Origin of the sequence: Streptomyces longwoodensis, assembly GCF_001514125.1 — a bacterium.
Taxonomy (GTDB): Bacteria; Actinomycetota; Actinomycetes; order Streptomycetales; family Streptomycetaceae; genus Streptomyces; species Streptomyces longwoodensis.
The window spans coordinates 817,592-929,976 of record NZ_KQ948549.1 but is presented as its reverse complement, the minus strand read 5'-3'; the positions used below and the strand labels follow the sequence as shown (position 1 = coordinate 929,976).

Below are 112,385 nucleotides of genomic sequence, written 5' to 3'. Positions count from 1 at the left end.
CGACCCCGCCCCGTGCCGCTTCCCGGTTGACGACCGAGGAGACGTACGGGACGGAGGTGCGCAGCACCCGTATCGCGCCGCGGGCCACGTTCCCGGCCCGCCCGCCGCCGACCCGGTAGCGGCGTACTCGTACGACCGCGCCCTGCGGGGGCACGGCCCCGTACTGGCGCAGGGTGCCGTCGGGTTCCCGGACCGCCGGGCCGAAGGCGATCTCCCCGGTGGTGGCGTCGACGGTGATGTGCCGGTCGTGCGGTCCGGAGGCGGCGAAGTGGGGTACGACGTCCCAGTCCTGCCAGCCGTCGTCCTCGGCGCACTGCAGCAGTACCGGAGGATCGTCGCCGACGACGGGTGCGTGGGCCAGCCGGAGGCGCTGGCCGGGCAGGCCGGTGGACTCGCCGAGGGTCTCGTCGTACACGGTCTCGGCGTGCACCACACCGGTGGTGCCGCCCACGGTGAACGCCTCGGCGGAACGCACGGTCGGCGAGGTGGTGTAGAAGGGCTGGCCCGGCAGCGGTTCGGTGACCCGGCAGCGCAGCCAGCCGGCCTCCCGCCCGCCGGTGCGGGACAGCACATGCCCGCCGGGAACCAGCAGGACCGCCTCGCCGGGCCGGTTGAGGCCGCCGGTGCCGTCCCGGTCCACCTCGCAGGCCGCCCAGCCGTCCTCGGTCCACGCCTCCCACACCAGCGGCGGCTGCCGGGGGTCGACGCCGACGCCGTCGACGCGGCTGTCCAGCCCCAGCGCCACCGCACAGTGCGGCACGGCGGCGTCCAGCCCGAGCAGCATGCAGTCACCGGGACGTGGGGCCTCGGCGAAGCACATCACGTCCTTCGCCTCGGCGAGATCGGCGGTCATGTCGGTGACGGGCTCGCCCTGGCGCTGCACCATGAGGTGGCGCAACGCGCTGGGTACGACGACCAGTTCGCGTTCGGTCGCGAAGACGACCGCCTCCTCGCTCTCGGTGCGGGCGGTGGCGACCTCGGTGCCGACGGGCAGCACCACCGGTTCCTCCTGCGGGGCGGAGAGCCAGAAGGTGACGTCGGCGCGGGCGGCCGACGGCGGGAACAGCCGGATGCCGACCAGGTCGAGGAAGGCCACGTGGTTCCTTTCCGGCACCCGGTTCAGCCGGTAGACGATCTGGTCCGCCATGTGGGCGACCGTCTCGACGAAGGTGATACCCGGGTCGGAGACGTTGTGGTCGGTCCATTCGGGGGCGCGCCGCTGGATGTAGCGCTTGGCGTCGTCGACGAACTGCTGGAAGCGCCGGTCGTCGAGGTTCGGGGAGGGCAGGGCCATCAGCGGGGGCCTTCCGGGGAGTTGTCCGAGCCGCCGTCGCCGGGCTCGTCGTGGGAGGGGATGACGTAGAACGGGAAGACCAGGCTGCGCGGGTTGTTGGTGCCGCGGATCGCGTAGCGGACGTCGATGAAGAGCACCCCCTGGCCGGTGCTCGCGGTGACCTCCACCTCGGTCACCTCGATCCGGGGCTCCCACCGGTCGAGGCTGACGTACACCTCGTGCTGGATGCGGCCCGCGGTGGCCTCGTTGACCGGCGCGAACACCAGGTCGTGGATGGCGCAACCGAACTCGGGCCGCATCGGCCGCTCCCCCGGCGCGGTGGACAGCACCAGCCGGATGGCCTCCTCGATCTCCCGTTCCCCGCTGACCAGGGCGATGCCCCCGGTCGGCCCGATGCGCAGGGGGAACGCCCAGCCGGCCCCGACGAACTGCTCGGCCATCAGCAGACCACCCGCTCCCTCTCCCGCTCATGGCGGACTTCACCGACATCACGCACGTCATGGACTTCACGGAATTTCATGGACCCGGCCGCTCTCGGGTACAGCGTGGTCCGCGTCGCACCCTCGCCGTCACGGGATCGGATACGGCTTGTTGTTGACCAGCACGACACCTTGCAGCGTCAGCGTGGCGGCCCGGATGCCCACGTTGGCGACGGAGTTGACCTGGACGGTCCCTCCCGCGGTGACCGTCGCCGCGCCCGCCGCCTTGAGGCTGAGCGCGCCCAGCGCGTCCACGTTGACGGCCCCGGCGAGCGACCTGAGGTTGACCAGGCCCCTGCCCTGGAGGGTGAGGGGGCCGCCGCTCTTGATGGTCAGGGACCGCCGCGCGCTCAGCGTGAGGTCGGTGCCCGCCTCCACGGACACCGACCTGCCGCCCTTGATGGTGACGGAGCCCTTGCTGTCCACCGTGATCTCGGTCTTCGTCCGGTCGAGGTTGATGGTGAGCCGGCCGTCGCCGCTCGCGACACGCACGCCCTGCCGGCGGGCGCCGGTGGTCTGGCTGAGCAGGTCCACCCGGTTCCCGTCCCGGTCGGACAGCGTGTGCCGGATGGCTTTGTGCCGCAGTCCGTCGTGCAGGGGCACGTCCGGGACAGGGGTCGGCACGTCCCGGCCGTTGTAGAGGCCGCCGATGACGAACGGATGGTCCAGGGCCCCTCGGTCGAAGGCCACCAGCACCTCGTCGCCGACGTCCAGCGGGAAGATCCCGCCGCCTGACGTGCCGCCCCACTGCACGGTGCGGGTCCAGTCGCTGACGTAGGTGTCGTCCAGCCACGGGAACCGCAGCTTCACCCGGCCCTGCTTCAGCGGGTCCTGCACGTCGGTGACCAGGGCGTTGGCCACGCTCGGCAGCCTTGGCGCGGCAGTGCCGCCGGCGCCGGAGGCGAGCCCGTACAGGGAGCGCCACTGCCGGCCGCTGACGGTCACCCACGTCTGATAGTGGCTGTCGTCGCCGAAGACGTGCCGTACGGAGGTGACCGTGTACTTGCCCTCGAAGGGGGCGCCCACGTCCCTGAGCGTGACCGGCACACCGGGGCGCAGCTTCGGGTTGCCGCGCACGGTGACCTCCAGCTCGGCGAAGGAGGACGCGACGTCGTCTGCGAGCGCGTCGGCGGCGTGGCCGACCTCGGCCTGGCGGTCGTACGGCGTCTGGGTCTCGACCAGTTTCCCGGGCGGGAACGCCGAGGCGGCCGCGCCCGGAGTGGTGCCGATGAGGGCGGCCGGGGTGCTCGTGGTGGGTGCCGTCGAGGTGAGCGTCTTCTTCGTGGTGACGTCCCAGCCCCGTGACTCGACCTTGCCGATCTGGTCAGCGGAGGTGACCGCGGCCCGGCAGCGCAGCACGTCCTGTCCGGCGTGCAGCACGAACGGGCTTTTGTCGCCGTCGGTGCTGGTCGGTGGGGCTCCGGACGCCGGCGCGGCCTCGACGAACCGGAACCCGCCCTGGGAGTCCAGCGACATCACCATGCCGTTCTCGTCCGCGAGCCGGGCCAGGAAGTCCCAGTCGGTGACGTTCGACTGGCTGATGAACTCGTAGACCGTCCTGGTCGGCTGCACCCTGCCGATCGCGATGCCGCTGCGCGCGGCCAGCTTGCGGGCGATGTCGGCGGCCGTCTGGTTGCGGTACGCGGCGACCCGGCGCTGCCGCATCAGACGGTGGCCCAGGTCGTAGCCGCGGATCACGGTGAACGTGCCGGTGCCGTCGTAGTCGGTCTCCATGCCGGTCACCTCGCCGGTGAGCAGCGGCGATGCCGCGCCCTGGCTGTCCGCGACCGGTGCCACGACCACCTTGGTGCCGAACCGTACGCTCAGCTCGCCCAGGAGCAGGCCGTGCGGGTCCCGGAAGGTGAGCCGGAACGCGCCGGGGACGCCGGCCCCGAGGTCCACCCACGCCCCGACGAGATCGTCGGCGATGTGGTCCGGGAGCTTGGCGCCGCCGATCGAGACATGGACGACGTTGGAGAAGGACGCCTGCGCCATCAGTGACCGGCCACCTCTTCGGCCGCCGGGAGCACCACTTGCGTGCCGGTCCGCAGCCGGGACGGGTCGTCGATGCCGTTGGCCTCGGCGATGGCCCGCCAGACGTTCGCGTCGCCGTACTCCCGCCACGCCAGCGACTGCAGCGTGTCGCCCGCGACGACGCGGTGCACCCGCCGCGCGGTGAGCGCTCCCGAGGTGGGGTTCTGTCCCCTGGTCCGGCTGGGTATCTCGTGCAGCCGCACCTGGCAGGTGGCCCGGATCGGCACTCCGGTCGTGCCGAACAGGGAGTAGGCGGCGTCCACGGAGGAGACGTACGCGGTGAAGCGGGCCGTCGAGAAGGATCCCCACTGGAAGACGACCCAGGGGGTGGAGGGCTGCTTGGCGGCGATGCTCTTCGCGGTCACCTCACAGCACGAGAACAGTGCCTCCACCTTCTTCAGCACGGTGTTGCCGTCCGGGTCGGCGGAGGAGTCCAGGAAGATCTCCACCGTCATCTGTCGCGGCTCGGGCCCCATGAACTCCGGTACGGAACCGTCGCGGACCGCGGCGGTCGGGGTGCTCTTCCACTGCGCCTGCCGACTGAGCGCGAGCTGGGACGGGTTGAACCCGAAGGTGAAGTTCTTGATCAGCGCGCCCGGGGTGGTGCTGCGGCCGATCGGCGGCTCGTGAATGGCCAGCGAGGCCCGCACCAGGCTCTTGCCCGCGCCGCCTCTTCCCGCCTTGCCTGCCATGTGCGCCCGCCCCTAGTCCGTGAACCCGTGATGCGTGATTTCCAGAACCTCCGTCGCCACGGCGGGACTCGCCGGATCGAGGGAGGGCCCCTGCCAGCTGACCGGGAGCACGTCGATCAGCCCCCAGCGCGCCACCTCCGAGCCGTCCGCGCGCAGGGCCGCGATCTGGCCGGTGGGCCGGGTGATGCCCGTGCTCACGGAGGAGATCCAGGCCGCGACCTTCGCCGTGTCGGGAGTCAGGGGCCGGGTCAGGCGGATCGTCGAGAACGTGACCCGGGACGGGAGCTGCCAGACGAACCCGTTGTTCCCGCCCTCCTGGCGCTGCTCGATCTCCACCGTGGAGGCCAGCCCTTCGCACCCGTTGAAGTAGCCGAGGCTCTCGCCGTCGATGGTGAGAGTGAAGAAGACGGTGGATCCCGGGTCGAGATCGCGGGGCATCGGGTGGGCCTTTCTGGGAAGCAACCGGCCGGTCGGGCCGTGGGACGAAGAAGGGGAAGGGGAAGAGGAAGGGGAAGGGGTCGGGTGTCGGCTCAGTCGCGCGGATCGCGGAGCCTTCCGACGCGCTCCCGGTCGAGCCTCAGTTCGGTCCGCAACTGCCGGGTGATCCGGCCGACGAGCCGGTGCGTGAGGTCGTCGAGCTGGAAATCGGTCAGGGAACGGGGGTCGAAGACGGGGGCGGGGGTGGGGGGTGGGGGCCGATGGGCGGGAGCGGCCGTGGTCGGAGGGGAGCCGGTGTGCCTCGGCGCCGGCTGCGGGGTTCTGCGCGAGGTGGGTATGGCGGACGTCCTGTTCGGTGTGGCTTCGGGGACGCGCTGGACGACTGGCGGACTTGGCGCAGGCGTAGCCGCGGGTGCGGGTGCGGGAACCGGTGCGGGATGGTTGGTGGGCGGTACGTGCGGGGTGGACGGGAAGCGCTGCACCGGCAGGGCGGAGGCGGCGGGCTGAGGCGGCACAGGGGTGACAACGGGCATCGGGGCGCGCTGCAGAGGGACGGGTGTGTCGGCGCCGGCGGGTGGTCGCACGGGTGCGCGTGGACCTGCCGAGCGGACCGGGAACGCCTCGCCGTGCGTCTTCGGCTCGTGGTGAGCGAGCTGTTGAGCTGTGAGACGTCGGGGGGACGGCCCGGGATCGAGCCGTTGAACGGCGAGACGCCGGGCGGACGGCTCGGGAACGCCGGTCGGCTCAGGGGGCGGTGCCGGGGCCGGGTCGTTTGTGGGGGCGGGGTGGGGTCCGGTCCGGCGGGGTTCTCCACCGTTGGGGAGACGGGCGGGGTGGTAGCCGGTGCGAGGGGTCAGCGGAGCAGGGGCGGCGGTCATGCGCTGGACGGGGAGAGCGGGGGCGGAGGAGACCATGCCCGGTAGGACGGCGGGCGACGGGGAATCGGTAAGCGGGCTGAGGGCACGCTGGGCTGTTGGATGCGCGGCGGTGCGCGGGTGAAGTGCGGTGCGCTGGACTGGGGGTTGCTCGGCGGTGCGTGGGTGAAGTGCGGCCCCCTGGACCGATGGTTGCTCGGTGGCGCGTGGTCGAGGCGTGGTTGCCCTGCCCTGTTGGTGGGGTGGGAAGGCAGCGTCGGCGCCTGGCGAGAGGGTGCGTCGCAGCGTCGGACCAGTAAGGGCGCGGCGCAGGGGTACGGCTGCCCCGGCCTGTCGGTGGAGGCGGCCAACGGGGGCCGGTGCGGGCGGGACGGCGGAGGTCGGCGCTCGGAGCGCTCGTTCGGGAGTGAGCGCACGCAGGGGTGGAGGCACGGGCTGGGGGTGGCCCGTGCCTCCACCGGTCTTCCTCGTCCGGTGGTCTGGGTCGTGTGCGGACACGACGGGGGCGCCTGGAGCGGCAGCACGGTGAACTGCGGGCCTGTGCGGCCGTGGTGGTGACGCGGGTACGGGGAGGGGTGTTCCGGTGCGCTGAGCCGTGTGGGGGGCGTCCGGTGCCGGGGGCGCCGATCCGCTCACCGTGCCCGGGACGGCGCCGGCTTCGGGCGGCGTCGGCTGGTGGGGCATCCCGGCGTCGACACGGCCGGGCTTGGTGAGGGCGGCGACGGCCCTGTTGATCGGTACGGAACCTGCGCTGTCGGAGGTGCTTCGCTGAACCGGGGCCGTGGCGACAGCCGGAGGTCTGTGCGGCTGCGGACCTGGACCCGTGGTCGGCGTGGGTGTCGGCGCCGAGGGGGTGGGCAGCGGGGGACGGCCGGGTGCTGTCTGTGTCCCGCCGTGGCTGCCGGGCCGACCGGACGAATCAGACAAGTGCTCGGAAGGTGCGGGCAGGGCCAGGATCGAGGCTGCGTCGACGACCGTGGGTGCGCCGAGCCCCGCACGCCGTACGTCGTCGGCGGTGCGGCGCTGCACCGGGGCGACGGGACCGGCTGGTGACGTGCTGTGGGATTCTGCTGCCTCCGAGGCCGGTCCGCCGGACACCGGTGTGCCGAGGCACGTGCGCCGTGGGCCATGGGTCGGCGCCGTGGGCGGTTCGGCCTGGCTCCTCGTGCTGACGGGCCCACTGCGCTGGACCGGGCCCGCCGTGCTGGAGGACCGGGATGCCACCGCAGTCGCCTCGTCGGCGGGCCGGGAATGCGGCCGCTCCACAGGCACGGTCGGGGCCGGGCCGCTGGACGTCGGTGCGCCGAGCCCCGCGCGTCGCGCGCCGCGGAGGGGACCGGTGTCCGCGGGGGCCTGCCGACCGGCCGGCGGTGTGTGGTGTGACGCGGTCGCGGACGCCGAGGCGGAGTTGGTGTCTGCCGAAGGGCCGGGCCTTGTCCCGGAAGCACGGTCGACAGCACTGCGCTGGACCGGGGTCTGCGTACTCGCTGCTGGTTGCTTCCCGGGCGTGTTCGGGTGGTTCTCACGGGCAGTGGGAGCCGGAGCGAGGGGCGGGGCCGCCGAGTCGACCGGGGTGCTCACCGTCCGGCCTGCCTCACTCCCCCGAACCGGCGCGACCGCACCGGCTGACGACGCCCTTCCTGACACGCCGGCCACGGGAACCGCACCCGAGTCACTGGACGACTCCGGCGCCGTGCTCCGCTGGACGGAGGCCGACGCAGCCTCGGCCATCGGGGCCCGGAACGAGTCCGCGGACGTGTCCCCGGACGCCGGGGAAGCCGTACGCCCCACTACCGCGCCCCGCTGGACCGAGACCGAACCTCCAGGCGCCGCCTCCTCAGAGATCGCGGGAGTGGAGGCAGTCCGCTGAACGGTGGCCGACGATGTGCCCGAGGAGCGGGACGCACCCTCCCCCGCAGCCGGGGCCTGGGCCAGGGCCGTGGTCGGGGTGGGGCCGTCCGAGGGCTCACGGTCCGGGCCGGTGGCCGTTGCAGCCGAAGGCGCCGGTGCACCTCGGCTGTCGGCGGCCGGCGTCGGCCGGCGGGCCGTCGGCAGTGCCCGGCGCTGCGCCGGGACCGCCTGCCGGGACCTGGTCAGGGTGGTCGGCGGGGTGGGCGAGGGCTGGGCCGGGGTGACCGCGACGCCGGTCGGGCGGGACACCCGCAGCGGAAGGGCCGCCCGTTGGACCGGGATGCGCGTCTCGCCGTAGGGCACCACCGGCAGGGTGAGAGTGGGCTGTTCCAGCCCGGAGCCGGGTACGGCCGACGTCGTCAGCGCGTTCCTGACCAGGCCGCACGGTGCCTCGGCGAGCACGGCGTGGGACATGTCGCCGCGGAACGACGGGTTGCGCCAAGTGGTCAGCCGACCGCCGAACCCCGCGTCCGCGACCGGCCCGGCCGTGTCGGTGAGCACCCGCTGGAGCGGGGGCAGCGTGGGCCATCCGGCCGGCCGGGGCAGCTCCGGAGCGGGCCGAACCGCTCCGGTGCCCCCTTCCGCCCCGCCCGTCGACCGCTCCCTGCCCTGCGCCGGTTCACCTGTCAGCGCGTTCCTGAGCCGACCGAAAAATCCCACACCCTCACCCCTCCATCGAGGCACGGGCGACGAGCCCGGCGATCTGCTCGGTGTAACGGCGGCGCTCACGGTGTTCGAGGTCCAGGATCTCCTCCAGGCTCCAGTGGAAGTGGTAGGCGATGTACGCGATCTCCTCGTGCAGCCGGTCGGTCGCGTACATCACGATTCCCCCAGGCGGCTCCCGCCGAGTTCGACCTCGAACGGCTGCTCGCAGTGCGGGCAGGTGACACCCGCCCGGGTGTGGCCCTCGGCGTTGATCTGCCGGTAGAAGTCCTGGAGGAACGCGAGGTCGGAGGCGAACATGTTCTCCACCACCCCGTCGTGCACCACAGCCAGCGTGCCCAGCCGGGTGATCACCCGGCCGAGCAGGACCACCGACAGGTAGGCCGGGTTCTCCTGCACCCGCAGGTCCCGCAGCGGGATCAGTTCGTCCCGTGCGGTCGCGAGCCGCATGGTTCCCTCCCGGTGCAGGACTCCGGCCTCGTCGACGAATCCGCGGGGCAGCTCGAAGGCGAACTCCGTGAGCAGCCGCTGGGGTGCCGGGATGGCGGCTGGAGCGCCGGTCTGCCGGCCCGGCACCGTCGCCGCAGCGGCCTCGTGCCGTGCGGCTCCGGCGGCCGGGACCGCGTCCGGCTCGGCGATCGTCGCCCCCGCCCCGCGTGCCGAACGACGCATTACTCGATGACCAGTTCTTCGAACGTGATGGTCACGGTCTCGGTGAGCGCGGCCGCCTCACCGGCCTTCACCGTGCTGGTGTCGACCTTGCTGCACCAGGCGTTGCGCATGTTGTAGCGCTTGACGGGGTTGTCCTGGTAGTCCATCACCAGGATGGTGGCGTTCTTGCGGGCGCTGCCCATGTTCCCGGCGACCGACTCGCTGATCCACTGGTTGAAGGCGGCCGACTGCGTCATACCGCGGACCACGGTGCACGTGCCCGCCTTCTTCACGCCCGGCAGCTTCTTCGTCACCGCCCTGCCCTGCGAGGAGACCTGCTGGTACTCGATGACGTCCTGTTCGAGGCTGAGGCCACTGACCTCCGCGAGGTACTCCACCATCACGCCGTCGATCTGGAGGCCGAAATTGTGTGAGGTGAGAGCGTCACCCGGCTGCAGACTCATCCGTGCTCTGTCCTTCCAAGGGATACGTGCTACTTGCGGTACGGGGGGTGGGAGGAGGTGTCATCCGCTACTCCTCCAGCTCCCCGCTGCCGCTGGAGAACTGGGCCAGCCGGAAGATCACGAACTCGGCCGGCTTGACCGGTGCGATGCCGATCTCGCAGACGACCCGGCCCAGGTCGACCGACTCCGGCGGGTTGGTCTCCTCGTCGCACTTGACGTAGTAGGCCTCTTCGGCCCGGGAGCCGAAGAGGGCGCCGTTGCGCCACTCGTTGACGAGGAAGGCAGAGATGTTGCGCCGGATCCGGGCCCACAGGTGCTGGTCGTTGGGCTCGAACACCACCCACTGGGTGCCGATCAGGATCGACTCCTCCAGGTAGTTGAAGTAGCGGCGCACGTTCAGATAGCGCCAGGCCGGGTCGGAGGAGAGGGTGCGGGCGCCCCAGACCCGGATGCCGCGTCCGGGGAAGGCGCGGACGCAGTTGACGCCGACGGGGTTGAGCAGGTCCTGTTCACCGCGGGTGATCTGCATCTCCAGGTCCACCGCGCCGCGCACGATCTCGTTCGCGGGCGCCTTGTGCACGCCGCGCTCGGAGTCGTTGCGGGCCCAGATCCCGGCGATGTGGCCGCTCGGGGGCATCGTCCGGGACTGGCCGGTGGCCGGGTCGAACACCTTGATCCAGGGGTAGTACAGGGCCGCGTACTTGGAGTCGTAGCCGGCCGTCTCCTGGCGCCAGACACGGATCTGACGGGCGTTCAGGCCCGGCGGCGGGTCGATGACGGCGACGCGGTCGCCCATCAGCTCGCAGTGCGCGATCAGTCCGAGCTGCACGGCCTTGACCGCTTCCAGGTCGATCGCGCCACGCTGGTAGGCGGCCATCAGGTCGGGCACGGCGACCATCGAGACCTCGTCCACCGCCTCCAGACCGCCGAAGCCGGTGCGGTCGGCGGAGTCGCCGAGGTACTCGGCGGGGCCGGGATGCGCGGTGTCCGTCCCGGTCGGGGCGAGCGGCGCGGGCGCGGGGGCCGGCAGGGCCACCGTCTGGTTCTCGGGCCGGGCCAACTGTCCGACGGGTGCGGCCTCCTGGACGGTGATGAGCTGGGACTGCTCCCTCACCTGCGTGACGACGTAGTTGCGGCCGCCCTTCTTGGCGGTCACGTCGAAGGTCTCGGCGACCTTGCCGCCGTCCTTGACGATCAGCCTGAACCGCTCGGCGGGGCCGTCGCCCTCCGGGTCGGCCACCTCGACGCTCAGCGAACCGGGGGCGGCGGCCGTCACCGTGAAGGTGCCCAGCCGCTGCGGCTCGCCGGGCGGCAGCGCCGCGGGGGTCGAGGAGCCGTTCACTGCCGTGTCGGGGGCGGCCGAGTCACCGGACGCGCCTGCGGGGACGCCGCCGACCCGGACGACGTAAGCGGCCGAGCCGCCGTTGTTGAAGAAGCCGTAGACGCTGTGCGCCAGGTAGTACCCCTCGGTGAAGTCGCCGAAGGACGCGATGTACTGGGTCCAGTTGGTCACCAGCGTCGGCTCGTTGAGCGGGCCGGTCGGTGCGAGACCAACGAAGGCCGCCACCGAGGTGCCCACCCCCTCGATGGGGCGGGAGCCGCTGGCCACTTCCTCGACGTAGACGCCCGGCGACAGGTAGGACGGCATACTCGGCACTCCTCGGGGTTCCAAACAGGTCGTCACCAAGCCTGGGTCGCGGGCCGGCTCCCGGGAACGTCCTGCGGTACCGGTTCGAGGGCAGCGGCGTTGCCCGCGCGGCTGCCCCACGGCCTCTGACCGGCGCTCGCGTGTCCGCGTAGCGTCGCGGCGTGAGCCTATGGACTTCCCTGGAACCCGCCTCCGCAACCGTGGACCCGGGCGGCACCACCACCGTGCGGCTGCGGCTGCGCAACACCGGTGACGTCGTCGACGAGTACCGCTTCGAGGCGGTCGGCGACACCGCACCGTGGACCACCGTGGAACCGGCGACGCTCCGGCTCTACCCAGGGACGACGGGGGCGGTGGAGCTGACGTTCGCGCCGCCGCGCACACCCGACGCGGCAGCGGGCCCCCATCCGTACGCCGTACGCGTCACACCCACCGAGCATCCGGAGGCGGTCACCGTCCCCGAGGGGAACCTCACCATCACGCCGTTCAGCGAGGTCCGCGCGGAGCTGGTGCCGCCCACCGTCAAGGGCCGCTTGCGCGGACGGCCCCGGCTCGCCGTCGACAACCTCGGCAACACCACCCTGACGGCGTCCGTCAGCGGCGCCGACAACGGTGACGATCTTTCGTACGACCTCGTTCCGGGCCATGTGCAGATCGAGCCGGGACGTGCCGCGTTCGTGCGGGCGACCCTCAAGCCACGCCAGGTCATCTGGTTCGGCTCGAAGCAGCGGCGTCCCTACACGCTGACCGTGCAGCGGTCGGGGACGGCGCCGCTGGAGGTCGACGGCACCTATGTCCAGCGGGGGTTCCTGCCCGGCTGGCTCGCCACCTCCCTGGGCGTCGCCCTGGCCCTGGCCATCACTATCGCGATGCTCTGGATCGCCTACAAGCCGCAGGTCCGCACCGCGGCCGTGGAGCAGCTCCAGCAAGCCGGCGTCAGCACCCTGCCGCCGCCCGACGCCGCGAAGACCGACGTGGCCGACGCGCCGTCGCCGCCCGGCGCGGAGCCGACCGCCGAGCCGCCGCTGGAGCAGGCACCCGAAGACCCTCCGCGGGGCGACGCGGGCGGGGGCGGCGGCAAGAAAGGCGGGGGAAGCGGCGACGCGACCACCTCTCCGAAGGCCAAGAAGGAGACCGGCCAGCGGACCGTGACCAACGTCCTGCTCCGACTCCGGTCGGTCAAGCGGTGCGCGGACGTCCCGGACGTGGCCGAGCCCCAGCGGGGCGATCTGGTCACGGCTGACACCTGCGATCCGGGCTCCGGGAGGAACGAACGCTGGAACATCGAGGTGGTGCAGCCGAAGGGCGGCCCCGGGGACACCGCCCTGTTCCAGATACGCCAGGTCAAGGGCGGGCTCTGCATGGACCTCAACGGGTTGGGGGCCAAGCCCGCGGCCAGCGCGGTGTTCACGTACGGCTGCAACGGGACCACCGGGGACAACCAGCTGTGGTGGCTGGACCAGCAGGACGAGGACACCTACTGGATCCGCAACTTCGCCAGCCACGGTTCCTGCCTGGACATGGCGGGCACCAGCGTCAGGGGGAATCACGACCGGCTCGTCATCAGGGACTGCGTCGAGGGCGAGGCCCAGAGGTGGCAGCTCGTCAACCCGACCGCCCCGCAGTGGACGATCGTGCACCCTTGACGTCCGGTGAGATCCGCGTCCGCTACCAGCTGCCCTCGCCCGGCACCAGGCGGCCCGCCTTGCGGTACTCGCGGCGGGCCCCCTCCAGCAGGTCGGCGGTGGTGACCGGTTCACCGCGGCCGGCGGCGGCGTAGGCCGCGGTGACGACGGCGCTGCGGATCGACCCGCCCGCCAGCTCGAAGTCGCGGGCGCACCTGCCCGGGTCGGCGTCCGCCGCACACGGCACCCCGGCCAGGCTGTGCCGCCACAGCGCCAGTCGCTGCCGCACGTCGGGGAACGGGAAGTCGACCACCAGGTCCAGTCTCCGGGTGAACGCCTCGTCGATGTTGGCCCGCAGGTTGGTGGTCAGCAGCGCGATCCCGTCGAACGACTCCAGGCGCTGCAGCAGATAGGCGCTCTCCATGTTGGCGTAGCGGTCGTGGGAATCCTTGACCTCGGAGCGCCGGCCGAAGACGGCGTCGGCCTCGTCGAACAGCAGGACGGCGTCGGTGCGGTCGGCCTCGGTGAAGATGCGCTCCAGGTTCTTCTCGGTCTCGCCCACGTACTTGTCGACGGTCGAGGAGAGCTGGACGACGTAGAGGTCGAGACCCAGTTCGGCGGCGACGACCTCGGCCGACAGGGTCTTTCCGGTGCCGGACTCGCCGGCGAAGAGCCCCAGGACGCCGCGACCCCTCCCGCCGCCCGCGCTGAGCCGCCAGTCGCCGAGGACGCGGTCGCGGTGGCGGGCGCGCAGGGTCAGTTCCCGCAACTGGGCCAGCGGCTCGTCCGGCAGGACGAGGTCCGCCCAGCCGACGTCGGGCCTGATGCGGCGGGCGTGCCGCTCCAGACCGGACGCGGACTGCTGGCGGGCGGCCAGCCGCAGATGGGCGGCGGTCAGCGCGGTCCCGTCGAACGCGGCGAGTTCCCGGGCGGCCCGCGCGACCCGGGCGATCCCGTCGGCGCCGAGACGGTACGGCGCCACGGCCGCCGCCAGCTCGAAGCCCGGTGCCTCGCCGAGTGCGGCCGACCACTGGGCCCCGGTCCCCGCCGCGCGGCGCGGCACCTCCAGGACCAGCGGGTCACGGTCGCACCACTGGGCGTCGTAGGGCCGCTCACCGGCGAACAGCACCGGGATGTCGGGGGTGGTCAACTCCCGGACCAGCGGGGCCGGTTCGTCGGGGAGCCGGGACACGACGAGCGCGCAGCCGCGCAGCCGGGCCTCACGGAGCAGCTCGGGGAGCGGCACGCCGCCGGAGGCGCTGACGTGCAGCGCGTCGAGTCCCGCCGCGCCCAGCGCCGCCGCAGCGAGGGCCGGTCCGTCGCCCGGGCGGTGTTCACGCAGGTAGGCGACGAGTGGAGCGGCGCTCAGGCGCGCGGCGAGTCGGCGCGTGAACTCCTCGTCGTAGGGACCCGAGGGCTCTTCGAGCGGGCGCAGGTGCGCGGCGAGGGCGGCGTCCGGGGTGTCGTCGCCCAGCAGATGAGCCACGAGGCGGTCGGGGACGCGCAGCGTCCGGCTGAGGAACGGCCGTTCCGGCTCCTCGACGTCGAGCAGTCCGAGGGCGCGCAGGGGGGCCGACGGATGGAACCTGGCCCGCGCCCACGCCAGGTGCACGGGTGCCCCGCACATGTCGAGAGCGAGTCCGGTGGTGGCTCGGCGGCGGCTCACGTCGTCGTTCAGGTATCCGTACAGCGCCTCGAAGGCGCGGTCGACATCGGGTGCCAGGGCGATCAGGAGCAGGGCGGTGTCCAGTTCGGTGAGCGCGTGTCGCTGCGCGAGCCGGGCGAGCCGGTCGCCGCCCGCCGTCGTGGCGGCAGGCGCCGGGGCGTCCGCGGGCTCCGTGTTCGCGCGGCCCAGCAGGTGCCGTACCGCGTCCTCGGTGAGGTACAGGCCGCGCAGGGGGTCGTCCGCGGTGGGGTCGGTGGCGCTGCGCCGCTCCACCAGCAGGGCGGCCTGGTCTCGGATGGGGGCGAGCCGAGCGATCAGCGCGCGGGAGGCGTCCGGCAAGGGGTCGCGGGAGCGCGGGGGTGCGTCTTCGGAGAGCGCGGAGGTGTGCGGGGTCATTTCGGTGCGGGCTCCGGATTCGGGGGGCCGGCCGCCGTCGCGTCCGACCCGTGCCGGCCCGGCAGACCGCGTGCGGCCGCCCTGGCCGCCGCGGCCTCTGCCACCTGGTGTGGCCGGTGCAGCCGCTCCGGCGCGTCCTGCGTGCTGCCGCCGATCGCGTGTACCCGCACCGCGGCGCCGTCCGTGACCGGCGGCCCGACGTCGTACTCGGGGTAGGCCGGGAACGGCGCGGTCACCACCAGGTCCAGGGACGGCTTGAGTTCCCCGCCGAGCGCGGACCAGATCTCCGCCAGCGACCGCGCCTCGGTCTGGAGACCGGCGACCGTGAGGGGCATCGACAAACGCAACGCACCCAGCGCGCCTGGGAGTTCTTCGGCCGGGATCAGCTCACGGGGCAGCAAGGTCGCCAACACCGCCGAAAGCAGCCGGTGTTCGTCCTTCGGTTGCTTCGTCCAGGCCGTGACGAGGTACGAGAGCCGGAACCAGCGCGGCGGCTGGCGCCGTTTCCGCACGATGCCACGGTCGTCCTCGACCGGGGCCGAGCCACGGTGCCGCCGCCGCACGTCCTCACGGATGTCGTACAGGTAGGCGTTGACCGCGGTGGTGTTGCGCCGGGCGGCCCAGTCGCGGGTCGGGGCCTCGAAGGAGACGTCGACGCCGGAGCCGGCCAGCGCGCCTCCTTTGAGGAGCCGTTCGATGACTTCGTCCACCTCGTGGATCATCGTTGTCTCCCGTTCCTGGCCCAGGTGGCGCCATGCCGTTGCGGCGAGTTCGCCGAACGGGCGTGTGGGTCCGATTCTTCGCGTGCGCGCGCCGGCCGCCCAGGCACGGGAGGGACGATGCCGGGGTGGCGCGGCGTGCCCGGGCGGCCGTGCGTCGTTGCCCTCGCGGTCAGATGATCCCTTCCCGCAGGGCATAGGCCACGGCATGGGCCCGGTTGCGCAGGTGCAGACGGGTGGTCAGGCCGTGCAGCACGTTCTTGACGGTGCGTTCGGAGTACGCGAGCTTGGCGGCGATCTCCGTCGTGTCCAGTCCGTCGGCGACCAGCCGCAGCACGTCCGCCTCGCGTGCCGTCAGCCCCGTCACGGGGGCGCTGGTGTTTCCCGCGGCGCTGCGCTGGAGGGTGCCCACCTGGCTCATCAGCCTGCCGAGCAGATCGGCGGGCAGGTCGCCGTCGCCCCGCGATGCCGCGATGACGGCCTGCAACAGCCGCTGCGCGGTCGCCTCGTGACGCCAGACGACGGCTCCGACACCGCACTCGATGACCGCGAGGAGTTCACTCTCCCGAAGTGCGCTCACCACAAGGACGGTGCGGGCGCCCTCTCCGCGCACGAGCCGGCGCAACCGCGCGAAGGTCGTCTCGTCCGGTCTCTCCTCGACCAGCACGGCCACGGCCCCGGTCCCGGGCCGGGTCTCGTCACGCAGGTCGATCACCGGATGCTGGCGCAGCTGACTGGCCGCCCCCGCTCCGGAGATGGGGTCGCGCGCATGGACGACGACGCCGATGCGGTGCCCGGAACCGTCCGGTTCCCTGTCCGTGGTGCCGGCCGAGCCGGGTGCCGAGGTGCCCGACATGTTGCTCACTTTTCCCCCATGTCTGTCTGTGGCCTGCCTTACTGATTCACCATGGAGCCGACCTTGCGGACCGGTTCGTCGGTGGGCGGCCGCTGGTCCGACCCTCTGTGGGCGCTCACGAAGCCGGTCATTGGGTCCGTCGTCGCGCCGGAGGAGCGATCGTCGACGTCGTCCCGGTCGAATGGCACACGGGCGTACTGGCCGGCGTCGTTGGGCAGGCCGTGCGGGTGGCTGCGCTCCGGGCTCTTCTTCAGCGTGCGGTTGAGGAACAGTGCACGCGGGTCGTCATCGCTCATACCCCTCAGTGCGGCGGACGCCGCGAACGTTACAAGGGCACCGGAATTGTTTTCGCCCGGCGAACCCCGACTCAACAAGCCGTGGATCGTGGACGACGAGTTGTGGGCCCGGATCGAGCCGCTGCTGCCGGCCTGGCCGGAGCGGTCGCCGGGCCCTCGCCCGGTAGATGACCGGCGTTGCCTGCAGGGCCTCAGCGCAGCGGCAGGCTCTCGATGGTGAAGGCCGCGCTGGTCAGCGGTTCGCCGTAGAGGTACGTGTCCATCTGGGAATTGGTGACCAGCAGCCGGCTCCCGCTCACGGCGACGCCGGTGGTGGTGTCGGCGCCTGGGAAGGTGCGTTCGGAGACGACGACTGCCCGGGTGCTCCCGGCGGACAGTCGCAGTTCGGTGACCTCGTTGTTCACCGAACGCGCGACGTACAGGGTGTTTCCCCGCCGGACGATGCCGTCGGCGCTGGGCAGCGGCGGTGCGTCGATCCTGCGGACACCGCCGGTGGTGAGGTCGAGCCGGTAGAGGGCGCCGCTGTACCAGTAGCCGATGATCAGCGACGTGCCGTCGGGGGCGGTGGCGATGCCGTTGCCGTTGGACTGGCCGGCCACGTGGTCCGGCAGGTGGTAGGCCACCCGCAGGGTCCGGTGGGCGCCGGTGGCGGGGCCGTCCACCTCAGCGGCCGGAATCCGGTAGACCACGGCGCGCAGCGAGTCGGTGATGTAGACGTCCCCATCGAGGGCCACGGCCGCGTCGTTGACGAGGGTCTGTTCGCCGGTATCAGGGACGGTGTAGGCCGCGACGAGCCTCCCGGAAGTGCTGTAGACGAAGAAGCGCCCGGTGAACGCGCCGGCGACCAGCAGGCGGTTGCCGGTGGTCTTGATGCCTGTGGCCTGGGTGCGGCCGTCCTGGCCGGCCGGCAGGAAGGGTTCGAGCGTGGTCGCCCCGGGGCGTCCCCGGTAGACGGTGCCGTCGCCGATGCTGCTGGCGTAGACGAAGTGGCGGTCGGCCGCCACGCTTTCAGGGAACGCGCGGCTGCCGTCGAGGGTGATCGCCCGGTTGCCGTTCCCGCCCGGGGAGGTGTGGGCGGGGGCGGGGCCACCGGGGGTGGCGGCGGTCGCGGGAAGCGTGAACGCGCTCAGGGCCGCGGAGGTGGCGGTAAGGGTGACGAGCGCGCGCCGCCCCACGGCGCGGACGGTCGTACGGGCGGACGCGGCGCGGGTGGACGCGGAGAGCGGGGGAACGGTGCGGGAGGGCATGGGCGGCAACTTTCCGGGTGATGGCAGGGTCGTACACGGCGATGAAATGAGGGGTGAGCGCCTCGCGGCGGTCCGGGCGCGACGGCCGAGGGGGCGAGCGGACGGTCAGCCCAGCGCGGCGGCGACAGCGTCGGACAGGGCAGTGGCCGGCCGATCAGGCGGCTGAGGTCGCCGGATCCCGTGTACAGCTCGCCGCGGCTCATCCCGAGATCGGTGTCGGCGACGATGAGCATGAGATCGCCCCTTCCTGCCGCGAACTCTCCTCGCGGCGTGACGAAGCCCAGGTTGACCTGATCGCTCTCCGTCGGTAAGTAGCCACTTGCCGGTAAGGTGACCACCTGCGGGAAAGCATCGAGGTGAGTGGGATGGCGACCGCCGAGAATGTGACGGAGCCCATGGCGCCATGGGACCCGTACACGCGCGGCCGCCCCTCGCGCGACCTGCTCGACCAGGGACCACTGCGCGTACTCACCCAGTGGTCGGTGGGGCACGTCGGCGAAGTCCTCGCCGCACGTCAGGAGTACGACGTCCGCGCCGAGGGCACCCCCCGAGCCTCGCGCCCCACGGCCGCACCCACGCCGCGCAAGTCGCCCACATCACCAGCTCCCGGCCCGAGTCCCTGGCGAGTACACGACGTGGAACGCCCCCACGACCGCTGGCTGCATCAACAACCAGGCGGGCACCCAGTGGACCGCGGCCGACGCGTGGGTACCAGAAAGACGCCCGCCGCACCGGAAGTCGTCCGCGGCAACAACATCAACTGCACCAACGGCACCGTCACCCCATACCAGTGGCGAACGGCGGCGCCGTTCCCAGCGGACGGCGAGGCGCTTGAACTGTATCCGGGGACGGCCGGTGTCCGGGTCGGTGGTGGCCTTCGCCGACCAGCCGGCGGTTCCCGACGAGGGCAGCGAAGCGACATCGCCGCCACCGGCCTTGCCGCAGCCTGGCCGGACGGTGTGAAGCTCTGGTCAGCCGACTATGAGCGCGCTGTCTGCTCTCGCCACTTTCAGCGCCGAGTGACCCGGTCGGCGCGCGCGTTGGTGAAGGTACCGACGTAGATCTCCTGGGCCACCTGGTCGGGATTTTCGACTTCGACCTCACCGTGGAACGTGTTGCCGCCCACGAACACTGCGTTGTCTCGGATGATGATCCTGTCCGCCGAGAAGGAGTTGTAGAAGTAGACGCCACCGGAGAGGATGATGGTGCCACGGCGGATTCTGAAGGTGTTGCCGATGTACAGGTCTTCGCGTGTAGGGTCGGGAAATCCCCCTTCCGTACGGCTCTCTTGCTGCCGGCTCCATGCACGGTAGCTGCCGCCGACGAAAAGGTTCCCGAGGAACAGCGACGCGTCCCCCACCACTCTGAAGACACCCTCGAATTCCAAGACCGTTGGCTCCTGCGCCCGGAATTCGTCGCGCGGGACTATGGGAGCACGTGTGGCACCTCCACCGAAGGACTCTTCAACGCCGGACGACAGGTGAAAGGTGTCGCCGACGAATTCCCTGCCGCGGAAGTAGTTTGCGTTGTACACGCCCCCTCTGCTGGGAATACTCAAATCCTGACCGCCCGAGTGGAAGTCACTTCCGACGGTCACGCCCCGGTCGGACCCGATGACCTCCTCGTCCGTGTCCTCACTGTGGAATATGACGGCCCCGGGGCCCGCATCGAAGTAGTTTCCGTGGGCCTGTCGCCGTCCATGACTGTTCTCCATGGGGGAGTTGAATTCGTAGTTGGGTTCCTGTCGCCGGCCGGGATCGTCGGCGGGGCGACGGCCGGACGCGTCGAAGAAGTTCGCGGCGCTCAGACTTCCCGTACCCCTATTGTCCAGGGTGCTCCCGGAGAAATTCCTGGTATGCAGGCCACCGGGGCGGCTTACGCTCCCTTGGTGGGAGGTAAACCGGTCCCCCCGGAACCGAACAACCGCCCCATGGTGCTGGATTCGGCCAGCTTGGATGCCGATATTCGAATACTGATTTTCGAAGTTGTTGGTCACCGGGGCGGTACTGCCACGTCTCTCCCTCCTTTGACCCCGGGAACCCGACCTCACGTCCTGGGTCACCGTAGCTCGGTGCTCGGCATGGCCTTGGTGGCCGATGTTCCTGCGTTCGTTGTCGTAGTTGTTGATCGCCGAGTCGGTTTCGTCGCTCCCCCCTACGAACTGGACAACCGACCTGTCGTACAGGACATTCGCTTGGGCCCCGATATTCGAATACCGGTTCGCGAAGTTGTTGATCGTCGGCCCGGTCTCGTCGTGGGAGGAGTGTGCCGGACTGGAAGGCCGGGAGACGACCGTCACCCGAAACTCGCCGTCAATTCCCTCGATCCGGCAGTCGGATCCGCGCCGGCCGCGTCCCGCTGCCCTGTCCGAGCCCCTCGACGGCATCCGCTGGACGGCGACGCCCTGGGCGGACGTGTGGTTCAACTCCGGGGCCACGGAACGCTGGACGCCTGCCGGCCGCTGCCCCAGCCTGGTGGCCGTGCTCTCCGCGTCACGCTCCCAGGCGTCGCCGGGGTCGCTGATGCCCGAGGGGACAGCCCCCGCGCGCTGCTGGCGGACGTGCTGCAGTTCGTGACGCATGGTGTGGTCGTCCATGTCGGCCGCGCTGCGGAAGACGATGTGGTGGGTCCTCGTGGTGTACGCCTTGGCGCCGACGGCCTCGGCCGAGCTGCGGTCGACGTGGACGCGGACGTCGCTGAAGTCCTCGCCGCCGTAGTCGCTCTCCATCCGGCGCCTGACGTCCGTCCGCAGCGGACTACCCGAGGCCCGCGTCACGGCATCCACCCGGTCCAGGGCGTCACGCTGGACGCTCTGGTCGTCGGCGCTTCGTTGCACCGTCGCGCCATGGCCGCAGTCCGCACTGTGCTGATGGCGCTCCCGGTCCACCAGCCGGGCGACCGCTGCGTTGCCGATCGTCCGCTGGAGGGACAGCGCCGTGGCGGGCGACAGGCCGCCCGCGAGCCGGGCGGCGGCCTGTTGGGGGCCCGCGCTTTCCGGGGGCCGGACCACACGCTGGGGAAGCCCCCGGCCGCGATCGGGATCTGCGGCGTGTCGCTGCCGGTCGGCGTGCATGGCTGTCTCCTCTTGTGCGGACACCCGGGGATCAAACCCTGATGCTGCTGGGGCAGCCGTTGCGGCGACAAGGGCGGGGAGGGCAGCCTGGAGGGCAGGGAGGACTGCCTGAGGGTTGCCTTGAGCGGCGGTGTTCAGCCGACGTTGAAGGCCGTGGTCTTGTCGGCGAAGGCGGTGTCGCCGTTCTTCGCCGTGGCGAGGGTGGCGACGTACCAGCGGCCGGTCCCGGACTCGGCGGCCTCGGCGGCGGTCACAGTGACCTTGTAGGTGCAGCGGGCGGTGTCGCCACCGGCGGGCTTGCACGTGGCCGACTCCGCGGCGGCCAGCTCCTTCTCGGTCAGCGGCTTCTTGGCGAAGGGGCCCTCGGCGGGCCAGGCCAGTACCTTGAGGCTCTTGACGCCGGACGCCGCCTTGACGTCGGTGGTGAAGGTGAAGGAGCCCTCGCCGTCTCCGGCCGGGGCCGTGTAACGGGCGGTGCTGTTGTTCAGGGCGGGCGGCTGGTCGCCGGCGTAGGCCAAGGCGAACGCTCCGGCGCCGCCCAGGACGACGAGTGCGGCGGCCGAGCCCAGGATGATGCGTCGAGACATGTCAGTTCTCCCCGTGATGGTGTCGATGTGAGCGGCGCCTCTGGCTGCGCCGTTGCATCAAGGATCACCGCGCGGGGCGGCCCGCCCGTGAGTACGCATACTCAACTGCGGATGGGGAGTTGGACTTCAGACCTTGCCCTTTCGCGCAAGTCGCCTTGTGCGGGCTCCCGTCATGCCCCGGGTCCCCATACGCATCGAGCCGGGGCCCCACTCAAGCCCACGCCAGGTGTGAGCTGCCGAACTGCCCTTTGAGGCAGTGTTCTTGACTTCGAGGACCTTGTGGGGCCCCAGGGTTTGATCACTACGCTCGGAGCATGACGGAAGGAATCGCCGAGCGCCGTCCGCGGCGACGTGGGCCCGGCCCCTTCGCGCTCGTCGTCATGCCGAGTCTGGTGGCGGTGGCCGGGGTGTCGACGTTTCTGGCGCTGCAAAGCGAAGAGCCGGCACCCGGACCGTCCAGCGGGACCAGTGGTACGGACGGGGTGAGTGACAAGGTCAACGGCTCCTACGTCCCCTGGCTGCGCAGGGCGACCCACGACTGTCCCGTCGTCACGCCCGCGGTCCTCGCCGCCCAGATCGACCAGCTCTCCGGGTGGAACGACGACACCCCGAACGTGTCGCAGCAGGGGATCGCGCGCTTCACCGACGTCCAGTGGAAGAAGTGGGGCCGCGACGACGACGGCAGCGGACGCGCCTCGCCGCGCGATCCGGTGGACGCGATCATGGCGCTGGGCCGGCAGGACTGCTGTCTCGTGCGTGAGGTGACCGCCCTCAGGACCCGTGGCACCGTCAACGGGGACCTCGTCGACCTGACCCTCGCCGCTCACACCGTGGGTGCGGACGCGGTGGCCCGGGCGGGCCGGGTTCCCGCCGCCGCCCGTGACGTCCTCGGCGAGGTCCAGGCGCGGCGTGCGCGGTACGAGTCGCTCGTACGGCAGAACCCCGAAGCGAACGAGGGCCCGACCACGTCGGCGCTCCTGTCCCCTCCCCTGCGCACCCTCACCGTCACCTCGGCCTTCGGGACGCGCGAACATCCGCTCACCGGAGTGACCAAGCTGCACACGGGAGTGGATTTCGGTTCGCCGCAAGGGGCGTTGGTGTCCGCCGCGCGCGCCGGCCGGGTGGAGTTCGCCGGGATGACTCGCGCGTATGGAAATCGTGTGGTGATCCGCCACGGAACCATCGGGGGCAAGCGGCTGGAGACGACCTACAGCCACCTTTCCGCGGTCCTGGTGGCCCCGGGGCAGTCGGTGTCGGTGGGCTCCTCGGTCGGCCGGGCCGGTTCCACCGGGCTGTCCACGGGACCCCATCTGCACTTCGAGGTTCTCCTGGACGGAGAGTACGTGGACCCGGTGCCTTGGCTGCGGGCGCCGGCCGGCTAGGAGCCGTGCCGCTGCCAGGGCGGCCGTACCGCATGGCCCTCTCGTTAAAGCCCGGTAACGGGCGTGACCTGCGCACATGACCCTCTGACCCAACCCGTAGGCTGAGCAGCACCGTTGACGGCCATGAGGAGAGAGACGATGGCGGGCGTACTCGAACTGCCCCCGGACGACGTTCTGGTACGGCGTTTGCGTGAGGGTGACGAACGGACCTTCGCGCTGGTGCTGGACAGTTGGTGCGGTGGCATGCTGCGGGTCGCCATGTCGTTCGTGTCGACGAAGGACTCCGCCGAGGAGGCCGTCCAGGACACCTGGCTGGCGGTCATCAAGGGCATCGGCGACTTCGAGGGACGCTCGAGTCTGAAGACGTGGGTCTACCGGATACTGGTGAACATCGCCAAAGCGCGCGGCACGAAGGAGAGCAGAACCGTTCCCTTCGGTGATCTCCTGGCAGAGGAGGAGGGCCCGACGGTGGATCCCGCGAGGTTCCGCGGCCGCGGCGAGCCTCATGCCGGGCACTGGGCCGTGGGGCAGGAGCCACGGCCCTGGTACTTTCCGGAGGACCATGTGCTGCGTGGTGAGGTCCGCGATGTGATCGAGGAGGCGATGGACGGGCTTCCGCCCCGCCTGCGCACCGTGCTCACGTTGCGCGACGTCGAGGGGTACGGCTCCGAGGAGGTGTGCTCCCTGCTGGACATCTCGCCCGGGAACCAGCGTGTACTGCTGCATCGGGCGAGAGCGTTGCTGCGTGGCAAGTTGGAGACGTATCTGTCGGGAACCCACGAGGCCGCTGTCGGGAGGGGGCAAGCGTGAACTGCGACGAGTTCGTGGAGCTGGTGACTGAATTCCTGGACGGCGCCCTGTCCGAGGAGGACGAGCACCGCTTTGTGGGGCACCTGGCCGAGTGCTCCAAGTGCGAGCTGTATCTGGACCAGTTCCGGCAGACGATCGCCACGACGGGCGAGCTGACCCCGGAAGCCATCTCCGACGATGCCCGCAGCCTGCTGCTCACCGCGTTCCGGGACTGGCGGCGGCCGTGAACCGGCTCTGACATCCGTCAGGCCGCCCGGTCCGGTTCGGCCGGCCCCCCGGCCGGCAGCGCGTGCCCGCAGAGGTCCAGCTGGCCGGAGCGGTGCCGGTGGCGGGTCTTGGCCGGCCAGGCGCCCACCTTGACGGTGTCGCCCCCGACGCGGAGCGTCTTCCGGGCGGCGGGGACGCGGCCCGTCGTCCGGCCGCCGTACCGTCCGGGTCGCCGGGGGGTGTTGCCGGCGCGCCCTGGACGCGGATCAGTCGGCCCGCACGGTGATGTGGCGGTCCGCTCCCGGGTTCTCCAGTTCGTCGACTATCGCCACGGCCAGGTCCTGGGCGCTGATGCATGAGCTGCCGTCGGGTGCGGTGAGCAGGGTGTCGGTGCCTCGGTGGTAGCGGCCGGTGCGGGTGCCCGGTTCGAGCCGGGCGGGCGGGCTCAGGTAGATCCAGTCGGCGGAGTGGGAGCGGCAGGTGTCCAGTTGGGCGATCCCGGCGGCTGCCACGGCCCGGTACTCGGCGGGGACGTGAGCGGGGTCCTCCGCGACGAGCAGGTCCCGCTCACCGGGGCTGCGCAGCGCCCCCGCGCCGCCGACCACGAGGACGCGCGCCCCGCTGTCCGCGGCGGCGTCCAGCACTGTGCGGGTGGTACCGGTGAGGAACGCGGGGTCGGCCGGTTCGGTCCGTACGGCCAGGACGACGGCGTCGGAGCCGGCCAGTGCCTCGCGCAGGGCGGAGGCGTCCCTGGCGTCGACCGGAATCGGTGTGACGCCCGGGTCGTTGCTCGTGGGCTTGCGGGACAGGGCGCGTACGAGGTGTCCGCGCGAGCGGGCCTCGTCGATCACCCGGCTCCCGACCATCCCGGTGGCGCCGAGCACGGCGATCGTCATGCGGGGCGTCGTCATCGTGGGCTTTCTCCTGACATCCAGTTGGGCCGCGAGCATGGCGGCCAGGGCGAGGACGAAACCGGTGGTCTGCGGCCAGGTCAGCGACTCGCCGAGCGCGATCCCGACGACGGTCGCGACCAGGGGCGACAGCAGGACGAGCGGGGCGGACGCGCCGACCGGGAGCCGGCCGATCCCGCGGAACCACACCGTGTAGGCGATGAGTCCGCCCATGCTGCCCAGCCACAGGTAGCCACCGGCCGCCCCGGTGTCGATCCGCTCCGGCATCCCCTCGACGGCGAAGGTGAGCGGGAGCAGCAGCAGTCCGCCGGCCGTGAGCTGCCAGCCGGCGAGGGCGAGCGGCCCGATCCCGGCGGGGCGGCCCCAGCGCTTGGTGAGGACGACACCGCCGGCCATCCCGGCCGTACCACCGAGGCCGGCGAGCACCCCCACGGCGTCCAGCCGGGCCTGCGGGCCGAGCACGACGAGGGCGACGCCGAGCACACCGAGTACACCCCAGGTCCAGCGCCAGGGCGTCGGGCGGTCGTGGAGCACGGCGATGGCGAGAGCGGCGACCAGCAGCGGCTGGGCGGCGCCGAGGGTGGCGGCGACACCTCCGGGCAGCCGCTCGGCCGCGACGAACAGCAGCGGGAACAGCGCGCCGATGTTGAGCACGCCGAGGACCGCGGCCTTCCACCACCACTGGCCTCGCGGAAGGGTGCGGGTGAGCGCCAGCCCGGCCAGTCCGGCGGGCAGGGCGCGCATCAGCCCGGCGAACAGGGGGTGTCCGGGCGGCAGGAGCTGCGTGGTGACGGCGTAGGTGGTGCCCCAGCACGCGGGGGCGATCGCGGTGAGGGCGACGGTCGCCGCCCGCCGCGTCGGCGAGGAGTCCATGCCGGAAGTCTGGCCGGACGCCCTTCCATGCGTCCAACGCATGGTTGTCACAGCAGCCATGAACAGGGACCATGCATCGGTGGATCTCCAGCAGATGCGTTACGCCGTCGCCGTCGCCGACACCCGCAACTTCACCCGTGCCGCGGAGCGCTGCTTCGTGGTGCAGTCGTCCCTCAGTCACCGCATCGCGGCACTGGAACGGGAAGTGGGCGCGCAGCTCTTCGCCCGCTCCAGCCGTCGCGTCGAACTCACGGGTGCCGGGGCCGCGTTCGTCGCCGCCGCGCGCGAGTGCCTGGCCGCCGCGGACCGCGCGGTCGCCGACGCCTGCGCCGCCAACGGGGTGGTACGGGGGCGGCTCGCCGTGGGCGTGATCGTCACTACGGCCGCCGTCGACGTGCCCGAACTGCTGCGGCGCTACCGGGACCGGCACCCGGACGTCCGGGTCGGTCTGCGCTCCGGCCGCAGTGACGAACTGGCCGCGGCGATCCGCGCCGGGGACCTGGACATCGCCTTCCTCGGCATGCCGCAGGACGAGCGGCCCACCGGGGTGGAGACGGTCGTCCTCGACCGTGACGAGCACGTACTGGTCGTGCCGGCCGGGCACCGGCTCGCGGGCGCCGAGCGGGTCACCCTCCCCGACATCGCCGAGGAGACGTTCGTGGACTTCATCGCGGGCACGCCGGCCCGGGCGCAGTCGGACCGGGCCTTCGCGGCGGCCGGGCTGGTCCGTGACGTGGCGTACGAGGCCGGCGTGGTGGAGATGATCACCGGGCTGATCGCGTGCGGCCTCGGTGTGACGTTGCTGCCGTCGGCCTACATCGGGCCACTGGCTGCTCGCGACCCGCAGCTCGTGCTGGTGCCGGTGGTGGACGGGCCGCGCCGGGTGGAGTATCTGGCGTGGAGCAGCTTCAACCCGAGCCCGGCGACCCGCGCGATGCTCGACGTGCTCGGGGTCGGGTGAAGGACAGTGCGACCGCGCGAGTCCACGGGCCATCCCCTACGACCGGCGCCCTGACCCGCGTCAGCGCTGGTCGAAGCCGCGGAAGGTCCCTGATCCATCAGCGGCGTCGGCGAACTCCGCGAAGTCCATGTTGGCGATGCAGAGGTTGGCCGAGATGTCAGGAAACCACCGAGCGGGGACCCTGAACGTCCGCCCGGGCTCGTCGGAGAGGTCCACGGCCAGGAGCGGGTGACCCGGATCCTTCATGGTGGCTGCGTCGGCCAGGAACAGGTGGACGATCTGCTCGACTTCGTCTGCAGCAGCCTCCTCGGCCACCAGGTCCTGGACCCCCACGCCGGCGAAGCGAAGATCGCTGACATACGTGGCATGGGGGTGGTCGTCAGCGGCGTCGAGTGCGGCGCGGACCGCGTTCCAGGCACCCTCGTCACCGAAGTCGGTACGCAGGACCAGTGAGGTCAGGTCATCGGGCTGAGGCAGAGGCATCTCGTGATCCTTTCACCTGGCGCTGACATCGACTGCCCGGACCGAAGCAACTGCCCGTTCAGGATTCGGTGGGCACGAGTTGGACCAGGCCGACCCGGTTTCCCTCGTCCGTTCTGGTGTGGGTGGCTCGTACCCTCCAACGGCCGGCGGACAGCGGGACCGGCGCCTGGGCGGGCATCCCGCCACCTGGATACTCGATGCCCAGGTCGTCGCCTGCTTCCGCGGAGTCCATGAGCACGGCCGGACCATCCGTCAGCCAGGTGCCGCACTCCTCCCACTCGGTGGCCGGGTCCACGAGGACAGCCTCTGCTGCGGCCTTCAGCCCGGTCTCGGAGTCGGCTGCAAGCCACCGCAGGAAGGCGCGACGTCCGGGCAGGTAGCAGCTGGTGGCCGGCTCGTCCGCCAGCACCAGTGCCTGCGCACCGTGAGCGCCGACGGTGATCACACCAGCCAGATCCTCCACCGCACAGGCCCGGTCGTAGTCGTCTGCGGCGGTGGCGTCCCCCGCCAGGACCCCGGTCTCCGTGCATCCGCGCCATGCAGCCAGAGCGGAGGAGGGGATGACGATCAAAGGTCCACCCATCGACTCCACCCAGACAGGAGAGGTGCGGGGCGCGTCGGTCGCGGTGGACGAAGAGAGGCTCATGCCGTCAGTCTGCCGCTTCGGCTCGATGGGTTGATGGTGACTGAGCGCTCCAGTTGGCGGGTGAGCGTTTCAGTGGGTGAGTCGGTTCGCCGAGACGAGCCACCGCCAGCGGCGACGCTCCGCGACAAGGGTGGCGGCAGCCAGCAGAAGCACGGGGGCCGCCGCCCAAGAAGGCCAGGCCAGCCAGGAGGAGACCACGGCCGCGACGAGTTGGAGCAGCACCAGCAGGATCGTGACCCAGCCCGGCACCGCGACGATCACGTTGGCCTTGTCTCCCGGAGTGGAGAACAACGTCGGAAGCCCGATGAGGGCCAGTACGGACAGGGCGGCAAGCAGCAATGAGTGGCCGGCCAGGGCCCATGGGGTGGCCACCCACGCGACGAGTTCCGTCGCGAAGCGCAGGGCGGACGCAGCGCGGTCGTCCGGCCGTCTCAAGGTCGTTGCGCCATCAGCAGCGTCGGTCACCTGCGGACGATCTCACGGCACGACGGCTGACTGCCAGGGGCTGGAACGCCGTCGCACCACGGCTTCCGTCCATACCCCCGGCAGGCGAGGCATGATTCCGAAACCTCAGGAGCTCTCCACGAAGCGCGCGCCCGGCCCGGGCGTGCGGCAGACGTCATCCGGGGCGAGGTGGCTGTGCCCCGCGGCGCACTCGAGGACGACCTTGACCGGCTCGTCGCAGGAGCTCGCATCGTCCACGGGCCGGTGCCGGACGATGACCGACGGACCCTGCGGGTCGGCGAGGTACGTGTCGCCCCATTCCAGGAGCGCCACAAGCGTGGGCCGCAACGCCCGGCCCTGCTCGGTGAGTTCGTAGGCGAAGCGCTGCCGGTCCCCGGGCTCCTGGTAGGGCACGCGGCGCATCACTCCCGCGGTCACCAAGGTCTCGAGCCGGGTCGCCAGGAGATTTCTGGCGATCCCGAGGCGGGAGTGGAACTCCCCGAACCGGCGCGCGCCGTCCAGCGCTTCACGGACGATCAGCAGCGACCAGCGCTCCCCCACCACCGAGAGGGCGCGCGCCACCGAACAGTTCACCGGGTCGATCCGCCGCGTCTCCATGGGACGAGTGTACCCATCTGGGTTTACAAGCTGTACTCAGCCCCCGTAGGGTCCGACCTGAGTTCAAAAAATAAACTCATCAAGGAGGTCGGCCATGCCCATGCTCGACGTGTACATTCCCGACGGCGCTCTCCAGCCGGACGCCGAGGCGGCTCTGCTGAACCGCATCACCGAGATCCTCATCCGTAACGAGGGATTCGACCCCGCCGACCCGGTGAGCCGTTCCGTCTCCTGGCTCTGGCTGCACCGGCCGGCCGGCGTCTACGTCGGCGGGGAACCCGCGGACGCACCTCGCTACAAGGTCGTCCCGTCCGTTCCCGAGGGCCAGCTCGACGAGCACAAGCGCGCGAGCGTCATCGCCGAGGTCACCGAGGCGATCCTCGACGCGGAGAACGGCGCCTGGCCGCGCGACGTCGGCCGGATCTGGGTGTTCCCCACCGAGATCCCCGAGGGTCACTGGGGCGGCCGGGGTCAGATCAGGCCGCTCGCCACGATCCTCGCCCGCCTCACCGGCAACGACACCCAGCGGGCCCGTACGCTCGCACGTGAGCGGATCGCCGCCGCCCGAGCCGAACACGCCCGCCTGCCCTGATGAGCGACGAACGGCGTGGGGGTCGATGCAGCCGGTGAAACAGTCGTCGCGATCAGCCCGGTTCAGGCGGCATCGGCCTTGTCACTAATCAGGAAGTCGGCCAGTTCTACCAGGCTCCAGACCCAGAACGGCAAGCCGTGCTCGGCCGGGTTGGACTTGGCGGTCTTCTTGATCTCGCGCCGCTCGGGCGGCGTTGACGTCCTGGGCCACCCGCCCGTGTACTTGTGCAGGGCGCCTCACGGGGGTGTCACCCGGGCCCGGAATCCGCGTGGGCCGGGCTGGGTGCGGGTGGTCTCGGCAGTGGCTGTGACCTTCGAGGGGCGGTCGAGGCTGTCGTAGTCGGTGGTGGTGGCCGCGTCGGCGTCGGTGTAGGTCAGCTGACGGCTGAGCTGGTCGAAGGTCTTGCTGATGGTGCCGCCGGCAGTGGAGATTTGCTTGTTCGCCAGGCCGGTCGTGGGTCGTAGCTGGTAGTGGTGCGGGTAGTGCCGTTGGCGGTCTCGATGACCTTGGCGACCTGCCCGTCGACGGTGTACTCGGTGGTTCTGGTGGGCAGCTGGGCGGAGTTGGAGCCGCCGCTGGTGATCGCCGCCACGGGTGCCGTCTGGCAGACCATGTCCGCCCACTCCGGGCGGCCGTTGCAGGCGCCCGTGCCGGTAGCGGAGGTAATCGACAGCGTGGCGATGCACGTCTTCGCTCTCGCTGTCGGCTTGTCTGCCGCTGGTGTCTCGTAGGGCACCGCGTGCGGCTGCCCTACGAGACACCGATACCGGGTTACCGATCGCCCCCGTTGACCCCTGCACCGGCCCCGACGGGACTTCGCGTGCCGTCCGGGTTTCTCAGGGTGGTGAGCGAACCGAGGTCCACCGTGTCCGGCGCCGTGGCGCAAGGGCTCGGAGAGCGGTTCGGTGCGCTGCCGGCGGGACGGGAGGGGACCACGCAGTTGGACTTGCCGGACTCGAAGGAGCCGTTGACGGCCGTCACGCAGAACTGGAAGTTCCACGCGCCCGGGAACAGGTAGGCGACGTCTTGGTGGGTGCCCTCGATGATGTTCTCGTCGGCCTCTGGCGGGGTGGTGCCTCCGTCTTTGACGTTGGAGACCCACAGTCGGTAGCCGGCCGCGGAGTCCGCGCCGTTCCAGTCCAGTCTCACTGTGGTGGGGTCGACGGTGGTTGCCCGTAGGCCGGTCGGGGTGTCGGGGATGCCGCGGCCGACCGTCACCGGCCGGGCCAGTCCGGGCAGTCCGCCGCCGGCGGCGTTCCAGGTGACAGCCGCGACGAGGTAGCGGTGGCCCGGGTTCAGTCCGTAGATCTGCACCCGGTTGCCGCGGAAGCTGGTGCCGGTGAGCCAGGCGTTGGGTGTGTCCCGGTCGAACAGGATCAGTTCGTAGCGGTCGATGGTGTCGTTGTAGGGGCCGTCCGGTGGTGCGATTTCGAGCTCGATGCCGTCACGGACGAGGGGCCAGGAGGCGATGATCCGCGGTGGCCGCGCCGTCTGCGGGTGAGCGACTGCGGTGACCGTGCCGGACCAGGGGCCCTTGACGTTGTCACCGCCGACGGTGCGCACCTGGTACTCCCACTGGATGCCGTCGACGGTCCAGGTGGTGTCGGTCCGGTTGCTGTTGACGCGGCCGGCCTCGCCCCAGGTGGTCTGGCCGGCGATCCGCGACCGTACGTCGTAGCCGTACGCCCCGTACACCGGGTCCCAGGTGACGGTTACGCCCTGCGGGGTGGACTCGGCCTTCAGGCCGGTCGGCACGGGTGTCGGCCGGACCGGCAGGTTCTCGGGCGGGAAGGGCATCACGCCCCGGCCCAGGCCGTACTTGTCGTGCAGGGTCTGCTCGAAGGCGATGGCGAGCTGGTACTCGCCGAAGGCGTTGGGGTGCAGGCCGTCGTAGGCGGCCGGGCAGGCGGCAGGGGCGCACGAGTACCCGTTCTCCCAGTCGACGACGTCCACCTGGGAGATGGCCTTGCTCCAGCGGGGGGCCGCGTCCTTGAGCAGCCGGTTGTAGTGGTCGGTCTTGGTGATCAGGTCGTCCCGGCCGCCGATCTTCGAGCGTTGCGGTACGGTCGCCACCGCGAAGTCGACTCCCGGCTGGGCCGCGCGGGCCTGGTCGATGATGGTCTCGACGCTGGCCAGGGTGCCGTTTTCGTCGCTGACGAACCAGCCCATGTCGTTGAAGCCGGCCGCGAGCAGGACGAGGTCCGGCTGATAGGTCGCAACCTGCCGGCGGATGTCGTCTTTGATCTGCGCGGCCTGCCTGCCCCAGTGCGCGTAGTGGTCGCTGTCGAAGGCGACTCCGGCCGCGTAACCGCCGTTGACGCGGATGCCCTGGTCCACCGGCTTCTCACCGATGAAGGGCGCCGGTTTCGGCGGGGACGGCTGGTCGGGGGTGAACGTGCCGTGGTAGGGACCCACGAAGTCGACCGAGACGTTGTTCTCCTGGAACCACTGCCACAGCCGGTAGCGCCAGGTGTAGTCGCCCTCGTGGCCCTGGCTGATCGAGTCGCCGACCACCATCACCCGGAGCGTCGACGACCAGTCGGTGGGTCGCAGGCCCTGGCTCAACCGTTCGAGGGTCGCCCTGAACACCCGCGTGAAGTCGGCGTTGAACAAGGCTTGGATGAGCGGCAGCGGGTTCGACCACGAGCCGAGCCGGTCGATGATGTTCCGCATGCTCTGTTGGACCGCTCCTACCACCCAGGTCGCCCCCTGCGTGGCCCAACTCGTCAGCTGTTCGGCGGATGCCGCGCCCGCTGCGGACACCACTCCGACGGCGAGTGCCTCCGCCCAGACGTCCGGGTCACCCAGCGACCGCCCGTCGGCGTAGGAGTTCGCCAGGTCACCGACGAGTCCGCCGACTCCGCCGCCCACGGCCCTGCAGACCGGTACGGCGATGGGTGCGGCGGGGGCGAAGGAGAGGGTGCACACCGCACTGGCTGCGATCCCCACGGCGATGCCGATCGCGGTGGCGATGCCCTTCTGCCACCAGCTCGCCGACGAGGCGTTCACCTCGCCCGTCGGGACGACGATGACGACGCTGTTGCCGGCGACCTGGATGCTGCCGTCGAACCGGACGCCGCTTCGCTGCTCGTAGAAGCCCACCTTGCTCTTCTGTGCCATCAGGTCGACGGACTCGCTGAGCGTGAGCCCTTTGCTCTGGTCGGCACGGACCGTGTCGACCGTCTGCCGCATCTGCCGCTGCCACTCGTCCGGCCGCTGCGCGGTGTTGAAGTCGATGGCGGCCACCATGTCGGTGTCACTGCTCGCCAGCGATCGCAGCGATCCTGCGTCGCGGGCGCACCCCATCCGCACTGTCGCCGTGTTTTCCGCGATCGACCGGCCGGCGAAGTCCGATCCAGCCGTGGCACACGCCTCCCCCGCCGCCGCGGCCGGCTTTCCCATCCCTGCCGCCAGCAGCGTCACTGCTAAGACAAGCGCGGTCAGCCACCAGGGTCTTCTCATGAACGTCCCCCCATCAGTCAGTGCGGTCGGTCAACACCCGCGAGCATGACAATCTACGGATCGGCACCCCGAGAGGCGTCACCCCGCAGTGGACATCCGGGTGTAGCTCTCACGGGGGACAGCCGACTGACGCGCTCCGATTCGGGTGTTGCAACGACCGGGCACCCCCTCCTCTTGGGGTGCTCGGTCGTCTCGATCGCGGGCGCGGGCCGACAGCCGGGCGGCGGCCGACTCGGGGGCCTGTAGGCGCCGGATCTCTCGGGGCGCGCATCGCGCGGCAGCAAAGGTCGGGCCGAGGCCGCAGTGGCTTGCTGGGCGGCGGGGATCCGAGCTCCGGCCTCGGGTACCAACGCGGCTGACGCGCCAGCCCACTGGGCTCGTGATCGGTGCCCCGAGCCGCCACAGCTCCCTTAGGCGCTGGCAAGGCGCTCAGCAACAGAACAGCAGCCCCGATACGCGCAGGCCGGTATTCGACGCGCGGAGGTACCGGAGCCGAACGGCCCCTGGGCCGGGCGGCGGAACCCCCACAGGACCTGCCACGTTTCCGTGCGTTGCTCGTCACGGTCGGCACCACCCGAGACTCAGAGCCGCTGCTGCTGTCCACGGCCGGCACCGGGCGCGGCGCCGCCCGCGAAGTTTGGCGATCAACTCTCGGGCGGCCTGTGTCCGGCCGGTGTACCAGGGAGCGCCGATGCCAGCCAGGTCGGTGGCGTCACCGGCTTTCAGGCGCTGGACGTACACCTTGAGGAGCAGATCGACGTCACCGGCGACCTGTTTGGCATCGGGTACTGCGATTTCGCGGCCGTGACGGTGACCTTCACTGCCGGGGTCTTGCGGAGGGAGTACGGGGCAGGATCGCGCAGCAGCCACCAGGTGAGGGCTGCCGCTCCCAGGACGACCAACGCCGCCACCGCCCACAGGCGCGTTTTATACGACTTGGTCATCAGTACCATCCGGTCACGTGAAAGATGTCCGCCCAGGTGCCCTTGGGCGTGGCGATGTAGTAGTCGAGGAGCTTGTCCAAGCGGGCGCTGGAGTACGCGCTCACGTAGGCCTTGCCGTTGACCATTTTTACCGGGGACGCGACGGGGACGATCGTCGCCCAGATCGAGCGCTTCGCGCCCGGCTTCCGCGACCGCATCCTCTGCACGGCCGTGTGCAGCACCACCGAGATGTCCTGCAAGAACGCCAACTACGTCGGCGGCGACATCGTGTCGGGCGCCAACGACCCGCTGCAACTCCTGTTCCGCCCCCGTGTCACGCTGCACCCCTACGCCACCGGAGCCGACGGGGTCTTCATCTGCTCGGCTGCCACGCCCCCGGAGTCGGCGCACATGGCATGTCGGGATACTGGGCAGCACGGGCTGCCCTGCGCGCGGCGCGCAACCCTCGTCAAGAACGGTCCCTGTAGCTGTAGGAATACCGCAGCCCTGGAATACGTGCCTGGTACCAGCTATCCGCGTATTACACACGTACAGAGCCTGGAGAGGCAGGTATAGGGCGAACCTGGGTCGCTTCAGTCGCTGCGGAGTCCGTAACCCCTTGCTGACCTGCAGGTTTACAGGCACCTGACTAGAGCGACTGAAGCCCTGATTGGTAGCTGACCGTTCGGTCGCTGCCCGGCTCCTGCAGCGACCGGAGCGACCGAACTTCGGACAAGCCGCATCCGTAGGACATGAGAAGCCGGCGAGTCCCTCGTGCTGGCCCTGATCGGCGTGGTGGAGGCACCGATGACGAGCAAGTTGGTCCGGTCGAATTCCGCACCAAGGCGCCCAGGCGGCCCGGCCACCGGCCCGGGCGCTGGCTTCTGCGGTGAACGCGCCGACCTTCCTCGACCCGGCGGCCGGCCCAGTGCGCTGGTGTACGGACGCAGGATGCATGCCGGGCTGATCAGGTACTGGGTGGGTCGGTCATTCTGTTGGGGGGCTTGGGGTCACAGCTGCGGGCGTATGCGGCTGAGAGCGATGTAGGCGTACCCCTCCCCCGCGCGTGGCGCCCTCGTCCAGGACCGGGTGGTGAACGTGCAGAGCCTCCCCTGGGTCAGCGCGAAGCGGGGCAGTGAAAGCCCCAGTTCTGTGTGCAGGGCCGCCAGCATCCTTCGCTCCCGGACCAGTTCGGTGTCGTCCGGGTCGATCAGGCGTGCAGGGTCCAGAGCCTCGGGTATCGCGCCGGAGCGCTCGATCTGCGTCCCCCGTATGGTGAACGCGTACAGCTCTTCGCCCCGTTCGGCAACGGAGAGGTGAAACGCGGCCGGGTGTCCCTCCGGGGAGGCGGTCTTCGGGTCCCGCCACACCACGACAGCACGGCCACAGGAGGACGCGGCCGCCGCTGGAGACTGGAACAGCTGGCTCAGACGGCGCTGGGAGTGGCCGTCGAAAGCGAAAGCCCACCCCTGCGAGCTGCCGCCCACGGCGACCACCGCCCTGTCCTCCCAGGGCTCGGTGTCCTGCCGCCCGCCGGACCGGGGCGCTCGCCAGCGCACTCCGAACAGGTCCAGGGGCGGGCTCAGCTGGGCGTCCTCGTCACCGAGCAAGGCGGGCAGACGGACCGGGTCGACGCCTTCGACCCAGACACAGCGGTATCCGTCGAGCGGCTGCCCGTATCGTGCGGGCTCAGTCAGCCACTGCAGGCCCGGCGGATCGAGATCGGGCACCGGATCCGGGGCGCGGCCCGAGTGCCCCGCCCGCGCTGTTGAGAGGATCTGCCGTCCGCGGTCCGGAGTGATCAGCGGGCCGAGGACCGGATCGGCGAGCAGGCCGAGCGGGGCGATCAATGACGGCCCAGGCGCTTCCCACTGCGGGAGTGCGTCGGCCAGCGTCCGCCAGGCGGCGTCGGTCGCGCCCCAGCGGGCCGACTCGCGGGCCTCGGCGACGGCCCGGCCCCAGGGGCCGGAGGGCGTGTAGCGGTAGGTGCCGTCCCGCACGCCGCTCAGCACGGCCTCGGCGGTGTTCCAGGCTACCCCCCGAGCCGCCATCATCCCGAGCCAGTGGTCGTCGCCGTCCGGTCGCCAGGTGTTGTTCGCCTGTGCCATCGCCTCTACCGGGAGCACGTCGGGCAAGTAGCGAGGGTCGGCCGCTAGCAGGCCGTGACTCAGCGGGTTATCAGGAGTGTTCAGCTGCCGGAGCTGGGACAGCAAGACGGCGCTGTGTGGCCGGCCGAAGGAGGACGCCTCCTCAAGGAGCGGCAGGGCCTCCTCGTGTCGTCCCTGCAGCGCCAGCCGGCGGGCTTGGTCGACGCGCTCGTCCTGGGTCCGGGTGGTGGCGTTGGTGAAGTCGGGGGACGCGGCCCGGTCGGCGTGGAAGGCCCGGTACATGGCTTCCATGTAGGCCCGGAACGACGGATAGCGGTCCGGCATCTCACCGCTCCAGCCCTTGTAGACGTAGAGCGCCCACTCCCCGTCCTGGCCGGTGTCGCCCGGATCGAGCAGGGCGTGCGACATGTCGGAGTCCGTCTCCAGCCGCAGCGCCCGTCGCCACATACCGGCCAGCAGGACCTCCTCCCTGAGCGGGCGCTCGCCGAGGTTCTCCTCGTAGAGCGGGGTCATGTCATACGGGTCCCCGAACCAGTCGATGTCTGCGGTCCCACCGAGCTGGTAGATCCCAGCGGTCTGCTCGACATGCCACCCGTCGCTCACGGCCAGGAACGTGCGGTACGAGGGCGGCAGCCGCCGCCCGAGCCGTTCCTCCGCCGCGGCGATCGCCGCCTCGTCCGCCCCGGGCACTCCGAGAGGCATGGAGGATTGTGCTGCGTCCACCTCCTCATCGGGACGCGGAACCCATTCCTCCTGCCAACGCCCCAGGAAGTCACGCCAGTTCAACGACTCTTCACTCATGGCCGGATGGTGGCACGCCGCACTGACAGTGACGCCGCTTGCCGAGGGGAACAGGCCGCAGAAGCGGATACGCGAGTGAGCTGCCTTCCGGGGTGCGGGCGTGACTTCATGGGCCGCGTGGAAGGCCTTCGGGCACGTCCTGGTCTCTTCCCGCAGGAGCCAGGACCGTCGATGGTCCCGGCCCCTCCGTGTCCGCGCCCTACCGCGGGCGGACCGTTCAGGCCGGCAGCGGCTGCCTGTCCGGCCCGTGGATCGGGGCGGCCGTACCGGTGAGCGGGGCGCCCGTTCCGCCGTGCCGCTGCGCGATGATCTCCGCCGCGATGGACACGGCGGTCTCCTCTGGGGTACGGGCGCCCAGGTCCAACCCGATCGGGGACCTCAGCCGGGCCAGCTCGCGGGCGCTGACGCCCGCCTCCCGCAACTGCCGTTCCCGGTCCTCGTGGGTGCGGCGCGAGCCCATGGCACCGATGTAGGCGGCCGGCCGGCGCAGCGCCTCCCTGAGCAGGGGCACGTCGAACTTGGCGTCGTGGGTCAGCACGCACAGCACCGTGCGGGCGTCGGTGCCCGTACGCCGTAGATACCGGTCGGGCCAGTCGACGACGATCTCGTCGGCGTCCGGGAACCGGGCCCGGGTGGCGAAGACCGGCCGGGCATCGCACACCGTCACGTGGTAGCCGAGGAACCGCCCCGCCCGCACGAGCGCCGCCGCGAAGTCGATGGCGCCGAAGACGATCATGCGGGGTGGCGGCACGGCCGACTCCACGAGGAGGGTGACACCACCCGGGCAGCGGGTGCCGTTCTCGGAGAGCTCCACCGTGCCGGTCCGGCCCGCGTCCAGCAGCGCGCCGGCCTCGGCGCGCGCGGTGTGGTCCAGCTCTGCGCCGCCGCCGAGTCCGCCCTCGTACGAGCCGTCGGGACGGACGAGCAGGGCCCGGCCGAGCAGCCCGGCCGGGCCCCGGGCCACCCGGGCCAGGGCCACCGGCTCACCGTCGGCGGCGGCGGACAGCGCGGCCTCGTGCACGGGCTGCCCGGCGGAGTACGGAACGACCAGCACGTCGATCGTCCCGCCGCAGGTCAGTCCTACGGCGAAGGCGTCCTCGTCGCTGTAGCCGAACCGCTCGGTCAGCGGCTCGCCGTCGCGCAGGGCCTGGCGGCACAGGTCGTACACGGCGCCCTCGACGCAGCCCCCGGAGACCGAGCCGATCGCCGCACCGCCGGAGTCGACGGCCAGGGCCGCCCCGGGCGGGCGCGGGGCGCTCCCGGCGACGGAGACGACGGTGGCGACGGCGAAGTCCCGGCCTTCCTCGGCCCAGGCGTGCAGGGCCCCGGCGAGGTCAAGCATCGCCACCCGCCGACAGAATGCGGTCGGGCCGGATCGGCAGGTCGCGGTGGCGCACACCGGTCGCGTGCCACACCGCGTTGGCGATCGCGGCGGCCGCCCCCACGGTGCCGACCTCGCCGATGCCCTTGATGCCGACCGGGTCGTCGGGGTCGGGGTCGTCGACCCAGTCGGCCTCGACGTGCGGGACGTCGGCGTGCGCGGCGACGTGGTAGCCGGCCAGGTCGGCGCCGTAGACACCGCCGCTCGCCGGTTCCCGGACGGCCTCCTCGTGCAGGGCCATGGACAGGCCCCAGATCATGCCGCCGACGAGCTGGTTGCGGGCGGTGAGGGGGTTGACGATCCGGCCGGCCGCGAAGACGCCCAGCATGCGGCGTACCCGGACCTCCCCGGTGGCCGGGTCGACGGCTACCTCGGCGAACTGCGCCCCGAAGGAGTGCCGTTCCTTCTGCGCGAGTGCCCCGACGGCCTCCGTCGTGTCCGACCGTACGGTGATGCCCTGCGGCGGGATGTCCGCGCCGGGCGCGAGGCCGCGGCGCAGTTCCTCCGCCGCGGCCATGACGGCCCAGGCCCAGGAGCGGGTGCCCGCGGAACCGCCGGCGACCATCGCGGGGCCGAGGTCGCTGTCGCCGATCCGCACCAGCACGCGGTCGGTGGGCACGTCCAGGGCGTCGGCGGCGATCAGGGTGAGCGCGGTCCGGGCGCCGGTGCCGATGTCGGCGGCGTTGATCCGGATCGTGAAGGTGCCGTCGGCCTCGGCCGTCACGGAGGCCGTGGAGGGCATGGCCATCGCGGGGAAGGAGGCGGCCGCGGTGCCCGTGCCGAGCAGCCAGCGCCCCTCGCGGCGCACGCCGGGGCGCGGGTCGCGCTCCGCCCAGCCGAACCTGCGGGCCCCCTCACGGAAGCAGGCGACGAGGTTCCGCCCGGCGAAGGGCAGTCCCGAGACCGGACCTACGGCGGGTTCGTTGCGCAGGCGCAGGTCGATCGGGTCGACACCGCACTTCTCGGCGAGTTCGTCGAGCGCCGACTCCAGCGCGAACGAGCCCGGCGCCTCGCCCGGGGCGCGCATCCAGGTCGGGGTGGGCACGTCGAGCCGCACCAGCCGGCTGACCGTGTGGTGGGCGTCGGCGGCGTACATCGACCGGCCGGTCGCGGCGCTCGGCTCGACGAACTCGTGCACGGTGGAGGTCTGGTTCAGCGAGCGGTGCTCCAGGGCGCGCAGCCGCCCGTCCGGATCGGCCCCGAGGCGGACGCGCTGGGCGGTGGGACTGCGGTAGCCGGCGAGCGAGAACATCTGACGCCGGGTCATGACGACCCGTACGGGCCGGTGCAGTACGGTGGCGGCCATCACGGCGGCCACCTGGTGGGCGCGTACGCCCTTGCTTCCGAAGCCGCCGCCGACGTGTTCGGAGCGTACCCGTACGGTCCCGGGGTCGAGGGAGAACAGTTTCGCCAGGTCCCCCGCGACCCAGTGGGTTCCTTGGTTGGAGTCGACGACCTCCAGCCGGCCGCCTTCCCAGCGGGCGGTCGCCGCGTGCGGCTCCATCGGGTTGTGGTGCTCCTCGGGGGTGGTGTACTCGGCGTCCACCACGACGGCGGACGCCGCGAGTTCCCGGTCGAGGTCGCCCTTCTCCATCACGGCCGGCATGTGCCCGTCGACCGGGTATGCCTCGGCCTCCCGCCCGGCCGAGAACGCCACGTCGTGCGGCTCCTCGTCGTAGTGCACTACGAGCGTCTCGGCGGCCTCCCTGGCCTGTTCGGGGGTGTCGGCGACGACCAGGGCCACCGGCCAGCCCCGATGGGGCACCCGGTCGTGCTGGAAGAGGGCGGTGCCGGGGTCCGGCGGCACGCCCAGCATGCCGACGAAGTCGGTGTCGACGCGCGGGGCGTTGTGGTGGGTGAGCACGGTGAGCACGCCGGGCATCGCCAGGACGGTGTCGGTGTCCAGGGCACGGACTCGGCCGCGGGCGACGGTGGACAGCACGAGCCAGCCGTGGGCGAGTTCGGCGAAGGGGATCTCTGCGGCGTACCGCGCCGCGCCGGTGACCTTGTCGCGGCCCTCCACGCGTGTGTGGGCGGTGCCGGTCACCCGGTCGGCGGCGGACCGGCCTGTGGTGGCGGTGGTCATCGGGCGGCCTCCTCTGCGAGTTCGCTGAGGACGGCCACGACGAGGTTGCGCATCAGGGTCACCTTGTATCCGTTGCGGGGCAGGGGCCGGGCAGCCGTCAGTTCGGCGTCCGCGGCGGCCACGAAGGTGTCGGCGCCGGCCGGGGCGCCGGTCAGGATGCGCTCGGCCGCATACGCCCGCCAGGGGCGGGAGGCGACGGCACCGAAGGCCAGGCGCACGTCGTGCACAGTGCCGTCCCTCAGGTCGAGGGCGGCGGCGACCGAGCCGATGGCGAAGGCGTACGAGGCGCGCTCGCGCACCTTGCGATAGCGGGAGTTGGCCGCCGTGGGGGTGGGCGGCAGGGTGACGGCGGTGATGAGGGCGCCCTGCGGCAGGGCGGTCTCCCGGTGCGGTGTCTTCCCCACCGGCAGATAGAGGTCGGCGATCGGCAGCTCGCCGGGTCCGTCCGCCGTCTCGTAGGACACGCGGGCGTCGAGGGCGGTCAGGGCCACGCCCATGTCGGAGGGGTGGGTGGCGACGCAGTGACCGGAGGCGCCGAGGATGGCGTGATTGTGGTGCTCACCGGTGAGGGCGGGGCAGCCGCTGCCCGGATCGCGCTTGTTGCAGGGCGAGTCGACGTCGGTGAAGTAGCCGCAGCGGGTGCGCTGGAGCAGGTTGCCGCCGACCGTGGCCATGTTGCGCAGCTGCCCGGAGGCCCCGGCCAGGACCGCCTGGGCCAGGACCGGGTAGCGGCGCCGGACCTCGGGGTGGGCGGCCAGGTCGCTGTTGGTGACGGTGGCGCCGATGCGCAGTCCGCCGTCGGGTGTCGACTCGATGCGGTTCAGGGGCAGTTCGCGTACGTCGACGAGCGTTGCCGGCCGTTCGACGCCGGTCTTCATCAGGTCGACCAGGTTCGTGCCGCCGCCCAGGAAGCGGGCGTCGGTGTCGCCGTCGAGCAACGCGACCGCGCCGGTGACGTCATAGGCGCGGTGGTAGCCGAACTCCCTCATGCTGCCGCTCCGTTCGCCTCGGCGGCGCGGGCCACGGCCTGCACTATGGACATGTACGCGCCGCAGCGGCACAGGTTGCCGCTCATCCGCTCGCGGATCTCCTCCGGGGTCAGGGGCGGTGGTCCTGCCTCGGGCCGCAGGTCGGCGGTGGCGGCGCTCGGCCAGCCAGCGGCGTGTTCCTCGATGACGGCGACGGCCGAGCAGATCTGGCCGGGGGTGCAGTAGCCGCACTGGAAACCGTCGAGGTCGAGGAACGCCTGCTGCACCGGGTGCAGCCGGTCGCCGTCGGCCACGCCCTCGACGGTGGTGATCTCGTGCCCCTCGGCCGCGACCGCCAGCTGGAGGCAGGCCACGCTGCGGCGGCCGTCGACCAGGACGGTGCAGGCGCCGCACTGGCCCTGGTCGCAGCCCTTCTTGGTGCCGGTCAGGTCGAGCCGTTCCCGCAGGGCGTCGAGCAGGGTGGTGCGGTGGTCGACGGTCAGCGTGTACTTCTCGCCGTTGACGGACAGGGTGAGGTCGCTGGACGTCGATGAGGCCATGGAAGCCTTCTCTCTCACGTGGTGAGGCGGGTCGCTGGTCAGGCGTGGGTGCCGCGGCTGGCGGCGCCGGTGCGCGAGCGGGCAGGATGCGGGGCAGGTGGGCCGCGTCCGGCCGCCCGGGCTGTCCCGTACGGACGGCACGCCGATACGCTGGAAGCAAGCGGACAGTTGTCCGTTACCCGGAAACGTAACGGACAACTGTCCGCTTAACAAGGATCGGGTTTCGGCCATCACCGCGAGGAGGACCCGTGGGTCAGAACAGGGAAGCGCCCCTGCGCTCGGACGCGCAGCGCAACCGCGCGCGCATCCTGGAGGTTGCCCTGGCCGAACTGACCCGCTCGGCCGACACCCCACTGAGCACGATCGCAAAGAAGGCCGGCGTGGGGCAGGGGACCTTCTACCGCCACTTCCCCACCCGTGAGGCCCTGGTCCTGGAGATCTACCGCCACGAGATGCAGCAGGTCGCCGACACCGCGGCCCCGCTGCTGCGCAGCCGGGAACCCGACCGGGCGCTGCGTGAGTGGATGGACGGGCTGGCCCGGTTCGCCATGACCAAGGCCGGACTGGCCGACGCGATCCGGCAGGCCGCAGGCGCACCCGGCGCGCAGAAGCCGGGCCACGCCCCGGTGACGGAGGCGGCCGAGTGCCTGCTTCGGGCCGCCGAGCAGGCCGGGACCATCCGCCCGGGGATCACGGTGGACGACCTGTTCCTCGCCATCGGAGGCCTGTGGACGCTCGACCCGCACAGCGACTGGCAGCCCCGGGCGACTCGCCTGCTGGACCTGGTCATGGACGCGCTCCGGGCCGGGGCGCCGGGCCGCTGACGGGTCCGGGTCGCCGACGCACCGCGCAGAGGCGCGTGCCGGGGCTGCTCGTCAGCTCGCCGGCGAGGACGCCAGTTCGCGGAGTCCGGCCAGGGCGGCCGCCACGGCCGAACGGCTTCGCTCATCAAGACGGTCCAACTGGAACAGCACACCGCCGACTTGACCACCACCTTGGAGGAGCGAGAGGCCGAACTCGAGGCCGCCCGGCAGGCCGACCGACAGCTGGCCAAGGCCTTGAACCAGCATGACTGAGTTAAGGGCCGTCGAGGCGCAGCCTCCGTCCACGCCCCTCCCTCACCCCGCCGTCTGCGCCCTCTCGACTGCCCAGGGCCCCGGCCTGCCGAAACCCTGCGGAAGCGAAGACGACCTCGGGCACCCCCTGAATGGCCCGCGAGGACGTGGCACGCAACGGCATCGGCGGTCTGGTCGCCGTCAGCCACGTCGGCCCATCTCACCGGCTTTCGCACGCGCTTGGGCGGTGCGACGGGGTCTCGGCGTGCCTTATGGCCGTGGTGATCGTTCGGGAGAGGTGCCGGCGTCGGAACGGGATGTGGGGAAGGGGTGCGGTGGAAAACCGGGGTGTGTGCCATTCCTACCGCCGTCGTGAAGTCCTGCGGGCCGGTGTTCTCAGCGGCGGGACCCGACAGAAGCTGAGCCTGACGCTGGCGCTGATGCACGATCCGCAGGTGCTGCTGCTGGACGAGCCGTACCAGGGGTTCGACTGGGAGACATATCTGCGGTTCTGGGAGCTGGCCGGGAGCGAATCCGCGACGACGGTCAGGTATCTGCCAGCTACAAGTATGCGGAGCGGATAGCTCGAGACGGCGAACTCGAGCTCGGAGGCTACGAGGTCTTGCGGCCCGGCCACGAGGAACGCCGTGGCCCGGGCCAGACTCATCCAGGGCGTCGTGCGAGGAAGACGAACTCATTGCCTGGCCGGTCAGGCGCATCACGGACGCCTTGCAGCTCGTAGCCGTGGGCGACCAGGTCCGTCTCGACCTCGTCGCGCTCCCGGAAGCGCAGCGTCGAATCCGAGGTCAGCACCTGTCCGTCCGCTCCGAAGACGTGGGTCCAGCGGAAGGTCACGAGAGGCCGGCTCACCGGATCAGCGATTTCCTGGGCGACGTTGGCTGTCGTCGTCGCCAGGTCGACCTGCAGCGGCGGGAGGGCTGTGGCGTCACCGCAGATCCAGCGCACTCGCTCACTGCCGGGTTTGGCCCGGGCGACGTCGATGGATGGCTGGGCGGGGTCGATGCCGATGACGTCGATCCCGCGGTCGGCCAGGAGAAGTGCGAACACCCCGGCGCCGCAGCCGATGTCCAGATCTTGGCGCGCCTCGAACTCTTCCGCCATCCGGAGGTAGGCATCGAGATCGCTGCGGTCGGGGTCGAGCGGATCGTAGATCGCAGCGAGTCGTGGATGCCCGAAGCCGTCGTCAGCCATGCGGCCGAACGTACACCCGCCGCCCCGCCTGCCGAGGCTGCTCCGATCGGGCCCGGCGCCGGCCCTGCCTGCGGGTAGGGCGGCCGGGCCGAAGTGGGACGGCTTCCGTGCCCAACTCGCTGTGCAGGCCGGCGGTCGGGTGCTGCTGCGCTCGAGGCGGGGGACCGACATGACCGGCTCGTGCCCCGAGATCCGCGCCGCGGCCCTCGCGCAGTTCCCGGCGGGCACCGGCCTGGATGGCGAGCTTGTGGTGTGGGAGCGCGGCCGGCTCGCGTTCGAGCGGCTCCAGCAGCGCCTTGCCCGGCGCGGGCCGGTGGCCGGCGCGTTTCGTGGTCTTCGACCTGCTTCAGCCGGAGCTGGACGCCATGGTCGCCGGGGCGGAGCCTACGCTCGCGCAAGGCTCACGTACCCCTGGGCCCGGGGCCCCTGCACCGGGAGGCTCAAGGCCAGCGGCTGGCTACGGGTCATGACCCGTAGCCAGCCGCTCCTCAGCCTATTCGGACAGGCCCGCGGTGCGCGCGGTGCCGACACGAGCGCAGTTCGGTTGCCTCACGTCCGGCACCGACCGGTGCACAGCAGGCATCAGCCGCACGTGGCGGACACTGGGACGCTCATGCGTGGAGGAGGAGCTCCAGTTCGGCCGGTGTCGCCATCACGTCCTCGTCGGACGTGGGTGCCGTGCGGAGTTCGAAGTCCCATCGGTGGGAAGGTGCGCAGCCGAATGTCTGCTCGGCGATGGCCGGCAGGAAGACGTTCGCGTCGGCTGCCGTGTCCCAGATCAGCGCCAGGCCCTGAAGGTCCGTTGCCGGATCGGTGATCCACTGGCCGGCGTGCAAACCTGGGAACTGGGCCGTGAAGGGCGCCTTGTCCGGCGGGATGGAGTCGGCCGGTCTGGGCGGATGCGGCCGGACCGCGCCGGCCTCGGCGGTACGTCGCGTGTCCCACCAGGCGATGACGACGTGCATGGGGTCTCCGGTTGCAGCGTGTCTGTTGGGTGATGGCGGTGTCGCCGTTGACACCCCTGCATGGTTGCGGAATCCGCGTGGGCCGGGCTGGTGGGTCAGAGCTGGGAGCCGCCGGTGGCGTCGAGGACCTGGCCGGTGACCCATCGGGCGTCGTCGGAGGCGAGGAAGGCGACCACGTCGGCCACGTCCTCCGGCCGGCCCACCCGGCCGAGTGCCGAGAGCTGGGCCGCGGACTGCTCGGCGGCCTCGTTGCCGCGCAGCCAGGAGGCGTTCATGTCGGTGTCGATGATGCCGGGGGCCACGGAGTTGACCGTGACGCCGCGGCCACCGAGCGCCTTGGCCAGGGTGAGGGTGAAGGCGTCGAGGGCTCCCTTGGTCATGGCGTAGGCGATGATGTCGGTGAGCGCGATGCGGGTGGCGCCGGAGGAGACGTTGATGATCCGGCCGCCGTCGCGCAGGCGCTTCAGGCCCTGCTGGGTCAGGAAGAACGGGGCGCGCATGTTGATGGCGACGGCCTCGTCGAACGCCTCGGGTGACGTCTCCTCGATCTCGCCGCGCGGGGTGATGCCGGCGTTGTTGACCAGGATGTCCAGGCCGGCCTCCTCGGCGTGGCGCAGGATCTGGCGGTCGTAGCCGTCCCAGAGGGTTTCCACGTCACCGGGCCGGCCCAGTTCGGCGTGGACGGTGAACGCCCGGCCCCCCTTGGCACGGATGGCGGCCACGACGTCGTCGGCGGCTGCGGTGTTGCGGCCGTAGTGGACGGCCACGAGCGCTCCGTCGACGGCGAGCCGTTCGGCGACGGCGCGCCCGATGCCGCGGCTGCCGCCGGTCACGAGTGCTGTCTTGCCCGCGAGCGTACCCATGGTGTTCCTTTCGCATCAGCTTTCTGTAGCGAGGACTAGCTAATACTCTACACACTTTCTTTAGCGATCGCTGTAAAATCAGGTCATGACGACGACGAAGCGGGGCAGGCCGCGCAGCTTCGACCGCGAGGCGGCCCTCGTGCAGGCGACGCTCCTGTTCTGGCAGCACGGCTACGAGGGCACGTCCATCTCAGATCTGACCGCCGCCATGGGGATCTCCCCGCCGAGCCTGTACGCGGCTTTCGGCGACAAGCGCGCCCTGTTCACGGAGGTGGTCGACCGCTACGGCACCACCTTCGGCGCCTTCATGGAGGATGCTCTCGCCCGGGAGAGGGACCCGCGGGCGGGCTTCGCGCGGATGCTGGAAGAGGCCGCTGTGTCCTACACCGACCCCGGGCACCCAGCGGGCTGCCTGGTCATCTCCGCGGCGACCAACTACTCTCCGCAGACCGCCGACGTCGAGCAGGACCTGCGCGCCCGCAGGACGGCCAATGTGGGGTCCTTCGAAGCGCGGCTGGAGGACGCCAGGGCCCGGGGCGCGCTCCCCGAGGACGCCGACACCCGGGCCCTCGCGGTGTACTTCGCCGCGGTCGTGCAGGGCATGTCGCAGCAGGCGCGGGACGGTGCGAGCACGCAGGAACTGCGGCGCGTGGCCCGGCTCGCGATGAACGCCTGGCCGGAGCCGCCGGCGTGAGGCCACCGGCCGTGCGGAGAGCAGTTCCCCGGGTCAGTCCTGGGGCATTGCGTCGCCGGTGCGGCACAGACGTGCCACCACATGCGCGTATCTCTCGTCGAACCGCAATGCTCGGAAAGCAGCGTCCAGTTCGTGTTCCAGTGTGCGGCTGGCGCGCGTCCACAGGGCCAGCCCGGCGTCGGTGACCGTGACATGGCTGGTCCGCCGGTCGCAGGGCCAGGCCGTCCGGGCCGTCCAGCCCGACCGCTCCAAGTGGGTGAGCATCCGGCTCGCCGCGGAGACGCTCACACCCAGTCGCCGGGCGAGACCGCTGACGGTCACGGAGCCGGGACGCTCACCGGCCAGCGCTCCGAGGGCCATCAACGGTCCCAGTCCGATGCCATGACGGCGCGTCAGCAGGGTATCGAGCTGCCCTTCCAGTGAGGCGAACAGGGGCACGACCCGCTCCCAGAGCCGGGACAGGGTTTCGGCGTCGGCGTCCCGGAGTCCGCTCTTGTGCGGCTCAGCCACGGCGTTGCTGTCCTCGTGTGATGACGTTCCTGTGTGTCGGTCCGTACTACGGGCGGCCGCTCAGGGCAGCAGCAGGAGCTTGCCCCGGACGCCGCCGGCGGCCAGGGCTCGGTGCGCCTCGGCCGCGGTCTCGAAAGGGAACTCCTGGGCGATGCGCAGGCGCACCTGCCCGGCGTCGACCAGACGGGCGAGCGCGTGGAGCCCGGGGCCGTCCTGCTCCACGTGGGAGACGGCGACCTGGATGCCGCGTTCCCCCGCCGGTACCCGGCTGGGCACGATGGTGACGGCGCGCCCGCCGTCGCGCACGGCTCGGATCGCCCGCGGGTCACCTGCCGTTTCCAGCAGGCCGTCCACCTCCGCCTCCGGCAGGTCCTCCGGGTCCACGACCCGGTCCGCCCCCAGGGCCAGTGCCTCGTCCTCGTCACGCCGGGAGCGGACCTGAGCCACGACCGACAAGCCGCGCAGCCGGGCAAGCTGCACGGCGAGGCCGCCGACCGAACCGACGGCACCGGTGATCAGTACCGAGGCTCCCTCGGGCAGGGCGAGGGCGTCCAGTGCCTGCCGGGCCGTGAGTCCGGCCAGCGGCAAGGCGGCCGCGTGAGCAGGCGTGAGGGAGGCCGGGGCAGGGGCGACGATGCCGGCCGGCAGGGCGACGGTCTCGGCGTAGGTCCCGCGCCCGGTGGCCATCTGCGCGGACATGGCCACGACCTGGTCTCCGACGCGCAGGTCGGTGACGTCGCTTCCCACGGCTGTGACGGTGCCGGCCACGTCCCAGCCGAGGACCATGGGAGGCCGGACGGTGCTGTGTCCGGCGTGCAGACCAGCACGTGTCTGGAGGTCGACGGGATTGACCGCGGCCGCCGCGGTGCGGATGAGGACGGCGTCCGGTGCGGGCGTGACCGGTTCAGGGACGTCGCGCACCGACAGCTGCTCGGGGCCGCCAAAGGTGGTCAGGACTACAGCACGCATGGAACGCTTTCGCTTTCGTGGACGGTCGCGGCGCGTCAGGGCCGGGTGGGCCGTGACGCGCCGCGCTCTTGTCAGGAGGGGACCAGCTCGGGCACGCGGGGCGGCAGCCGGTCGGTGACGGGGGCGGCGAGCGCCCGGACGCTGATCAAGCGGACCGTGGTGCGCCCCGCCACGAGGTGGGCCTGCGCCCCGTGCGGCAGCAGGACCAGCTGTCCCGCTCGTACGGCGTGCTCGGTGTCCTCGGTGGTCAGCGCAAGGTCGCCTTCGAGGACCAGCAGCGCCTCCTCCACCCCGTGCTGCGGGGTGGAGGAGAGGACGGCACCGGGCTCGAGCACCCAGTGCTCCACCGCTTCGCACTCGCTGTGCAGCATCCCGCGGCGCACCAGACAGCTCCAGGCAGCTGTCGCTCCGGCCCCCGGCTCGGCGGTGACGGCGCTGCGCACCGCCCTGGTGGTCGTCGAGATGATCACGACGCCTCCGCGGAGTGCTGGCGCAGGGCCAGGGTCACGACGAGCAGCCGCAGCGGCGTGAGCGCATGGACAGCGGTGGACGTGCCTGCGGCGAGGGTGAAGCAGGTGTCGCGCGACAGGTCCACGGTGGCTGCGTCGGCGGTGGCCCGGCCGTCGCCGCTGTGCACGAACACGGCGACTTCCGCATCGGGTGCGCCCAGCACGGTGCGCTGTCCCGCCTCGAGTTCGACGACGTCCACCTGGCGCAGCGGGCCGGTGAAGACGCCGTCGGTGCGCACGGTCCTGTCCTTGAAGAGGTCGAAGATGACTGGGTTGCCCATGGCGGGAACTCCCGGGTGCATGTGGTCGGGTGTGGACAGGACGGTGTGCGTGGCGGGTGCGAGGGTCTCGATCACCCACCAGTCGAGGTCGGTGTCCGCAGTGTTGCGCAGGCCGTGCACGTTGCCGGGGGCGGTGAGGGCGAGCGAGCCGGGGCCGACGCGGTGGGGACTGCCGTTGAAGAGGAACTCCCCGCGGCCGCGCAGGATGAGGTAGATCTCCTCGGTGCGGGTGTGGCGGTGCTCCCCGCTCAGGCCGCGGGGTGGGATGGAGGCCCATTCGACGGCCTCGGTGGCGGAGTCGAGCTGGCGGCGGCCGGCGAAGCACTTCCAGTGCGTGCGCCCGGCGGCTCCGTGCACGCCGTAGACCGTGGCGGCGCCCTTGGCGGTTCCGATGGACCGGAAGGGGCTGCGGGGGCCGCCCGCCGTGTGGGCGGGCAACGGCGGGTGGCCGGTGGTGGCCTGTCCGGAGGGGGAGGTGGCCGGCGCGCGGTGGGAGGGGGAGGCTTCGGTGCTCACCTCGAGACTCCCGCAACGTGCTCTCGCAGCGCCTGGGCCGCGGCACTGAGTTCTTCCTCGGTGACGTCGTTGACGAAGACCGCGCTGCCGATGCCGACCGGGAGGGGCAGCCGCTGCTTGCCGTCGCGGTGCCGCACGGTGTCCCGCAGGGCGCCGGTGAGCACCTCGGGGGTGCACAGCGGGTGCCAGGACGGCAGTCCGAGCTGCTCCATGACGCTGAGGATGCGTTCGCGCTGGTAGGCGCTGACGAGTCCGCGTCGCTCGGCCAGGACGGTGGTGAGCGCCATGTCGACGGCGACGGCCTCGCCGTGCAGCAGTTCGGGCAGGGCGTTCATCTCGATGGTCGGGCTGAAGGTGTGGCCGTAGTCGACGACCCGTTCCAGCACCTTCTCCCAGAGGTTGGGCTGGAGTTCCTCCAGCATGCCTTGGATCGCGCGCTCGACGACTTCGGTCGCCGGGTCGAGGTGCAGCCCGCGGGCGGCGAGGCGCTGGTCCACGGGGACGTCGGCGGGCGTGGGGCCCATGGCCGCGGGACTCTGGAGCTTGGTGCGCAGCAGGTGGGCGCCGTGGTGCTCCAGGAGGTCGAACAGCCGGGCGTCCTTGATGAGGGCCATCTTGAGGATCTCGGCCAGCCCGTTGCTGATGTGCCGCTCGTGCAGGGTGACCAGGAACGACCGGTCGAGCAGGGTGCGGTCGGCGGGGAAGTAGGTTCCCAGGCGGTTCTTGTGCCCGTTGTGGTTGACGCCCGTCTTTGCGCCGACGCCCGCGTCCACCAGACCGATCAGGGTGGTGGGGATCCGGATGAAGGGAGTGGAGCGGCGGTAGAGGCTGGCGGCGAAGCCGACGATGTCCATGAGGACGCCGCCGCCGATGGCGATGACGGGTTCGCGGCGGCGGTCGATGCCGAAGGCGTCGAGGGCCTCGGCGACCCGGAGCACCGCGTCCATCGACTTGTGGGTCTCGCCGTCGTCCAGGACGAGGACGCGGTGCTCGACGCCGTGGTGTTCGAAGTAGGCGCGGATCCGTTCGCCGTAGAGGGAGTCGACCACGCGGTCGGTGACGATGAAGCGCCGTTGGGCGCCCCTGTCCGAAGCGCCCTCCAGGATGGTGGAGTTGCTGGGGTCGAGCAGGTTCTGGCAGGCCCTGATCTCGTACTGCACCGGGTTGCTGCTCTGGACCGACCAGTGCGTGACCGGGCTGCCCACCGCGAAGAGACCGTCGTTGTTGCGCGTGGACTGGGTTTCTTGCTGCATCAGGCTTCCGCCTCCGACGAAGAGTCTCGGGTTCGGGTTCGTGTGCGAATCCGGTCGGGGCAGTGTGCTGTGCGTGTCCGCGCGGCAGGGCCCTTGGGGCCGCCTGCGCAGGATGTGGCCACGGCGTCGTGGCCTGCCCCCCGTCGCCAGGCAAGACCCTGACACAGATTTCATTGCGCACGCAAGAACATGCGTCGGGGGTCGAGGTGTGGGCCGTCCGAAAAGACACCGCGCCGCAGCTGGAGCGAAGAGCTCTTCCTGCGCGTTCTCTGCGCACGCAACTGCTTGGGTTGTCCGGAAGTACGTCGGTCATGCATGCCTCCGCAACGACCGAGTGGCGGCTGCAGGCGACCGTCACGTCTGCCGACCCACACGGAAAAGCCCCCCGCCGGTCGGGCGAGGGGCGCGTGGAGGCCGTGCGCTTCAGCGGTCGAGGGTGGGGGCGTAGCGGAGCCGGGCGACGACCGAACTCGTCCTGCTGTCCATGGACGCGACTTCCAGGGCCATGCCGACTTCACGCCGGAAGAGGCCCCCTATGTCCGCGGCGAGGGATCGGCCGGCCTCGGTGATCCGTACCACCACTCCCCTGCGGTCCGCCGCGTCGGCGGCCTTCTCGGCCAGCTGCCGCGCCGCCAAACGCTGCACGGCCCGGGTGGCCGACGACTGGTTCAGGCCGAGGAGCTGGGCGAGTTCGTTCATGCGCATCCCCGCCGGGTCGCCGTTGCTCAGCGCCCGCAGGGCAAGAAAGTCCGTCAGACCCAGCTGGAAGTCCTCGGAGAGTCTTCTGTCCAGCGCGGTCCCGACCTCCGCCACGAGAACCGACAGCTGACTCCACAGCTCGACGCTGTCTTCCTTACGCGTTCGCATGATGTCGCCTTCTTCAGGGTGCCCCGGGCGGTCCGCCGGCCGCCATGGATGCCTTCCGAGCACGAGCAAAGAGAGGCAGCCCCGGTCCCACGACACCGGGACGGCCCGGCCACCTTCAGGGTATGAGGCGGCAGCAGCCAAGAAAACCCTCCGGACGCCCCGTTTTTTCCATGCCCGCACAATGACCAAGACCCGTCGTCGTTGCCACGGTAACGGTCCGACCTGCACTTCTATCGGTGGAACTCCCAGTTCACGGCCGGCACGGCGAGGTTCCCGCCGTCCGGCCCGCCGACACCATTCCTTGCGCACGCAACGACATGTGTCTTACTGTCGCCCTCGGCCGGCGCCTGTTCGCAAGCGGGCAGCCGGTGTCCGAGCATTCGTGTGCCGTCCGGTGCCCGGCACCCGGCACGCCGTCGGGAGGGGGATACATTGCGCAACGCCGTCACGCCGTCGTCCGCTCCGGCGCGGACCGGTCTGCCCACCGCGCGGGCCGTCGACCACTACGGTTTCACCGTGCCGCGCCTCGATGAGGCCGTCACCTTCTTCACCGACGTCCTGGGCGGCGAACTCTGCTACCGGGAGGGGCCGGTCGAGGATCACCGCGGTGACTGGATGAGCCGGAAACTTGGCGTGCACCCGCGGGCCCGCGCGCACGTCGCACTGGTCCGGCTCGGACCCCGCACCAACCTGGAGCTCTTCGAGTACACCGCCCCGGACCAGGTCACCTCGCCCCCCGGCCCGGACGACGTCGGGGGCCATCACCTCGCCCTGGTGGTCGCCGACCTCGACGCCGCCGAAGAGCGGCTGCGCCGGGCAGCTGCCGTCCGCCTGGGCCCCGCCGCCCCCGGCGCGTCCCGCCGGTGGTTCCTCACCCCCTGGGGCAGCCTGCTGTCTCTCAGTGCGCCCGGCCGGCCGGACGGCAGGCGCTACTGCCCCACGCCCACGCCGTACGCGAACCCGGCCGCGTGCTCCCTGGGCCTGATCGGCACGGACCACGTGAGCTACACCGTCGCCGACCTCGGCGCAGCCACCGCCTTTTTCACCGACGTCCTGGGTGCGGAGCTGGTCGAGGGTCCGCGGGACACGCGGGAGCGGCCGGGCGGTCACCGGCCGCCCGGCGCCGGATCGACGCGGCGGGCGCTGCTGCGCACCGGCCCGACCGCCAACTGCGAACTGGTCCAGAGCACCGCGCGGACTCCGGGTCCACGTCCCCCGCGCAACAGCGATGTCGGGGGGCACCATCTCGCCTTCTTCGTCGACGACGTGGACGCGGCAGCCGCATGTCTGGGCCGGCACCAGGGCGTGGAGCTCATGGGCGAGCCGGAGACCATCGCCCACGGTCCCATCGCCGGCGACCGCTGGCTGTACTTCCGCACCCCGATCGGCATCCAGATGGAGATCATCAACATGCCGGACGGAGCACTGCCCTACGAGAGCCAGACCTCGGCGCGGCGCGCCACACCAGGCGCCCTGCGCTGGCACGACCGCCCCTGACCCGTCCACCGGCGGCGGCCAGGCATCCGGGCCCCCGCCCCCGAACGAGCCCCCGTCCTGCAGAGGCATCCTCATGAACACGCTCGCCCCGTTACCGGTCCGGCCGGCCGGACCGCTGCGCGCAGCAGCGACAGCCCACACGGCGCTCTGGCTCGACTGCCGGCGCACGACTCGGCAGGCGGCGGACCAGGCTTTCGCCGAAGCGGCGGAGATGGTCCGCGACATGCTGCCGCCCGATGCCGGGGACCCGGCGTCGGCACACCGCTCCGCCAGGGGCACGACCGTCGTCGGGCCCGTCCACGGCCTGGCCGCCTACCGGCAGCTGATGCGCCGGCTGCTGCCCGAGGCCACGGCATCCCCGGGACGCACTTTCGCCGTGGAATACCCCCTGTGGGCCGTCGACGCCCTGGTCGACGCCCGCCTCGACCTGATCGGTGGTTGCGAGGCCAAAGCCATGCGGTCCACCGCCGGCATCGCCGGAGCCCACCTGCTGTACGACGCCTGGCGCCGCGACGTGCAGTCACCGCAGTGGACACGCGCGGCCGAGCGCGGCGCCACGGCGCCCTACCTGCTATGGACCACCCAGCCCTGCGCCGGACCGGACCGGGGCGCCACCTACGCCGGGAAGTGTCTGTTCCCGGGGACGGCCCTGGCGCTGTCTCCCACGGCCCTGCGGACGTTCGCGCAGCACAGCGTCGTCACCGGACCGACCGCCGTCGAGGTCACCGAAACCCGGCGGGTGGCCCGTGTCCTGGGCTGGTTCGGCATCCGCCTGGACACCCTCGAGCCCTGCGCCGCACAGGCCGCCACCTCGGCCTGACACCGGACAGTACGGGCCCGATCCCACCCGACGCGCCACTCCCGCGGCCGGCCCTCGTGCCGCCAGCGTTCTTTCCCCACCTCGAAGGACTCACCCATGCCCACCTCTGCCCTGCCCACCGACAGTTCCCCCGCGACCGCTCCCGGACGCCGGCCAGGAGGCGCCGGAATGCGCCGGCGGGCCTTCCTGTCCGGTACTGCCGCCGCGGGCGGTGCCCTCGCGGCCACCGCGGCCGGCCTGGCCCCCGCCGCCGCGGCGCAGTCCGGGCGCCGGACCGCCGACGCGGGCGCCACTCCCCTCAGTGTGCGCCCGGCGGACCAGCGCTACGCCGACCTGCGGCGCGGCACCAACCAGCGCTGGGTCGGCAGCCCCGAGCGCATCGTCCTCGCCACCTCCACGGCCGACGTCGTCCAGGCCGTGCAGCAGGCGGTCGACTCCGGCAAGCACCTGGCCGTACGCAGCGGCGGCCACTGCTACGAGGACTTCACCACCCACCCGGACATCGACGTCGTGGTGGACCTGTCGCGCATGGACGACATCTCCTACGACGAGCGCCGCCGGGCGTTCTCCGTGCAGCCCGGCGCCCCCCTCGGCCGGGTCTACGACCGCCTCTACAAGGGCTGGGGCGTCTACCTCCCGGCCGGCAACTGCCCCACCGTCGCGGCCGGAGGCCACATACAGGGCGGCGGTTACGGCTCGATGAGCAGACGTGACGGCCTCGCCGTCGATCACCTGTACGGCATCGAGATCGTGGTCGTCCAGGCGGACGGCACGGCCAAGGCCGTCACCGCCACCCGTGAGCCCGACGACCCGCACCGCGAGCTGTGGTGGGCCCACACCGGGGGCGGGGGCGGCAACTTCGGCGTGGTGACGCGTTACTGGCTGCGCTCCCCCGACGCCCGGGGCAGCGACCCCTCCGCCCAACTGCCCACTCCCCCGAGGGAGGTGTGGCTGAGCGAGGTGGCCTGGCCGTGGGAGCAGCTGACCGAGACCCGCTTCGCGCGGCTCATGGGGAACCACGGTGACTGGCACACCCGCAACAGCGCACCCGACTCGCCGTACACCGCGCTGTTCAGCCAGCTCAAGCCCTTCCACAAGTCGGCCGGCGCCGTGGTCCTGGACTCTCTCGTCGACGCCGGCGCCCCCGGCGCCGAACGCCTGCTGCAGCGCTACGTGGATGAGGTCGGCGACGGCCTCGGCGTGCGCCCCCAGGTGCGCCAGTACCGCAGGGTGCCGTGGCTGCACGCCACGCAGTGGCCCGGATTCACCGGGCCCGACCCGACGATCAGGTTCAAGGGCAAGTCCGTCTACGCCCGGCGCACGTACACCGACGCGCAGATCGCGGCCGCCTACCGGCATCTGACCCGCGACGACTTCCACAATCCCAGCGCGCTCCTCATGATCGCCTCGTACGGAGGGGCGGTGAACCGCGTCGCCCCCGACGCCACCGCGGTGCCGCAGCGCGACTCCGTCCTGAAGTACCAGGTCGTCTCGCTGTGGAACGACGCGGCCGACGACGAGGCCAACATCGCCTGGGTCCGCGAGTGCTACCGCGACATGTTCGCCGCCACCGGCGGTGTGCCCGTACCCAACGAGACCAACGACGGCTGCTTCGTCAACTACGCCGACGTCGACCTGGGCGACCCCCGCTGGAACACCTCGGGTGTGCCCTGGCACGACCTGTACTACAAGGGCAGCTACCGGCGCCTGCAGAAGGTCAAGGCCACCTGGGATCCCACGGGGTTCTTCCGCCACGCCCAGTCGGTGCAGCCCGCATGACGCTCTGCGGCGGCCGGCGCCACACGCTGCGCCGCTGCCGGCCCTTCGCCCCGTTCCCGTCCCGCTCCCACACTCCGAGGTGATCTTCGTGTCCGCAGTCTCCCCGGTGCCCGGGACCTCCTCCCGGCTGCCGTCCCTGACCGGTATGCGGTTCTTCGCCGCCTTCCTGGTCTTCTTGTTCCACCTGTCCCTGCTCGACGCCTACTCCACCCACGGCCAGGACCACGGCCCGTTCGCCTCCGCCCTGAAGAACGGCGGATGGGCCGGTGTCACCTTCTTCTTCATCCTCAGCGGCTTCGTCCTGACCTGGTCCGCCCGCCGCGACGACACCCCGCGCGCCTTCTGGGGACGCCGGCTCGCCAAGATCTGCCCCAACCACGTCGTCACGTTCCTGTTCGCCCTGGCCGCCTACGCGTACGCGTCAGCGACCTGGGGGCGCGGTGTCCCCAACTTCCTGCTGCTGCAGGCGTGGATACCGCGGGACGACGTGTTCTTCAGCATCAACAACCCCAGCTGGTCCCTCTCCTGCGAACTGGTCTTCTACCTCCTCTTCCCCGCCCTGCACCGGTGGGTGCGGAGCATCCCCGAGACCCGGCTGTGGTGGTGGGCCGCCGCGACCGCGGCGGCCATCCTGCTCCTCCCCCTCGCGGTCCAGTTGGTCCCCGCGGGGGAGGCGTTCGGGCCGAACCACGCCAACTCCCCGCTGTACGGCCACTCGATCACCCAGATGTGGCTCGTCTACATCTTCCCGCCGGTGCGCGTCCTGGACTTCCTCCTGGGCATCCTCATGGCCCGGATCGTGCTGTCCGGCCGGTGGGTCGCCCTCGGTGTCCTGCCCGCCCTGGCCCTGACGGCCGTGGCGTACGTGGTGAGCCTCCACGTGCCCTTCCTGTACTCCCTCAACGCCGTGGTCGTCGTCCCGTTCGCCCTGCTCATCTCGGCGACCGCGGCACGCGATGCACGGGGTGACGGAACCGCCGTGAGCGGCCGGGCGTGGGTGTGGCTGGGCGAGGTGTCGTTCGCGTTCTACCTGATCCACCAGATCCTGCTGTCCGTGGCCCAGGAGCGCTTCGGCTACCGCGAGCCGGACACGCTGGTCGAGGCCGTCGGCGTGGCCGTTCTCATCGCCGCGGCCAGCCTGCTGCTGTCCTGGCTGCTGTACACCGCGGTCGAGCGACCCTTCGTCCGGGCATGGGCCCGCCGGGCCCGGGCGGCGAGGAACGCACGGACGGCGCAGTCCCTTCCCGCGCAGCGCGACGGCAACGACCGGCCCGTCACCGTGGGCACCTCCTGAGTCGGCCCGTTCCCCGCCCGACCCACCCACGCTCACCCACTGCGCCCCGCCACCGGGCCTGGGCGCGGGCACGGCGTCCCACTGCGAGGTCACCCTCCACCCGTGCCCGTGCCCGTGCCCGAGCCCGTGGCCAGGCACGGACGACCTCTGAGGAGACAAGCCGATGCCGCTTCCCGTCCTGGCGATGATGCTCTGCACGTTCTGCATCGGTACCGCCGAGAGTGTCATCGCCGGCATCCTTCCGGACATCGCACAGGACGTGCACGTCTCGCTGGCAGCCGTGGGCATGCTGATCAGTGCGTACGCCGTTGCGGTCGTCATCACCGGCCCGTTCGTCACTGCCGCCACGTCCGGGCTGTGCCGGCGCGTCCTCCTGCCGGGCATGATGGGCGTCTTCGTCCTCGGCAACGTAGTGGCCGCGCTCGCCCCGGGCTTCGCATGGCTGATCACGGGCCGGGTGGTGAGCGCGGTGGTCCACTCCACCCTGATCGCCGCGTTCGTGGCCACCGCACGCGACATGGCGCCTGCGGACCGCAAGGCCGTCTGGGGCGCCAAGATCACCCTTGGTATCGGCCTGTCCAGCGTCGCCGGTGTCCCCGTCGGCACGCTCATCGGCGACACTTTCGGCTGGCGCGCCACGTTCTGGGCCCTCGCCGCGCTGAGCCTGGCCGCCACTGCGCTGCTCGTGCGGTGCCCGCCGCCGCAGGACCGGCCCACGCCGAACCGACGCTACGAGATGTCCCCCGGCCGTCGACGGCTTGTGCTTCCCCTGCCGTTGGTGCTCACGGCCCTGACGATCACCCTCGGCACTGCGGGTGCCTTCACCCTCTACACCTACGCCTCGCCGTACCTCACCCGGGCCGCGGGCTTCCCCTCACAAGCCGTCACCGTCCTGCTCTTCCTCTACGGCGCGGGCGGACTCGCCGGCAACGCGCTCGGCGGCCGAGCAGCCGACCGGTCCCCGCAGGCGGCCGTGCCCGTGACCGTGGGCACGGTCACGGCCGCTCTACTGCTCCTCGCCCTACCCACCACCACCAGGTGGACCGCCGCTGTGGCGTTCTGCCTGCTGGGCACCGCCTACTTCGCCACCATCCCCGCACTCAACACCCGGATCGTCACCGCGGCAGGACCCTCGTCGCCGACCATGGCCCTGACGATCAACAACTCGGCGTTCTGCATAGGCATCGCCCTCGGCAGCTGGCTCGGCGGTCTCCTCCTGGTCCACGGCCACACCCTTCGGTCCGTCGCCGCAGCCGGCGCCGCACTCGCAGCGATCGCCGTGCTCGTTGCTCTGCCGACGTCGATCCGCCGTCGGCATCGTCTGGCGACGGCACAGCCGATCCCGTAGGTGGTGCGTTGTGCTCGCGGTTCGTCCTGCTGGACGAGTTTCCCGGAAACAGCGAGTCCTGGCTTCTCAGGCCGGACAAAGGGGGCACCTCGGCGGGACGCTCGCGCCCTGCTGGCGATGGTGAGACCGACCGGAGGGACGTGAGCTGGGTCCGGCAGCCGGGGCCGTGTTGAAGGATGGCTCCGTCGGACGGAACCGCTTCGAGCGCCGGTCGCTATCCGGCGATGTACTCGATCTCGGGGTAGCGCGCCGCACTCCCCCACAGCAGATGTCCGGTGTCCGGGCGGCCGCGCAGTTGGAGGTCGAAGAAGGCCCGCACGGTGGCCCGTACGGCAGCCACCGCCCGGTCGGGGGAGATCGTGCCGGCCTGCAGCGTCTCGCGCACCGGCTCGGGGACCTGCGGGGCGACGGCCACGACGTCGGTGAAGCTGTTGTGGTCGGCGTCCGCGAGCCGCAGGCAGCGGCGCCAGCCGCTCAGGTGCGCCCAGAACGGCGGCCAGGTCGAGTCTTCGTTCAGTCCGTCGTGCACCGCCGTGTCCATCAGCAGGAACGGCCGGTCGAGACCGCGCTCGACCACCGGCCCGTACAGCGCGCCGTCCAGGTCGATGCCGGCCCGCACCCTCCTGTCCAGGTACATCAGCGCCGCCGACGCGGCGCCGCCCCGGGAGTGCCCGAAGGCGCCGACCCGCGTGAGGTCCAGCGCCCCGCGCAGCCCGCGCGGGAGCGGACGCCGCTCGGCGTCGGGGTTGCCGCCCCGCTCCAGCACGGTCAACTGGTCGAGGACGAACCGCAGATCGGCGGCGCGCACCGCGACCGCGGCCGTGCGGGCCTCGTGGCTCGCGTCGTCGGGGCGGTTGACGACCACGCGTCCGTCGGGGAACTCCACCTCGCCCGAGTCGTAGGGATGGTCGACCGCGACCACGACGTAGCCCCAGGACGCCAGTTGCTCGACGACCAGGGTGTTGAACGTGCGGTCCGAGGTGTACCCGGGCGAGTGGAGCAGCACCGGCCGGCGGCCGGGCCGGACGGGCGCGCGGTCCGCGCTGTGGGTCTGCGGGAACGCGTAACCGTCCACCGCGCCCCCGAAGCGGGCCTTCAGGGCCCGCTCGGCACCGGACGGCAGCCAGGGCAGCATCGCGCGGTCCCGCACGTCGGCGGCCGGGTACGTCACGGTGACCATCACCTCGCGTGACCGCCCCGACCAGGGGTCGGTCCGGGACGGGTCGACCAGGTGCAGCTCCACGGCGCCCACCGGCGCGGGGCCGGTCGGCCCGGCCAGCCGGATGGGGATGAGACCGGCCGCCGCGGCGGGCGTGGACACCGAGAGGGGAACGGCAGCTGCTGCGGCTACCGCAAGGCCACCGGCGATGAGGGAACGGCGGTTCGGGCGTACAGGAGGCACTGCGCTCCTTCCGCGGCCGGATCCGAGGCGCACAGCGAAAACAGTAAAGGGAACGCCATTGTCCGGCCTGTTGATCGTCAAGTCCCTTGCAGGCTAGATCATTTGTCGCGCCGAGCCGGATCTTTCATCGGTTCTCACCTATTACTTACGGTGCGGTACGGGCTGCGGTGGGACCGCGTGTGAGCGCGGCACGGGCGGTGACTGCCGGGCTCGGTGCCGCCCCCTGCACGTGCCGCATCAACTTGGCTAGGGTGCGTTCATGGCCACCGCTCGCGCCCGCGAACCTGTCCTGTTGGAACCCAAGGGCCCCGTGATCACGGTGATCGCTTGCACCGTGGGTGCGGCTCTGTTCCTGGGCGCCGCAGGGGCGTTCGTCTATGTCACCATCCATACGGCCGCCGATCTGGGCCGAACGGACGGCCGGTGGACGTGGGCCGGCTTGGGACTCGCCCTGGCGGCAGCGTTCGTCGCCCTCACGGGACTGTCCACCGTCTTCTTCGCCCGCGCCGAACGACGCGCCACGCTTCAGCTCGCCGCTCAGGGAGTCGACGCGGCTGCTCTGGTACTGGCAGTCGCCCCCGCCCCGCCGAGCAACCACGACCACGACCAGATCCGGCTCCTGATGCGCATCAGCGGACCCGGCTTCGAACCCTTCGAGCACAGTGGCGAGGTCGTACGGCACCTGTTCGGCGGCACCACGCAGGGGACGGTGCTCCCGGCACGGGTCGACCCCACCACCCGGACGTTCACCGTCGCACCACGCCCCGCACCCCCGACCCCCCGCGCCGAAGACGCGTAAGGGCGAGGACACGTGCGACACGGCGAAGTCTGGTGGGTCGAGTTCGATGAGCGACGGCCGGTCGTACTGCTGCCATGCGGAAGCTGGCCGGTCGCCTGGCGACGGCCTCGACGCGAGGTAGCACCAGAACCTCAATGGCGGGACAATCGCAGTAAGGGATGAAGCTCTCCCCCGCGTCCAGCGTGCGCGCGTCCGGACTGCCTTGACCGACAGGTCCGACCAGCACCGCGCCATCCTTCGGACGGGAGACGGCACATGGACGTCGAGCTGACTTATGACATGCTCGGGGGCCGTCTGCGTGGAATTCGGTGATGCTGTGATCACCTACGATCGGCTGGGCAGCCGGCCTCGCACCCTCGGTTCATGGACGCTGAACTACGACCAGCTCGGTAGCCGTCTTCGTTCCGTAGGCGCCATCGACATGACCTACAGCCGGTGGGCCAACTTGCCGCGCTCCGTGGGCCAGTGGAGCTGCGAACACAGCCTCTTCGCCTCGCGCCTGGAGCGCATCGGACCGCATGAACTGAGATATGACCGTCTCGGCAGCCGCGTGCGGGCCATCGGCCCGCTGGAGATCTTCTACGACCGACTCGGCTCCCGCCCCGTTCGGGTACGGCTGCCGGGCGACGGTGCGCTGCCCGATGATCTCCTCCTCGCATTGTTCCTCGTGTTGTACTGGGAAGAGGAGCGGGAGGCAGCAGCCGCCCAGCGCAGGTGAGTTGCTGCGTGCAGGCTCCGTGCCCGCGGTCCCGCACGGCAGTGCCCGTCCCTGAGTCGCAGGACGCGGGCACGTTTGCGAGAATGGGAAGTTGTACGGACAGCGCACTCGGTGCGCGACACCACCTCGTCGATCAGATCCGGGCGACCGCATCGCGCGCGGCCAGAGCCCCGCCGACGGGGAAGCGGCCTTCGAGTTCCTCGTGCAGTTCCGCACCGACCCCGACGCCGTGCCCCTCGACCGGGCCACCGTGCGCTGGGAGGGGACGGCGAGCCCACCGGTCCCCGTGACCAGGAAACACCCGCTCCAGGAGTTCGGCCATGTCCACGCAGCTACACGCAGTCCTGGACGCCACCGAGATCACCCAGGCCGTGCAGGACCTCGGTCATTCGGTGACGCTGATCGCGCACAAGACCACCGTCGTCCGTCTGTACGTGAGCGGCACGTCGGGCCCCGCGGCCCAGATCCGCGGTGTCATCGCCGTCCGCCGTTCCGACGCGGGCCCGGCCACCACGGTCACTTCCGTCAACGCGATCACCCTTGATCCGGCGCACTCGCCCGACCTGGCCACCCGCCGAGGGGATGCGGACCTCAGCCTCAACTTCTTCCTACCCGCCGGGCTGACGACCGAGGGCGAGTCGACCATCAGCGCCGTACGCGTCGTCGACGCCGCCAGCGGAACGCCGCTGCCGCTCACCGGACCGGCCGGACCGACGGTCCGGTTCCAGGCCGGGCCGCCCCTGCGCGTGCGCATCCTGGGGATCCGCTACGCGTACGGCACCCCGCCCACGGTCCGCGCCCCGCGGGACCTCGACTACCGTGCACTGATCTCATGGCTCACCCGCGCCTACCCCGTGCCGGAGGTCATCAGCACCCAGGCCGTCGTCGACGCGTCGGCTGCGCCGGACTTCACCTCCGACGACGTCAACGCACAGCTCGCCGCCCTGCGGGCGCTGGACATGAGCGCCGGCGGCGACCAGCACACCCACTACTACGGGATGGTCGCGGACAGCGGGTTCTTCATGCGCGGTTCCGCCGCGGGCATACCCGCCACGGTGGCGTCCGGACCGACCGGACCGGCCACCTTCGGCTGGGACTTCGACGGCGTCTACGGCGACTGGTACGGCGGCCACGAACTGGGGCACACCTTCGGCCGCAAGCACCCGGGCTTCTGCACCGAGAGCCCGGACGACTTGCTGCAGTTCCCGTTCCAGCACGGCCAACTGGGCGACGCTACGCATGCGTTCGTGGGCTTCGACGTGGGCGATCCGGCACTGAACCTGCCGATGCGGGCCATCCCCGGGGAACAGTGGCACGACGTGATGACGTACTGCGACCGGCAGTGGATCAGCTCCTACACCTACGAGGGCATCCGGCAGCGCCTGCTGGCCGAGGACGCCCTGCTGGCGGGCGCCGGCCCGGCCGCCGGGCCGGCGGTGGCACCGGAGCCACCACGCGTCGCCGTCGGCAGCGCAGGGCCCGGCGGCAGCGGCGGACGGCCCGACGACCGCTACCCGACGCGTCGTGCCACCGTGGTGACGCCACCTCGTGCGAACTCGGACGCGGAGGCCGGCCCCGGCCCGGACGGCCCGTCCGAGGCGTACGTCAGCGTGGTGGGTACGGTGAACCTCACCCAACGCAACGGCGGTATCCGGTACGTCAATCCCGTGGAGCCGCACGCCGCACCGCCGTCCGACCCGGCTTCGGCCGGGCCCGCGCCGGACGGCGCGGAAGGGCCGACTGCCGTCCTGCGGATCGTGCAATCCGGCGGAGCGCCGCCCGAGGAGGTCACGGTCCCGGTCAGGCTGAACTCGGAGCCTGACCCGGGCACCGATCGGACCGGCCTGATCGACGCGGTGGCACCCGCGGGAACCGCCCCCGAGGCGATCGAACTCGTCCTGGACGGCCAGGTGGTGGACACCTTCCGCCCGGCAGGCCCCCCGCCCGCGCTGAGGAGCGCGCGCCACAGCGGCACCGAGGACGGCGCGCTGGGCATGGCCCTGGAGTTCGACGCGAGCCCCGAACCCGGGCAGACGTACTCCGCACAGGTGAGCTCGGACGGCGGCCGCACGTGGCACACCGTCGGCGTGGGCCTCAAGGATCCGACCGTCCAGCTCGACCGGCACCTGTTGCGGCATTCCACCGACGTCCGCCTGCGCATCACCACGACGAACGGGTTCAGCAGTACGACGGCGGAGACCTCCGTGGCCGGCTGACACGCGGCAAGGGGGCTGACTCCTTAGGATCAGGCGCATGGCACTGCGACCGGCCCACGTGAACATCAAGGCCCTGGACGCCGCAGCGGTCGGCCGCTTCTGGGCGGAGGCGCTGGGCTGGACGGCGTACAGCGCCGGCGTGACGACGTACGTCGGCCCCGAGGGCGGCCTGGTGTGGCCGCACCCCGTGTTCCTCGGCATCGACGTCGTCCCCGTACCGGACCCCAAGACCCCGGCGAAGAACCGCGTCCACCTGGACCTGGCCACCACCTCCCCCTCCCACCGGGCGGAGTTGCTCCAGCGCCTGGAGCGCAACGGGGCGACGCCGGTCGACGTGGGCCAGGGCCCGGCCCCCTGGACGGTCCTCGCGGACGTCGAGGGCAACGAGTTCTGCGTCCTGGACCCGCGGGACGCCTACCGGGACACCGGCCCGATCGCGCGGATCGTCGTCGACTGCGCCGATCCGCGGGCCCTGGCCCGTTTCTGGACAAAAGCGTTGGACTGGCCTCCGCACGAAGTGACCGACATCCGCGCGGTGTTGCGTTCGCCCCGGAACACGGGACCGTACCTGCACTTCGTCCGCACCCCCGACCCCAAGTCCGCCCCCGACCGCGTCCACCTCGACCTCCTGCCCCACCCCGGCGACGACCAGGAGGCGGAAACGACCCGCCTGCGCACCCTGGGCGCCACCGACCTCGACATCGGCCAGGGGGACACCTCTTGGACGTGCCTGACGGACCCGGACGACCACGAGTTCTGCGTGCTGGCGCCGTCCTGACGCGCCGGCCCGCGTGGGCTCCCGCAGGACGGCGGACGGCGAAAGGCCGCACGTACCCACCCCTCCCCCGGGTACACGCCCAGCCATGGGATCCCTGAGTTCACCCGTGCTGTTGTTGTTGTTCGTCGGGAGTGCCGGCGTCATCTGGTACGCCGGTATCAAGTTGTCCGACACGACCGACGTGCTGGCCGAACGGCTGCATCTCGGCAGTGCCTTGGGCGGGTTGATCCTGCTGGCCATCGCGACCAATCTGCCCGAGGTCGCGATCACCGTCAGTGCCGCGCTGGCCGACCAGCTCGACGTGGCCGTCGGCAACATCCTCGGCGGGATCGCCGTACAGACCGTCGTGCTGGCCGTCCTGGACGCCGCCGGGGTGCGGCCGCGGGAGCCGCTGACACGGCTCGCCGCCAGTCTCCAGCTCGTCCTGGAGGGCGCGTTGGTGGTGGTCGTGCTGGCCGTGGTCGTCATGGGCACCCAGCTCTCCCCCGACCTGCACGCCGCCCGGCTGGCGCCCGCTTCCGTGGCCATCGCCGTGCTGTGGGTGATCGGGCTGCTGCTGCTCGACCGGGCCGGGCGCGGGCTGCCGTGGCACGAGGGCGGTGACGCGCCTAACAGCCAGCCGGAGCCGCGCGGGCACTCCCGCGGCAAGAAGGAGAAGGCCGCCACCGACAAGGGGATCGGCACCCGCCGCGCCGCGCTGGTTTTCGGCGGCGCCGCCCTGGCCACCCTGGTCGCCGGTGTCGTCATCGAGCGCAGCGGCGAGGAGTTCTTCGCCCGACAGGGGCTCAGCGGGGTGCTGTTCGGCGCGACCGTGCTGGCCGTGGCCACCTCCCTGCCCGAGATCAGCACCGGTCTGACCTCGACCCGCCTCGGCGACTACCAGCTCGCCGTCAGCGACATCTTCGGCGGCAACGCCTTCCTGCCCGTGCTGTTCCTCGTCGCCACGCTGATCTCCGGCAAGCCCGTCCTCCCCGCCGCCCACGACACCGACATCTACCTCACGGCGCTGGGCATCATCCTCACCGTCGTCTACATGACCGGCCTCATCTTCCGGCCCCGACGCCAGTACGCCCGCATGGGCGTCGACAGCATCGCCGCCGTCGCGATCTACCTCGTCGGCATCGCCGGACTCGCGACCATCGCCACCTGAGCCGCGCCGCACCTGGCCACCTGAGCCGCGCCGCGCCTAGCCATCTGAGCCGCGCCGCAGCGCCCCGCCGCCCGCCCTCGCGCCGCGGCGCGCCTCACGCGCCCGCCGTCGTCCGCGTGAAGAGGCAGAACGGGTGGCCCGCCGGGTCGTACAGGACCCGTACGTCGTCCTGGGGCTGGGAGTCGGCCGGGCGGGCCCCCAGGGCGACGGCCCGTTCGACGGCGGCCGGGAGGTCGGTGACCTCGAAGTCGAGGTGCATCATCATCTGCTGGGCCGAGCGTTCGGAGGGCCACCGGGGCGGGGTGAACAGCGGCTCCGTCTGGAACGACAGGCCCGCTCCGCCGCCGGGCGGGCCGATCTCCACCCACCCGGGCTCCTCCTTGCGCACGGGCCAGTCGAGCAGGTCCCGGTAGAAACGCGCCAGAGCGGGGGCGTCCGGTGCGTCGAGGGTCGTCGCGGCCAGCGTGCAGCGCGGCCTCACCGCCGCTTCCACACGATCACCGTCAGGACACCGGCCACCACACCGGCCACCACCGCGCCCGCCACCCCGGCGAGGGCCTTCCGCACCGCCGGCCCCGGCGCGCTCAGGCCGAAGAGGTCCCGCACGCGGTCGTAGAAACTGAGCGGGACGCCCAGCACGGCGTTGCCGGGCGGGCGGCGCGGGACGACCGGGTGCGGGTGGGTGGGGGCGCTCCGGCGGATCGTGTCCCAGGCCGCGCCGAGCCGGCGGAGCCGGTCCGGAGGCAGGGCCTCCTGCAGCCGGGGCAGGAGGAGGTCCTCCTCGTCGCGGATGTCCTGCCGGATGAGGGCGAAGGCCTGCCGCACCTTGTCCTCGCGTTCCGGGGAGCCGGGGTCGAGGCGCTCGATGTCGGCGACGAGGTCGTTGATCTGCTGGTGTTCCTCCTCGACCCGGGAGGTCAGCACCTCGCCGTCCTCGACCAGGCGCCGGACGGCCGGCCACAGGACGGTCTCCTCCGCGAAGGCGTGGCTGAAGACGAGCTGGACGGTCTGCTGGAGGACCCGTTCGCGTTCCTCGCCGTCCGGGAGGGCGCGGTGGCGCTCCATCAGCGCGTCCATCTCGGCGTGGTCGCGCCGCTGCCTCGCGAGGACGCTGCCGGGGCCGCCCACCTGCTCGAGCGTCCGGTCCTCGATGGTCCTGGGCATGGACCGCTCCTTCCCGTGGCCGCGGACGAGCGCCGCGGTTCGACGTACCGGGACGTCTGCGGGTACCCCGGTGCCGACGAGCACACCAGCGCGGGGACACACCCGCACAGGAACACACCGGCGCACCGGACGGCACCTGCACCGCAAGACCGCCGGCACCGCACCCCGCCCGCACCGATGACCGCCGGCGCCGCACCCGACCCCGCTCCCCCCACCGCCCCCGCCTCACCCCGCCGCCGCCAGCACCTCCACCCCCCGCCCCGTCAGCCCCTCCAGCACCGGGTGCCCGGCGTCGGCGTCGGTGATCAGCCCCGTGACCTCGTCCCAGGGCAGCACCCGGAAGCGCGAGGCCGTGCCGATCTTCTCCGACGAGGCGAGGACGTACGTCTCCGCCGAGCGCGCCGCCAGGGCGCGCTTCATCGCGGCCTCCTCGGCGTCACCGGTGGTCAGGCCCGCGTCCGGGTGGACGCCGGTCACGCCGAGCAGGCACAGGTCCGCGGAGACGCCCTGGGCGGCCTCGACGGTGGCCGCGCCGCAGGCGACCGCCGAGTGCTTGAAGAGGCGCCCGCCGAGCAGGAACACCTCGGCCAGCGGGTGGCTGATCAGCGCGGCGGCGATGGTCGGGCTGTGGGTGATGACCGTGCAGTCCAGGTCCGGGGGCAGGGCGTGGGCCACGGCGACGGCGGTGGTGCCGCCGTCCAGGATCAGCGCGCTGCCGGGCCGGACGAGTCCCACCGCCGCGGCGGCGACCCGCTGTTTGCCCTCGGGGGTGACGCCCTGCCGGGCGGTGTAGTCCGCGACGGCCGGGGATACCGGCAGCGCGCCGCCGTACACCCGCTGGCACAGCCCTTCGGCGGCGAGGTCGCGCAGGTCGCGGCGGACGCTGTCCTCGGAGATGCCGAGGTCCGCCGCGACGTCCTTGGCGACGATCTTGCCCTGCCGGGCGAGCAGGTCCAGCAGGTGGGCACGGCGTTGAGCGGCCAGCATCCACGTTCCTTCCTGTTGCTGCACGTTCTTGCATGTATCGTAGCCCACCATGACCGACGCACCGATGCTCGTCCTGATCGCCGGGCCCTACCGTTCCGGCACCGGCGGCGACCCCGACGCCATGGCCGCGAACCTGGCCCGCCTGGAGGCGGCCGCCTGGCCCGTCTTCGCCGCCGGACACCTGCCTGTGATCGGCGAGTGGCTGGCCCTCCCCGTCCTGCGCTCGGCCGGCGCGGGCCCCACCGACCCGCTCGCCGACGAGGTGCTGTACCCGACCGCCGACCGCCTGCTCGCCCACTGCGACGCCGTTCTCCGCCTCTCCGGCGAGTCCGCAGGGGCCGACCAGGACGTCGCCACCGCCCGCCGTCGCGGCCTGCCCGTGTACCACCACGTGGACGAGTTGCCGCGTCGCGTCCCCGAGGAGACCGCGTGACCCCCCGCCCCGGCGTCGACACCCCCGACCACCGCGGCCGCACCGGCCTGGACCGCGCGGGCCGCGACCTCGACCGCAACCCCGGCGTCGTGGTCCGCGACGTCGAGCTGACCTCCCAGGGGTGGCACGTCCTGCGCCGCACCACCTTCGACTACCGGCGCCGCGACGGGCGCTGGGTCACCCAGCAGCGCGAGACCTACGACCGCGGCAACGGCGCCGTCGTCCTGCCCTACGACACCGCGCGCGCACGCGTCCTGCTCACCCGGCAGTTCCGCTACCCCGCCTACGTCAACGAACACCCGGACGGCATGCTCGTCGAGGCCGCCGCCGGACTGCTCGACGACGACGACCCGCTCGCCGCGGTCCGGCGCGAGGCCGCCGAGGAACTCGGCGTGACGCTCGGCCCGCTCACCCACCTGTGGGACGCCTACATGAGCCCCGGCTCGGTCACCGAGCGCCTGCACTTCTACGCCGGCCCCTACACACCCGCCGACCGCACGGCGCGGGGCGGCGGGCTGGAGGAGGACGGCGAGGACATAGAGGTGCTCGAACTGCCCTTCGCCGAGGCCCTCGCCATGACCGGCGACGGACGCATCCGCGACGGCAAGACGATCATGCTCCTGCAGTGGGCCGCTCTGCACGGCCCCTTCGCCCCGTCCCGGCAGGCCGAGTAGGCGGGAACGGGCCGAGCAGGTCCCGCTCACCAGCCCTGCGACACGGGCCCCGCGGCACCGTCCGCGTCACACGGTGAACGTGTCCGGATCCGCGGCCTTCCAGTCGGCCTCCCACGCGGCGGGCGGCTCCGCCAGCAGCTGGCCCGGCTCCAGCCAGTCGTACAGCTCGGCGTAGGAACGCTCCGTGTACGGGTCGATGCGCCGGCGCAGCATGTGCGGGCGCAGCTCGGCCGGGTGGGACACACCCATGGCGGCCATGATCTGCAGGGCGCTGGCCACGGTCGACTCCTGGAAGCGCCGCACGCGGGGGGTCTTGTCGCGGACGTCGAGGGCCCGGGCGCGCCGGGGGTCCTGGGTCGTGACCCCGGTGGGGCAGGTGTTGGTGTGGCAGCGCTGGGCCTGGATGCAGCCGACGGCGAACATCATGGCGCGGGCCGCGTTGCCGTAGTCGGCGCCCTGGACCAGTCGCTTGACCAGGTCGGTGCCGGTGGCGATCTTGCCGCTGGCGCCGATCCTGATCCGGTCGCGCAACCCCGTGCCGACGAGGGCGTTGTGCACGGCGTGCAGGCCCTCGGTCAGCGGGGCGCCGACGTGGTCGGCGAACTCCAGCGGCGCGGCCCCCGTGCCGCCCTCCCCACCGTCGACGATGATGAAGTCCGGGGTCGTGCCCTCCTCCAGCATCGCCTTGCACACGGCGAGGAACTGCCGGCGCGAGCCCACGCACAGCTTGAACCCGGTCGGCTTGCCGTCGGCCAGTTCACGCATGTGCGCGATGAACCGGACGAGTTCGCGGGGCGTGGAGAACACGCGGTGGTACGGCGGCGAGATCACGGTTCGCCCCTCGGGCACGTCCCGCACCTTCGCGATCTCGGCGTTGACCTTGGCGCCCGGCAGCACCCCGCCGATGCCCGGTTTGGCGCCCTGGGAGAGCTTCAGGGACACGCACTTGACGTGCTCGTGAGCCGCCTTCTCGGCGAACTCGCCGGGGTCGAAGTCGCCGTCGCGGGTGCGGCAGCCGAAGTACCCGGTGCCGATCTCCCAGACCAGGTCGCCGCCGGGCCGCAGGTGGTACTCGGACAGCCCGCCCTCGCCGGTGTCGTGGGCGAAGCCCCCGGCCGCCGCACCGCCGTTGAGGGCGAGGATGGCGTTGGCCGACAGCGAGCCGAAGCTCATCGCGGACACGTTGAGCAGGGCCATGTCGTACGGGCGACGGCAGTCGGGGCCGCCGATCCGGACCCGCGGCGGGGTGTCGGGCACCGGGCGGGGGGCCATCGACGGCACCAGGTACTCGTAGCCGGGCTGGTAGACGTCCCGTTCGGTGCCGTACGGCTGCTCGGCGTCGGTGCCCTTGGCCCGCTCGTAGACGATGTTGCGCACGTCCCGGTCGAAGGGGCGGCCGTCGAAGTTCCGCTCGATGAAGTACTGCTGGAGCTCCGGGCGGATGCGCTCCAGCAGGAAGCGGGCGTGCCCCAGGACGGGGTAGTTGCGCAGCACCGAGTGCCGGGGCTGGACGAGGTCGGCCGCTCCCAGCAGACCCAGCAGGCAAAGCGGCACGGCGGCCAGGCACCACCAGGGCGACACGACCACCGCGGCGGCGGCCGCCGCCAGCCCGGCGACCAGGATCAGGACGACGCTTCCCGTACGTTTCACCCCAGCCGCATTGCCGCGCCCCGGCTTCCAAGTCCCACGTCTTTGCCAAAAGAGCCGCAAAGTATGGCAAAAGAGGGGTCGTTCCGACGGCGATCCGTGCGGCTTTCCCCCTGCCGAGTGAACGTCGAGCGCGTACTCCGCACTTTCGAAGCAACACTTGCCGTTTGACAACTATAGCCGCGAGACAAGAAAGTAGCGGTGTCGTCGCGCCAGGGAGAGGATCAGCATGTTCCGGTCGGCGGAGGTCATGCCGCTCGTCGGCCGCGAGGCGCGGCCGACGGCCGCCTCGGCGGTCCCCGGTCCGCCCGGTCAGGCCGTCCGGCTGCCGGGCTCGTCCTCGTGCCCGTTGAGCTGTTCCGCCGCAACGGCGCAGAACGCCTCCAGGCCGGTGAGCAGCGCGTTGCGCGCGCCGGCCGGCATCTTCTCCAGCACCCCGCGCAGGGTGGCCTCGCGCCGGTCGCGCAGATCGGCGAGGAACGCCCGGCCCCGGGAGCTGAGGTACAGCCGTACCTCGCGCCGGTCCTCCCGGCTCACCTCCCGCTCGACGAACCCGGCCGCCTGGAGCCGGTCGCAGAGCCGGCTGGTGGACGGCGGCGTGGAGGCGAGGAGGTCGGCCAGCGTGCGCAGGTTGATGCCCTCGTTGTGTTCGAGGATGAGCAGCACGCGCAACTGGGAGGCGGAGGCGGGCGCCGTGGAGGCGCGCCCCCACAGCACCTCCAGCAGCTCCGCGGCCGTGGAGGTGACGCGCGCGACCTCGTCGGGTTCGGGGCGGGGGTGGATGGACGTCACGGTCACACTCTCGCAGGCACGGGGACGCCCCTCAGCGTACTAGGCAGGGGCGCCGTACAGGGCCGGACGGAACGACGGACGGACGTCCGCGGCCGCCTGGCGCACCGGACGGCCCGCCACGGGACCGGACGTCACGTCACTTCGGGTACGAGATTGGCATATCTACGATCGTGAACAGATTCATGGCTGTCGAGCGGGCGCTGCGCACGGCGGCCCCCCAGGACCTGGCCCGCGCCGTGAGCGGGGAGCTGGGCCGGCAGTACGGTGCGTCCTTGGTGGACCTGCTCATCGTCGACTACGGCCTCACCGTGCTGCAGCCCGTGACCGACCCGCCGCACACGCGGCCCCCGGTGTCCGTCCACAACAGCCCGGCCGGACGCGCGTTCGCCTCCCAGGAGCCCTTCGTGGAGGCGCTCGGGGACGGCCGGCTCCGCGCGCACCTGCCGGTGAGCGTGCGCGGCGACCGGCTGGGCGTCCTCACGGTGACCCTCGCCGACACGGAGGAGGGCCGCTCCTGCCTGGCCGAGCTCGCGGAGCTGGCCGAGGTGCTGGGCCACGAGGTGCTGCTCGCCGAGCGGGACACCGATCTGTTCCTGCGGGCCCGGCGGCAGGACCGCCTCACCCTGGCCGCGGAGATGCAGTGGCAGCTGCTGCCCGGGACCTCCTGCTCCCGCCCCGAGTTCGACCTGGGCGCCCAGCTGGAGCCCGCCTACGCGATCCACGGCGACAACTACGACTGGTCCGCCACCGCCGAGGGCCTCGTGCTGTACGTCTCCAACGGCATGGGTGAGGGAACCGAGGCGGCCCTGCTGACGAACCTCGCCGTCAACGCCCTGCGCAACGCCCGCCGGGCCGGGCTCCCCCTGGCCGACCAGGCCGCCCTCGCCGACCAGGCGGTCTTCGGCCACTACGGCGGCGACCGCTACCTGTCGGTGCTGATGTTCGACTTCGAGCTCGGCACGGGACGGGGCCGGGTGGTGGACGCCGGCTCGCCCCGGATGATGCGGCTGCGCCACGGCGCGGTCGAGCGGGTCGCCTTCGAACCGCAGTTGCCGCTCGGCATGTTCGAGGAGACCGACTACGTCGCACAGGAGTTCCGCGTCGAGCCCGGCGACCGGCTGGTGTTCGTCAGCGACGGGGTGTACGCCGTGGCCTCGCCCCGGGGCGAGGCGTACGGCGACACCGCGCTGGCCCGGGCGATCCAGGCCACCCGGCTGCTGCCCGCGGCGGAGGTCCCCGCAGCGGTGCTGCGGGAGCTGACCGGACACCGGGGTCACCACACCGCGGACGACGACGCACTGGTGGTGTGCCTGGACTGGCGGGGCCGGTAGGTCCGCGGCCCCGTCGGCACCCCTGCCCCGCCGCACCCGCCGGCTCGGGGGCTCGGACGGGGCACGCTAGTGTGAAGGTCATATGCCGAAAGGGTGGATGTCGTGAGCGCGTCTGAACCGGCCCGGAGCGCGGAGAGCGCGCTGCGCGCGGCCCCGCCGCACGCCGTGGTGGAGACGGCCCGGAACCTGCTCGCCGAGCGCGCCGGAGCCCGGGAGGTCACCCTGTGGCTCGCCGACTACGCGCTGCGCGTGCTGCAACCGGTCACGCGGCTGCCGTACACCGGGGAGCCGCTGTCGGCGCACGACGGGCCCGCCGGGCAGGCCTTCTCCGGTCAGACGCCGGTCGTGCAGCCCGGCGAGGACGGCACGGCCACCGTGCACCTGCCCGTCACCGTGCGCGGCGACCGGCTCGGGGTCCTCTCGGTGCGCGTGTCGGCCGACGAGACGGTCCCGTCCGGGGTGCTGCGGCTCGCCGACTTCGCGACCGCGCTCGGGCACGAGGTCGTCACCGCGGAACGCGACACCGACCTGTACCTGCTGGCCCGTCGCAGCCGCCGGCTGACCCTGGCCGCCGAGATGCAGTGGCAGTTGCTGCCGGGCCGCGGCTGCGCCCGCCAGGAGTTCGTCATCGGCGCCCACCTGGAGCCCGCGTACGCCGTCGGCGGCGACAACTTCGACTGGTCCACCGACGGCGACCACCTGACCCTGACCGTGACCGACGGCATGGGCCGGGGCATCGACGCCTCCCTGCTGACCAACCTGGCGGTGAGCGCCCTGCGCAACGCGCGCCGGGCCGGCCTCGCCCTCGCCGACCAGGCCCGACTGGCCGACCAGGCGGTGTACGCCCAGTACGGCGGCAAGGTGTACGCCTCGACCCTGCTGCTCCGCTTCCACCTGGCGAACGGCAGCGTGCAGGCGGTGGACGCGGGCTCGCCCCACCTGTACCGCCTGCGCGGCGAGACCGTCGAGCGCATCGCGCTGGACGCCCAGCTGCCCCTCGGCATGTTCGAGGAGACCGCGTACGAGGAGCAGATCTTCACCGTGCGGCCCGGGGACCGGCTCGTGGTGGTGAGCACCGGTGTGCACGAGGCGCGCTCGCCGGAGGGCGGCGTGTTCGGTGAGCAGGCCCTGCGCCAGACCCTCGGCACGGCACGGTCGCAGGACCCGAACGAGGCGGCGCGGGCCGTGGTGGCGGGCCTGGTCGAGCACTTCGGCAGCTCCGACCTCACGGCGGACGCCGCGGTGATCTGCCTGGACTGGCACGGCCGGCCCCCGGCCCAGGACTGAGCCGTACGGCGACGGCCACGGGGCGCATGACCCGGACCCCGGGCCCACGCGTCCCCACGGCGTCACTTCGTCGGCGGCAGGTTCTTCTGCACCTCGGCGAACGCCCGCAGGCTCCGGTCCAGGGCGTCCAGCGCGTCCGGGTCCATGGCGCGCAGTACCTCGGCCAGGGCACGGTTCCTCAGCCGTGCCACCTCGGCCAGGACGTGCCGCCCGTGGGTCGTCAGGCGCAGCTCCACCTCGCGGCGGTTGTGCGGCGCCGCGTCCCGGACCACCAGTCCGGCCGCCTCCAGGCGGTCGCAGAGTCTGCTGACCGACGGCAGGCCGGCGTCGAGGCGCTCCGCCAGGGCCGTCAGATTGGTGCCCGGCAGGTCCTCCAGGGCCCGCATGGCCCGCAGCTGGTGCGGCGACAGGCGCACCGAGGCGCGGCTCGCCGCCGCGGCCCACAGCCCGGTCAGGCTGTCCACCGCGTCGGCGATCCGCCCAGCGACGACGTCCGGCCCGTCGGCCCGCGCCGGTTCTCGATCAGCGTCCCCGTATTCCGCCATGGACCGAGGCTCTCAGGGGAGCCGGCAGTGTGGTGGTCCTCCGGTCATGTGGTCGCTGTACCCGCGAATGCGAAGGCCAAGCAGGCCCCTACCCCGGCGGCCGCCGGTCATTCGCCCCGCCGGCCCCTCCGCGGACCCCGTCGGGCGGCCGCAGGACGGGCCCGCGGCGCGGTTCAGCGGGTCTTGGGGAGGCGGACCACCTGGACGAAGAAGTCGTCGATCTGGCGGACCGCGGCGATGAACTGGTCCAGGTCGACCGGCTTGGTGACGTAGGCGTTGGCGTGCAGCTTGTAGCTGCGCAGGATGTCCTCCTCGGCCGCCGAGGTGGTCAGCACGACGACCGGGATGTGCGACAGGTCCGGGTCGGACTTGATCTTCTCCAGCACCTGGCGCCCGTCGTACTTCGGCAGGTTCAGGTCCAGCAGGATCAGGTCGGGCCGCGGCGCGCCGGTGTGCCGGCCGCGCCGGTAGAGGAAGTCGAGGGCCTCCTCGCCGTCCCGGACGACGTGCAGCGTGTTGCCGATCTTGTTGTCCTCGAACGCCTCGCGCGTCATCAGTTCGTCGCCCGGGTCGTCCTCGACGAGGAGCACGTCGACGGGGGTGGCGTCAGGGGTGGTCATGTCAGGGCCTTCTCTTCGGTGGCGTCGGTCGAGGGGCCGGCGGCGTCGACGGGGTCGGTGGCATCAGCAGCGGTCGTGGGAAGAGTGAAGCAGAAGCGGGTGCCGTCCGTGTGGTCGGTGTCGATCCAGATGCGGCCGCCGTGGTGCTCCACGATCTTCTTGCAGAGGGCCAGGCCGATGCCGGTGCCCCCGTAGGCGTCGCGGCCGTGCAGCCGCTGGAAGATGACGAAGACCTTCTCCGCGAACTGCTCGGGGATGCCGATGCCGTTGTCCGTGACGCTCAGGAGCCACATCCCGGGGGCGTCGGGGTCGGCGGCGCAGGTGACGGACACGTGCGGGGTGCGGTCGGGGTGGCGGAACTTCAGCGCGTTGCCCACGAGGTTCTGCCAGAGCATGGTCAGCAGGGTCGGGTCGCCGGTGATCTCGGGCAGGTCCTCCGGCCGGTCGACGGCCGCCCCGGACTCCTCGACGGCCGCGGTGAGGTTGCGCAGTGCCTTGTCGAGCGCCTGGTCGAGGTCGACGGGCTCACGGGCGTCGTTGAGGCGGCCCACCCGGGAGAAGGTCAGCAGGTCGTTGATGAGGACCTGCATGCGCTTGGCGCCGTCCACGGCGAAGTCGATGTACTGCCGGCCGCGCTCGTCGAGCTGGTCGCCGTAGCGCTTCTCCAGCAGCTGGCAGAACGAGGCGACCTTGCGCAGCGGCTCCTGGAGGTCGTGCGAGGCGACGTAGGCGAACTGCTCCAGCTCCGCGTTGGAGCGGCGCAGCTCCACCGCCTGCGCGTCCAGTTCGGCGGCCTGCCGGGTCAGCTCCTCCTGGATGTCGCGGGAGGCGTGGAGCTCGGCGACGATCCGCCTGCGCATGTCCTCGACGTCGCCGGCCACCGCGGTCAGGTCGGCGGGGCCGTCGCCGTGGATCTCGTACGAGAAGTCACCGCCCGCGACGCGGCGCGACGCCGTGCGCAGGCCTTCCAGGGGGCGGGCCACCAGCATGCGCACGAGGACCGACAGGGCGACGCCGGTCAGCAGGAAGACGGCCACCATGGCGGCCAGGACGGTGTTGCGCACCAGACGCTCGTGGCTGATGCGCTCGCGTCCGTCCTGGACAGCGCGCGTCAGGTCGGCGTTCTGCTTCGTCCACAGGGCGCGGACCTGGTCGAACTCCGCCTTGCCGCGCTCGGCGGACTGCCGGTCGAGGGTGCGCGGCCGGCCCGGGGTGACGGACGCGGCCAGGGGCTCGGCGAACTGCTTGCGCCACTGGTCCGCCTCGCGCTCCACCGCGTCGAGGTCCGCGAGCAGCTCGGGCCGCCCGTCGAGCAGCTCGCGCAGCCGTCGTACGGAGCGGGCCTCGTCCTGCTTGCCCTGGGTGTAGGGCGCGAGGAACTGCTGGTCGGCGGCGATGGCGTAGCCCCGGATGCCGGTCTCCTGGTTGACCTGGGCGGCCTGGAGCCGGTACGCCTCGGTCCGGGCCGGCTGGATGTCCAGGGTCAGTTCGTCGGTCACCCGAGCGGTCTGCGCGAGCAGGGTGCCGCCGACGACCGAGCCGACGACCACGAGCAGCACCATCAGCGACAGCGCCAGGAAGAACCAGCCCTGCACCGTCAGCCGTCGCCAGCCGCCCGCTCCGCCCGTCACGTCCCTCACCGTTCGCCTCGACACAAGCCTGTCAACTTCCGTCAGTCCCAACTCAGATGCATCACGGCCACGTCGTCCGCCAGGCCGCCCTGCTGCTCGGCGAGGCCCTCGGCGCGCACGATCAGCGCGTCGACGAACTCCTCCGCCGGCAGGTCGGTGCACTCGCGGGCCAGGGCGAGCAGACCGTCCTCGCCCAGGCGTTCCTGTCCGCGCCCGACGTGCCCTTCGAACAGGCCGTCGGTGAACAGCACGACCGAGGCGCCCTCCGCCACGGTCATCTCGGCCACCGGCCAGCGCGCGAGGCCCGGGACCACGCCCAGCGCGGGACCGCCCGGCGGTTCCAGCCACTCCACGCCGCCGCCGGTCCGGCGCAGCAGCCCGTGGTGGCCGGCCCGCACCAGGCGCACCGAGCGCTGCCCGGGCACGGCACTGAGCGTGACGAGCGTGGCGAAGACCTCGCTGCGGGTGCGCTCGGCCACCAGGATCTCCTCCAGGCGCGCCACCTGGTCGGGTCCCGTGACGCCGGTGAGGACCAGGGTGCGCCAGGCGATGCGCAGGGCCACGCCGAGGGCGGCCTCGTCGGGGCCGTGCCCGGAGACGTCGCCGATCAGCGCGTGGACCGTGCCGTCGGCGCCCTGCACGATGTCGTAGAAGTCACCGCCGAGCAGGGCGTGGGCCCGGCCCGGACGGTAGCGGGTGACCACCTCGACGCCCTCGCCGCGCAGCAGCGGGCGGGGCAGCAGGCCCCGCTCCAGGCGGGCGTTCTCCTGGGCCTGGAGCCGGCTGGCCTGGAGGGCCACGGCCGCCCGCTCGGACTGCTTGCGCTGGATCGCGTAGCGCACCGCCCGCACGAACAGCTCGGGCTCGACGCGGCCCTTGACCAGGTAGTCCTGGGCCCCGGCGGCCACCGCGGCCAGTCCGGTCTCCTCCTCGGCGAGGCCGGTCAGGACGACGACGGCGGCCTGGTCGGCGCTCGCCCGGACCCGGGAGACCGCCTCGAGGCCCTGGGCGTCGGCCAGGTGCAGGTCGAGCAGGATGCAGTCGGGCACCTCGGTGGCCAGCGCCTCGACGGCCTCGGCCATCGAGCGGACCCACGTCAGGCGCACCTTGAGCGCGCTGTCGGCGACCAGTTCCTCGACCAGCAGAGCGTCCCCGGCGTCGTCCTCGACCAGCAGGACCGCCGGTTCGCCGGACACCCACGACGGCTGTCCGATCCCGTCGTCGTTCCGCTGTCCGATGCCGTCGTCGTTCCTGGGCAGGCCGTCGGTACGCGTCTGTGGCATCACCATGCTCCCGCCCTCCTCACCGGCCGTTTCGGCACCCTACTGTTGTCGCTGGACAACGGTTGCGAGCATACCCGTCCCGCATGGGCCACTCGTCGACTCCCCCGTCCGGGCAGGGCGGTGGGCCGCCTTCGCGGAAGGGGGTGTGAGCGCTTTCAGGGGGTGACCGGGTCGAGGAGCCGGGGGCCGTTGTTGCGGACGCTGTTCACGGCCGTGGAGACGGGCCGGGCGTCGAGGTGGCCGTCCGCGGGCCGGCCGAGGAGCGCGCGCAGCCGGCCGGGGTCCTGGTGGCGGGGGTCGAGCCAGGCGTCGTAGTGGTCCGGGGTGAGGGCCAGCGGCATCCGGGGGTGCACCCGCCCGGCGGCGTCGGTGGCCTCGGTGGTGATGACGGTGCAGGTGAGCAGCCAGGCGGCGGGGTCGTCGTCCCGCTGCACCTCGTGGTCGCGCCAGTACTCGTACAGCCCGGCGAGGGCCATGACCTGGTCGTCCTCGGGATGGATGAAGTACGGCTGCTTGCGGGCCTTACCGGTGGCCGGGTCCGTCGCCTGCTCCCACTCGTAGAAGCCGTCGGCGGGCAGCAGGCAGCGGCGCTTGGCGAAGGCGCGGCGGAACGCCGGCTTCTCGTGCACGGTCTCGACGCGCGCGTTGATCATCCGTGCGCCGACCTTGACGTCCTTGGCCCACGACGGCACCAGCCCCCAGCGCAGCGGGCGCAGCTGCCGCTCCACCGGCGCGGTGTCCTCCTGCGCGCCGCGCGGGGCGCGTTCGAGGACCGCCCACACGTCGTCCGTGGGCGCGACGTTCCAGCTGGGCTCCAGCGTCTCGTCGGGGCGCCAGTCGGTGACCCCGAAGAGCCGCACCAGGTCCTGCGGGCTGCGGGTGGATGCGTAACGGCCGCACATGCAGCCAGTCTCCCCTCCGTCGTCGGCCACGGCCGCGGGGTCGCCGGGGCCGGGGACGCGGCCGGCCGTACGGTCCTCCAGCGTACGGGTCACGCTCCGTCGTCCGTCGGGGCCCGGAACTCCGGGTCGAGCGGATCCTCGTCGTCCGGCTCGTACCCGGTCAGCTCGGTGACACTCGTGTAGTCGTCGACGGTACGGCGCACGTCCTGTCATGGGGGTACGGTCCGGCCAACTGTGACCGGGCGGGGGGCAGAGAACCACCGGACCGGGTGAGCTGGACCCGCACTCCGCCCGCCCTCGACCGGCCCCCCGTTAGGGTGGTCGTGGGCACACCTGTGGTACGCCGCCCGTGCCGAGCCGATGACGGGGTACGGGTCCTGCAGGCAGGACACTCGTGACAAGGCCCGGGCGACCTCGAGGAGGGGGGAACAGTGCTGGAAGTCGTGCACCGTGATGATGACCTGGTGGTGGCGGCCCTCCCCGAGGACGTGGACCTCTTCGCCGCCGAGTCCCTGCGCGCGGAGATCGAACGGCTCCTCGGACAGGGCTGCCGCCGGCTGGTGCTGGACGCCTCGCGCACCGCCTACCTCGACTCCACCGGCGTCTCGCTGATGCTGTCCTGGCGGCGCCGCCTGGAGGAACGGCAGGGCGCGCTGGTCCTGGCCGGGCCGAACGAGCACCTGCGCCGGATGATGTGGATCCTCGGCCTGGAGGAGATCCTCCCCGCCTACGCCACGGTCCTGGAGGCCCAGGCCCGCGTGGGCCGCGGCCTGTCGCAGCGGCCGGCGGCCGAGGACACCGGGGACACCCAGGGCCTCGAGGGCGCTTCCGAGGTCTGAGACCCGGCGACCAGGCGACCAGACCGGCGCTCGACGATCAGGACCGGCGGCTGGCGACCAGGGCCGGGCAGCGGGCCCGCCGCCGTGCCGGCCGTACCGGCACGACGTGCGGACCCAGGAGCGTCAGGACACCCGTTCGTCCTCCCGCCCCAGCGCGTCCCGCATGAACCGCAGCCGCTCCAGGGAGCGCCGGCGCATCCACAGGATCCAGCAGCCGAACGAGGCGACCCCGGCCGCGAAGACCGCCGGGAACACCCAGGAACCGCGGACGGCCCCCAGGACGAGCAGCCCGGCCGCGATCAGGCCGAGCAGACCCAGGTAGTACGGCAGCCAGCGGCGCCCCCGCTCCATCCTCCCCAGGGACTCGGCGACCAGCCGGCGCATGGCCGCCCGCTCCTCCGGATCCCGGGGCACGTCGCGGCGCCGGATCCTGATGCCGAGGTCGGTGACGCCGGCGGGGTCGGTGCCCACGGACCGGGCGACGCGCCGGCGCTGCCAGGACAGGACCCCGACCGAGAGGGCGGTGTAGAAGGCCGCCTGGACCACCCACACGACCGGGTGCTGGTCCCGGCGGAACAGCGCGGTGATGCCCATCGCCAGCACGAACGCCAGGAGCGACTGCGCGGCCAGGCTGCGTTCGAGCCGGCGCTTCAACACGTCCACGGCACGTATCCCCTTCCCTTGACGGTCGTTCGCTGTCGCTACCGGTTACCCCGCGACCCCGGGGGGTGCACCGGAGGGAAGCCGTCCACTTGGCCGGGCCCGGGCGTGTCCGCATGCGAGGGGGTCGTGGCCGGACCGGAGCGGCGCCGCCGGGCGGGAGTCGGCACCGTGGAAGGCGGAAGGACACGATCGTCACCACGGTGCGGAGCGCGGGCCGTCCCGCCCCTCCGCACACCACACCGGAAAGCGCGGGCACCATGACCGACCTCATCGCGGGGGTGGAGATCCCCGGGACCGCAGCCGTGGCGGAGGCCACCTCGTTCCTCGAACAGGGGGTTCCTCCCCTGCTGTTCCACCACTCCCGGCGCGTCTTCCTCTTCGGCTCGCTGCACGCACGCGCCCTGGGCCTGACGCCCGACCCGGAGCTGCTCTACCTCGCCGCGATGTTCCACGACGTGGGGCTGCTGACGCCGTTCTCGGCGACGGAGCAGCGCTTCGAGCTGGACGGCGCCGACCACGCCCGGGCGTTCCTCCTCGAGCGGGGCTTCCCAGCGGCCGCCGCCGACGTCGTCTGGACCGCGATCGCCGTGCACACCACTCCGGGGCTGCCCGGCCGGATGGGCCCGGAGATCGCCGCCACCACCTACGGCGTCCTCACCGACGCCATCGGCTGGAGCCTCGACCGACTGGACGGCGGCCAGGTGGAGGAGATCGTCGCCGCCCATCCGCGCGGGGAGTTCAAGAAGGACTTCCTCCAGGTCTTCGTGGAGGGGCTCAAGGACCGCCCGGACACCACCTACGGCACCGTGAACGCGGACGTGCTGGAGCACTTCGTCCCGGGGTTCCGCCGCACCAGCATGGTCGAGCGCGTCACGGGCGCGCCCTGGCCGAGCTGAGCGGACGCCACTGGACATCACCAGGCAAGGAAGGACACCACCATGCGAGCCCTCACCGTCTCGGACCGCGACGCGGGCACCGACGGGCTGGCCCTGACGGACCTGCCACACCCCCATGCCGCCGAGAACGACGTCGTCGTACGGGTCCATGCCGCCGGGTTCACCCGGGGCGAGCTGGCCTGGCCGGCCACGTGGACGGACCGCGCCGGCCGCGACCGCACCCCGAGCGTGCCCGGGCACGAGGTCTCGGGCGTCGTGACGGACCTCGGCTACGGCACCACCGGCCTGACCGTCGGCCAGCGGGTGTTCGGGCTGACCGACTGGGCCCGCGACGGCACGCTCGCCGAGTACATCGCCGTCGAGGCCCGCAACCTGGCGCCGCTGCCCGTGGACGTCGACCACACGGTCGCGGCGGCGCTGCCGGTCTCCGGGCTCACCGCCTGGCAGGGCCTGTTCGACCACGGCGGTCTCACCGTCGGCCGGACGGTGCTGGTCCACGGCGCCGCCGGGGCGGTCGGCTCGATCGCGGTGCAGCTGGCCCGTACGGCGGGGGCCCGGGTGATCGGCACCGGCCGGGCCGCCGACCGGGACACCGTCCTGGCCCTCGGCGCGCACGCGTTCGTCGACCTCCAGGCCGACCCGCTGGACGCCGCGGGCCTCGCCGACGTGGTGTTCGACGTGATCGGCGGTGAGGTGCTGGAGCGGTCGGCGGCGCTGGTCCGTCCCGGCGGCACGCTGGTCACGATCGCCGAGCCGCCGACCGTACGGCCCAGCGACGGGCGGGCGGTGTTCTTCGTCGTGGAGCCCGACCGCGCCCGCCTCGCGGACCTCGTGCAACTGGTCCGCGAGGGGCGCCTGGAGGTGCGGGTGGGCGCGGTGCGGCCGCTGGCCGAGGCCGCCGCCGCGTTCACCCCGGACCGGCGCGTCCCCGGCCGGACGATCATCCGGGTCGCGCAGGACTGAGCCGGGGACCCCGCACGGGTCGTACGGCCGGACGCAGTGGAGGTCAGCCGTCCTCCTGGCGGCGACCGGCGCCGGAGGGGCGCTGCTCCGGCGCCCCGCCGAACGCGGGCACCGGCCGGCCGGCCGGGTCGCCCGGCACCGGGCGGGGCGGGGAGTTGTCGGGCGCCCGGTCCGCGGCGCGGACGATGTTGCGGGCCATGCCGCCGAAGACGACGGCGTGGAAGGGCGAGACGCTCCACCAGTACAGGTGGCCCAGCAGGCCGCGCGGGTGGAACACCGCCCGCTGCCGGTAGACCACCGGCGTCGTGCGCGCCGTGCCCTCCCCCGCCGGCCGTTCCTGCTCCCCTGGCGTCTCCACCCCCATCTCCAGCCAGGCGAGCCCGGGCAGGCGCATCTCGGCGCGCAGGCGCAGCAGGCGTCCGCGGTCGATCTCCTCCACCCGCCAGAAGTCCAGCGAGTCGCCGACGCGCAGCCGCCGTGCGTCGCGGCGCCCGCGGCGCAGGCCCACACCGCCGACCAGGCGGTCCAGCCAGCCGCGCACGGCCCAGGCCAGCGGGAAGGAGTACCAGCCGTTCTCGCCGCCGATGCCCTCGATGACCTGCCACAGCGCGTCCGGCTGCGCGTCCGTCTCCCGCTCGCGCACATCGGTGTACAGGCTGCCGCCGGCCCAGTCCGGGTCGGTGGGCAGGGGGTCGCTGGGCGCGCCGGGCACGGAGGCGGAGGACCAGCGGGTGGTGACCTGGGCGTCGCGCACCCGTTGCAGCGCCAGCGCGACGGCGCGGTCGAAGGGCAGCGGGTGGCCGTGCGGACTGGGCACGTACTGCTCGATGTCCCGTTCCCGGCAGACCACCTCGTGGCGCAGCGACTCCGTCAGCGGGCGGGCGATCGAGGCGGGGACCGGGGTGACGATGCCGACCCAGTGGCTCGACAGGCCCGGCGTCAGCACCGGTACCGGCACGATGATCCGGCGCGGGAGTCCGGCGACGGCGGCGTGGCGCTGCATCATCTCCAGGTACGTCAGCACCTCGGGCCCGCCGATGTCGAAGGTGCGGTTCACGTCCGGCGGCAGGGTGGCGCAGCCGACGAGGATGCGCAGCACGTCACGCACGGCGATCGGCTGGATGAGGGTGTGCACCCACCGGGGGGTGACCATCACCGGCAGGCGTTCGGTGAGGTAGCGCAGCATCTCGAAGCTGGCGGAGCCGGAGCCGATGATGACGGCGGCCCGCAGGACGGCGGTGGGCACGCCCGAGGCGAGCAGGACCCGGCCGACCTCGGCGCGCGAGCGCAGGTGCGGCGACAGCTCGTCCTCCGGCACGCCCTCGGGGGTCAGTCCGCCGAGGTAGACGATCCGGCCCACGTCGGCCGCCCGGGCCCGGTCGCCGAAGATCCGGGCCGCGGTGCGGTCGGTCTCCTCGAAGTCGCGGCCGGTGCCCAGCGCGTGCACCAGGTAGTACGCCACGTCCACCCCGGCCATCGCCCGGCCGACCGACTCCGCGTCGGTGACGTCGCCCTTGACGATCTCCACCCGGTCCGCCCAGGGCTGGTCGCGCAGCTTGTCCGGGGTGCGCGCGAGGCAGCGCACCCGGTGGCCGGCGTCCAGCAGTTCCGGGACCAGCCGGCCGCCGATGTAGCCGGTGGCGCCGGTGACCAGGCAGGTGAGGGAGCGCGGGCGGTCGGTGCCGCCCGGCCGGCCGGTCGTGTGCGTCGGTTCGTCGTTCATGGGTCTGCCGTCACCTGTTCCGTCGCGTCGTCGGCCGCTTGCGTCCCGCGCTCTTCGCCGGGCTCCGTCTAGGTCTCTACCCTGCGGCGTCCCCGCGCGGATGCGACGTGTGGGTGGGCCGTTCGGAGGACATCGGCCCACCGTGCGCCCGAGCCCGCTCGCGCCGGTACCGGAAACGACTGAGCCTGAGGTCACAGGCATGTGATCGCGCGGGCAGGTCACACGTAGAGCTATCAACCCCCCAGACCAAGGAGTTGCTGACATGGCGAAGGACTTCACCCCCAAGTACACCGTCCCGGGCATCGAGCGCGAGGCGGCGGGGACGCTCATCGACGTCCTGCGCCTGCGGCTGCACGCCCTCAACGACCTGCACCTGACGCTGAAGCACATCCACTGGAACGTCGTCGGACCGCACTTCATCGCCGTGCACCAGATGATCGACCCGCAGGTCGACCGGGTGCGGGACATGGCGGACGACGTGGCCGAGCGCATCGCCGCCCTCGGCGGGGTCGCCCAGGGCACGCCGGGTTCGCTGGTCAAGGAGCGCACCTGGGACGACTACTCGATCGGCCGTGAGGACGCGATCGCGCACCTCGGCGCGCTGGACGTGGTGTACACGGGCCTGCTCGAGGACCTGCGGGCCGCGGTGAAGACCGTGGGCGAGATCGACCCGGCGACGGAGGACCTCCTCATCGAGCAGCTGCGGGACCTGGAGCAGTTCCAGTGGTTCGTCCGCGCCCACCTGGAGAACGCGGGCGGCAACCTGGCGACGGCCAGCGCCACCACGGAAGAGGGCGCCGCCGAGGCCGCCAAGGGCTGAGCAGACGGGCTGAGGCAGCCCGAGCCGCACGCGGCGCCGGTTCCGGACCCCCGGACCGGCGCCGCGGCGCGTGCGCGCTCCGTGCCGGGGTGGGGGACGTCCGTCCGGCCGTCACGGGGACGTGCGTACCGTGGCCAGATCGGCGATGCCGGAGATCGACAGCACGGGCGCGAGCAGCGCGCCGGCGAGGATCTCCAGGCGGTCGGCGTGCTGGAACAGCACGTTGAGGGCCGCGCTGTCGAGGTACTGCACGCGGGTGAGGTCCAGGACGATCCGTCCGGACGTGCCCCGCAGCGAGTCGGCCAGCACCTCGGCGTTGCTCATGTCGATCTCGCCGACCGCGGTGAGCTGCGCGGTGCCGTCGGGCCGTCGGCCCGCAGTCAGTGTCAGCGGTGTGGTCATCACACGATCCTGGTGTGCATGTCGACGGTGGTGCCGACGGGGCCGGGGGTGATGGTGACGTCCTGCATGAGGGCGCGCATCAGGTGCACGCCCCGTCCGCGGTGGGGGTTCAGCTCCGGTCGGGGGGTCTTCCAGCGGCCGGTGTCGGAGACGGACAGCCGGAGGGTGTCGGCGAACGCCTCGGCACGCAGGGTGACGGGGGCGCCGGGGGCTTCGCGATGGCCGTGCTCGATGGCGTTGGCGCACGCCTCCCCCGCCGCGACCAGCACGTTCTGCACGGTGCGGGGCGGCAGGTCGCACCGGCCGAGCCAGTCGCGCAGCGCCTCGCGCACGACCGCCAGCCGGGACGACTCCGCCGGGAACGACACCTCCAGGGGCGCCGGGTGGCGGTACAGCAGCAGGGCGACGTCGTCGTCGTACCCGTCCTCGGGGGCCATCCGGTCCATCACGTGGGCCGCCAGGTCGCCGAACACGACGTCCCGGGCCGCGACGAGGGCGGCACCGGCCAGGTCGATGCCGACGCTCAGGGGACGGCGGCGGCGTTCGACCAGCCCGTCGGTGTACAGCAGCAGGGTCGCGCGCGGCGGGATCGTGCACGTGCCCTCGGGACGCGGGGTGCCGGGGCGGACCGCGAGCGGCAGGGAGCGGCCGTCCTCCAGGAGGGTGACGGTGCCGTCGGGCCCGGCGAGGACCCCCGGCGGGTGCCCGGCGCTGGAGTAGCGCAGCTCCCCGGTCGTGGGGTCCAGGACGCCGCAGAAGACGGTGGTGCACAGGGCGCCCGGCACGCCCACGGCGAACCGGTCCAGGGCGAGCAGCACCTGCGCGGGGCCGCCGTCCTGGAGCAGCAGCGCGCGGCAGGCGCTGCGCAGCTGCCCCATGACGGTGGCGGCCTCCAGGCCCCGGCCGACACAGTCGCCGACGATGATGCCGATGCGGCCGTCGGGCAGCGCGACGGTGTCGTACCAGTCGCCGCCGACCTCCAGGGGCGGGGTGGCCGGCTCGTAGGCGACGGCGAATCCGTTGGGCAGCCGGGACGGGCCGAGGATGGCGCGTTGCAGGGCGATCGCGGTCTCCCGCTGCTGGTCGATCTGCTGGGCCCGGGCCAGCCCTTGGGCGAGGTGGCCGGCGAGCAGGGACAGCAACAGCTGGTCGTCGCCGGTGAAGGGCCGGGACTCCCCCGGGTCGACCCAGAGGGCGAGCGGCCCGTCGGGGTGCTCCAGCAGGGTGCCGGCGCCGCTGCCCACGGCGATCGGGGTCAGCAGCGGGCGCTGCCGCAGGGCGGTGAGCGCCGCGCGCTCCTCGGGCGCCAGCTCCTGCCAGGTGAGGGACTTCTCGGTGGAGACCAGGGTGGCCGCTCCCCCGTCGCCGCCCTGGCCGAAGACCGCGGCGAGGACCCGCCGGGCCTGCCAGAGCTTCTTCAGCTCGTCCAGGGCGCCGTGGAGCGCGTCGGCCAGCCCGGTCGCCCCGGACAGCCGGGTGCTCAGGGCGGCCAGGGCGCTGTCGCGCTGGACGGCGTAGTGCTCGGCCGTGACGTCGCGGAAGGTGCCCACGACGACGGTGCGGCCGGTGTCGGGGTCGCGCACCCGGCTGAACGCGGCGCTGATCCACAGCTGGTGGCCGTCCCGGTGCCGGACCGGCAGGGTCTGGGTGCCGCGGGTCTCGGCGACGAGCCGGTGGAAGGCGGCGGTGGCCTGCGCCTGGGCGCCGGAGGCGGACCCGGCGTCCGGCCACCACGGCTCGACCGCCTCGTACGGCAGTCCTTCCGGGCCGTAGCCGAGGATGTCGGTGAACGCCCGGTTGATCTCGATGACGGTGCCGTCCTCGTCGCAGACGAAGAAGGCCTCCTGCAGGGAGTCGACCAGGGCGGCGCGCCAGCGGGCGTGGTGGCCGCGCAGCCGGGCCAGTTCGATGGCGGCCCGGACCCGGGCGAGCAGCTCGGCGGCCGCGAACGGCTTGACGAGGTAGTCGTCGGCGCCGGCCCGCAGGCCCTCGATGGATGCCTCCTGCCCGGCCCGCGCGGACAACAGCAGGACGGGCACGGACGCGGTGCGCGGGTCGGCCCGCAGCGCGCCGACCAGGGCCAGGCCGTCCAGGCCCGGCATCATCACGTCGCTGACCACGAGGTCCGGCGCGTGCCTGCGGACGGCGTCCAGGGCCTGCCGGCCGTCCTGGACCGTGTCCACCCGGTAGCCCGCGCCGCGCAGCAGCCGGGTGAGGTACTCGCGCATGTCGGCGTTGTCGTCGGCGACCAGGACCCACGCGGCGTCGTCCGGGGAGGCCGTCCGGGCGCCGACGTCCGGGTCCCCGGCCGGCGTGACCGCGCCCGGCCCGGCCGACGCCCCGTCCCCCGGCAGCCAGCGCAGGGCCTCCCGCACGTAGGGGTCGGCGGTGCCGGACGGTGCGTCGGAGCCCGTCGCGGGGACGACGGCGTCGGCGGGGAGGTGCGCGGACCCGAAGGGCAGCCGGACCGTGAAGCGGGTGCCCGCGCCCTCGGCCGAGGTGGCGTCGATGCCGCCGCCGTGCAGGGTGACGAGTTCCTTCACGAGGGCCAGGCCGATGCCGCTGCCCTCGTGGGACCGGGACCGCGCGTTCTCGATGCGGTGGAAGCGCTCGAACAGTCGGGGCATCTCCTCGGCTGCGACGCCGATGCCGGTGTCCTCCACCGTCACCACCGCCTCGCCGTCCCCGGAGCGGACCGTGACGGCGACGGATCCCTCGAAGGTGAACTTCAGGGCGTTGCTGAGGAGGTTGAGGACGACCTTCTCCCACAGGCCCCGGTCGACGTACACCGGCTCGGGCAGGGGCGGGCAGTCGACCTCGAAGCGCAGTCCGGCCCGCTCGACGGCGGAGCGGAAGACACTGGCGAGTTCGGCGGTGACCGCGGCGAGGTCCACCGGTTCGTACCGGGCCTCCATCCGGCCCGCCTCGATGCGGGAGAAGTCCAGCAGCGTGTTGACGAGCTTGCCCAGCCGCAGCCCGTTGCGGTGGATGACGTCCAGGTCCTCCCGCAGCTCCGGATCGGCGGCGGCGAGCCGGGAGGTCAGCTCCTCCACCGGTCCCATGATCAGCGCGAGGGGGGTGCGGAACTCGTGGCTGACGTTCGAGAAGAACGTGGTCTTCGCGTGGTCCAGCTCGGCGAGCTCCTCGGCCCGCCGCTGCTGGGCCCGGTAACTGCGCGCCCCGGAGATCCCGGCGGCCACGTGCCCGGCGACCAGTTCGAGGAAGCTGCGGTAGCCCTCGTCCAGGGGCCGGTAGCGGTTGAGTCCGGCCACCATGAAGCCGTACGGCGCCCCGCCCTGGCGCAGCAGGGGCAGCGCCAGCGCGTGCGTGGGCGGCTCGGCCCACGCGCCGGACGGGGGGTCGGGGTACCGGGCGCCGTCCAGCGGCACCAGCACCGACTCGCCCCGGGCCGGCTCGTCCACCGGCCAGGGCGCGTCGCGGTCCGCGGAGGGGGACGGCACGGCCAGCGGGTGCCCGGCCGGTACGCCGGTGGCGGCGGCGAGGCGCGCGCCGGCGCCGTCCTCGAACAGGTACGTCAGGGTGAACGGCAGGTCGTGGGGGTTCAGGCCGAGCTGGGCGCCGGCGAAGTCGAGCATCTCCTGTTCGGTGCGCACCACGCTCGGGTCGGAGCCCAGGTCGCGCAGGGTCGCCATGCGGCGCTCGCCGATGACGCGCTCGGTCTCCTCGCTGACCACGCAGAGCATGCCGACCACGAGGCCCGCGTCGTCGTGCAACGGGCTGTAGGAGAAGGTGTGGTACGTCTCCTCCACGTAGCCGGAGCGCCTGAGGAACAGCCGCAGCGCCTGGTCCCAGGTCGCCCTGCCCGTGGTCAGCACGGTGGCGATGCGCGGGCCGATGTCGTCCCAGATCTCCGCCCAGACCTCCCGGGCGGGACGGCCCAGCGCCCAGGGGTACTTCTGGCCGAGGGTGTCGCGGCGGTAGGCGTCGTTGCAGAAGAAGGTCAGTTCGGGGCCCCACGCCATCCACATCGAGAACTTCGACGACAGCAGGATGCTCACCGCGGTGCGCAGGCTCTGCGGCCATTCCTCGGGCGGTCCCAGGGGGGTCGCGGCCCAGTCGACGGCGGCGAGGTGGCGGCCGACCTCGGCGTCGGCGGCGAAGACCTCGCTGACGGGCGATGCGCCGGGTGCGGCGTCGTCGGGAGGCGTCACCGGTCCCTTTCTCTCTCGGTTCCCGCTCGGTCCTCCGTCGGGCCGTACGCGGACGGACCGGACCGGACAGGGACGGATCGGGCGGGGTCGGAACAGGGCAGCCCCCGGGCTGCCGCCGGGGGAACAGCCATCAGGTACCCGCGCGGACACCGAGCACGCCCGCACGGGCGGTGACGGGGGAACGCGCCGCCGGTCCGGTACCGGACCGATACCCCGACCGGGGTGGCCCGGCGCGGCCGTCGGATGTGAGGATGGCTCCATGCACGCGGCCCCTGATACGAAAGTGCACGTCACCCGGCACGAGGACACCTTCGTGATCACGGTGCGCGGCGAAGTGGACCACGACGACGAGGAGGACTTCGTCGAGGCGTGGGCGGCTGCCGACCGGGCGGCCCTGCCGACCACGGCGGTGGACCTCTCACAGATCACCTTCGCGGACAGCATGCTCCTCAACGCCCTCCTCGACGCGCGGCGCCGCCACGCGGAGAGCGGCCGTGAGTTCGTCCTGCTGGGCCCGCTGCCGCCCCCGGTGAGCCGTCTGCTGACGGTCAGCGGCACACTGGAGCACTTCGCGATCGCCGACACGGGTGTCCGCCCCGGCTCCCGCGACCGTGACGCCGCCCCTCGCGACGGGCGTCCCGACCCCGACGGCCGAGGAGACGGCCACCGTGAGTGACCGAGAACGACAGAACTGCGACTGCGCGTGAACACAGGACTTCCCCGTACAACCCTCGGGGCCCCCTCGACCGTCATTCCGCTCGTGCGACAGACGGTGAACGACCACGGCGTGCCGGCACCCGTCCGGTACTGCGTGGTCTGGGACAGCACGGGCGTGGCGATCGGCGACGCCCGGCGGGCGGTGCGCACGCTCCTCGCGCGGGCGGGACACCCGGCCGACGAGCGGGCGAGCCAGGACGCCCAGCTGGTGGTCAGTGAACTGGTCACCAACGCGGTCCGGCACGCGCCGGGCGACGGCGGTCTGCTGCTGGAACTGACGCCGGACGCCGCCGTGCTCACGGTGACGGTCCGCGACAGCTCGTCCAGCGTGCCGCAGCAGCGCCCCCACGACCCGGGGCGCGTCGGCGGCCACGGCATGCACCTGATCGCCCGGCTGTGCGAGCAGGTGCGCACCGTCGCCCTCGCCGACGGCAAGCAGGTCGTGGCCAGGATGGTCCTGGACGGGACCCGCTAGGGGGTGTCTTGTCGATCAGGCCGGATCAGGGAGCGGCGTCCGGTGCCGTGCATCGCAAGGCGGAGGAGGGAGTCGATGCGGAGCATCGGCGAGTGACGACAACGCGGCGAGGCGCGGTGCCGGACGCCGCGAGCCCGGCCTGATCGACAAGGCACCCCCTAGGCAGGGGCCCGTGCGGGACGGTCCCCCGGGGCCTCAGGGGACGCCCGCTCCGGTGGCGTCGTCGTCCTGGGCGGCGGCCTCCGCGGCCTCCTCACGGTGCCCCGGGGCGGTGAGGTGGTCCAGCACGTTGGTCATCGTGAGCATCCGTTCCAGGAAGTCCGGCCGGTGGTCCAGGTGCAGGAGCACCCCGGCCGCACTGGTCCGGCGGTGGATCATCAACAGGGCGGACAGTCCTGTCGAGTCGATGTACCGCAGGTCCCGGAAGTCCAGCCGGACGTCGCGGAAGCCGCACGGTTCGGTCAGGTGCGCGACGACGGCTCTGAGGAGGTCGTCGCTGGTGTCGTAGTCGAGTTCGCCGGACACCCGCACGGTCAGCGTGAGGGGGTCGCGCAGGACGGTGAGGACGAACTCGTCGGAATGCAGATCGGTCATACGCCAAAGTCGGTGCCGGGGACAGGACGGGGGGCGGGCCGGCCGCGCACGGCGGCACTGCCCTGTTCGATGAGGCTCAGGGTGCGGGGGAATTCGCGGAGCTGGCCGGCCAGGGCGTCGAGGCCCGCCAGCAGGGAGTGCGCGGGCACGTGCCGGGCCTCCAGCACACCCGCCGTCCACTGGAGGAAGCCGGTGAAGACCTCGGGGTCGTCGACGTAGAGGGCCGTCGCCAGGTAGTCGACGATGTGGGCGAGGTCCTCGGCGGTGCGCTCGCGCTGGTCGTCGTCGTAGTCGCGTACGGCCGGGAAGCGCGTCTCCAGCTCGACCAGCGTCTGCTTGACCAGCTGCGGCCGGGACTGGACGACCATCGTGTACTCCTGGTCGACCAGGTGCGGCAGGTCCTCGGAGACCTGCCGCACGGCCGCCGGACGGGGCCGGGCGAGTCCCGCCGCGAGCACGTCGACCGCGCCCCGGGCGTCGGGTGCCCACCGGTCGGCGCCCAGCGCCCGCGCGTACCGGCCGCCGGGGCCGAAGGCGCGACCGCCGGCCAGGACCGGCACGCCGACGGCCTGGCAGGCGGTCACGGCCGCGTGCGCGGTCGGCAGGTGGGTGGCGATGGAACCCGACAGCAGCACCGCGTCGGGGTCGGTGCGGTGCAGGTGGGCGACCAGGTGCGGGGTGGGGGTCTGGGCACCGAGGTAGTCCACGCGCCATCCGTGCAGCCCGAGGACCTCGGCGACGAGCCGGGCCGGGAACGCGTGCCATTCGCCGTCGATGCAGCTGACGGTCACCCGGCCCCGCGGGACCTCCGTGCGCCGGGCGGCCCGGCGGCGGTCGGCCAGGGAGGCGACGACCCGTTCGTTGATGGCCGTCGCGGCGTGCTCCTGGGCGACGGTCAGGCGGTCGGCGGCCCATTCGACGCCGATCTTCTCCTGGACGCGGGCGATCACCTCCAGCAGCAGCGTCTCCTCGTCCACGCCGTCGCCGGCGGCCGCGTGGACGAGGTCGACGGCCCGGTACTCCTCGCCGTCGACCACCGCGTCCCACAGCTCGTCCCTGAGCCGGTCGGCGAGTATGTCGGGTCTCACCTGTTCCTCCGCCCCTCCTGGCGCCCCACCTGACCGTTGACCACGGTCAGGCGTCCGGTCCTGGGGGCGCTGATGGCGACGGCGGCCATGTCGTCGTGACGGCCGGCGCCCACCCACTCGGAGGCCAGCATCTGCACCCGCTCCACGACCGCCTCCGCGGGCATGCCCGCGCACGGCGACAGGGCCCGGCGCAGCCGGTGGTCGCCGAAGAGGTCGTCGCCCAGCGGGCCGCCGCGGGCCTCCGTGATGCCGTCGGTGAACAGCACACAGGTCTCACCGGGCGCCAGCACGGTCCGCACCGTGGTGGCCGTGACCGTCGGCAGCGCCCCCACCAGGGTCCCGCGGGTGGCCACTTCCTCGACCGTGCCGTCGTTGCGGACGATCAGCGGCGGCAGGTGACCGGCGCTGGTCAGCCGCAGGTGCACCTTTCCGCCGCGGCGGAGCACCGAGGCGAGGACGAGGGTGGCGAAGCGGGTGTGACGGGAGGTCAGCAGCGCGCCGTTGAGGAGGTTGAGCAGCCGCTCGTGGTCGTCGGCCAGCGGCAGCAGGGCGTGCAGCGTGTTGCGGATCTTGCCGGTGAGCACGGCGGCGTCCAGACCCTTGCCGGCGACGTCACCCAGGACCACCAGGGTCTCCTGGGAGGGGTGGGCGGCGGGGTGGACGTCGTAGAAGTCGCCCCCGACCCGGTCCTGTTCCTTCGCCGCGCGGTAGCCCCCGGCGAAGTCGACGCCGTGCACGGAGGTCAGCGTCGGCGGGAGCAGCTCCTGCATCAACGTCTCGGTGATCCGGGTCTGTTCGCTGTACAGACGGGCCGCCGACAGGGCGGCGCCGGCCCTGGCGGCGAACAGCCGGGCAAAGGCTTCCTCGCCCTCGGTGAAGGCCTGCTCGGTGCTGGACCGCAGCAGGATCAGCGCGCCCGCGGGCACGCCGTGACCGGGCAGCGGGGTGACGATCACGGAGTTGACCGGCCCGGCGAACCCGTCGGGCACCGCCCAGTCCGGGAGGTCGTCGGGGTTGATCCAGCGGGCGGGCACCGGCGGGAAACCCTGCAGGGCCTCGGCCAGGCCGGGCACGGCGGCCACGTCGATCCGCCGCGTGACATGACTCACCCGTCCGCCGCGCTGGGCGTGGGTCAGCGGGTACCGCCGGCCCTGCGGCGGGGCGACGAGGACGGCGGCCTCGGCGAGGTGTTCCGCGGCCATGGCGGCGGCCGTGTCCATGCAGCGCCCCACATTGAGCGTCGACAGCAGCGTGCTCGACACCTCGGTGAGTATCCGGGAGCGCCCCTGGGCGTCGTCCAGCGCCCGGGCCAGGCGTCGGTCGGTCTCCTCGACCAGCCACCACACGACCTCACCGTCGGCGCCGGGCGTGGGGTGCGCCGCGAAGAAGCGGTCGTCGATGCTTCCGGCGTGGGGCGCGTCGGCCGGGGCGTGCTCCCCCTGGCTGACCTGGTGGTGGGCGTCGGAGAGCCAGGTCGGGACCCGCTGGTCCAGGGGCTCGCCGTCGACGGCTCCGGGCAGCAGGGTGCGGGCCGCGCCGTTCATCCGGACGAGGCCGCCGTCGCGGTCGGCGACGAGGACAGGACAGGGGGCGTCAGACCACGTCGTGCCGACCGTGCGGTCGGCGTCGGACGGGCGGGCGGGAATGCCGCGGGAAACAGCCACAAGCGGAGGCACGCATCGTGCGCACCTCACCACCTTCCTGCGATGGGAAAAAGATGTCGTACGGCAACCGTCCCGCATCTCCCTCCCGGTTGCAACCTCCTCCATCCGGTATCACCGTGACGGCACCCCCGGAAATGACCCGAATCGTGACCGGCGCGACGAATGGTAACGAGGGCGTCCCGCGCGCCGGTAGCCTTGTCACCCGGCCCGGTGTCTCCTCGCCAAGGTGTTCGCCCCAGCGACAGCCCGGCCGCTGATCCGGAGGTACGGCCGTGCTGCACGTCACCGACCGCGCAGGTGACCACGTCACCGCGACACTGCCAGAGGACGTCGACCTCGACACCACACCAGGCCTGCGGGCGCTGGGCGACCGGATGATCGACGAGGGCTGCCGGCACCTCACCCTGGACGCGTCCCGCGTGGCAGTTCTGGACTCCACCGGCATCACCGCGCTCATCGCCTGGTACCAGCGCCTGGTCGCGCTCGACGGCTCGCTGACCGTGACCGGTCTGAGCGAGCACCTGTCCGCCTTGTTGGTCCGCCTGGGCCTGCACGGCGTCATCACGGAGCCGGACGCGCCCGTCACCGACCCGGCCGGCGGCGTCTGACGGCAGGTCACGGCACGGCTCCGGCCCAATGCCGAAAGTTCGTCAAGATCGCGATGTGACAGAGACGTTTGTACGCGCGGATTCGGTACACACGATGTTCTGACACATTCTTTATACGACGAGACGGAGACGCACATGGGCATCCTCGCGTGGATCATCATCGGTCTGCTCGCCGGCGCCATCGCCAAGGCCCTCATGCCGGGCAAGGACCCGGGCGGCATCATCATCACCATGCTCATCGGCATCGCCGGCGGTCTGCTCGGTGGCTGGCTGGGCAAGGTGATCTTCGGCGTCGACTCCGTCGACGGCTTCTTCGAGCTGTCCACCTGGATCGCCGCCATCGTGGGCTCCCTCATCCTGCTGGCCCTGTACCGGGTCTTCACGGGCAACCGGCACTCGCACCGTCACGCCTGACCTGACGCGGCAGACACCGCGACACCACACGACGGCTCCCACCTGCCGAGCAGGGGGAGCCGTCGGTGTGTGTGCGGGGCCTCCGGGTTCCGGCCTGAACGAGCGCTGCACCATGACGAGTTCGGCTCCGGCGCCGTCAGGTCTACGTACCGCGTCCGGCTCCGGTGCCGTCAGGCCCGCCCACCGCGGGCGATGCGGTGGAGCACCTGCGGACGCAGTGGTCCTTCGGGTGCGGTGGGGTCGTCGAAGTCGCCGTCCGGGTCCCGGGTCATGCCGATCCTGCGCATCACCGCCTGGGAACGGAGATTGGTGGCCGTGGTGACGGCGAGGATCTCGGGGAGTCCGAGGGTGTCGAAGCCGAAGTCCAGGACCGCCCGCGCGGCCTCGGTGGCGTACCCCTTCCCCCACGCCTCGCGCGCGAGCCGCCAGCCGATCTCCAACCCGCCGAACGGCAGGCCGTCGTCCACCCGGTCCAGGCCCGCGAATCCGGTGAACGCACCCGTGGCCCGCACCTCGACGGCCCACCATCCGTAGCCCCGCTCCTCGAACTCGGCCCGGAACCGGGCCACGGAGGCGTCGCTCTGCTCGCGGGTCAGCAGGTCGCCCAGGTGCCGGCGGACCTCGGGGTCGGCGTTCATCGCCGCCCACGGTGCGAGGTCGGACGCCCGCCATGGACGCAGGACGAGGCGGTCGGTGCGCAGTTCGGTCATGCCGCCCACACAACGTGATCCGCCCGCCCGGGGCAATCCGATATCGCAGCGTCCGGGCGGGCGGTTCTTCGGGCGGCTAGGTCGTGTCCGCAAAGTCCCGTCGTCCGCCCGAAGGGCGGGCCCTGCGGCGTCCGGTGCGTGCTCTCGGCGTGCCGGGCGGACACCCGCGTACTGGCCGTACTCGGGTGTCCGCCCGGTGCGGCGGTGGGGGCCCCTCCCGCGCGAGCGAAGCCGAGCGTGGGGGAGCGTGCCGGGCGTCGCAGGGCTGGGGGTCCCCCCTCTGGGGGAGGGACTTTGCGGACACGACCTAGGGCAGGCGGACGGGGCCCGGGTCGCGGCGGTCGTCGGTGTCCGTGGGCAGGTCGGTCAGGGCGATGCGGGCCGTGATGCGCTTGCCCACCGGCTCCTGTTCGACGAAGAAGCCCTCGGCGATCGCCTTGACGATCTCCAGACCGTGCTGGCCGATACGGGCCGGGTCGGCGGTGCGTGCCTCCGGGACCGTCGGGTCGCTGTCCCACACCACCACCTCGACGGCCCGGGTGGTGAGGCGCAGTTCCATCAGGATCGGTCCCGGCGCGTACTTGCGGGAGTTGGTGACCAGTTCGCTGACCACCAGCTGGGTCAGGTCCCTCGTGCGGTCGGAGACGGGCACCTGGTGGTCGGCGCCGGCGCTGTCGAGGAAGGCGGCCGCGTGGTCGCGCGCCTGGGCGATGCAGCCGTTCTCGTCGCGCAGCGCGTGGCCGATCCGCATCAGCTGCTCGTCCGGCCCCGGGCGACCGTCGCCGCCGGTTGGAGTAGTCACTGGCCTCGCCCTCACTCCCCGTTCACACGGGCGCCCGTACCCGTCAACTCGCACCGCATGCCACACCGTTCGCCATGACCACCCGGGTGCGCCAGAACCGGACAGCGGTGACCTCGGTCGTCCCGCGCCTCGGCCCCGATCAGCCTAAACGCCCTCCCTGGGTGGGTCGGCACCAGCACCGCCGGTCGCACGGAGGTCATTCGGGCGGATCCGTACGCGTCCGGAGCTGTTGCCAGCAGTGGTGGACGTACCGCTCGGCCTCCTGCACGGCCGAGTGGGCGGCCGCGCCGTCCGGGACGGTGGCCGGAACCGCGGACCGCACCGATCGCACCGAACGCCGGCGCAGGTGGGCCCGGGCGCCGGCGTGCCGCCGGCCCTGGTGGACGATCGCGGCCCGGGCCACCAGGATCAGGGCGACGGCTGCGGCGGCGGTCACCGCGGCAGCGGCATGCTGGTCGGACATGGCTGCGTGGGTTCTCCGTTCGATGGGTGTCGGGCAGGGTGAAGGCCGGCGGTCGTCCGACGCGCCGGCCCTCCCCTCGCTTCGGCGGAACTGCCGACCCCCGTCAGCCCTTGCGGCGGAAGGCCAGCCACGCCACCACGGCCACGCCCGTGACCACCAGCAGCGCCTTGCGGTTGTCCCGTGCCAGCTGCGCACCCTGGGCGGTCTTCTGCCGCACCGGCTCGGGCGCCTTGTCCTGCCAGAGCTGTCCGGCATGGCCCGCCTTGGTCCGGGCCTGCTCGGCGGCCAGGGCCGCCTTCTCCTTGACCGGGTCCGGCAGCTTGTCCTGCGCCTGGTGCGCCAGTTCGGCGGCCTTGGCCTTCAGCTCGCCGGCCTTCAGGGCGGTCTGCTCCTTCAGCTCGGCGGCCTTGGCGGCGGCCTGTTCCTTGACCTCGACCGCCTTCGCCGTGGCCTGTTCCTTGACGTCGCTGGCCTTCGCGGCGGCCTGTTCCTTCACCTCGGCGGCCTTCTCCTGCGTACGCGCCTTGACGTCGGCCTTGGCCGCCAGCGCCTCGACCGTCTGCCCGAGTTCGGCCCTGGTCTGCTCGACCTGCTCCCGCAGTTCCTCGGGGTTGGCGGCAGTGGGCTCGTCGTGCGGCGGTTGGGTCATCGGTGTGCACTCCCCTTGATCTCGGCCACGTCGGCCTTCACGTTCTCGATCGTCTGCTCGGGCTTGGGCGGCGCGGCCTGCTGCATCTGCTTCTTGCCGCTCAGGGCCATCACCGCGGCGATCACCCCGAGCACCGCCGTGACGATCAGCGCCGCGGCCCACACCGGCAGCGGCACCGCCAGCGCCGCGATCGCGGTGGCGACCAGCGCCTGCAGCATCAGGAAGCCCACGACTCCGGCGCCGCCGAACAGGCCACCGCCCTTGCCGTAGCGCTTGCCCTTCTCCTTCATCTCCGCCTGCGCCAGCCTCATCTCGCCGCGCACCAGCTCCGTCAGCTGCTGCGAGGCCCGTTGGACCAGCTCGCCCACCGGCTCCTGGCCGGAGCGCGCAGTGCTGTCGCCGGCTTCGGCGTAGTGCGGCTGCGTGTTCGACACAGCGGTCACCTCCCGTCCCTGTCCGTAGTGGTCGGCCCGGCTCTTCCTGGTGACCGGCGCCGTCCCCTGAGCGCGCGAGTACCCCGAACCGTCGAGTTCAGGGCGGGCGAACGGGCACGGTCTGACGTTCACACGACTCTTACACGCCCAGGTGGCCTTCTCGTCGGGATGCGGGCACCCGTGGGGAGGTCGTGAGCCGAGGAGGGAACGTTGCTGTGACGGTCATTGCGGTCCTGGTCCTGCCGGCGCTGGGGCTGACGCTCCTGCTGATGGACCGGGTGGAGAACTGGATGTCCGGGCCGCCCACGGCGCCCCGGCACGCGGGCGGGCGCCGCCACCTGCGCCTGCTCCCCGGAGGAGGGCAGTCGGCCTCCCGGGCGGCGCACGCCTCGGGAGCGCGGCACCGCGACGCGGCTTGAGAGCCGGGGGTGAGCCGCGACAGACGCGGCTTGATATCCGGGGTGAGCAGCGAAAAGGTGACCGGCGGAACGGGGGCGGCCCGCGCCGCGGGGGGCTCTACGCCGCCAGCGTCGCCGTCCCCTTGGCCGCGCCCAGGCGCTCGGTGCGGCAGCGGTCGAGCAGTGCGTCCGCCTCGCGGAGCGCGTCCTCGACGGTGGTGGTCCCGGTCAGGGCGCACAGCGCCCGGGTGACGTCCTCGAGGGCCAGGCTGGTGGTGCCGGTGGGGCGTACGTCGTGTTCGATGCGCACCTGCGCGAACCGAGCCAGCGTGGCCCGCAGGTCCTTCTCCGCCGGAAGCAGCATCACGATCCCTCTTCTCATCCGCACACGCCCACGCCCGTCGGCCGCGCCTGGGGGGCAGCGGGCTGCCGACACGTCCGATCGGGACCGCCGGGCGGCGCCGGGCACGCCTACGTGTTCCCCGAGTTCACAGGCGTACACCTGTCTCCCACGACGGAACGGGTGCAAGGGTGACACCGGTGGCCGCGGCTCCACGCCTCCCCCGGGCGCGTGTCGCCGACTATTTCCGGGCGGTGCGGCGTGACCCTCCGCTGCCGGGCCGGCGGAGCCGGGGCACACGGCAGGGCCCGGCCGTGATCCGGCCGGGCCCCGCGATGTGTGCCGTCGGTGCGGTGTGCGTCACCACCTGTACCAGCGGCCGCGACCACCGCCTGCGCTGGTGGAGCGCATGACGAAGCCGAGCAGCCACACCACCAGGACGGCGATGGCGATCCACCACAGGATCTTCACGGCGAAACCGGCGCCGAACAGGATCAGCGCGAGCAGTAGAACGAGCAGCAAAGGAACCATAGTTGTCTGACCTCCTGCGCTTCCGTCTGCCCTGCGTCCGACCCTTCATGCGCGGCGCCTGGCTGGTTCGTGAAGGTTCAGGTACGGGTGGCCGCGTCGCTGTCCGGCTGCACGGTGAAGACCTGGTCGAGGCCGACCATCTGCAGGATGCGCAGGGTGTTGGCGGGGACGGAGGCCAGCACCACCTCGGCCCGGGCGGCCTGGGCGTGGCTGTGGGCGGCGATCAGCGCGGTGATGCCGCTGGAGTCGCAGAACTCGAGGCCGCCCAGGTCCAGTACGAGGCGCCGGCCCGGCGGGACGACGAGCGTGCTGATCCGTTCCCGCAGTGCGGGGGCGTGGGCGAAGTCGAGGTCTCCGACGACCTCCAGGACGGGGCCGGTCGTGGCGTCACGCGTGACGATCTTCAGCGGGCTCATCGTGCGTCCGGTGTGGTGCGGTCGGCGGGCACGCCGAGGGCGAGCAGGGCGGTGTCGTCGTCGAGGCCGTCCCCGAAACCGTCCAGCAGGGTGATCAGCGCCCCGATCAGGTCCCCCGGGGACCGGCCGGCGTGCGCGGCGAGGAAGTCACGCAGGGCGTCCTCCCCGAACAGGCTGGTGCGGTCGCTCCCGGTGCGGGCCTCGGTGAGCCCGTCGGTGTGGAGCACCAGGGTGTCGCCGGGGGCGAGGACGGCCGTGGTGGTGACGAACCGCGCCGTGGGCAGGACGCCGACCAGCAGACCGCCGGGCGTGTGCAGCGGGTCCACCGTGCCGTCGGCGCGCACGACGAGCGCCGGCGGGTGCCCGCCCGAACCGAGGTGGACGCCCACCCGCCCCGTCGCCGCGTCGGGTTCCAGCGTGCCGAACACCGCCGTGCAGAAACGGGGGTCACCACTGCCCGTGTAGCGCTGGTGGAGCACCTTGTTGAGGGTGGTGAGGGCGGCGACGGGGTCGGGGTCGTGCACGGCGGCGGCGCGCAGCGTGTAGCGGGTCAGCGAGGTGACCGCGGCCGCTTCGGGACCCTTGCCGCACACGTCACCGAGGAAGAAGCCGAACCGTTTGCCGTCGACGGGGAAGACGTCGTAGAAGTCACCACCGACCTGGTCGGACGAAGCCGTGTGGTAGTGCGTGGCCGCTTCCACACCGGGGATCGGCGGCAGGGTGTCCGGCAGCAGCGACTGCTGGAGCACGGCCAGTGCCTGCTGCAGCCGGGCCCGGTCGGCCTCGGCCTGGCGACGGGCCTCGTCGGCGACCCTGCGGCCCCGCAGGAGTTCCTCCTCGTAGGCGCGCCGGTCCGAGGCGTCGAAGACGGTGGTGCGGATCAGCAGGGGCTCGCCGGTGGTGCCGCGCTTGACCACCGACGACACCAGGACGGAGATGCGACCGCCACCCGCCTGCCGCATCTCCAGGGCGATGCCGCTGATCTCGCCCTGCATCCGCAGCAGCGGCGCGAAGTGGGTCTCGTGGTACAACTTGCCGCCCACGGACAGCAGGTCGCTGAACCGCATCCGGCCCACGACGTCCTCGCGGCGCAGGCCGAGCCAGGTCAGCAGGGTGGCGTTGATCTTGGCGACGGTGCCGTCCATCAGCGTGGACAGGTAGCCGCAGGGCGCGTTCTCGTAGAGTTCCTCGACGCTGTCCTCCAGCAGGGAGGCGAACGCCGCGGGCGGGACTCCTCCGTCCTCGGCGTCGTACGGATCCGGTCGTTCCCCGGCGGAACACATCATCGCAGCGCCGCCAGGAAGGACCTGATGGCCGCATTGGTGGCTTCGGGCGCGGACAGGTGCGGGCAGTGGCCCGTCGCCTCCAGGGTCACGAGGGTCGAGCCGGGGATGGAGCGGTGCACGAAGGCGCCGACCTCGCGGGGCGCGATGACGTCCTGGGTGCACTCCAGCACCAGCGTCGGCACCGAGACGGTCTTCAGGTCGTCCCGGGAGTCCGACAGGAACGTGGTGCGCGCGAAGACGCGGGCCATGTCGGGGTCGGTGGCGCAGAAGCTGTTCTTCAGCTCGTCGCCGAGTTCGGGCCGCTCCGGGTTGCCCATGATCACCGGGGCCATGACAGCGGACCAGCCCAGGTAGTTGGACTCCAGGGAGTCCAGCAGTTCGTCGATGTCCGCCGCGCTGAAACCGCCCCGGTAGCCCTCGTCGTCGATGTAGCGCGGGGAGGGGCCGATCATCACCAGGGCGCCGATCCGTTCGGGGACCCGGGCGGCGGCGAGCACGCCGGTCATCGCGCTGACCGAGTGGCCCACGAACACCGCGTCGGTCAGGTCCAGTGCCTCGCAGACGTCGACCACGTCCTGGGCGTAGCCGTCCAGGGAGGCGTAGCGCTGCTCGGAGAAGGCGGAGGGGTCGGAGCGGCCCGAGCCGACGTAGTCGAACAGCACGACGCGGTAGTCGTCGGACAGGGCCGGCACGGTGAGCCGCCACATGTTCTGGTCGCAGCCGAACCCGTGGGCCAGCACCACCGTCCGGCCCTCGGGGTTGCCGGTGACGGTGACGTTGTTCCTGCGAACTGTGTCCTTGCCCATGTCCATGCCCACCACTCTCTCAGCTGTCACGATCCGTACCGATCACCCGGTCCGGGGGGCGGGTCTCACGGAGGGTAACGCGTCGGGGGGCGTCGGCGCGGAGGCAATGGTTCCGAGGCGTCGGCGCGCAGGGACCGGGACCCGGGCCGGGCCGCCATCAGACGTGGGCGAGGAGGAGGTCGAGCGGGACGGGCGTGCGGTCGGGGTCGAGGGCCTCGACCAGGACGCGGCCATAGTGGATCTTGCGTCCCGACTTCGTGCCGAGGAAGCGCCGCAGCTGCTCCGGGGCGGGGCGGCCCTGCTGGGCGGGCTGGTGCAGGAAGGTCTGCAGGGGGCGTTCCTCGCCCTGGGCCCGGACGAGTGCGCACACCCGGGGCACGCCGAGGGCGCGGATCAGTTCGTCCTCCAGGTCCGCGGCGCACACGAAGACGGCGCCGCCCGCCTGCCCGGCGTGCTCCAGGGCGCGGTCGTAGTAGCGGCGCTCCCCCGCGTCGCACAGGCCGGTGAGGCGCAGGCCGAGGCCGGCCGGCCCCAGCAGGCGGGCGAAGCGGCCCACGTTCGTCGCGCCGCCCATCGGCAGCACGCAGACGCCCTCGCGGGCCAGGTCCCGGCCGCGGCGCGCCGCGAGCGCGTCGACGGCGGCGGCGTCACTCAGCCCTTCCAGCAGGACGACCGACCGGACGGGCAGCCGAGCGGCCAGGTCCCGCGCCCGGTCGCCCGGGTCCCCGGAGCCCGTGGCCGCCCATGCGGTGACCGCCTCGCGAAACGCCCCCATGTCCGCCATGGGGAGAGTCTTCGTCGTCCTCCCCCGGCCGCGCCAGGCATTTTCGCCGCCGGGGCGCCGCCGCACCCCTCAGTCCGACCTGCGGGCGGTGAACAGCAGGTACTCCCACTCCATCGTGGTACGGCCGTCCTCGGCCCCCAGTCCGTGGGCGCGGGCCAGGTCGGCCAGGTCGCGGTCGAGCGCGGCGGCGCGTGCGGGGTCGTCGGCGAGGGACCGGTAGACCGCGATGGTGGGGCCGTAGCGCTCCTTGAAGTAGGCGCGGAACTCCTCGGGGGTCGCGAACCGGTCCACCACGACCGTGCGCCGCTCGGCCTCGACGGCGGTGACCCGGTCCCCGAGCAGCTCACGTACGTGCTGCGGGTCCCCCCACAGCGGGGGCGGCTGGGCGCCCGGCGGGGGCGGGGGCGCGTAGGGCTTCATGGTGGCGAGCATCCGGCCGAGGAAGCCCTCCGGTGTCCAGCTCAGCAGGCCGACGGTGCCGCCGGGGCGGCAGACCCGGACCAGTTCGTCGGCCGCCCGCTGGTGGTGCGGGGCGAACATGACCCCGACGCAGGACAGCACGGTGTCGAACGCGGCGTCGTCGAAGGGCAGATCCTCGGCATCCGCCTCCTGCCAGCGCAGCCGTGCGCCGCGCCGCTCGGCCAGGGCCCGCCCGGTCTCCAGCAGCTCGGGGGTGAGGTCGCAGGCGACCACGTCGGCGCCGGCCAGCGCGGCCGGCACGGCGACGTTGCCGGTCCCGGCGGCCACGTCGAGGACCCGGTCGCCGGCGCGCACACCGCAGGCCTCGACCAGGACACCCCCCAGCTCCGGGATGAGCTCGGCGGCCACGGTGGGGTAGTCGCCCTGGGCCCACATCGCGCGGTGCCGGGCCTTCAGCGCGCGGTCGGCCTGGTCGGGGTCGGTCGTGTTCGTCATGACGCGCTCCTTGCCGTTCCCGGCGGCGGTTCGTCGCCGACCCTTCGAGCGTAGGAGGGGTGGGCGGGGTCGCCCAGTCGTGCGCGGTCACGAGCGGTCCCCGACCGGGAGCGACCGTCTTCGACCACCGTCGGCCTTCGTTGATCGCCCCAGGGGTCCGCGCAGGTCCGGGCCCCGGGGCGCACCGGCGCGCGGACGTGCGGACGCCCCTTTACACGGTGCTCCCCTCCCCCGTCCACATCCTGCTGACCCGCGCCTTTCGCTGTGCCATGCTCTAGGCGTGACGCCACGGGAAGAGCCGCTCCGGCCGCAAGCGGGGTCCGAATCCCCCGCCTTGGCCAAGGTGGTGGCCCGCCAGCGGGCCGAGATCGTCGACCTGCAACGGGTCGCCGCGCTGCTGCCGGTGCTGGAGCGCGCCAAGGGCGCCGTGATGGTGCAGGAGGGCTGTTCCGCGGAGGAGGCCTACGACCTCCTCCTGGAGCGGTCCGTCTCGGCCGACCGCACGCTCGTCGAGGAGTGCTGGCTGACCCTCGGGGCCATCCGTCCGCTGCGGGGCCGGCGCGGGCGCAGGCGGCGGCGCCCGCAGCCGGTGAGCGGCGGTTCGGCGTTCGCGTCCGCGCAGTACCTGGTGCCCGCCGACCCGGCCGCGCAGGCCCCCGCCCCCGGCTCCGCCCGCGAGGCCACCCTGCTGCTGGGCCGGCTGGGCCTGGGGCTCGCGACGGTGCGGGACCGGCCGGCGCTCGCGCACTGCCTGCTGGACCACCTGGCGGGCGGGACCGGGATCGAGGCCGTCCTGGTGTGGACCTCGAGCGACGACGGGATGCGGTTGACCGGCCACGCGGGGATCGACGCCGTCGAGGCGGCCCGGTGGGACGGACCGGACGCGGGCGGACGGCCCCCCGGCGATCCGCGGCGGGGCCACAAGCCGGTCTGGGTCGAGGGTTCCGAGGGGCGCGAGGCGTACGACGTGCCCGAGGGCGCCGAGCGGCGCTGGCCCGCGCGGGCCTGGCTGCCGGTGGAGGCCGGGGGCGAGGTCGACGAAGTGATCGCCGTCCTGCGCGGCACGGACCGGCCGTTCACCCCTGTGGAGCGCGAACTGCTCGTGGGAGCGGTGCAGTTGTGCGCCGGCCGGATGGCTACGCTCGACTCGGCGCCGCCGCGCCGCGACCCGTCCGTGGAGAGCGTGCAGCAGATCCTGGACGCCCTGTCAGGGTCGGTGATCCTGCTCGCACCGCTGCACGGGCCGGACGGCACCCTGGAGGACTTCCGCATCGAGGCGGCGGCGCCCGAGTCGGTGGACGTCGCGGGCCGCCGGGGGCGCGGACTGGTCGGGCTGCGCGTGCTGGAGTGCTACCCGACCTTCGCCGGGACGGAGTTGTGGGAGGGCTACCGGGAGGTCCTCGCCACCGGCAAGCCGTTCGCGAGCGGACCGTTCACCTACGAGGAGGTCGTGGCCGGCATCCCGCACCACTCCAGTTACTCGCTGCGGGTGTCCCGGCTGGGCCACCACCTGGTGGTGTCCTGGACCCGCCACGACCTCGCCGACCGGCAGGAGCGCCGGCTGGCCGCCGTGCAGCGCCTGGGCAACCTGGGCTGGGCCGACTGGAACCTGGTGACCGACACCATCACCTGGTCCCCGCACGTGTTCACCATCTTCGACCGGGACGAGGGCCTCGGCCCGATGCGACTGGAGGACCTGCCCGAGTCCGTCCTGCCCGAGGACCTGCCGCAGCTGACGGCGGCGGCACAGCGGCTGCTGCGCGACGGCACCGCGATCGACCAGCCCTTCCGCATCACGACCAGCCGCGGGGTCCGTCACCTGCGGATCGTCGCCGAGGCCGTGACGGACGCGGACGGTACGCCGCTGGAGGTGCACGGCTTCTTCCAGGACCTGTCCGGCCTGCGCGACGCCGAACTCGCGCTGCTCAGCAGCGAACGCGCGGTCTCCGCGCAGCGCGGCCAGCTCCAGGCGGAGCGCCGGGTGGCCGCCCGGCTGCAGCAGGCGCTGCTGCCCCTGCCGACCGGTCCGGTGCGGCTCGCCGGCCTGTGGTCCAACGCCCTGTACCACCCGGCGGAACGCGGGATCAGCGTGGGAGGCGACTGGTACAGCGCCATCGAACTGCCCGACGGCGACGCGCTGTTCGTCATCGGTGACGTGATGGGCCACGGCATCAGCGCGGTGGCCACGATGGCGCAGCTGCGCTTCACCGCCAAGGGCATGATCGTCACCGGTTCCTCCCTCACGGACGCGCTCACCCGCCTCAACGCGCTGCTGATGCACCTGAACTCGCCGTCCGGCACGCACACCACGGCCACCCTGATCGTGGCCCGTTACCGCCCCGCCGACCGTGTCCTGACCTGGGCCCAGGCGGGCCACCTGCCGCCGCTGCTGGTCCGGGACGGCCGGGCCCGTATGGTCGAGCGCCCGGCGGGCATCCTGCTCGGCGCCACCGACAGCCCGGTGTTCGGCGAGGCCACGCTGCGACTCCAGGACGACGACCAGCTGTTGTTCTTCACGGACGGCCTGATCGAGCGCCCCGGGCAGGACCTGCGGACGGGCCTGCAGGAGCTCGCCACCACGGCCGAGGCCCTGTTGCGCACCGCCGAGGCGGACGGCCTGCCCGCCCTGCACGCCGCTCTGGCCGTGGCCGAACACCGCGACGACGTCTGCGCGCTGCACATCAGCGTCCCGTCGCATCAGGCCGACGACTGACGGCCGGCGACTGACCCGCGACTGACGGCCGGCGGCGCCGGGTATCCGGGACGGCGGGCGCAGTACGGCGGGTTCACGCCGCCACGAGTCACTCCCCGTACGCATGTGCTCACTTGGCAGCTCCGGCGCTCGAAAGAGCGTTCATGATTGACCACCGGGCAACGGGGAACTCCGAAGAGCACCCATTCGGGCCGATTAGAGCCCGTCGTTCCGAGGAGTGGCCGTGACCGTGCGTATCGGTGTGGAGGAAGAGTTCCACCTGGTGGAGATCGAGACCGGGCAGCTCGTGCCACGGGCCGACGAAGTGCTGGCGAACCTGCCCACGGACACGTTCACGACCGAGTTGCAGCAGGCGGCCGTGGAGTCCAACAGCGCCGTGCACACGACGCTGGACACGCTGTACGACGACCTCGTCGGCAGCCGACGGCGCCTGGACCGGGCGGCCTCCGCGCACGGACTGGCGGTGGTCGCCGCCGGCACGGTGCCACTGGCCCGACCCGCGGCGAGCTTCCCGACCGCCGGGCTCCGCTACGAGCACATGGTCGACGAGTACCGGCTGCTCGCCGACGAGCAGCTGATCTGCGGGGCCCACGTCCACGTGGACGTCCCGGACCGCGACACCGCCGTACGCGTCATGTGCGAGGTGTCGCCGTCGCTGCACACGCTGCTCGCGCTGTCGGCCTCCTCCCCGTTCTGGCAGGGCGCCGACACCGGCTACGCGAGCTGGCGCACCATGCTCTGGCAGCGCTGGCCCACCGCAGGCCCGATCGGCTGCTACGCCGACGCCGACGCCTACGACGGGGCCGTACGGGGGCTGATCGACTCCGGCGTCATCAGCGACCCCGGGATGATCTACTACGACGTCCGCCCCTCCGACCACCTCAGCACCCTGGAGCTGCGCATCTGCGACGCCTGCCCGCGCGCGGAGACGGCGGTGCTCGTCGCCGGACTGTTCCGCGCCCTGGTCGTGGACGCTCTCCAGCGGCTCGAAACCTCGGACGAACCCTCCTGCGACGGCCGCCACGAGTGGCTGCGCGCCGCCACCTGGCGGGCCGCCCGCTCGGGCCTGGAAGGCGCCCTGGTCGACCCGGAGACCCGCCAGGAGGCCGCCGCCGCCGATGTCGTGCGCGGCATGCTGCGCCGGCTGCGCCCGGCGCTGGAGGCCAACGGCGACTGGGACACCGTGCGCGCCCTCGCGGAGCGGGCGCTCCGGGACGGCAGCGCCGCCCACCGCATCCGCCGTACGGCCGAGCACGAGGACCTGCTGGCCGGCACCGACCTGGCCATCGCGGAGACCCGCGGCGAGCGCACCCGGCGCCGCCGGCCCGCCCCGTCCGCCGCCCCGCTCACCGCCGCGGCGCGGCTGAGCGTCAGCGGCACCCTCGGCACTCCGCCGGCCGCGCTGCCCGGCGCGTGAGGCGGGGCGACCGTGTGCCTGTCACCCCCTGCGCCGCTGCCCTCCCCGCGGACCACTCGTCCCGGTCCCCCGAACAAAGGAGATGTACCCGCCATGCCGACCAGTCCGGCCCAGATCCCGACCAGCAGGTCCGCCCCCACGCCTCCGGCGCGGACCGCGTACGCCCAGCGACGGGGTGATGCGTGATGTGCGGACTGTGCGGTGAGATGCGCTTCGACGGCCGCAAGCCCGACCTCCCGGCCGTGGAGCGGATGACGGACCGGATGGCCGCCCGCGGACCCGACGACGAGGGAACCTGGTCGCACGGTCCCGTGGCGCTGGGCCACCGGCGCCTGAAGATCATCGACCTGTCCGAGCGCGGCGCCCAGCCGATGACCGACGCCGAGCAGGGCGTCACCGGCGTCTTCAACGGCTGCGTCTACAACTACCGGCAGCTGCGCGAGGAGCTGACCGGCCTCGGCCACCGCTTCGCGTCCACCTCCGACACGGAGGTCGTGCTCAAGGCGTACCAGCAGTGGGGCACCGACTGCGTGCAGCACTTCCACGGCATGTTCGCCTTCGCCGTCTTCGAGCACCGGACCGGACGCCTGGTACTGGCCCGCGACCGGCTCGGCATCAAACCGATGTACCTGGCCGAGACCCCGGGCCGGCTGCGGTTCGCCTCGTCGCTGCCCGCCCTGCTGGCGGCCGGCGACGTCGACACCGGCCTGGACCCGGTCGCCCTCCACCAGTACTTCAGCTGGCACGCGACGGTCACCGCGCCCCGGACCGTGCTGCGGGGCGTGCGCAAGCTGCCCCCGGCGACGGTCCGCGTCGTCGAGCCCGACGGCAGCCACCGCGACCACCGCTACTGGCAGCCGTCCTACACCCGCCGCCCCGAGCACGAGGGCATGGGCCCCGACGAATGGCGCGACGCGGTGCTGGAGGCGCTGCGCACCGCCGTACGGCGCCGGATGGTCGCCGACGTGCCGGTGGGCGTGCTGCTCTCCGGCGGCCTCGACTCCAGCCTGATCGTGGCGCTGCTCGCCGACGAGGGGCAGCGGGACCTGGCCACCTTCAGCGTCGGGTTCGAGTCCGAGGGCGGCGCCGCGGGGGACGAGTTCCACTACTCGGACCTCGTGGCGAAGGAGTTCGCCACCGACCACCACCAGCTGACGGTGCCGTCCGAGCGGGTGTCCGCGGCGCTGGACTCCGCGGTGGCGGCCATGAGCGAGCCGATGATCAGCCACGACGTGGTGGCCTTCCACCTGCTGTCCGAGCAGGTGTCCAAGGAGGTCAAGGTCGTCCAGAGCGGCCAGGGCGCCGACGAGGTGTTCGCCGGCTACCACTGGTACCCGGACATCGCCGCCGCTGCCCGCCACCGGGCGGCGGACCAGTACGCCGAGACGTACTTCGACCGCTCGCACGCCGACCTGGCGAAGATCCTGCAGCCCGCGATGCTGGCCCCGGACGACGTCTCCGCGCGCTTCGTCCAGGAGCACATGGCCGCGCCGGGCGCCGAGACGACGCTCGACGCAGCGCTGCGCCTGGACACCCACGTGATGCTCGTGGACGACCCGGTCAAGCGCGTGGACAACATGACCATGGACTGGGGCCTGGAGGCCCGCGTGCCGTTCCTCGACCACGAGCTGGTGGAGCTGGCCGCCGCGTGCCCGCCGGAGCTGAAGCTGGCCGACGGCGGCAAGGGCGTGCTGAAGGAGGCGGGACGCAAGATGCTGCCCCGCGAGGTGGTCGACCGGCCCAAGGGGTACTTCCCGGTCCCGGCGATCACCCACATGGCCGGCCCCGTCCTCAAGCGCGTACAGGAGGCCCTGCACGCCCCCGAGGCGCGGCGGCGCGGCCTCTACCGGGACGGCTACGTCGACGAACTCCTGTCGGCGCCCGACGACCACCGCACCCGGCGCGGGGCGAACGCCCTGTGGCAGGCTGCTCTGCTGGAGATATGGCTTCAGACGCACGGGATATGACCGAAGCACGCCCCACCACCCACGGCGCCGGACCCGCGGCGCCCGGCCGGCGGCCCGACCGCCCGTCCACGCACCCGCCGTCCGGGCCGTACCCCCTGCCCCCGCAGCCGGACCAGGCGGCGGGTCCCGACGGCGCGGACGGGCGCGGCCAGGCGTACGCCGCTCCGGCGCGGGCCCCGCTGGCCGACGCCCGCGGCCCGCGCGAGCCCACCACCCGGCTCACCTCCCACGGCTGCTGGTACCCGTCCGCGGACCCCGGCGGGGACCAGGTGGCGTTCATCTGCGACCGCGGCGGCGTGCCCCAGCTGTGGGCGGGACCCGTCGCGGGCGACGACGTACGGCTGCTCGACGCGGGACCCGACCCCGTCCGCGAGGTGTCCTGGTCCCCCGACGGCCGCTGGATCGCCTACACCACGGCCCCCGGCGGCGGCGAGCACACCCGCGTCCTGTGCGTACGGCCCGACGGCACCGACCGGCACATCCTGGCCGGGGCCGAGCCGGGCACCTCCGCCTACCTGGGCTGCTGGGCGCACGACGGCTCGGCCCTCGCCGTGACCGTCGCCGTCCCGACGGCCCCGTACGCGGCGCCCGGGCCCGTCACCGCGGCGGACGGGGACCCCGAGGGCCTGCCGGCCGGCTGGTCGAGCCGGGACGGGACCGCCGTCCTCCTGGGCGCCGGGGCCCGGTACGACACGGGCACCACGGCGCCGGCACCGGCCTCCCCCTTCGCGGCCCTCGCGGGTCACGGCGAGGACCCGCGCGGCGCGGGCACCTCGCCCGGCTTCGCGGACGGTCTGTCCGCCTACCTGCTCGACCCGGACGGGATCGCCGCCCCCGTGCTCCTCGCCACCGAGGCCGACGCGGCGACCCTGCGCGTGTGCGACCTCAGCCGGGACGGCTCGTTCGCCCTGCTGCGCCGGGGGCCGCGCGGGCGGCGGGAGGCCGTCGTGGTGCGCACCGCCGACGCCACCCCGACCTACGTCGTCCCGGTGGCCGACGGCGACCCGTGGATCGGCCGGTTCTCGCCGCGGGCGGACACGCTGTGGCTGCGCAGCAACGCCCACCGGGAGTTCGCCGCCCTGATCGCCGCGACCCTGGACGCGAAGGGCCACGTGCACGGCTGGTCCGTCGCCGCCGAGCGCGACGGCAGCGACCTGGAGCTGCTGGGGTTCGGCCGGGACGGCCGGACCGCGGTCCTGGCGTGGAACGTCGGCGGCGCCACCGAGCTGGAGGTCGTCGACGCCCCCGCCGGGTCGGCCGGCTCCCCCGCCGGAGCGCCCCGGCCGGTGCCCCTGCCGCACGAGGTCGTCACCCGGATCGTCCCCGCGGGCGGCGCGGGCCTGGTGCTGGCCCTGTCCGGCTCCCAGCGCCGCCCCGGCGTGTGGTGGCTGTCCGGCGGCACCTCCCTGCTGCGCACCCCCTGGTCGTCCCGGGACGAGGACGCCGTACCGCCGGGCCGCCGGCCCACGCGGCCGGTGCCGCTGCGCCCCACCGCGCGGGACGGACTGCCACTGCACGGCTGGTACTACCGCGCGCCCGGACGGGACCCCGGCGAACCGGCGCCCTGCGTGATCCACCTGCACGGCGGCCCGGAGGAGCAGGAGCGTCCCGTCTTCAACCCGCTGTACCACGAGATCCTCGGCCGGGGTCTCGACGTGTTCGCCCCCGACGTCCGCGGGTCCTCGGGACACGGCCGCTCCTTCGTGGACGCCGACCTGGGCGAGGGCCGCTTCGCCGCGCTGGACGACGTGGCGGACTGCGCCGCCCACGCCGTGCTGGCGGGACCTGCCGACCCCGCACGGCTCGCCGTCATGGGCCGCTCCTACGGCGGCTACCTCACCTTCGCCTCGCTGGTGTGGCACCCGGACCTGTTCCGGACGGGGGTGGCGGTGTGCGGCATGTCCGACCTGCTGACGTTCTTCGAGGGCACCGAACCGTGGATCGCGCAGTCGGCGGCCCACAAGTACGGCCACCCGGAGCGGGACCGCGACCTGCTGCGCGCGCTGTCGCCGATGAGCCGCATCGACGCGCTGCGCGCCCCGGTGCTGGCGGTGCACGGCGAGCACGACACCAACGTCCCGCCGCAGGAGTCGGAGCAGTTCGTCCGAGCGGCCCGCGCACGGGGCCGCACCGCCGAGCTGCTCACGCTGCTCGACGAGGGGCACGACTTCCAGCGCGCCCCCAACCGGCGGCTGTTCCGGCGGGCGGCGGCGGACTGGCTGCAGCGGTACCTGACGAGCTGATCGGAGGCGGGGGCGGGGGACTCCTCGGGCCAGGGGCCCGGTCCGCCCCTCCCCCGCGCACAACGTCCATCGGCCGGCCACCACGGGGAACGTGGGGGCCGGCCGATGGAGGTCGACTCAGGGGGTGACCGTACGCCGCAGCGGAGGGTCAGTCCTTGGGGAACATGCCCGCGCGCAGACGGGCCAGGGTGCGGGACAGCAGGCGGGAGACGTGCATCTGCGAGACGCCGAGGCGCTCGCCGATCTGGGCCTGGGTCAGCTCCTCCACGAACCGCATGTGGATGATCTGGCGGTCGCGCTCGTCCAGGTCGGCGATCAGCGGGGCCAGGGTGTGGAAGTCCTCCACCAGGTCCAGCGCGCGGTCCTCGCTGCCGATGAAGTCCTGCAGGGCGGCCTCGCCGTCCTCGCTGCCGTTGATCGTGGCGTCGAGCGAGGAGGAGTTGTAGCCGTTGGCGGCCAGGCGCGCCTCGCGCACCTCGTCCTCGGGCAGGCTCATCAGCTCCGACAGTTCCTTGACCGTCGGGGTGCGGCCCAGGCGGCTGCTCAGCTCCTCCGTGGCGCGGGCCAGCTGGACGCGGGCCTCCTGCAGGCGCCGGGGCACGTGCACGGCCCAGGTGGTGTCGCGGAAGAACCGCTTGATCTCACCGACGATGTAGGGGATGGCGAAGGAGGTGAACTCCGCCTCCCGGGACAGCTCGAACCGGTCGATCGCCTTGATCAGGCCGATCATGCCGACCTGGACGATGTCCTCCATCTCCTCCGGGCCACGGCTGCGGAAGCGGCCGGCCGCGAAGCGGACGAGGGACATGTTCATCTCGATCAGCGTGTTGCGGGCGTAGCTGTACTCGGGCG

General features: G+C 72.5%; 105 protein-coding genes and 2 pseudogenes (2 of these 107 running past the window's edge). 38 read left to right on the top strand and 69 right to left on the bottom strand.

The window, feature by feature from the left end; all coding sequences use genetic code 11:
* From AQJ30_RS04255 to AQJ30_RS04215, 9 genes are all read right to left on the bottom strand, one after another.
* Positions 1-1,294, bottom strand: the 5' portion of a protein-coding gene (locus AQJ30_RS04255; RefSeq protein ID WP_067228600.1) for a putative baseplate assembly protein. It extends 665 nt beyond the left edge of the window; 1,294 of the gene's 1,959 nt are visible here — the first part of the coding sequence; it begins with the start codon at positions 1,292-1,294; the stop codon falls past the left edge of the window.
* A complete protein-coding gene (locus AQJ30_RS04250) occupies positions 1,294-1,734 on the bottom strand; it encodes a GPW/gp25 family protein (protein WP_067228598.1) in 441 nt (146 codons plus the stop codon). The genes AQJ30_RS04255 and AQJ30_RS04250 overlap by 1 nt, the downstream gene beginning before the upstream one ends.
* A gap of 129 nt (positions 1,735-1,863) precedes the next feature.
* Positions 1,864-3,768, bottom strand: coding sequence for a VgrG-related protein (locus tag AQJ30_RS04245; protein WP_067228596.1), 1,905 nt, complete (start codon positions 3,766-3,768; stop codon positions 1,864-1,866).
* On the bottom strand, positions 3,768-4,499 hold the full coding sequence (locus tag AQJ30_RS04240; protein WP_067228594.1) for a CIS tube protein: 732 nt from the start codon (positions 4,497-4,499) through the stop codon (positions 3,768-3,770). Before AQJ30_RS04240 ends, AQJ30_RS04245 begins: the two co-directional genes overlap by 1 nt.
* 12 nt (positions 4,500-4,511) lie before the next feature.
* On the bottom strand, positions 4,512-4,937 hold the full coding sequence (locus tag AQJ30_RS04235) for a phage tail protein (RefSeq protein WP_067228593.1): 426 nt from the start codon (positions 4,935-4,937) through the stop codon (positions 4,512-4,514).
* A gap of 3,450 nt (positions 4,938-8,387) precedes the next feature.
* Positions 8,388-8,546 carry a DUF6760 family protein gene (locus AQJ30_RS38655; RefSeq protein ID WP_342671613.1) on the bottom strand — a complete coding sequence of 53 codons (159 nt, stop codon included), beginning with the start codon at positions 8,544-8,546 and terminating at the stop codon, positions 8,388-8,390.
* Complete coding sequence (locus AQJ30_RS04225) at positions 8,543-9,058, bottom strand: hypothetical protein (RefSeq protein ID WP_067228589.1); 516 nt, start codon at positions 9,056-9,058, stop codon at positions 8,543-8,545. The genes AQJ30_RS38655 and AQJ30_RS04225 overlap by 4 nt, the downstream gene beginning before the upstream one ends.
* The gene (locus tag AQJ30_RS04220; RefSeq protein WP_067228587.1) at positions 9,058-9,501 is read right to left on the bottom strand and encodes a phage tail protein; all 444 of its coding nucleotides are present in this window, start codon (positions 9,499-9,501) and stop codon (positions 9,058-9,060) included. Before AQJ30_RS04220 ends, AQJ30_RS04225 begins: the two co-directional genes overlap by 1 nt.
* A 67-nt stretch (positions 9,502-9,568) precedes the next feature.
* Positions 9,569-11,149 (bottom strand): phage tail sheath family protein, encoded by a 1,581-nt coding sequence (locus AQJ30_RS04215; protein ID WP_067228585.1) that lies wholly within the window; start codon positions 11,147-11,149, stop codon positions 9,569-9,571.
* 161 nt (positions 11,150-11,310) lie between these two features.
* Here AQJ30_RS04215 and AQJ30_RS04210 point away from each other — a divergent pair, with 161 nt between their 5' ends.
* Complete coding sequence (locus AQJ30_RS04210) at positions 11,311-12,795, top strand: RICIN domain-containing protein (RefSeq protein ID WP_079083790.1); 1,485 nt, start codon at positions 11,311-11,313, stop codon at positions 12,793-12,795.
* Between the two features lie 22 nt (positions 12,796-12,817).
* Here the strand turns inward: AQJ30_RS04210 and AQJ30_RS04205 are convergent, their stop codons facing one another.
* The 7 genes from AQJ30_RS04205 to AQJ30_RS04175 form a co-directional block, all read right to left on the bottom strand.
* The gene (locus tag AQJ30_RS04205; RefSeq protein ID WP_067228581.1) at positions 12,818-14,836 is read right to left on the bottom strand and encodes an ATP-binding protein; all 2,019 of its coding nucleotides are present in this window, start codon (positions 14,834-14,836) and stop codon (positions 12,818-12,820) included.
* Positions 14,833-15,558 (bottom strand): Pvc16 family protein, encoded by a 726-nt coding sequence (locus AQJ30_RS04200; RefSeq protein ID WP_067228580.1) that lies wholly within the window; start codon positions 15,556-15,558, stop codon positions 14,833-14,835. The genes AQJ30_RS04205 and AQJ30_RS04200 overlap by 4 nt, the downstream gene beginning before the upstream one ends.
* A 169-nt stretch (positions 15,559-15,727) precedes the next feature.
* Positions 15,728-16,411 (bottom strand): helix-turn-helix transcriptional regulator, encoded by a 684-nt coding sequence (locus AQJ30_RS04195; protein ID WP_107119471.1) that lies wholly within the window; start codon positions 16,409-16,411, stop codon positions 15,728-15,730.
* Between the two features lie 38 nt (positions 16,412-16,449).
* Positions 16,450-16,707, bottom strand: coding sequence for a hypothetical protein (locus AQJ30_RS38325; protein ID WP_067228576.1), 258 nt, complete (start codon positions 16,705-16,707; stop codon positions 16,450-16,452).
* A gap of 191 nt (positions 16,708-16,898) precedes the next feature.
* Positions 16,899-17,954: an SMP-30/gluconolactonase/LRE family protein gene (locus AQJ30_RS38320; RefSeq protein WP_067228574.1), complete on the bottom strand. Its 1,056-nt coding sequence runs from the start codon at positions 17,952-17,954 to the stop codon at positions 16,899-16,901.
* A gap of 1,009 nt (positions 17,955-18,963) precedes the next feature.
* On the bottom strand, positions 18,964-21,027 hold the full coding sequence (locus tag AQJ30_RS04180) for an eCIS core domain-containing protein (protein WP_067228572.1): 2,064 nt from the start codon (positions 21,025-21,027) through the stop codon (positions 18,964-18,966).
* Between the two features lie 134 nt (positions 21,028-21,161).
* A complete protein-coding gene (locus tag AQJ30_RS04175; protein ID WP_211278921.1) occupies positions 21,162-21,614 on the bottom strand; it encodes a DUF5707 domain-containing protein in 453 nt (150 codons plus the stop codon).
* A gap of 314 nt (positions 21,615-21,928) precedes the next feature.
* On the opposite strand from AQJ30_RS04175, the gene AQJ30_RS04170 reads away from it, so the two are divergent.
* The 3 genes from AQJ30_RS04170 (at position 21,929) to AQJ30_RS04160 (ending at position 24,033) form a co-directional block, all read left to right on the top strand.
* Positions 21,929-22,996, top strand: a complete 1,068-nt coding sequence (locus AQJ30_RS04170; RefSeq protein WP_067228569.1) for a M23 family metallopeptidase — start codon at positions 21,929-21,931, stop codon at positions 22,994-22,996.
* Positions 22,997-23,134: 138 nt separating this feature from the next.
* Positions 23,135-23,806, top strand: a complete 672-nt coding sequence (locus tag AQJ30_RS04165; protein WP_067228568.1) for an RNA polymerase sigma factor — start codon at positions 23,135-23,137, stop codon at positions 23,804-23,806.
* Positions 23,803-24,033: an anti-sigma factor family protein gene (locus AQJ30_RS04160; protein WP_067228566.1), complete on the top strand. Its 231-nt coding sequence runs from the start codon at positions 23,803-23,805 to the stop codon at positions 24,031-24,033. The genes AQJ30_RS04165 and AQJ30_RS04160 overlap by 4 nt, the downstream gene beginning before the upstream one ends.
* A 246-nt stretch (positions 24,034-24,279) precedes the next feature.
* On the opposite strand, the gene AQJ30_RS40025 is transcribed toward AQJ30_RS04160, so the two are convergent.
* Complete coding sequence (locus tag AQJ30_RS40025) at positions 24,280-25,797, bottom strand: EamA family transporter (protein ID WP_159052292.1); 1,518 nt, start codon at positions 25,795-25,797, stop codon at positions 24,280-24,282.
* 79 nt (positions 25,798-25,876) lie between these two features.
* Between AQJ30_RS40025 and AQJ30_RS04150 the strand changes: the two genes are divergently transcribed.
* Positions 25,877-26,758: a LysR family transcriptional regulator gene (locus AQJ30_RS04150; RefSeq protein WP_067228564.1), complete on the top strand. Its 882-nt coding sequence runs from the start codon at positions 25,877-25,879 to the stop codon at positions 26,756-26,758.
* A 60-nt stretch (positions 26,759-26,818) separates the two neighbouring features.
* Here AQJ30_RS04150 and AQJ30_RS04145 read toward each other — a convergent pair whose 3' ends face one another.
* The 4 genes from AQJ30_RS04145 to AQJ30_RS04130 all read right to left on the bottom strand — a co-directional run bounded on the left by AQJ30_RS04145 (position 26,819) and on the right by AQJ30_RS04130 (position 28,949).
* Positions 26,819-27,241 (bottom strand): DUF6924 domain-containing protein, encoded by a 423-nt coding sequence (locus AQJ30_RS04145; RefSeq protein ID WP_067228562.1) that lies wholly within the window; start codon positions 27,239-27,241, stop codon positions 26,819-26,821.
* 58 nt (positions 27,242-27,299) lie between these two features.
* On the bottom strand, positions 27,300-27,887 hold the full coding sequence (locus tag AQJ30_RS04140) for an Imm21 family immunity protein (RefSeq protein WP_067228561.1): 588 nt from the start codon (positions 27,885-27,887) through the stop codon (positions 27,300-27,302).
* 69 nt (positions 27,888-27,956) lie between these two features.
* Entirely contained in the window at positions 27,957-28,352 is a 396-nt protein-coding gene (locus tag AQJ30_RS04135) for a hypothetical protein (RefSeq protein ID WP_067228559.1), read from the bottom strand.
* Between the two features lie 105 nt (positions 28,353-28,457).
* Positions 28,458-28,949, bottom strand: a complete 492-nt coding sequence (locus AQJ30_RS04130) for a winged helix-turn-helix transcriptional regulator (protein ID WP_067228557.1) — start codon at positions 28,947-28,949, stop codon at positions 28,458-28,460.
* Between the two features lie 94 nt (positions 28,950-29,043).
* Between AQJ30_RS04130 and AQJ30_RS04125 the strand changes: the two genes are divergently transcribed.
* Both AQJ30_RS04125 and AQJ30_RS39935 read left to right on the top strand, forming a co-directional pair.
* The gene (locus AQJ30_RS04125; RefSeq protein ID WP_067228555.1) at positions 29,044-29,541 is read left to right on the top strand and encodes a tautomerase family protein; all 498 of its coding nucleotides are present in this window, start codon (positions 29,044-29,046) and stop codon (positions 29,539-29,541) included.
* Between the two features lie 500 nt (positions 29,542-30,041).
* Positions 30,042-30,272: a hypothetical protein gene (locus AQJ30_RS39935; RefSeq protein ID WP_211278920.1), complete on the top strand. Its 231-nt coding sequence runs from the start codon at positions 30,042-30,044 to the stop codon at positions 30,270-30,272.
* A 40-nt stretch (positions 30,273-30,312) separates the two neighbouring features.
* On the opposite strand, the gene AQJ30_RS04110 is transcribed toward AQJ30_RS39935, so the two are convergent.
* The 7 genes from AQJ30_RS04110 to AQJ30_RS04080 form a co-directional block, all read right to left on the bottom strand.
* Positions 30,313-32,790, bottom strand: a complete 2,478-nt coding sequence (locus AQJ30_RS04110) for a GDSL-type esterase/lipase family protein (RefSeq protein ID WP_067228550.1) — start codon at positions 32,788-32,790, stop codon at positions 30,313-30,315.
* A gap of 1,156 nt (positions 32,791-33,946) precedes the next feature.
* Positions 33,947-34,186 (bottom strand): hypothetical protein, encoded by a 240-nt coding sequence (locus tag AQJ30_RS38310; protein WP_159052291.1) that lies wholly within the window; start codon positions 34,184-34,186, stop codon positions 33,947-33,949.
* A 750-nt stretch (positions 34,187-34,936) separates the two neighbouring features.
* Positions 34,937-36,835, bottom strand: a complete 1,899-nt coding sequence (locus AQJ30_RS04100) for an SMI1/KNR4 family protein (RefSeq protein WP_067228547.1) — start codon at positions 36,833-36,835, stop codon at positions 34,937-34,939.
* Between the two features lie 217 nt (positions 36,836-37,052).
* Positions 37,053-38,177, bottom strand: a complete 1,125-nt coding sequence (locus tag AQJ30_RS04095) for an XdhC family protein (RefSeq protein ID WP_067228546.1) — start codon at positions 38,175-38,177, stop codon at positions 37,053-37,055.
* On the bottom strand, positions 38,170-40,302 hold the full coding sequence (locus tag AQJ30_RS04090; protein ID WP_067228544.1) for a xanthine dehydrogenase family protein molybdopterin-binding subunit: 2,133 nt from the start codon (positions 40,300-40,302) through the stop codon (positions 38,170-38,172). Before AQJ30_RS04090 ends, AQJ30_RS04095 begins: the two co-directional genes overlap by 8 nt.
* A complete protein-coding gene (locus tag AQJ30_RS04085; protein ID WP_067228543.1) occupies positions 40,299-41,291 on the bottom strand; it encodes an FAD binding domain-containing protein in 993 nt (330 codons plus the stop codon). Before AQJ30_RS04085 ends, AQJ30_RS04090 begins: the two co-directional genes overlap by 4 nt.
* A complete protein-coding gene (locus tag AQJ30_RS04080; RefSeq protein ID WP_067228541.1) occupies positions 41,288-41,830 on the bottom strand; it encodes a 2Fe-2S iron-sulfur cluster-binding protein in 543 nt (180 codons plus the stop codon). The genes AQJ30_RS04085 and AQJ30_RS04080 overlap by 4 nt, the downstream gene beginning before the upstream one ends.
* A gap of 248 nt (positions 41,831-42,078) precedes the next feature.
* On the opposite strand from AQJ30_RS04080, the gene AQJ30_RS04075 reads away from it, so the two are divergent.
* Positions 42,079-42,654 carry a TetR/AcrR family transcriptional regulator gene (locus AQJ30_RS04075; protein ID WP_067228539.1) on the top strand — a complete coding sequence of 192 codons (576 nt, stop codon included), beginning with the start codon at positions 42,079-42,081 and terminating at the stop codon, positions 42,652-42,654.
* Positions 42,655-42,705: 51 nt separating this feature from the next.
* Here AQJ30_RS04075 and AQJ30_RS38305 read toward each other — a convergent pair whose 3' ends face one another.
* Positions 42,706-42,900 carry a hypothetical protein gene (locus AQJ30_RS38305; protein ID WP_067228538.1) on the bottom strand — a complete coding sequence of 65 codons (195 nt, stop codon included), beginning with the start codon at positions 42,898-42,900 and terminating at the stop codon, positions 42,706-42,708.
* Between the two features lie 368 nt (positions 42,901-43,268).
* Between AQJ30_RS38305 and AQJ30_RS36470 the strand changes: the two are divergent.
* A pseudogene (locus AQJ30_RS36470) lies at positions 43,269-43,409 on the top strand (ATP-binding cassette domain-containing protein); the annotation flags it as partial.
* A gap of 139 nt (positions 43,410-43,548) precedes the next feature.
* Here the strand turns inward: AQJ30_RS36470 and AQJ30_RS04060 are convergent.
* The gene (locus AQJ30_RS04060) at positions 43,549-44,097 is read right to left on the bottom strand and encodes a class I SAM-dependent methyltransferase (RefSeq protein WP_067228534.1); all 549 of its coding nucleotides are present in this window, start codon (positions 44,095-44,097) and stop codon (positions 43,549-43,551) included.
* On the opposite strand from AQJ30_RS04060, the pseudogene AQJ30_RS36465 reads away from it, so the two are divergent.
* A pseudogene (locus AQJ30_RS36465) lies at positions 44,096-44,341 on the top strand (ATP-dependent DNA ligase); the annotation flags it as partial. The gene AQJ30_RS04060 and the pseudogene AQJ30_RS36465 sit on opposite strands and share 2 nt — an antisense overlap.
* A gap of 367 nt (positions 44,342-44,708) precedes the next feature.
* On the opposite strand, the gene AQJ30_RS04055 reads toward AQJ30_RS36465, so the two are convergent.
* Positions 44,709-45,062: a hypothetical protein gene (locus tag AQJ30_RS04055; RefSeq protein WP_067228533.1), complete on the bottom strand. Its 354-nt coding sequence runs from the start codon at positions 45,060-45,062 to the stop codon at positions 44,709-44,711.
* A gap of 95 nt (positions 45,063-45,157) precedes the next feature.
* Positions 45,158-45,925, bottom strand: coding sequence for an SDR family oxidoreductase (locus AQJ30_RS04050; protein WP_067228531.1), 768 nt, complete (start codon positions 45,923-45,925; stop codon positions 45,158-45,160).
* An 85-nt stretch (positions 45,926-46,010) separates the two neighbouring features.
* Here AQJ30_RS04050 and AQJ30_RS04045 point away from each other — a divergent pair, with 85 nt between their 5' ends.
* A complete protein-coding gene (locus AQJ30_RS04045; protein ID WP_067228529.1) occupies positions 46,011-46,619 on the top strand; it encodes a TetR/AcrR family transcriptional regulator in 609 nt (202 codons plus the stop codon).
* Positions 46,620-46,652: 33 nt separating this feature from the next.
* On the opposite strand, the gene AQJ30_RS04040 is transcribed toward AQJ30_RS04045, so the two are convergent.
* The 6 genes from AQJ30_RS04040 to AQJ30_RS04015 all read right to left on the bottom strand — a co-directional run bounded on the left by AQJ30_RS04040 (position 46,653) and on the right by AQJ30_RS04015 (position 51,524).
* On the bottom strand, positions 46,653-47,129 hold the full coding sequence (locus tag AQJ30_RS04040; protein WP_067228527.1) for a MarR family transcriptional regulator: 477 nt from the start codon (positions 47,127-47,129) through the stop codon (positions 46,653-46,655).
* Positions 47,130-47,189: 60 nt separating this feature from the next.
* Complete coding sequence (locus tag AQJ30_RS04035) at positions 47,190-48,098, bottom strand: NADP-dependent oxidoreductase (RefSeq protein WP_067228526.1); 909 nt, start codon at positions 48,096-48,098, stop codon at positions 47,190-47,192.
* A 71-nt stretch (positions 48,099-48,169) separates the two neighbouring features.
* Positions 48,170-48,568, bottom strand: coding sequence for a cupin domain-containing protein (locus AQJ30_RS04030; RefSeq protein ID WP_079083786.1), 399 nt, complete (start codon positions 48,566-48,568; stop codon positions 48,170-48,172).
* Positions 48,565-49,404: a cupin domain-containing protein gene (locus tag AQJ30_RS04025; protein ID WP_067228524.1), complete on the bottom strand. Its 840-nt coding sequence runs from the start codon at positions 49,402-49,404 to the stop codon at positions 48,565-48,567. Before AQJ30_RS04025 ends, AQJ30_RS04030 begins: the two co-directional genes overlap by 4 nt.
* Entirely contained in the window at positions 49,401-50,657 is a 1,257-nt protein-coding gene (locus AQJ30_RS04020) for a sedoheptulose 7-phosphate cyclase (RefSeq protein ID WP_079083784.1), read from the bottom strand. The genes AQJ30_RS04025 and AQJ30_RS04020 overlap by 4 nt, the downstream gene beginning before the upstream one ends.
* 423 nt (positions 50,658-51,080) lie before the next feature.
* Positions 51,081-51,524: a MarR family winged helix-turn-helix transcriptional regulator gene (locus tag AQJ30_RS04015; RefSeq protein ID WP_067228522.1), complete on the bottom strand. Its 444-nt coding sequence runs from the start codon at positions 51,522-51,524 to the stop codon at positions 51,081-51,083.
* A 432-nt stretch (positions 51,525-51,956) separates the two neighbouring features.
* Between AQJ30_RS04015 and AQJ30_RS04010 the strand changes: the two genes are divergently transcribed.
* The 5 genes from AQJ30_RS04010 to AQJ30_RS03990 all read left to right on the top strand — a co-directional run bounded on the left by AQJ30_RS04010 (position 51,957) and on the right by AQJ30_RS03990 (position 58,262).
* Positions 51,957-53,021 carry a VOC family protein gene (locus tag AQJ30_RS04010; protein WP_245726794.1) on the top strand — a complete coding sequence of 355 codons (1,065 nt, stop codon included), beginning with the start codon at positions 51,957-51,959 and terminating at the stop codon, positions 53,019-53,021.
* Positions 53,022-53,094: 73 nt separating this feature from the next.
* Complete coding sequence (locus AQJ30_RS04005; protein ID WP_067228518.1) at positions 53,095-53,841, top strand: beta/alpha barrel domain-containing protein; 747 nt, start codon at positions 53,095-53,097, stop codon at positions 53,839-53,841.
* Positions 53,842-53,937: 96 nt separating this feature from the next.
* Positions 53,938-55,620 carry an FAD-binding oxidoreductase gene (locus AQJ30_RS04000; RefSeq protein WP_245726793.1) on the top strand — a complete coding sequence of 561 codons (1,683 nt, stop codon included), beginning with the start codon at positions 53,938-53,940 and terminating at the stop codon, positions 55,618-55,620.
* Positions 55,621-55,708: 88 nt separating this feature from the next.
* Positions 55,709-56,914: an acyltransferase family protein gene (locus AQJ30_RS03995; protein WP_079083783.1), complete on the top strand. Its 1,206-nt coding sequence runs from the start codon at positions 55,709-55,711 to the stop codon at positions 56,912-56,914.
* A gap of 163 nt (positions 56,915-57,077) precedes the next feature.
* Positions 57,078-58,262 (top strand): MFS transporter, encoded by a 1,185-nt coding sequence (locus tag AQJ30_RS03990; protein WP_067228513.1) that lies wholly within the window; start codon positions 57,078-57,080, stop codon positions 58,260-58,262.
* A gap of 214 nt (positions 58,263-58,476) precedes the next feature.
* Here AQJ30_RS03990 and AQJ30_RS03985 read toward each other — a convergent pair whose 3' ends face one another.
* Positions 58,477-59,583, bottom strand: coding sequence for an alpha/beta hydrolase family protein (locus AQJ30_RS03985; RefSeq protein ID WP_245726792.1), 1,107 nt, complete (start codon positions 59,581-59,583; stop codon positions 58,477-58,479).
* A 340-nt stretch (positions 59,584-59,923) separates the two neighbouring features.
* Between AQJ30_RS03985 and AQJ30_RS03980 the strand changes: the two genes are divergently transcribed.
* From AQJ30_RS03980 to AQJ30_RS03955, 5 genes are all read left to right on the top strand, one after another.
* Positions 59,924-60,463, top strand: a complete 540-nt coding sequence (locus AQJ30_RS03980) for a hypothetical protein (protein ID WP_067228511.1) — start codon at positions 59,924-59,926, stop codon at positions 60,461-60,463.
* A 316-nt stretch (positions 60,464-60,779) separates the two neighbouring features.
* On the top strand, positions 60,780-61,181 hold the full coding sequence (locus AQJ30_RS03975) for a hypothetical protein (RefSeq protein WP_067228509.1): 402 nt from the start codon (positions 60,780-60,782) through the stop codon (positions 61,179-61,181).
* Positions 61,182-61,501: 320 nt separating this feature from the next.
* Positions 61,502-63,397, top strand: coding sequence for a hypothetical protein (locus AQJ30_RS03965; protein WP_067228506.1), 1,896 nt, complete (start codon positions 61,502-61,504; stop codon positions 63,395-63,397).
* Positions 63,398-63,434: 37 nt separating this feature from the next.
* A complete protein-coding gene (locus tag AQJ30_RS03960; RefSeq protein WP_067228504.1) occupies positions 63,435-64,175 on the top strand; it encodes a VOC family protein in 741 nt (246 codons plus the stop codon).
* An 85-nt stretch (positions 64,176-64,260) separates the two neighbouring features.
* The gene (locus AQJ30_RS03955) at positions 64,261-65,325 is read left to right on the top strand and encodes a sodium:calcium antiporter (protein ID WP_067228503.1); all 1,065 of its coding nucleotides are present in this window, start codon (positions 64,261-64,263) and stop codon (positions 65,323-65,325) included.
* A 94-nt stretch (positions 65,326-65,419) separates the two neighbouring features.
* On the opposite strand, the gene AQJ30_RS03950 is transcribed toward AQJ30_RS03955, so the two are convergent.
* From AQJ30_RS03950 to AQJ30_RS03940, 3 genes are all read right to left on the bottom strand, one after another.
* The gene (locus AQJ30_RS03950) at positions 65,420-65,818 is read right to left on the bottom strand and encodes a VOC family protein (RefSeq protein ID WP_067228501.1); all 399 of its coding nucleotides are present in this window, start codon (positions 65,816-65,818) and stop codon (positions 65,420-65,422) included.
* The gene (locus AQJ30_RS03945) at positions 65,803-66,489 is read right to left on the bottom strand and encodes a hemerythrin domain-containing protein (protein ID WP_067228499.1); all 687 of its coding nucleotides are present in this window, start codon (positions 66,487-66,489) and stop codon (positions 65,803-65,805) included. The genes AQJ30_RS03950 and AQJ30_RS03945 overlap by 16 nt, the downstream gene beginning before the upstream one ends.
* Before the next feature lie 225 nt (positions 66,490-66,714).
* Positions 66,715-67,476 (bottom strand): DeoR/GlpR family DNA-binding transcription regulator, encoded by a 762-nt coding sequence (locus AQJ30_RS03940; RefSeq protein ID WP_067228498.1) that lies wholly within the window; start codon positions 67,474-67,476, stop codon positions 66,715-66,717.
* Between the two features lie 49 nt (positions 67,477-67,525).
* Here AQJ30_RS03940 and AQJ30_RS03935 point away from each other — a divergent pair, with 49 nt between their 5' ends.
* Both AQJ30_RS03935 and AQJ30_RS03930 read left to right on the top strand, forming a co-directional pair.
* Positions 67,526-67,909: a DUF4406 domain-containing protein gene (locus tag AQJ30_RS03935; RefSeq protein ID WP_067228496.1), complete on the top strand. Its 384-nt coding sequence runs from the start codon at positions 67,526-67,528 to the stop codon at positions 67,907-67,909.
* Complete coding sequence (locus tag AQJ30_RS03930; protein ID WP_067228494.1) at positions 67,906-68,583, top strand: NUDIX domain-containing protein; 678 nt, start codon at positions 67,906-67,908, stop codon at positions 68,581-68,583. The genes AQJ30_RS03935 and AQJ30_RS03930 overlap by 4 nt, the downstream gene beginning before the upstream one ends.
* A gap of 66 nt (positions 68,584-68,649) precedes the next feature.
* Here AQJ30_RS03930 and AQJ30_RS03925 read toward each other — a convergent pair whose 3' ends face one another.
* Together AQJ30_RS03925 and AQJ30_RS03920 are read right to left on the bottom strand one after the other, a co-directional pair.
* Positions 68,650-70,233, bottom strand: a complete 1,584-nt coding sequence (locus AQJ30_RS03925; protein WP_067228492.1) for an FMN-binding glutamate synthase family protein — start codon at positions 70,231-70,233, stop codon at positions 68,650-68,652.
* Positions 70,234-70,542: 309 nt separating this feature from the next.
* A complete protein-coding gene (locus tag AQJ30_RS03920) occupies positions 70,543-71,028 on the bottom strand; it encodes a MarR family transcriptional regulator (protein ID WP_067228491.1) in 486 nt (161 codons plus the stop codon).
* 176 nt (positions 71,029-71,204) lie between these two features.
* Here AQJ30_RS03920 and AQJ30_RS03915 point away from each other — a divergent pair, with 176 nt between their 5' ends.
* Positions 71,205-72,353 (top strand): PP2C family protein-serine/threonine phosphatase, encoded by a 1,149-nt coding sequence (locus AQJ30_RS03915; RefSeq protein WP_067228489.1) that lies wholly within the window; start codon positions 71,205-71,207, stop codon positions 72,351-72,353.
* A 93-nt stretch (positions 72,354-72,446) separates the two neighbouring features.
* On the top strand, positions 72,447-73,640 hold the full coding sequence (locus AQJ30_RS03910; protein WP_067228487.1) for a PP2C family protein-serine/threonine phosphatase: 1,194 nt from the start codon (positions 72,447-72,449) through the stop codon (positions 73,638-73,640).
* A 62-nt stretch (positions 73,641-73,702) separates the two neighbouring features.
* Here AQJ30_RS03910 and AQJ30_RS03905 read toward each other — a convergent pair whose 3' ends face one another.
* The 5 genes from AQJ30_RS03905 to AQJ30_RS03885 all read right to left on the bottom strand — a co-directional run bounded on the left by AQJ30_RS03905 (position 73,703) and on the right by AQJ30_RS03885 (position 78,621).
* Positions 73,703-74,185: a MarR family winged helix-turn-helix transcriptional regulator gene (locus AQJ30_RS03905; RefSeq protein WP_067228486.1), complete on the bottom strand. Its 483-nt coding sequence runs from the start codon at positions 74,183-74,185 to the stop codon at positions 73,703-73,705.
* A gap of 173 nt (positions 74,186-74,358) precedes the next feature.
* A complete protein-coding gene (locus AQJ30_RS03900) occupies positions 74,359-74,805 on the bottom strand; it encodes a response regulator (RefSeq protein ID WP_067228484.1) in 447 nt (148 codons plus the stop codon).
* A complete protein-coding gene (locus AQJ30_RS03895; RefSeq protein ID WP_425424122.1) occupies positions 74,802-76,436 on the bottom strand; it encodes a sensor histidine kinase in 1,635 nt (544 codons plus the stop codon). The genes AQJ30_RS03900 and AQJ30_RS03895 overlap by 4 nt, the downstream gene beginning before the upstream one ends.
* Before the next feature lie 41 nt (positions 76,437-76,477).
* Positions 76,478-77,725 (bottom strand): PP2C family protein-serine/threonine phosphatase, encoded by a 1,248-nt coding sequence (locus AQJ30_RS03890; RefSeq protein ID WP_067228483.1) that lies wholly within the window; start codon positions 77,723-77,725, stop codon positions 76,478-76,480.
* A gap of 149 nt (positions 77,726-77,874) precedes the next feature.
* Positions 77,875-78,621, bottom strand: coding sequence for an SOS response-associated peptidase (locus tag AQJ30_RS03885; protein ID WP_067229014.1), 747 nt, complete (start codon positions 78,619-78,621; stop codon positions 77,875-77,877).
* A 431-nt stretch (positions 78,622-79,052) separates the two neighbouring features.
* Here AQJ30_RS03885 and AQJ30_RS03880 point away from each other — a divergent pair, with 431 nt between their 5' ends.
* The gene (locus AQJ30_RS03880) at positions 79,053-79,460 is read left to right on the top strand and encodes an STAS domain-containing protein (RefSeq protein ID WP_067228481.1); all 408 of its coding nucleotides are present in this window, start codon (positions 79,053-79,055) and stop codon (positions 79,458-79,460) included.
* Between the two features lie 123 nt (positions 79,461-79,583).
* Here the strand turns inward: AQJ30_RS03880 and AQJ30_RS03875 are convergent, their stop codons facing one another.
* Entirely contained in the window at positions 79,584-80,123 is a 540-nt protein-coding gene (locus AQJ30_RS03875) for a hypothetical protein (protein WP_067228480.1), read from the bottom strand.
* A gap of 257 nt (positions 80,124-80,380) precedes the next feature.
* Here AQJ30_RS03875 and AQJ30_RS03870 point away from each other — a divergent pair, with 257 nt between their 5' ends.
* Positions 80,381-81,019, top strand: coding sequence for an HD domain-containing protein (locus AQJ30_RS03870; RefSeq protein WP_169808453.1), 639 nt, complete (start codon positions 80,381-80,383; stop codon positions 81,017-81,019).
* Positions 81,020-81,061: 42 nt separating this feature from the next.
* A complete protein-coding gene (locus tag AQJ30_RS03865; protein ID WP_067228478.1) occupies positions 81,062-81,982 on the top strand; it encodes an NADP-dependent oxidoreductase in 921 nt (306 codons plus the stop codon).
* A 43-nt stretch (positions 81,983-82,025) separates the two neighbouring features.
* On the opposite strand, the gene AQJ30_RS03860 is transcribed toward AQJ30_RS03865, so the two are convergent.
* Positions 82,026-83,705 carry an SDR family oxidoreductase gene (locus AQJ30_RS03860; protein ID WP_067228476.1) on the bottom strand — a complete coding sequence of 560 codons (1,680 nt, stop codon included), beginning with the start codon at positions 83,703-83,705 and terminating at the stop codon, positions 82,026-82,028.
* Positions 83,706-83,967: 262 nt separating this feature from the next.
* Between AQJ30_RS03860 and AQJ30_RS03855 the strand changes: the two genes are divergently transcribed.
* Positions 83,968-84,525, top strand: coding sequence for a Dps family protein (locus AQJ30_RS03855; protein ID WP_067228474.1), 558 nt, complete (start codon positions 83,968-83,970; stop codon positions 84,523-84,525).
* Between the two features lie 111 nt (positions 84,526-84,636).
* Here the strand turns inward: AQJ30_RS03855 and AQJ30_RS03850 are convergent, their stop codons facing one another.
* On the bottom strand, positions 84,637-84,927 hold the full coding sequence (locus AQJ30_RS03850; RefSeq protein ID WP_067228473.1) for an STAS domain-containing protein: 291 nt from the start codon (positions 84,925-84,927) through the stop codon (positions 84,637-84,639).
* The gene (locus AQJ30_RS03845) at positions 84,927-89,099 is read right to left on the bottom strand and encodes a SpoIIE family protein phosphatase (protein WP_067228471.1); all 4,173 of its coding nucleotides are present in this window, start codon (positions 89,097-89,099) and stop codon (positions 84,927-84,929) included. Before AQJ30_RS03845 ends, AQJ30_RS03850 begins: the two co-directional genes overlap by 1 nt.
* A gap of 283 nt (positions 89,100-89,382) precedes the next feature.
* Between AQJ30_RS03845 and AQJ30_RS03840 the strand changes: the two genes are divergently transcribed.
* Complete coding sequence (locus tag AQJ30_RS03840; protein ID WP_067228469.1) at positions 89,383-89,775, top strand: STAS domain-containing protein; 393 nt, start codon at positions 89,383-89,385, stop codon at positions 89,773-89,775.
* Between the two features lie 84 nt (positions 89,776-89,859).
* Positions 89,860-90,291, top strand: a complete 432-nt coding sequence (locus tag AQJ30_RS03835; RefSeq protein WP_245726791.1) for an ATP-binding protein — start codon at positions 89,860-89,862, stop codon at positions 90,289-90,291.
* Positions 90,292-90,486: 195 nt separating this feature from the next.
* Here AQJ30_RS03835 and AQJ30_RS03830 read toward each other — a convergent pair whose 3' ends face one another.
* The 3 genes from AQJ30_RS03830 to AQJ30_RS03820 are packed head-to-tail and all read right to left on the bottom strand — an operon-like array spanning position 90,487 to position 93,637.
* On the bottom strand, positions 90,487-90,885 hold the full coding sequence (locus AQJ30_RS03830; RefSeq protein WP_067228468.1) for an STAS domain-containing protein: 399 nt from the start codon (positions 90,883-90,885) through the stop codon (positions 90,487-90,489).
* Positions 90,882-91,973 carry a cobalamin B12-binding domain-containing protein gene (locus AQJ30_RS03825; protein WP_067228466.1) on the bottom strand — a complete coding sequence of 364 codons (1,092 nt, stop codon included), beginning with the start codon at positions 91,971-91,973 and terminating at the stop codon, positions 90,882-90,884. Before AQJ30_RS03825 ends, AQJ30_RS03830 begins: the two co-directional genes overlap by 4 nt.
* Positions 91,970-93,637, bottom strand: coding sequence for a PP2C family protein-serine/threonine phosphatase (locus AQJ30_RS03820; RefSeq protein WP_067228465.1), 1,668 nt, complete (start codon positions 93,635-93,637; stop codon positions 91,970-91,972). The genes AQJ30_RS03825 and AQJ30_RS03820 overlap by 4 nt, the downstream gene beginning before the upstream one ends.
* A 272-nt stretch (positions 93,638-93,909) precedes the next feature.
* Here AQJ30_RS03820 and AQJ30_RS03815 point away from each other — a divergent pair, with 272 nt between their 5' ends.
* Together AQJ30_RS03815 and AQJ30_RS03810 are read left to right on the top strand one after the other, a co-directional pair.
* Complete coding sequence (locus AQJ30_RS03815; protein WP_067228463.1) at positions 93,910-94,245, top strand: STAS domain-containing protein; 336 nt, start codon at positions 93,910-93,912, stop codon at positions 94,243-94,245.
* 135 nt (positions 94,246-94,380) lie between these two features.
* Complete coding sequence (locus tag AQJ30_RS03810) at positions 94,381-94,659, top strand: GlsB/YeaQ/YmgE family stress response membrane protein (protein ID WP_067228461.1); 279 nt, start codon at positions 94,381-94,383, stop codon at positions 94,657-94,659.
* 170 nt (positions 94,660-94,829) lie between these two features.
* Here the strand turns inward: AQJ30_RS03810 and AQJ30_RS03805 are convergent, their stop codons facing one another.
* The 5 genes from AQJ30_RS03805 to AQJ30_RS03785 all read right to left on the bottom strand — a co-directional run bounded on the left by AQJ30_RS03805 (position 94,830) and on the right by AQJ30_RS03785 (position 97,651).
* Complete coding sequence (locus tag AQJ30_RS03805; protein WP_067229007.1) at positions 94,830-95,369, bottom strand: GNAT family N-acetyltransferase; 540 nt, start codon at positions 95,367-95,369, stop codon at positions 94,830-94,832.
* Between the two features lie 307 nt (positions 95,370-95,676).
* Positions 95,677-96,120, bottom strand: a complete 444-nt coding sequence (locus AQJ30_RS03800) for an ATP-binding protein (RefSeq protein WP_067228459.1) — start codon at positions 96,118-96,120, stop codon at positions 95,677-95,679.
* A 247-nt stretch (positions 96,121-96,367) separates the two neighbouring features.
* The gene (locus AQJ30_RS03795; RefSeq protein WP_067228457.1) at positions 96,368-96,634 is read right to left on the bottom strand and encodes a hypothetical protein; all 267 of its coding nucleotides are present in this window, start codon (positions 96,632-96,634) and stop codon (positions 96,368-96,370) included.
* A 103-nt stretch (positions 96,635-96,737) separates the two neighbouring features.
* On the bottom strand, positions 96,738-97,283 hold the full coding sequence (locus AQJ30_RS03790) for a DUF3618 domain-containing protein (protein ID WP_067228456.1): 546 nt from the start codon (positions 97,281-97,283) through the stop codon (positions 96,738-96,740).
* On the bottom strand, positions 97,280-97,651 hold the full coding sequence (locus tag AQJ30_RS03785) for a phage holin family protein (RefSeq protein ID WP_067229004.1): 372 nt from the start codon (positions 97,649-97,651) through the stop codon (positions 97,280-97,282). The genes AQJ30_RS03790 and AQJ30_RS03785 overlap by 4 nt, the downstream gene beginning before the upstream one ends.
* A gap of 281 nt (positions 97,652-97,932) precedes the next feature.
* Between AQJ30_RS03785 and AQJ30_RS03780 the strand changes: the two genes are divergently transcribed.
* On the top strand, positions 97,933-98,136 hold the full coding sequence (locus tag AQJ30_RS03780) for a hypothetical protein (RefSeq protein WP_067228454.1): 204 nt from the start codon (positions 97,933-97,935) through the stop codon (positions 98,134-98,136).
* Positions 98,137-98,233: 97 nt separating this feature from the next.
* On the opposite strand, the gene AQJ30_RS03775 is transcribed toward AQJ30_RS03780, so the two are convergent.
* From AQJ30_RS03775 to AQJ30_RS03745, 7 genes are all read right to left on the bottom strand, one after another.
* Positions 98,234-98,479, bottom strand: a complete 246-nt coding sequence (locus tag AQJ30_RS03775) for a DUF5133 domain-containing protein (RefSeq protein ID WP_067228453.1) — start codon at positions 98,477-98,479, stop codon at positions 98,234-98,236.
* Positions 98,480-98,815: 336 nt separating this feature from the next.
* The gene (locus tag AQJ30_RS03770; RefSeq protein ID WP_067228451.1) at positions 98,816-98,986 is read right to left on the bottom strand and encodes a hydrophobic protein; all 171 of its coding nucleotides are present in this window, start codon (positions 98,984-98,986) and stop codon (positions 98,816-98,818) included.
* A 77-nt stretch (positions 98,987-99,063) separates the two neighbouring features.
* Entirely contained in the window at positions 99,064-99,402 is a 339-nt protein-coding gene (locus tag AQJ30_RS03765; protein ID WP_067228449.1) for an STAS domain-containing protein, read from the bottom strand.
* The gene (locus AQJ30_RS03760; protein WP_067228447.1) at positions 99,399-100,685 is read right to left on the bottom strand and encodes a PP2C family protein-serine/threonine phosphatase; all 1,287 of its coding nucleotides are present in this window, start codon (positions 100,683-100,685) and stop codon (positions 99,399-99,401) included. The genes AQJ30_RS03765 and AQJ30_RS03760 overlap by 4 nt, the downstream gene beginning before the upstream one ends.
* Positions 100,685-101,494 carry an alpha/beta fold hydrolase gene (locus AQJ30_RS03755; RefSeq protein ID WP_067229002.1) on the bottom strand — a complete coding sequence of 270 codons (810 nt, stop codon included), beginning with the start codon at positions 101,492-101,494 and terminating at the stop codon, positions 100,685-100,687. Before AQJ30_RS03755 ends, AQJ30_RS03760 begins: the two co-directional genes overlap by 1 nt.
* Positions 101,495-101,651: 157 nt before the next feature.
* Positions 101,652-102,278 (bottom strand): TOPRIM nucleotidyl transferase/hydrolase domain-containing protein, encoded by a 627-nt coding sequence (locus AQJ30_RS03750; RefSeq protein ID WP_067228446.1) that lies wholly within the window; start codon positions 102,276-102,278, stop codon positions 101,652-101,654.
* A gap of 69 nt (positions 102,279-102,347) precedes the next feature.
* Positions 102,348-103,193, bottom strand: a complete 846-nt coding sequence (locus tag AQJ30_RS03745; protein WP_067228444.1) for a class I SAM-dependent methyltransferase — start codon at positions 103,191-103,193, stop codon at positions 102,348-102,350.
* Positions 103,194-103,536: 343 nt separating this feature from the next.
* Between AQJ30_RS03745 and AQJ30_RS03740 the strand changes: the two genes are divergently transcribed.
* From AQJ30_RS03740 to AQJ30_RS03725, 4 genes are all read left to right on the top strand, one after another.
* Positions 103,537-105,906, top strand: a complete 2,370-nt coding sequence (locus tag AQJ30_RS03740; RefSeq protein ID WP_245726812.1) for a SpoIIE family protein phosphatase — start codon at positions 103,537-103,539, stop codon at positions 105,904-105,906.
* A gap of 223 nt (positions 105,907-106,129) precedes the next feature.
* Positions 106,130-107,323: a carboxylate-amine ligase gene (locus AQJ30_RS03735; RefSeq protein ID WP_079083776.1), complete on the top strand. Its 1,194-nt coding sequence runs from the start codon at positions 106,130-106,132 to the stop codon at positions 107,321-107,323.
* A gap of 185 nt (positions 107,324-107,508) precedes the next feature.
* Complete coding sequence (locus AQJ30_RS03730; protein ID WP_067228440.1) at positions 107,509-109,290, top strand: N-acetylglutaminylglutamine amidotransferase; 1,782 nt, start codon at positions 107,509-107,511, stop codon at positions 109,288-109,290.
* Positions 109,287-111,533, top strand: coding sequence for a S9 family peptidase (locus AQJ30_RS03725; RefSeq protein WP_067228438.1), 2,247 nt, complete (start codon positions 109,287-109,289; stop codon positions 111,531-111,533). Before AQJ30_RS03730 ends, AQJ30_RS03725 begins: the two co-directional genes overlap by 4 nt.
* 148 nt (positions 111,534-111,681) lie before the next feature.
* Here AQJ30_RS03725 and AQJ30_RS03720 read toward each other — a convergent pair whose 3' ends face one another.
* Positions 111,682-112,385 carry the 3' portion of an RNA polymerase sigma factor SigF gene (locus AQJ30_RS03720; RefSeq protein WP_391881487.1) on the bottom strand. It continues 133 nt past the right edge of the window, so 704 of the gene's 837 nt are visible here — the last part of the coding sequence; its start codon lies off the right edge, out of view — the gene reads right to left on this strand; it ends in the stop codon at positions 111,682-111,684.

Coding starts and splice junctions, on each gene's coding strand:
- AQJ30_RS04110 (WP_067228550.1), bottom strand. CDS start 32,790: ATGGTGGCCGCCATCGACTTCAACACCGCGCAGCGGCCGGACGAGTGG.
- AQJ30_RS03865 (WP_067228478.1), top strand. CDS start 81,062: ATGCGAGCCCTCACCGTCTCGGACCGCGACGCGGGCACCGACGGGCTG.
- AQJ30_RS03960 (WP_067228504.1), top strand. CDS start 63,435: ATGGCACTGCGACCGGCCCACGTGAACATCAAGGCCCTGGACGCCGCA.
- AQJ30_RS04015 (WP_067228522.1), bottom strand. CDS start 51,524: ATGCGAACGCGTAAGGAAGACAGCGTCGAGCTGTGGAGTCAGCTGTCG.
- AQJ30_RS04235 (WP_067228593.1), bottom strand. CDS start 4,937: ATGCCCCGCGATCTCGACCCGGGATCCACCGTCTTCTTCACTCTCACC.
- AQJ30_RS04100 (WP_067228547.1), bottom strand. CDS start 36,835: ATGAGTGAAGAGTCGTTGAACTGGCGTGACTTCCTGGGGCGTTGGCAG.
- AQJ30_RS04225 (WP_067228589.1), bottom strand. CDS start 9,058: ATGCGTCGTTCGGCACGCGGGGCGGGGGCGACGATCGCCGAGCCGGAC.
- AQJ30_RS03890 (WP_067228483.1), bottom strand. CDS start 77,725: ATGGTGATGCCACAGACGCGTACCGACGGCCTGCCCAGGAACGACGAC.
- AQJ30_RS03990 (WP_067228513.1), top strand. CDS start 57,078: ATGCCGCTTCCCGTCCTGGCGATGATGCTCTGCACGTTCTGCATCGGT.
- AQJ30_RS03860 (WP_067228476.1), bottom strand. CDS start 83,705: ATGAACGACGAACCGACGCACACGACCGGCCGGCCGGGCGGCACCGAC.
- AQJ30_RS04000 (WP_245726793.1), top strand. CDS start 53,938: ATGCCCACCTCTGCCCTGCCCACCGACAGTTCCCCCGCGACCGCTCCC.
- AQJ30_RS03945 (WP_067228499.1), bottom strand. CDS start 66,489: ATGCCCAGGACCATCGAGGACCGGACGCTCGAGCAGGTGGGCGGCCCC.
- AQJ30_RS04215 (WP_067228585.1), bottom strand. CDS start 11,149: ATGCCGTCCTACCTGTCGCCGGGCGTCTACGTCGAGGAAGTGGCCAGC.
- AQJ30_RS04245 (WP_067228596.1), bottom strand. CDS start 3,768: ATGGCGCAGGCGTCCTTCTCCAACGTCGTCCATGTCTCGATCGGCGGC.
- AQJ30_RS03805 (WP_067229007.1), bottom strand. CDS start 95,369: ATGACCGAACTGCGCACCGACCGCCTCGTCCTGCGTCCATGGCGGGCG.
- AQJ30_RS04005 (WP_067228518.1), top strand. CDS start 53,095: ATGAACACGCTCGCCCCGTTACCGGTCCGGCCGGCCGGACCGCTGCGC.
- AQJ30_RS03725 (WP_067228438.1), top strand. CDS start 109,287: ATGACCGAAGCACGCCCCACCACCCACGGCGCCGGACCCGCGGCGCCC.
- AQJ30_RS04220 (WP_067228587.1), bottom strand. CDS start 9,501: ATGAGTCTGCAGCCGGGTGACGCTCTCACCTCACACAATTTCGGCCTC.
- AQJ30_RS03790 (WP_067228456.1), bottom strand. CDS start 97,283: ATGACCCAACCGCCGCACGACGAGCCCACTGCCGCCAACCCCGAGGAA.
- AQJ30_RS04035 (WP_067228526.1), bottom strand. CDS start 48,098: ATGCGTGCTGTAGTCCTGACCACCTTTGGCGGCCCCGAGCAGCTGTCG.
- AQJ30_RS03940 (WP_067228498.1), bottom strand. CDS start 67,476: ATGCTGGCCGCTCAACGCCGTGCCCACCTGCTGGACCTGCTCGCCCGG.
- AQJ30_RS04170 (WP_067228569.1), top strand. CDS start 21,929: ATGACGGAAGGAATCGCCGAGCGCCGTCCGCGGCGACGTGGGCCCGGC.
- AQJ30_RS04180 (WP_067228572.1), bottom strand. CDS start 21,027: ATGCACGCCGACCGGCAGCGACACGCCGCAGATCCCGATCGCGGCCGG.
- AQJ30_RS04130 (WP_067228557.1), bottom strand. CDS start 28,949: ATGGAGACGCGGCGGATCGACCCGGTGAACTGTTCGGTGGCGCGCGCC.
- AQJ30_RS04080 (WP_067228541.1), bottom strand. CDS start 41,830: ATGGCCTCATCGACGTCCAGCGACCTCACCCTGTCCGTCAACGGCGAG.
- AQJ30_RS03935 (WP_067228496.1), top strand. CDS start 67,526: ATGACCGACGCACCGATGCTCGTCCTGATCGCCGGGCCCTACCGTTCC.
- AQJ30_RS03955 (WP_067228503.1), top strand. CDS start 64,261: ATGGGATCCCTGAGTTCACCCGTGCTGTTGTTGTTGTTCGTCGGGAGT.
- AQJ30_RS04045 (WP_067228529.1), top strand. CDS start 46,011: ATGACGACGACGAAGCGGGGCAGGCCGCGCAGCTTCGACCGCGAGGCG.
- AQJ30_RS04060 (WP_067228534.1), bottom strand. CDS start 44,097: ATGGCTGACGACGGCTTCGGGCATCCACGACTCGCTGCGATCTACGAT.
- AQJ30_RS03855 (WP_067228474.1), top strand. CDS start 83,968: ATGGCGAAGGACTTCACCCCCAAGTACACCGTCCCGGGCATCGAGCGC.
- AQJ30_RS04205 (WP_067228581.1), bottom strand. CDS start 14,836: ATGACCCCGCACACCTCCGCGCTCTCCGAAGACGCACCCCCGCGCTCC.
- AQJ30_RS03965 (WP_067228506.1), top strand. CDS start 61,502: ATGTCCACGCAGCTACACGCAGTCCTGGACGCCACCGAGATCACCCAG.
- AQJ30_RS04055 (WP_067228533.1), bottom strand. CDS start 45,062: ATGCACGTCGTCATCGCCTGGTGGGACACGCGACGTACCGCCGAGGCC.
- AQJ30_RS03755 (WP_067229002.1), bottom strand. CDS start 101,494: ATGGGCAAGGACACAGTTCGCAGGAACAACGTCACCGTCACCGGCAAC.
- AQJ30_RS04090 (WP_067228544.1), bottom strand. CDS start 40,302: ATGACCACCGCCACCACAGGCCGGTCCGCCGCCGACCGGGTGACCGGC.
- AQJ30_RS03765 (WP_067228449.1), bottom strand. CDS start 99,402: ATGAGCCCGCTGAAGATCGTCACGCGTGACGCCACGACCGGCCCCGTC.
- AQJ30_RS04145 (WP_067228562.1), bottom strand. CDS start 27,241: ATGCCTCTGCCTCAGCCCGATGACCTGACCTCACTGGTCCTGCGTACC.
- AQJ30_RS04125 (WP_067228555.1), top strand. CDS start 29,044: ATGCCCATGCTCGACGTGTACATTCCCGACGGCGCTCTCCAGCCGGAC.
- AQJ30_RS04050 (WP_067228531.1), bottom strand. CDS start 45,925: ATGGGTACGCTCGCGGGCAAGACAGCACTCGTGACCGGCGGCAGCCGC.
- AQJ30_RS39935 (WP_211278920.1), top strand. CDS start 30,042: ATGACCTTGGCGACCTGCCCGTCGACGGTGTACTCGGTGGTTCTGGTG.
- AQJ30_RS03775 (WP_067228453.1), bottom strand. CDS start 98,479: ATGCTGCTTCCGGCGGAGAAGGACCTGCGGGCCACGCTGGCTCGGTTC.
- AQJ30_RS03800 (WP_067228459.1), bottom strand. CDS start 96,120: ATGCGGATCGGCCACGCGCTGCGCGACGAGAACGGCTGCATCGCCCAG.
- AQJ30_RS04095 (WP_067228546.1), bottom strand. CDS start 38,177: ATGCTTGACCTCGCCGGGGCCCTGCACGCCTGGGCCGAGGAAGGCCGG.
- AQJ30_RS03750 (WP_067228446.1), bottom strand. CDS start 102,278: ATGGCGGACATGGGGGCGTTTCGCGAGGCGGTCACCGCATGGGCGGCC.
- AQJ30_RS03850 (WP_067228473.1), bottom strand. CDS start 84,927: ATGACCACACCGCTGACACTGACTGCGGGCCGACGGCCCGACGGCACC.
- AQJ30_RS03900 (WP_067228484.1), bottom strand. CDS start 74,805: ATGACCACCCCTGACGCCACCCCCGTCGACGTGCTCCTCGTCGAGGAC.
- AQJ30_RS03980 (WP_067228511.1), top strand. CDS start 59,924: ATGGCCACCGCTCGCGCCCGCGAACCTGTCCTGTTGGAACCCAAGGGC.
- AQJ30_RS03770 (WP_067228451.1), bottom strand. CDS start 98,986: ATGGTTCCTTTGCTGCTCGTTCTACTGCTCGCGCTGATCCTGTTCGGC.
- AQJ30_RS04240 (WP_067228594.1), bottom strand. CDS start 4,499: ATGGCAGGCAAGGCGGGAAGAGGCGGCGCGGGCAAGAGCCTGGTGCGG.
- AQJ30_RS04085 (WP_067228543.1), bottom strand. CDS start 41,291: ATGAGGGAGTTCGGCTACCACCGCGCCTATGACGTCACCGGCGCGGTC.
- AQJ30_RS03870 (WP_169808453.1), top strand. CDS start 80,381: ATGACCGACCTCATCGCGGGGGTGGAGATCCCCGGGACCGCAGCCGTG.
- AQJ30_RS04200 (WP_067228580.1), bottom strand. CDS start 15,558: ATGATCCACGAGGTGGACGAAGTCATCGAACGGCTCCTCAAAGGAGGC.
- AQJ30_RS03915 (WP_067228489.1), top strand. CDS start 71,205: ATGGCTGTCGAGCGGGCGCTGCGCACGGCGGCCCCCCAGGACCTGGCC.
- AQJ30_RS04140 (WP_067228561.1), bottom strand. CDS start 27,887: ATGAGCCTCTCTTCGTCCACCGCGACCGACGCGCCCCGCACCTCTCCT.
- AQJ30_RS38325 (WP_067228576.1), bottom strand. CDS start 16,707: ATGAGCGATGACGACCCGCGTGCACTGTTCCTCAACCGCACGCTGAAG.
- AQJ30_RS03745 (WP_067228444.1), bottom strand. CDS start 103,193: ATGACGAACACGACCGACCCCGACCAGGCCGACCGCGCGCTGAAGGCC.
- AQJ30_RS03730 (WP_067228440.1), top strand. CDS start 107,509: ATGTGCGGACTGTGCGGTGAGATGCGCTTCGACGGCCGCAAGCCCGAC.
- AQJ30_RS40025 (WP_159052292.1), bottom strand. CDS start 25,797: ATGGACTCCTCGCCGACGCGGCGGGCGGCGACCGTCGCCCTCACCGCG.
- AQJ30_RS03795 (WP_067228457.1), bottom strand. CDS start 96,634: ATGTCCGACCAGCATGCCGCTGCCGCGGTGACCGCCGCCGCAGCCGTC.
- AQJ30_RS03760 (WP_067228447.1), bottom strand. CDS start 100,685: ATGTGTTCCGCCGGGGAACGACCGGATCCGTACGACGCCGAGGACGGA.
- AQJ30_RS03885 (WP_067229014.1), bottom strand. CDS start 78,621: ATGTGCGGCCGTTACGCATCCACCCGCAGCCCGCAGGACCTGGTGCGG.
- AQJ30_RS03810 (WP_067228461.1), top strand. CDS start 94,381: ATGGGCATCCTCGCGTGGATCATCATCGGTCTGCTCGCCGGCGCCATC.
- AQJ30_RS38305 (WP_067228538.1), bottom strand. CDS start 42,900: ATGCTGGTTCAAGGCCTTGGCCAGCTGTCGGTCGGCCTGCCGGGCGGC.
- AQJ30_RS03905 (WP_067228486.1), bottom strand. CDS start 74,185: ATGGCGGAATACGGGGACGCTGATCGAGAACCGGCGCGGGCCGACGGG.
- AQJ30_RS04175 (WP_211278921.1), bottom strand. CDS start 21,614: ATGTCTCGACGCATCATCCTGGGCTCGGCCGCCGCACTCGTCGTCCTG.
- AQJ30_RS38320 (WP_067228574.1), bottom strand. CDS start 17,954: ATGCCCTCCCGCACCGTTCCCCCGCTCTCCGCGTCCACCCGCGCCGCG.
- AQJ30_RS04250 (WP_067228598.1), bottom strand. CDS start 1,734: ATGGCCGAGCAGTTCGTCGGGGCCGGCTGGGCGTTCCCCCTGCGCATC.
- AQJ30_RS03830 (WP_067228468.1), bottom strand. CDS start 90,885: ATGACCGATCTGCATTCCGACGAGTTCGTCCTCACCGTCCTGCGCGAC.
- AQJ30_RS04195 (WP_107119471.1), bottom strand. CDS start 16,411: ATGTCGGGCACCTCGGCACCCGGCTCGGCCGGCACCACGGACAGGGAA.
- AQJ30_RS04165 (WP_067228568.1), top strand. CDS start 23,135: ATGGCGGGCGTACTCGAACTGCCCCCGGACGACGTTCTGGTACGGCGT.
- AQJ30_RS04020 (WP_079083784.1), bottom strand. CDS start 50,657: ATGCAGCAAGAAACCCAGTCCACGCGCAACAACGACGGTCTCTTCGCG.